Annotated in this window: 109 protein-coding genes, 4 pseudogenes and 2 riboswitches (1 of these 115 running past the window's edge); of the genes and pseudogenes, 62 read left to right on the top strand and 51 right to left on the bottom strand. The window is 43.7% G+C overall.

The features are described from left to right. Positions 1-328, bottom strand: the start of a protein-coding gene (locus ACQQ6X_RS15465; protein WP_305166063.1) for a YetF domain-containing protein. It extends 365 nt beyond the left edge of the window; only the first 328 of its 693 coding nucleotides appear in the window; the start codon lies at positions 326-328; its stop codon lies beyond the left edge, outside the window. A 241-nt stretch (positions 329-569) separates the two neighbouring features. On the opposite strand from ACQQ6X_RS15465, the gene ACQQ6X_RS15460 reads away from it, so the two are divergent. Continuing rightward, on the top strand, positions 570-1,130 hold the full coding sequence (locus ACQQ6X_RS15460) for a DUF4303 domain-containing protein (protein ID WP_305166062.1): 561 nt from the start codon (positions 570-572) through the stop codon (positions 1,128-1,130). Between the two features lie 364 nt (positions 1,131-1,494). Here ACQQ6X_RS15460 and ACQQ6X_RS15455 read toward each other — a convergent pair whose 3' ends face one another. Continuing rightward, positions 1,495-2,394, bottom strand: coding sequence for an alpha/beta hydrolase (locus ACQQ6X_RS15455; protein ID WP_305166061.1), 900 nt, complete (start codon positions 2,392-2,394; stop codon positions 1,495-1,497). 595 nt (positions 2,395-2,989) lie between these two features. On the opposite strand from ACQQ6X_RS15455, the gene ACQQ6X_RS15450 reads away from it, so the two are divergent. Further along, positions 2,990-3,526, top strand: a complete 537-nt coding sequence (locus ACQQ6X_RS15450) for a hypothetical protein (protein WP_305166060.1) — start codon at positions 2,990-2,992, stop codon at positions 3,524-3,526. 67 nt (positions 3,527-3,593) lie between these two features. Here ACQQ6X_RS15450 and ACQQ6X_RS15445 read toward each other — a convergent pair whose 3' ends face one another. The 3 genes from ACQQ6X_RS15445 to ACQQ6X_RS15435 all read right to left on the bottom strand — a co-directional run bounded on the left by ACQQ6X_RS15445 (position 3,594) and on the right by ACQQ6X_RS15435 (position 5,908). Further along, positions 3,594-3,974, bottom strand: a complete 381-nt coding sequence (locus tag ACQQ6X_RS15445; protein ID WP_305166059.1) for a hypothetical protein — start codon at positions 3,972-3,974, stop codon at positions 3,594-3,596. A gap of 415 nt (positions 3,975-4,389) precedes the next feature. Next, a complete protein-coding gene (locus ACQQ6X_RS15440; RefSeq protein ID WP_305166058.1) occupies positions 4,390-5,472 on the bottom strand; it encodes a hypothetical protein in 1,083 nt (360 codons plus the stop codon). A 217-nt stretch (positions 5,473-5,689) separates the two neighbouring features. After that, positions 5,690-5,908: an acyl carrier protein gene (locus ACQQ6X_RS15435; RefSeq protein WP_305166057.1), complete on the bottom strand. Its 219-nt coding sequence runs from the start codon at positions 5,906-5,908 to the stop codon at positions 5,690-5,692. Between the two features lie 394 nt (positions 5,909-6,302). Here ACQQ6X_RS15435 and ACQQ6X_RS15430 point away from each other — a divergent pair, with 394 nt between their 5' ends. From ACQQ6X_RS15430 to ACQQ6X_RS15385, 10 genes are read left to right on the top strand one after another with little or no spacing between them, the layout of a single operon-like run. After that, the gene (locus ACQQ6X_RS15430; RefSeq protein ID WP_326401374.1) at positions 6,303-7,052 is read left to right on the top strand and encodes an SDR family NAD(P)-dependent oxidoreductase; all 750 of its coding nucleotides are present in this window, start codon (positions 6,303-6,305) and stop codon (positions 7,050-7,052) included. A 36-nt stretch (positions 7,053-7,088) separates the two neighbouring features. Next, positions 7,089-8,147, top strand: a complete 1,059-nt coding sequence (locus ACQQ6X_RS15425; protein WP_305166055.1) for a 3-oxoacyl-ACP synthase III family protein — start codon at positions 7,089-7,091, stop codon at positions 8,145-8,147. Next, positions 8,134-8,898: an SDR family NAD(P)-dependent oxidoreductase gene (locus ACQQ6X_RS15420; protein WP_305166054.1), complete on the top strand. Its 765-nt coding sequence runs from the start codon at positions 8,134-8,136 to the stop codon at positions 8,896-8,898. Before ACQQ6X_RS15425 ends, ACQQ6X_RS15420 begins: the two co-directional genes overlap by 14 nt. Further along, complete coding sequence (locus ACQQ6X_RS15415; protein ID WP_305166053.1) at positions 8,895-9,755, top strand: AAC(3) family N-acetyltransferase; 861 nt, start codon at positions 8,895-8,897, stop codon at positions 9,753-9,755. The genes ACQQ6X_RS15420 and ACQQ6X_RS15415 overlap by 4 nt, the downstream gene beginning before the upstream one ends. Positions 9,756-9,812: 57 nt before the next feature. Then, complete coding sequence (locus tag ACQQ6X_RS15410; RefSeq protein ID WP_305166052.1) at positions 9,813-11,351, top strand: amino acid adenylation domain-containing protein; 1,539 nt, start codon at positions 9,813-9,815, stop codon at positions 11,349-11,351. 27 nt (positions 11,352-11,378) lie between these two features. Then, on the top strand, positions 11,379-12,185 hold the full coding sequence (locus ACQQ6X_RS15405; RefSeq protein WP_305166051.1) for a GNAT family N-acetyltransferase: 807 nt from the start codon (positions 11,379-11,381) through the stop codon (positions 12,183-12,185). After that, complete coding sequence (locus tag ACQQ6X_RS15400; RefSeq protein WP_305166050.1) at positions 12,178-12,408, top strand: acyl carrier protein; 231 nt, start codon at positions 12,178-12,180, stop codon at positions 12,406-12,408. Before ACQQ6X_RS15405 ends, ACQQ6X_RS15400 begins: the two co-directional genes overlap by 8 nt. After that, on the top strand, positions 12,405-13,478 hold the full coding sequence (locus tag ACQQ6X_RS15395; RefSeq protein WP_305166049.1) for a 3-oxoacyl-ACP synthase III family protein: 1,074 nt from the start codon (positions 12,405-12,407) through the stop codon (positions 13,476-13,478). Before ACQQ6X_RS15400 ends, ACQQ6X_RS15395 begins: the two co-directional genes overlap by 4 nt. 43 nt (positions 13,479-13,521) lie before the next feature. Further along, positions 13,522-14,124 carry an MBL fold metallo-hydrolase gene (locus ACQQ6X_RS15390; protein WP_305166142.1) on the top strand — a complete coding sequence of 201 codons (603 nt, stop codon included), beginning with the start codon at positions 13,522-13,524 and terminating at the stop codon, positions 14,122-14,124. Between the two features lie 45 nt (positions 14,125-14,169). Further along, on the top strand, positions 14,170-15,069 hold the full coding sequence (locus tag ACQQ6X_RS15385; RefSeq protein WP_305166048.1) for a polysaccharide deacetylase family protein: 900 nt from the start codon (positions 14,170-14,172) through the stop codon (positions 15,067-15,069). Positions 15,070-15,758: 689 nt separating this feature from the next. Here the strand turns inward: ACQQ6X_RS15385 and ACQQ6X_RS15380 are convergent. Next, positions 15,759-17,753: a serine hydrolase gene (locus ACQQ6X_RS15380; protein WP_305166047.1), complete on the bottom strand. Its 1,995-nt coding sequence runs from the start codon at positions 17,751-17,753 to the stop codon at positions 15,759-15,761. Positions 17,754-17,920: 167 nt separating this feature from the next. Continuing rightward, positions 17,921-19,009, bottom strand: coding sequence for a GntR family transcriptional regulator (locus tag ACQQ6X_RS15375; RefSeq protein ID WP_305166046.1), 1,089 nt, complete (start codon positions 19,007-19,009; stop codon positions 17,921-17,923). 289 nt (positions 19,010-19,298) lie between these two features. On the opposite strand from ACQQ6X_RS15375, the gene ACQQ6X_RS15370 reads away from it, so the two are divergent. The 10 genes from ACQQ6X_RS15370 (at position 19,299) to ACQQ6X_RS15325 (ending at position 29,582) form a co-directional block, all read left to right on the top strand. Continuing rightward, entirely contained in the window at positions 19,299-20,912 is a 1,614-nt protein-coding gene (locus ACQQ6X_RS15370; protein ID WP_305166045.1) for a xylulokinase, read from the top strand. 1 nt (position 20,913) lies between these two features. Continuing rightward, positions 20,914-21,609 carry an L-ribulose-5-phosphate 4-epimerase gene (locus ACQQ6X_RS15365; protein ID WP_016822497.1) on the top strand — a complete coding sequence of 232 codons (696 nt, stop codon included), beginning with the start codon at positions 20,914-20,916 and terminating at the stop codon, positions 21,607-21,609. Positions 21,610-21,650: 41 nt separating this feature from the next. Then, the gene (araA, locus tag ACQQ6X_RS15360) at positions 21,651-23,075 is read left to right on the top strand and encodes an L-arabinose isomerase (protein ID WP_305166044.1); all 1,425 of its coding nucleotides are present in this window, start codon (positions 21,651-21,653) and stop codon (positions 23,073-23,075) included. A 94-nt stretch (positions 23,076-23,169) separates the two neighbouring features. Continuing rightward, the gene (locus tag ACQQ6X_RS15355; RefSeq protein ID WP_305166043.1) at positions 23,170-24,033 is read left to right on the top strand and encodes a hypothetical protein; all 864 of its coding nucleotides are present in this window, start codon (positions 23,170-23,172) and stop codon (positions 24,031-24,033) included. A 61-nt stretch (positions 24,034-24,094) separates the two neighbouring features. Continuing rightward, positions 24,095-24,538 (top strand): RNA polymerase sigma factor, encoded by a 444-nt coding sequence (locus tag ACQQ6X_RS15350; protein ID WP_305166042.1) that lies wholly within the window; start codon positions 24,095-24,097, stop codon positions 24,536-24,538. 428 nt (positions 24,539-24,966) lie between these two features. Then, positions 24,967-26,466 carry a malate:quinone oxidoreductase gene (locus ACQQ6X_RS15345; protein WP_305166041.1) on the top strand — a complete coding sequence of 500 codons (1,500 nt, stop codon included), beginning with the start codon at positions 24,967-24,969 and terminating at the stop codon, positions 26,464-26,466. Between the two features lie 369 nt (positions 26,467-26,835). After that, on the top strand, positions 26,836-27,414 hold the full coding sequence (locus ACQQ6X_RS15340) for a TetR/AcrR family transcriptional regulator (protein ID WP_305166040.1): 579 nt from the start codon (positions 26,836-26,838) through the stop codon (positions 27,412-27,414). 81 nt (positions 27,415-27,495) lie between these two features. Next, positions 27,496-28,056 (top strand): NAD(P)H-dependent oxidoreductase, encoded by a 561-nt coding sequence (locus ACQQ6X_RS15335; protein ID WP_264217070.1) that lies wholly within the window; start codon positions 27,496-27,498, stop codon positions 28,054-28,056. A gap of 21 nt (positions 28,057-28,077) precedes the next feature. Beyond that, entirely contained in the window at positions 28,078-28,788 is a 711-nt protein-coding gene (locus ACQQ6X_RS15330; RefSeq protein WP_305166039.1) for an SDR family oxidoreductase, read from the top strand. A 218-nt stretch (positions 28,789-29,006) separates the two neighbouring features. Further along, positions 29,007-29,582: a histidine phosphatase family protein gene (locus ACQQ6X_RS15325; protein ID WP_305166038.1), complete on the top strand. Its 576-nt coding sequence runs from the start codon at positions 29,007-29,009 to the stop codon at positions 29,580-29,582. Between the two features lie 94 nt (positions 29,583-29,676). Here ACQQ6X_RS15325 and ACQQ6X_RS15320 read toward each other — a convergent pair whose 3' ends face one another. Together ACQQ6X_RS15320 and ACQQ6X_RS15315 are read right to left on the bottom strand one after the other, a co-directional pair. Further along, the gene (locus tag ACQQ6X_RS15320) at positions 29,677-30,741 is read right to left on the bottom strand and encodes a DUF4367 domain-containing protein (protein ID WP_305166037.1); all 1,065 of its coding nucleotides are present in this window, start codon (positions 30,739-30,741) and stop codon (positions 29,677-29,679) included. Beyond that, the gene (locus ACQQ6X_RS15315) at positions 30,702-31,292 is read right to left on the bottom strand and encodes an RNA polymerase sigma factor (protein WP_305166036.1); all 591 of its coding nucleotides are present in this window, start codon (positions 31,290-31,292) and stop codon (positions 30,702-30,704) included. The genes ACQQ6X_RS15320 and ACQQ6X_RS15315 overlap by 40 nt, the downstream gene beginning before the upstream one ends. A gap of 510 nt (positions 31,293-31,802) precedes the next feature. Here ACQQ6X_RS15315 and ACQQ6X_RS15310 point away from each other — a divergent pair. Further along, on the top strand, positions 31,803-32,750 hold the full coding sequence (locus tag ACQQ6X_RS15310; RefSeq protein ID WP_430493465.1) for an elongation factor G: 948 nt from the start codon (positions 31,803-31,805) through the stop codon (positions 32,748-32,750). Between the two features lie 63 nt (positions 32,751-32,813). On the opposite strand, the gene ACQQ6X_RS15305 is transcribed toward ACQQ6X_RS15310, so the two are convergent. Then, positions 32,814-34,259, bottom strand: coding sequence for a DEAD/DEAH box helicase (locus tag ACQQ6X_RS15305; protein WP_305166034.1), 1,446 nt, complete (start codon positions 34,257-34,259; stop codon positions 32,814-32,816). A 286-nt stretch (positions 34,260-34,545) separates the two neighbouring features. Here ACQQ6X_RS15305 and ACQQ6X_RS15300 point away from each other — a divergent pair, with 286 nt between their 5' ends. Both ACQQ6X_RS15300 and ACQQ6X_RS15295 read left to right on the top strand, forming a co-directional pair. Beyond that, positions 34,546-34,956 (top strand): YjdF family protein, encoded by a 411-nt coding sequence (locus ACQQ6X_RS15300; RefSeq protein WP_305166033.1) that lies wholly within the window; start codon positions 34,546-34,548, stop codon positions 34,954-34,956. A gap of 273 nt (positions 34,957-35,229) precedes the next feature. Next, positions 35,230-36,186, top strand: a complete 957-nt coding sequence (locus ACQQ6X_RS15295; protein ID WP_305166032.1) for an endo-1,4-beta-xylanase — start codon at positions 35,230-35,232, stop codon at positions 36,184-36,186. 448 nt (positions 36,187-36,634) lie between these two features. Here ACQQ6X_RS15295 and ACQQ6X_RS15290 read toward each other — a convergent pair whose 3' ends face one another. From ACQQ6X_RS15290 to ACQQ6X_RS15280, 3 genes are read right to left on the bottom strand one after another with little or no spacing between them, the layout of a single operon-like run. Then, complete coding sequence (locus tag ACQQ6X_RS15290) at positions 36,635-37,981, bottom strand: GntP family permease (RefSeq protein ID WP_305166031.1); 1,347 nt, start codon at positions 37,979-37,981, stop codon at positions 36,635-36,637. Positions 37,982-38,007: 26 nt separating this feature from the next. After that, positions 38,008-39,546, bottom strand: coding sequence for a gluconokinase (gntK, locus tag ACQQ6X_RS15285; RefSeq protein ID WP_305166030.1), 1,539 nt, complete (start codon positions 39,544-39,546; stop codon positions 38,008-38,010). Further along, the gene (locus tag ACQQ6X_RS15280; protein ID WP_305166029.1) at positions 39,539-40,270 is read right to left on the bottom strand and encodes a GntR family transcriptional regulator; all 732 of its coding nucleotides are present in this window, start codon (positions 40,268-40,270) and stop codon (positions 39,539-39,541) included. Before ACQQ6X_RS15280 ends, gntK begins: the two co-directional genes overlap by 8 nt. A gap of 215 nt (positions 40,271-40,485) precedes the next feature. On the opposite strand from ACQQ6X_RS15280, the gene ACQQ6X_RS15275 reads away from it, so the two are divergent. Next, entirely contained in the window at positions 40,486-41,781 is a 1,296-nt protein-coding gene (locus ACQQ6X_RS15275) for a GntP family permease (RefSeq protein WP_305166028.1), read from the top strand. A gap of 21 nt (positions 41,782-41,802) precedes the next feature. After that, positions 41,803-42,948, top strand: coding sequence for a glycerate kinase (locus tag ACQQ6X_RS15270; RefSeq protein WP_305166027.1), 1,146 nt, complete (start codon positions 41,803-41,805; stop codon positions 42,946-42,948). 166 nt (positions 42,949-43,114) lie between these two features. On the opposite strand, the gene ACQQ6X_RS15265 is transcribed toward ACQQ6X_RS15270, so the two are convergent. The 3 genes from ACQQ6X_RS15265 to ACQQ6X_RS15255 all read right to left on the bottom strand — a co-directional run bounded on the left by ACQQ6X_RS15265 (position 43,115) and on the right by ACQQ6X_RS15255 (position 46,108). Continuing rightward, complete coding sequence (locus ACQQ6X_RS15265; protein ID WP_305166026.1) at positions 43,115-44,155, bottom strand: CdaR family transcriptional regulator; 1,041 nt, start codon at positions 44,153-44,155, stop codon at positions 43,115-43,117. A gap of 220 nt (positions 44,156-44,375) precedes the next feature. Then, positions 44,376-45,494, bottom strand: a complete 1,119-nt coding sequence (locus ACQQ6X_RS15260) for an RDD family protein (RefSeq protein ID WP_369425859.1) — start codon at positions 45,492-45,494, stop codon at positions 44,376-44,378. A gap of 356 nt (positions 45,495-45,850) precedes the next feature. Beyond that, complete coding sequence (locus tag ACQQ6X_RS15255; protein WP_305166024.1) at positions 45,851-46,108, bottom strand: hypothetical protein; 258 nt, start codon at positions 46,106-46,108, stop codon at positions 45,851-45,853. Positions 46,109-46,268: 160 nt separating this feature from the next. Here ACQQ6X_RS15255 and ACQQ6X_RS15250 point away from each other — a divergent pair, with 160 nt between their 5' ends. Beyond that, positions 46,269-48,221, top strand: coding sequence for a BglG family transcription antiterminator (locus tag ACQQ6X_RS15250; protein WP_305166023.1), 1,953 nt, complete (start codon positions 46,269-46,271; stop codon positions 48,219-48,221). A gap of 169 nt (positions 48,222-48,390) precedes the next feature. Beyond that, positions 48,391-50,388, top strand: a complete 1,998-nt coding sequence (locus ACQQ6X_RS15245; protein WP_305166022.1) for a PTS fructose transporter subunit IIABC — start codon at positions 48,391-48,393, stop codon at positions 50,386-50,388. A 187-nt stretch (positions 50,389-50,575) separates the two neighbouring features. On the opposite strand, the gene ACQQ6X_RS15240 is transcribed toward ACQQ6X_RS15245, so the two are convergent. Both ACQQ6X_RS15240 and ACQQ6X_RS15235 read right to left on the bottom strand, forming a co-directional pair. Continuing rightward, the gene (locus ACQQ6X_RS15240; protein ID WP_305166021.1) at positions 50,576-50,917 is read right to left on the bottom strand and encodes a DUF3243 domain-containing protein; all 342 of its coding nucleotides are present in this window, start codon (positions 50,915-50,917) and stop codon (positions 50,576-50,578) included. Positions 50,918-51,109: 192 nt separating this feature from the next. Beyond that, positions 51,110-52,000 (bottom strand): diacylglycerol/lipid kinase family protein, encoded by an 891-nt coding sequence (locus tag ACQQ6X_RS15235; RefSeq protein ID WP_305166020.1) that lies wholly within the window; start codon positions 51,998-52,000, stop codon positions 51,110-51,112. Between the two features lie 148 nt (positions 52,001-52,148). On the opposite strand from ACQQ6X_RS15235, the gene ACQQ6X_RS15230 reads away from it, so the two are divergent. Continuing rightward, on the top strand, positions 52,149-53,015 hold the full coding sequence (locus tag ACQQ6X_RS15230) for an SDR family oxidoreductase (RefSeq protein WP_305166019.1): 867 nt from the start codon (positions 52,149-52,151) through the stop codon (positions 53,013-53,015). Between the two features lie 200 nt (positions 53,016-53,215). Then, positions 53,216-53,557, top strand: a complete 342-nt coding sequence (locus tag ACQQ6X_RS15225) for a zinc ribbon domain-containing protein YjdM (protein ID WP_305166018.1) — start codon at positions 53,216-53,218, stop codon at positions 53,555-53,557. 133 nt (positions 53,558-53,690) lie between these two features. On the opposite strand, the gene ACQQ6X_RS15220 is transcribed toward ACQQ6X_RS15225, so the two are convergent. Next, complete coding sequence (locus tag ACQQ6X_RS15220; RefSeq protein WP_305166017.1) at positions 53,691-54,446, bottom strand: AIM24 family protein; 756 nt, start codon at positions 54,444-54,446, stop codon at positions 53,691-53,693. Positions 54,447-54,697: 251 nt separating this feature from the next. Here ACQQ6X_RS15220 and ACQQ6X_RS15215 point away from each other — a divergent pair, with 251 nt between their 5' ends. Beyond that, entirely contained in the window at positions 54,698-55,750 is a 1,053-nt protein-coding gene (locus ACQQ6X_RS15215) for an LLM class flavin-dependent oxidoreductase (protein ID WP_305166016.1), read from the top strand. Positions 55,751-55,876: 126 nt separating this feature from the next. On the opposite strand, the gene ACQQ6X_RS15210 is transcribed toward ACQQ6X_RS15215, so the two are convergent. The 4 genes from ACQQ6X_RS15210 to ACQQ6X_RS15195 form a co-directional block, all read right to left on the bottom strand. Continuing rightward, positions 55,877-56,392 carry a DUF1036 domain-containing protein gene (locus ACQQ6X_RS15210; RefSeq protein WP_305166140.1) on the bottom strand — a complete coding sequence of 172 codons (516 nt, stop codon included), beginning with the start codon at positions 56,390-56,392 and terminating at the stop codon, positions 55,877-55,879. A gap of 81 nt (positions 56,393-56,473) precedes the next feature. Continuing rightward, the gene (locus ACQQ6X_RS15205) at positions 56,474-57,982 is read right to left on the bottom strand and encodes an aminotransferase class V-fold PLP-dependent enzyme (protein WP_305166015.1); all 1,509 of its coding nucleotides are present in this window, start codon (positions 57,980-57,982) and stop codon (positions 56,474-56,476) included. Between the two features lie 135 nt (positions 57,983-58,117). After that, on the bottom strand, positions 58,118-58,594 hold the full coding sequence (locus tag ACQQ6X_RS15200) for a DsrE/DsrF/DrsH-like family protein (RefSeq protein ID WP_063207532.1): 477 nt from the start codon (positions 58,592-58,594) through the stop codon (positions 58,118-58,120). Positions 58,595-58,709: 115 nt separating this feature from the next. Continuing rightward, a complete protein-coding gene (locus tag ACQQ6X_RS15195; RefSeq protein ID WP_305166014.1) occupies positions 58,710-59,162 on the bottom strand; it encodes a hypothetical protein in 453 nt (150 codons plus the stop codon). Between the two features lie 73 nt (positions 59,163-59,235). On the opposite strand from ACQQ6X_RS15195, the gene ACQQ6X_RS15190 reads away from it, so the two are divergent. From ACQQ6X_RS15190 to ACQQ6X_RS15180, 3 genes are all read left to right on the top strand, one after another. Further along, entirely contained in the window at positions 59,236-59,748 is a 513-nt protein-coding gene (locus ACQQ6X_RS15190; protein ID WP_326401313.1) for a hypothetical protein, read from the top strand. Between the two features lie 292 nt (positions 59,749-60,040). Next, on the top strand, positions 60,041-61,006 hold the full coding sequence (locus tag ACQQ6X_RS15185; RefSeq protein WP_305166012.1) for a radical SAM protein: 966 nt from the start codon (positions 60,041-60,043) through the stop codon (positions 61,004-61,006). A gap of 161 nt (positions 61,007-61,167) precedes the next feature. Next, positions 61,168-62,142, top strand: coding sequence for an aldo/keto reductase family protein (locus ACQQ6X_RS15180; protein ID WP_305166011.1), 975 nt, complete (start codon positions 61,168-61,170; stop codon positions 62,140-62,142). On the opposite strand, the gene ACQQ6X_RS15175 is transcribed toward ACQQ6X_RS15180, so the two are convergent. The 5 genes from ACQQ6X_RS15175 to ACQQ6X_RS15155 all read right to left on the bottom strand — a co-directional run bounded on the left by ACQQ6X_RS15175 (position 62,139) and on the right by ACQQ6X_RS15155 (position 67,208). Continuing rightward, complete coding sequence (locus ACQQ6X_RS15175; RefSeq protein WP_430493461.1) at positions 62,139-62,534, bottom strand: hypothetical protein; 396 nt, start codon at positions 62,532-62,534, stop codon at positions 62,139-62,141. The two genes, ACQQ6X_RS15180 and ACQQ6X_RS15175, sit on opposite strands and share 4 nt — an antisense overlap. Positions 62,535-62,722: 188 nt before the next feature. Next, positions 62,723-64,663 (bottom strand): ABC transporter permease, encoded by a 1,941-nt coding sequence (locus tag ACQQ6X_RS15170; RefSeq protein ID WP_305166008.1) that lies wholly within the window; start codon positions 64,661-64,663, stop codon positions 62,723-62,725. Next, the gene (locus ACQQ6X_RS15165) at positions 64,653-65,414 is read right to left on the bottom strand and encodes an ABC transporter ATP-binding protein (protein WP_305166007.1); all 762 of its coding nucleotides are present in this window, start codon (positions 65,412-65,414) and stop codon (positions 64,653-64,655) included. Before ACQQ6X_RS15165 ends, ACQQ6X_RS15170 begins: the two co-directional genes overlap by 11 nt. Before the next feature lie 101 nt (positions 65,415-65,515). Then, the gene (locus ACQQ6X_RS15160; RefSeq protein ID WP_305166006.1) at positions 65,516-66,520 is read right to left on the bottom strand and encodes a sensor histidine kinase; all 1,005 of its coding nucleotides are present in this window, start codon (positions 66,518-66,520) and stop codon (positions 65,516-65,518) included. Then, positions 66,513-67,208 (bottom strand): response regulator transcription factor, encoded by a 696-nt coding sequence (locus ACQQ6X_RS15155; protein WP_305166005.1) that lies wholly within the window; start codon positions 67,206-67,208, stop codon positions 66,513-66,515. Before ACQQ6X_RS15155 ends, ACQQ6X_RS15160 begins: the two co-directional genes overlap by 8 nt. 166 nt (positions 67,209-67,374) lie before the next feature. On the opposite strand from ACQQ6X_RS15155, the gene ACQQ6X_RS15150 reads away from it, so the two are divergent. Next, positions 67,375-68,004, top strand: a complete 630-nt coding sequence (locus ACQQ6X_RS15150; protein ID WP_149034803.1) for a YfbR-like 5'-deoxynucleotidase — start codon at positions 67,375-67,377, stop codon at positions 68,002-68,004. Between the two features lie 217 nt (positions 68,005-68,221). Here the strand turns inward: ACQQ6X_RS15150 and ACQQ6X_RS15145 are convergent, their stop codons facing one another. Further along, on the bottom strand, positions 68,222-69,406 hold the full coding sequence (locus ACQQ6X_RS15145) for an RCC1 domain-containing protein (RefSeq protein ID WP_305166004.1): 1,185 nt from the start codon (positions 69,404-69,406) through the stop codon (positions 68,222-68,224). A gap of 116 nt (positions 69,407-69,522) precedes the next feature. Between ACQQ6X_RS15145 and ACQQ6X_RS15140 the strand changes: the two genes are divergently transcribed. Further along, on the top strand, positions 69,523-70,014 hold the full coding sequence (locus tag ACQQ6X_RS15140; RefSeq protein WP_305166003.1) for a hypothetical protein: 492 nt from the start codon (positions 69,523-69,525) through the stop codon (positions 70,012-70,014). 48 nt (positions 70,015-70,062) lie between these two features. Here ACQQ6X_RS15140 and ACQQ6X_RS15135 read toward each other — a convergent pair whose 3' ends face one another. After that, a complete protein-coding gene (locus ACQQ6X_RS15135; RefSeq protein WP_305166002.1) occupies positions 70,063-70,770 on the bottom strand; it encodes a phosphodiester glycosidase family protein in 708 nt (235 codons plus the stop codon). A 237-nt stretch (positions 70,771-71,007) separates the two neighbouring features. On the opposite strand from ACQQ6X_RS15135, the gene ACQQ6X_RS15130 reads away from it, so the two are divergent. Continuing rightward, positions 71,008-71,994, top strand: coding sequence for an aldo/keto reductase (locus ACQQ6X_RS15130; RefSeq protein WP_305166001.1), 987 nt, complete (start codon positions 71,008-71,010; stop codon positions 71,992-71,994). A gap of 114 nt (positions 71,995-72,108) precedes the next feature. Here ACQQ6X_RS15130 and ACQQ6X_RS15125 read toward each other — a convergent pair. Continuing rightward, positions 72,109-72,246 (bottom strand): annotated as a pseudogene (locus tag ACQQ6X_RS15125) (spore coat protein); the annotation flags it as partial. A gap of 91 nt (positions 72,247-72,337) precedes the next feature. Beyond that, positions 72,338-73,876, bottom strand: a complete 1,539-nt coding sequence (locus ACQQ6X_RS15120; protein WP_305166000.1) for an FAD-dependent oxidoreductase — start codon at positions 73,874-73,876, stop codon at positions 72,338-72,340. Positions 73,877-74,031: 155 nt separating this feature from the next. Between ACQQ6X_RS15120 and ACQQ6X_RS15115 the strand changes: the two genes are divergently transcribed. The 4 genes from ACQQ6X_RS15115 (at position 74,032) to ACQQ6X_RS15100 (ending at position 76,773) form a co-directional block, all read left to right on the top strand. Beyond that, on the top strand, positions 74,032-74,700 hold the full coding sequence (locus ACQQ6X_RS15115) for a hypothetical protein (protein ID WP_305165999.1): 669 nt from the start codon (positions 74,032-74,034) through the stop codon (positions 74,698-74,700). A 70-nt stretch (positions 74,701-74,770) separates the two neighbouring features. Then, positions 74,771-75,127, top strand: a complete 357-nt coding sequence (locus tag ACQQ6X_RS15110) for a nucleotide excision repair endonuclease (RefSeq protein ID WP_305165998.1) — start codon at positions 74,771-74,773, stop codon at positions 75,125-75,127. 115 nt (positions 75,128-75,242) lie between these two features. Then, positions 75,243-76,187 (top strand): helix-turn-helix transcriptional regulator, encoded by a 945-nt coding sequence (locus ACQQ6X_RS15105; protein ID WP_305165997.1) that lies wholly within the window; start codon positions 75,243-75,245, stop codon positions 76,185-76,187. A 64-nt stretch (positions 76,188-76,251) separates the two neighbouring features. Beyond that, positions 76,252-76,773 carry a DinB family protein gene (locus tag ACQQ6X_RS15100; protein ID WP_305165996.1) on the top strand — a complete coding sequence of 174 codons (522 nt, stop codon included), beginning with the start codon at positions 76,252-76,254 and terminating at the stop codon, positions 76,771-76,773. Here the strand turns inward: ACQQ6X_RS15100 and ACQQ6X_RS15095 are convergent. From ACQQ6X_RS15095 to ACQQ6X_RS15085, 3 genes are read right to left on the bottom strand one after another with little or no spacing between them, the layout of a single operon-like run. After that, complete coding sequence (locus ACQQ6X_RS15095; RefSeq protein ID WP_277508171.1) at positions 76,706-77,242, bottom strand: Crp/Fnr family transcriptional regulator; 537 nt, start codon at positions 77,240-77,242, stop codon at positions 76,706-76,708. The genes ACQQ6X_RS15100 and ACQQ6X_RS15095 overlap by 68 nt on opposite strands. 36 nt (positions 77,243-77,278) lie before the next feature. After that, positions 77,279-78,019 (bottom strand): SDR family oxidoreductase, encoded by a 741-nt coding sequence (locus tag ACQQ6X_RS15090; RefSeq protein ID WP_305165995.1) that lies wholly within the window; start codon positions 78,017-78,019, stop codon positions 77,279-77,281. 27 nt (positions 78,020-78,046) lie between these two features. After that, the gene (locus tag ACQQ6X_RS15085) at positions 78,047-78,625 is read right to left on the bottom strand and encodes a TetR/AcrR family transcriptional regulator (RefSeq protein ID WP_305165994.1); all 579 of its coding nucleotides are present in this window, start codon (positions 78,623-78,625) and stop codon (positions 78,047-78,049) included. Between the two features lie 190 nt (positions 78,626-78,815). Here ACQQ6X_RS15085 and ACQQ6X_RS15080 point away from each other — a divergent pair, with 190 nt between their 5' ends. Then, positions 78,816-79,601, top strand: coding sequence for a YheC/YheD family protein (locus ACQQ6X_RS15080; RefSeq protein ID WP_430493460.1), 786 nt, complete (start codon positions 78,816-78,818; stop codon positions 79,599-79,601). 113 nt (positions 79,602-79,714) lie between these two features. Here the strand turns inward: ACQQ6X_RS15080 and ACQQ6X_RS15075 are convergent, their stop codons facing one another. Together ACQQ6X_RS15075 and ACQQ6X_RS15070 are read right to left on the bottom strand one after the other, a co-directional pair. Next, a complete protein-coding gene (locus tag ACQQ6X_RS15075) occupies positions 79,715-80,425 on the bottom strand; it encodes an SDR family oxidoreductase (RefSeq protein ID WP_305165992.1) in 711 nt (236 codons plus the stop codon). 31 nt (positions 80,426-80,456) lie between these two features. Beyond that, positions 80,457-81,008 carry an NAD(P)H-dependent oxidoreductase gene (locus tag ACQQ6X_RS15070; RefSeq protein WP_305165991.1) on the bottom strand — a complete coding sequence of 184 codons (552 nt, stop codon included), beginning with the start codon at positions 81,006-81,008 and terminating at the stop codon, positions 80,457-80,459. 163 nt (positions 81,009-81,171) lie between these two features. On the opposite strand from ACQQ6X_RS15070, the gene ACQQ6X_RS15065 reads away from it, so the two are divergent. After that, complete coding sequence (locus tag ACQQ6X_RS15065; protein WP_063207476.1) at positions 81,172-81,522, top strand: winged helix-turn-helix transcriptional regulator; 351 nt, start codon at positions 81,172-81,174, stop codon at positions 81,520-81,522. 73 nt (positions 81,523-81,595) lie between these two features. On the opposite strand, the gene ACQQ6X_RS15060 is transcribed toward ACQQ6X_RS15065, so the two are convergent. Further along, on the bottom strand, positions 81,596-82,336 hold the full coding sequence (locus ACQQ6X_RS15060; RefSeq protein WP_305165990.1) for an SDR family NAD(P)-dependent oxidoreductase: 741 nt from the start codon (positions 82,334-82,336) through the stop codon (positions 81,596-81,598). A 157-nt stretch (positions 82,337-82,493) separates the two neighbouring features. Between ACQQ6X_RS15060 and ACQQ6X_RS15055 the strand changes: the two are divergent. Continuing rightward, positions 82,494-83,382: pseudogene (locus tag ACQQ6X_RS15055) on the top strand (LysR family transcriptional regulator). Positions 83,383-83,427: 45 nt separating this feature from the next. Here the strand turns inward: ACQQ6X_RS15055 and ACQQ6X_RS15050 are convergent. After that, positions 83,428-83,892, bottom strand: a pseudogene (locus ACQQ6X_RS15050) (GyrI-like domain-containing protein); the annotation flags it as partial. Between the two features lie 333 nt (positions 83,893-84,225). Between ACQQ6X_RS15050 and rlmN the strand changes: the two are divergent. The 3 genes from rlmN to ACQQ6X_RS15035 all read left to right on the top strand — a co-directional run bounded on the left by rlmN (position 84,226) and on the right by ACQQ6X_RS15035 (position 87,077). Further along, entirely contained in the window at positions 84,226-85,323 is a 1,098-nt protein-coding gene (rlmN, locus tag ACQQ6X_RS15045; RefSeq protein WP_149034785.1) for a 23S rRNA (adenine(2503)-C(2))-methyltransferase RlmN, read from the top strand. Between the two features lie 139 nt (positions 85,324-85,462). Next, positions 85,463-86,164: a dihydroorotate dehydrogenase electron transfer subunit gene (locus ACQQ6X_RS15040; RefSeq protein WP_305165989.1), complete on the top strand. Its 702-nt coding sequence runs from the start codon at positions 85,463-85,465 to the stop codon at positions 86,162-86,164. After that, a complete protein-coding gene (locus ACQQ6X_RS15035; protein WP_305165988.1) occupies positions 86,145-87,077 on the top strand; it encodes a dihydroorotate dehydrogenase in 933 nt (310 codons plus the stop codon). The genes ACQQ6X_RS15040 and ACQQ6X_RS15035 overlap by 20 nt, the downstream gene beginning before the upstream one ends. Positions 87,078-87,177: 100 nt before the next feature. Here ACQQ6X_RS15035 and ACQQ6X_RS15030 read toward each other — a convergent pair whose 3' ends face one another. Next, entirely contained in the window at positions 87,178-87,360 is a 183-nt protein-coding gene (locus ACQQ6X_RS15030) for a hypothetical protein (RefSeq protein WP_063207447.1), read from the bottom strand. 358 nt (positions 87,361-87,718) lie between these two features. Between ACQQ6X_RS15030 and mmuM the strand changes: the two genes are divergently transcribed. Continuing rightward, positions 87,719-88,666, top strand: coding sequence for a homocysteine S-methyltransferase (gene mmuM, locus ACQQ6X_RS15025; RefSeq protein ID WP_305165987.1), 948 nt, complete (start codon positions 87,719-87,721; stop codon positions 88,664-88,666). Between the two features lie 192 nt (positions 88,667-88,858). Here mmuM and ACQQ6X_RS15020 read toward each other — a convergent pair whose 3' ends face one another. From ACQQ6X_RS15020 to rhaB, 5 genes are all read right to left on the bottom strand, one after another. Beyond that, positions 88,859-91,144: a GDYXXLXY domain-containing protein gene (locus ACQQ6X_RS15020; RefSeq protein ID WP_305166137.1), complete on the bottom strand. Its 2,286-nt coding sequence runs from the start codon at positions 91,142-91,144 to the stop codon at positions 88,859-88,861. Between the two features lie 140 nt (positions 91,145-91,284). Beyond that, positions 91,285-92,181, bottom strand: coding sequence for an AraC family transcriptional regulator (locus ACQQ6X_RS15015; protein WP_305165986.1), 897 nt, complete (start codon positions 92,179-92,181; stop codon positions 91,285-91,287). Positions 92,182-92,447: 266 nt separating this feature from the next. After that, entirely contained in the window at positions 92,448-93,293 is an 846-nt protein-coding gene (rhaD, locus tag ACQQ6X_RS15010; protein WP_305165985.1) for a rhamnulose-1-phosphate aldolase, read from the bottom strand. 51 nt (positions 93,294-93,344) lie between these two features. Then, positions 93,345-94,601 carry an L-rhamnose isomerase gene (gene rhaA / locus ACQQ6X_RS15005; protein WP_305165984.1) on the bottom strand — a complete coding sequence of 419 codons (1,257 nt, stop codon included), beginning with the start codon at positions 94,599-94,601 and terminating at the stop codon, positions 93,345-93,347. Positions 94,602-94,605: 4 nt separating this feature from the next. Beyond that, a complete protein-coding gene (gene rhaB / locus ACQQ6X_RS15000) occupies positions 94,606-96,090 on the bottom strand; it encodes a rhamnulokinase (protein ID WP_305165983.1) in 1,485 nt (494 codons plus the stop codon). Between the two features lie 327 nt (positions 96,091-96,417). After that, a riboswitch (purine riboswitch) is annotated at positions 96,418-96,521 on the top strand. Positions 96,522-96,686: 165 nt separating this feature from the next. Between rhaB and ACQQ6X_RS14995 the strand changes: the two genes are divergently transcribed. Next, positions 96,687-97,304, top strand: a complete 618-nt coding sequence (locus ACQQ6X_RS14995) for a xanthine phosphoribosyltransferase (RefSeq protein ID WP_305165982.1) — start codon at positions 96,687-96,689, stop codon at positions 97,302-97,304. Continuing rightward, complete coding sequence (locus tag ACQQ6X_RS14990; RefSeq protein ID WP_305165981.1) at positions 97,298-98,605, top strand: nucleobase:cation symporter-2 family protein; 1,308 nt, start codon at positions 97,298-97,300, stop codon at positions 98,603-98,605. Before ACQQ6X_RS14995 ends, ACQQ6X_RS14990 begins: the two co-directional genes overlap by 7 nt. Positions 98,606-98,687: 82 nt before the next feature. Here the strand turns inward: ACQQ6X_RS14990 and ACQQ6X_RS14985 are convergent, their stop codons facing one another. Next, positions 98,688-99,758: a hypothetical protein gene (locus ACQQ6X_RS14985; RefSeq protein ID WP_305165980.1), complete on the bottom strand. Its 1,071-nt coding sequence runs from the start codon at positions 99,756-99,758 to the stop codon at positions 98,688-98,690. 669 nt (positions 99,759-100,427) lie between these two features. Then, positions 100,428-100,631, top strand: a riboswitch (cobalamin riboswitch). Between ACQQ6X_RS14985 and ACQQ6X_RS14980 the strand changes: the two genes are divergently transcribed. The 10 genes from ACQQ6X_RS14980 (at position 100,589) to ACQQ6X_RS14935 (ending at position 109,632) form a co-directional block, all read left to right on the top strand. Then, entirely contained in the window at positions 100,589-100,726 is a 138-nt protein-coding gene (locus tag ACQQ6X_RS14980; RefSeq protein ID WP_326401285.1) for a hypothetical protein, read from the top strand. It overlaps the preceding riboswitch by 43 nt. Positions 100,727-100,848: 122 nt before the next feature. Further along, the gene (locus ACQQ6X_RS14975; protein ID WP_305165979.1) at positions 100,849-102,432 is read left to right on the top strand and encodes an ABC transporter substrate-binding protein; all 1,584 of its coding nucleotides are present in this window, start codon (positions 100,849-100,851) and stop codon (positions 102,430-102,432) included. A 15-nt stretch (positions 102,433-102,447) separates the two neighbouring features. Beyond that, positions 102,448-103,377 (top strand): nickel ABC transporter permease, encoded by a 930-nt coding sequence (nikB, locus tag ACQQ6X_RS14970; RefSeq protein ID WP_305165978.1) that lies wholly within the window; start codon positions 102,448-102,450, stop codon positions 103,375-103,377. A 14-nt stretch (positions 103,378-103,391) separates the two neighbouring features. After that, positions 103,392-104,207, top strand: a complete 816-nt coding sequence (gene nikC / locus ACQQ6X_RS14965; RefSeq protein WP_305165977.1) for a nickel transporter permease — start codon at positions 103,392-103,394, stop codon at positions 104,205-104,207. Further along, a complete protein-coding gene (locus ACQQ6X_RS14960; protein ID WP_305165976.1) occupies positions 104,207-105,115 on the top strand; it encodes an ATP-binding cassette domain-containing protein in 909 nt (302 codons plus the stop codon). The genes nikC and ACQQ6X_RS14960 overlap by 1 nt, the downstream gene beginning before the upstream one ends. Beyond that, a complete protein-coding gene (locus ACQQ6X_RS14955; RefSeq protein WP_305165975.1) occupies positions 105,115-105,918 on the top strand; it encodes an ABC transporter ATP-binding protein in 804 nt (267 codons plus the stop codon). The genes ACQQ6X_RS14960 and ACQQ6X_RS14955 overlap by 1 nt, the downstream gene beginning before the upstream one ends. A gap of 139 nt (positions 105,919-106,057) precedes the next feature. Further along, a complete protein-coding gene (locus ACQQ6X_RS14950; protein WP_149034769.1) occupies positions 106,058-106,867 on the top strand; it encodes a transporter substrate-binding domain-containing protein in 810 nt (269 codons plus the stop codon). A gap of 30 nt (positions 106,868-106,897) precedes the next feature. After that, on the top strand, positions 106,898-107,614 hold the full coding sequence (locus tag ACQQ6X_RS14945; RefSeq protein ID WP_305165974.1) for an amino acid ABC transporter permease: 717 nt from the start codon (positions 106,898-106,900) through the stop codon (positions 107,612-107,614). Positions 107,615-107,618: 4 nt separating this feature from the next. Beyond that, positions 107,619-108,386 (top strand): amino acid ABC transporter ATP-binding protein, encoded by a 768-nt coding sequence (locus ACQQ6X_RS14940; protein WP_149034767.1) that lies wholly within the window; start codon positions 107,619-107,621, stop codon positions 108,384-108,386. 229 nt (positions 108,387-108,615) lie between these two features. After that, entirely contained in the window at positions 108,616-109,632 is a 1,017-nt protein-coding gene (locus ACQQ6X_RS14935) for an asparaginase (RefSeq protein WP_305165973.1), read from the top strand. Positions 109,633-109,757: 125 nt separating this feature from the next. Here ACQQ6X_RS14935 and ACQQ6X_RS14930 read toward each other — a convergent pair. Continuing rightward, positions 109,758-109,898: pseudogene (locus ACQQ6X_RS14930) on the bottom strand (gfo/Idh/MocA family oxidoreductase); the annotation flags it as partial. Between the two features lie 112 nt (positions 109,899-110,010). Between ACQQ6X_RS14930 and ACQQ6X_RS14925 the strand changes: the two are divergent. Then, on the top strand, positions 110,011-110,970 hold the full coding sequence (locus ACQQ6X_RS14925) for a helix-turn-helix transcriptional regulator (RefSeq protein WP_305165972.1): 960 nt from the start codon (positions 110,011-110,013) through the stop codon (positions 110,968-110,970). 34 nt (positions 110,971-111,004) lie between these two features. On the opposite strand, the gene ACQQ6X_RS14920 is transcribed toward ACQQ6X_RS14925, so the two are convergent. From ACQQ6X_RS14920 to ACQQ6X_RS14905, 4 genes are all read right to left on the bottom strand, one after another. Further along, positions 111,005-111,760: an ABC transporter ATP-binding protein gene (locus ACQQ6X_RS14920; RefSeq protein WP_305165971.1), complete on the bottom strand. Its 756-nt coding sequence runs from the start codon at positions 111,758-111,760 to the stop codon at positions 111,005-111,007. A 40-nt stretch (positions 111,761-111,800) separates the two neighbouring features. Continuing rightward, positions 111,801-113,381 carry a hypothetical protein gene (locus tag ACQQ6X_RS14915; protein ID WP_305165970.1) on the bottom strand — a complete coding sequence of 527 codons (1,581 nt, stop codon included), beginning with the start codon at positions 113,379-113,381 and terminating at the stop codon, positions 111,801-111,803. Positions 113,382-113,446: 65 nt separating this feature from the next. Then, entirely contained in the window at positions 113,447-113,731 is a 285-nt protein-coding gene (locus tag ACQQ6X_RS14910; RefSeq protein ID WP_305165969.1) for a DUF1648 domain-containing protein, read from the bottom strand. Between the two features lies 1 nt (position 113,732). Next, positions 113,733-115,343, bottom strand: a 1,611-nt coding sequence (locus ACQQ6X_RS14905; RefSeq protein ID WP_430493459.1) for a peptidase domain-containing ABC transporter, incomplete at its 5' end; no start/stop codon positions are given.

Here is a 115,343-nt window from a genome sequence, read left to right as displayed (position 1 = left end):
GTTTAGCCAACGCCTTTTCCATTATTCTTCCTTTCTTGATGAGAATCGTAGGCTGGCCGTCGAGAATCTCACGAGCTTTGACGGAGCGCAATCCGATCAATGCGATGATGAACGCCAAAAATGACCATAAGACCAAGCTAGATATTCCTTGCAGCAGCGTGATGTGTCTGTTGACGATAATCTCGGCAGTGGTGGAGCCGAAGGTAATCCCTGTTACATAATTGAAAAACGTTAGATGTCCAACTTGTTTTTTACCGAGCAGACGCGTTAAAACGAGTAGAGCAACAAAGGACGTTGCTGTACGAAGTAGAATTTCTCCATACGTCATGTGCTAAGCTCCTTGCATAACAGATAGTTTTAGATTGGCCTTCGTCCCTATCTCCTATACTTGTAAAGGAAAAAGAATCTAATGAATATGAACGGCTGGAAGGTCGTCTTTTGCAGTATAACGAGGCAGTGAATCACGCAAATTTCCAGGGTTCAGGAGGTAAGGAGTAGGTGGATTTAGGATGGACATTCTTTATAATGGGAGTAAGATGTATATTTTATAGGGCTAGGGGGCGATAGTCATGAAATGGACGCAAGAGATAGAGGCGTTGGCGGCAGAGATTGCCGATGTGGCTAGGACGTCCTTTCGCGCTCTTTTTGAGAATGGCGAACGTTACTATTACTGCACGCTATTTACTACTGGAGAGGGACATGCGCCAAGCATCTCCGCCTGGTCATGGGAGGCCTTGGAGAGGGAAGCCGCCAGGCAAGGAGACGAAAGCGACACGTCGGGATCAACGATTGCGGAACTCATCAAATGGTCCTATGCCGATTCACCCTATTGTTGTTTTAGAGATGAGGACTTCGATAATGTTAAACAACTGTTTATGGAACGCCCTTCCATTGCGGAGCTTGAGGTAGACGAATGGAATCGTGAATATGATTTGAGGCTGAAGGCCATGGAACTGGCGATGAAATTACTCGATGATGAAGGCGTGTTTGCCTTGAATCAACCACGAGAGTCTATATGCGTCCTAGTCGAGGTCATGCCGCCAGATGAGACCAACACCCAAATCGCCCTGCGTTTGAATCGGGCAGAGTCTCCGGCTATGCAAGCATGGCTGGCGGAAGCAGCGGAGTAGGGGTATTCGCATTTAAGAAATCCGAAGAAAAAGGCCTGATAGGCGGTTATGACGTGGAGCACCAGGTCTATGCGGATTCATGCAACTTTACAGAGTTCCTAGCGTAGCCTTGAAATGCACCTCATTAAGTTTCTCGAGGGGAGTTGTAAGATGCTGTTTGGATTCCTGTTAAGAGAAAGGCATAAGTTATCTCTTTCAAGAAAAATGCTGAGCTATATTAGTTCGCTGTATTCCTGCAAAATAGATACGCAAAAAAGCTGGACAGAAAACTCACGTTTTTTGTCCAGCTTTCATTTTAGGGACTTATTGTACAATCCCATGGGCTTAATGCTACGTAAGAAACGCGCAATCGCTATAGTTTTATTTACTTAAAGATACGTTGCGAAAATTGATACAGCCCGCTGCTCCAAACTTTCCCTTCATGTCCGCCCACATCCAGATACCACATGTGAGGGATATTCATGGTGTTCAAGCTATTATGGAAATTTTGACTGACCCCCAGTAAATTGTCCGAAGAGCCGCATGACAGCCACAGCAGTTTCAGTTGGCTGGCAACCTGAGACGGATTGGTGATGAGCTGCGATGCCGACTTCGTATTAGGAGCGGATGAGAACGCACCAATCCAAGAGAATTTATCCAGATGGGTTAATCCGAAGTTCAGCGTTTGTCCGCCTCCCATCGATAAGCCTGCCAGCGCGCGATGCTGCCGATCTTTATACACCGGATAATGGGAATCGATGTAAGGAATAAGGTCATTGATCAGATCGAACTCAAACCTTTCGAAGGCGGCTACCTTGTCCGGAGCATAAATATCGCCTATCGGACGATCATCTTTCATTGCGCGGCCGTTCGGGAATACCACAATCATTGGCTCCAGTTTGTTCTCGGAGTAGAGGTTGTCGAGGATATTTCTCGCATTCATACCATTGAGCCATTCATTCTGATCCCCACCAATACCATGCAGCAAGTAGAGGACGTTATAGGTATTCGAAGGTGTATAGCCCGGAGGCGTATACACCATCGCGTTCCTAGACTTGCCTACTGTTGTGGAATAGTAGGAAATCTGCTGCACGTTTCCGTGCGGGATATTTTGGCGGTAAGCATCATATCCCCGCGGAGCCGGAATTACGGATCCGCTGGCGGCTGCGACAGCAGAATTGCTCTGATCTTGATCTTGTGTTTCGGATGCAGCATAGGACATTGTCGGCACCAGCAACGTAGTCACCAAAGCCAGACTTAAAATGCGAGTTAAGGCTTTCTTCATTGTACTTTTCCTCCTTGATTTGTGAATTCTATTGGCCTTGCTAGTTTGGAGTGAACGCTGATTCACTCTGTTCTGTTACTCTCTCAGAAGCTATTCTCCTTGCTACTATCAATTTGTAACCGCTTTCTAAACTGAGTGACCTTCCCCTCCCCCTACCCGCAGCACCCATGCTCAAGAATCAAAGCAATGCTCAGCTATTAATATAATCGTATACAAATATAGGTTACCGAAATTTTCATATTATGTAAATCGTAATTTGTGGATTGAATAGTCAGCTATCTACATCTGAGAGTAGAAAGCAGTTAGCTTGGCAACTAGTGATTATGTCAACGGTTCGAACATCAGCGTATCCATAGTACACTGGGATACCTCGTGCCGGTGTAGGCCACAAAGATTCCCTCATAATAGTTGTCCAGTTTTCTGTTGACAATTCAATATTGCATTGTATGTCTGGATAAGGTGCTGTTATCAGGTAAAGCCCCGATGACGACGAGCCCATCAAGCGATTTTCGACGTACGTATGCCCCATTCGCACAAGCAGGCAGCCCGCCCCTGGCGTAAACTGAATTATAATCAGTGAGCGAGGTGAACTTCAATGCCACAATCGAAAAAGATGCGTGCACGGGCTAAGAAGTTTCAAGGCCGCCCGGTCTGTGTCACCCTGCACAGCGGAGAGACTTACGTTGGCTACATCACCGACGTTAATCGCGGCGGGCTGGTACTTGCCAATGCTGGAGTTCCCCCACGTGCTCCTTCCAGGAAGCAAGACTCCCGATCTCTCAAACGCAGAGCCAGTTCGCATGCCCCGAGCGCCCGTCTGGACAATCGGAAAAGCGGTGCACGTAAACCGTCTAGTCGTTCGCGCTCTCGCAAGCCGGACGCCAAAATATCTGCATTCCTGCCGATGATGGGCTCGTTGTTCGGCGGCCTGGGCGGGCTTGGCGGTGCCACTGCGGGAGCAGGAGGGCTTGGCGGTATGCTCAGCGGCGGCCTGCGGCTGTTCGGCATGATCCAGAAAGTTGTCCCCGTTGTGAGGATGGGCTACGGTATGATCAAGTCCATTCGCCCGTTTATCGGCGCCGTTAAAGGCTTGATGCCCCAGGCCAGTCCGGCCACGCCGAATAACGAATAATCGTATACCTGCGGATTTTAAGCCCCTTTTGAGTAGTCGAAGGGGGCTAGCCCACAAACCATTATGACTACCACTGTCTAATCCAAATTGGATTGAACTTGGAATAGCCCATTTCTTTTAGTAATTCCCAAGCATAATCCAGAACTTGAGGTTTTCCCTGGACCCAAAGCTTTGGTCGATTTGCCATCAAGTAAGAGATGATTTCAGCGATATGCTTGGGTTTACCCAGATGGATGACAGTGTCCATTCCATTATTTTGTGCTGAAATGTCATAAAAGGACCAAAGAGTGTGAGGCTCTTCTTCAGGAGGGTCTGCCTTGAAAATTAACGTGATTTTGATGTTTTTATTCTCTTTCGGAGATAAGTTTAAGATGAAGCGGGACCCGCCTGTATACCAATAAACGAATGCATAACCGTCGACCGTGATATTTCTTAAGTGACTTTTCAATATTTTCCCCCTCACTATATGTTGGTTAAAAGATGATCTATCGTTTTAGGAGTTTAGTTAATGGAATTAGCACGAGTGTACCATATACAATAATAAGAGAGCATAGTTTCTAGCAGAATTGGAGTTCTATTGCCTCGATGGAAACGATAGAAGTCTTAATTCAAACCTTTGGTAATATAATTACGTCGTTGATTTGGAATGAAATAAGTGGTGAATTAAATGAATAACAAGGTAATGGGCGAAACTACCGCCGACAAATCAATCCTACTAATATGATATTTAATCGACATGCTCATTTAAAACAGTGTTATAAAAGCAGAAAGTGTAAAGGAATTGCCTGACAGAGGCTTTCAGGCGCAGAAAAAAACCACCCCTTCGAACCGGTGGTTTTGATTTCTAATATATGCAATACATATTAGTTAGGTCTGTCCTGGTCTGAATCACCTTTAGTAAAATATATATTGTTATTTAAAAGGTTTAAGTTTTTTATTCTCTTTCCGTGGAAAGATATGAGTGCGTTTAAATTGACAACGGATAAGTCCACAGGTTGAAATCTGGATGGTAAGACGATCTTATCATCATCTGAAGTGAATTCCTTCTTAAAACCAACCGATTCCAGCCCAAAATTAAACATATCAGTCGTGCAATAAAAATCAGCAAAAAGAACAGCTGCTTCAGTTCCGATTTCTACAAGTTTATTAGCAAGTGCAATGGAAGCATCTTGATTTTTGGAAATAAATTCAACAATGCGTAGGATTTTGGCAGTGTTATTGACTATGTTCTCAACCCGTGCGACTAATAATCCTTCATAATTCCCCATTTTATCCTGGACGGTATACACTAAATAGTTAAAGATTGGATGAGTTAAATATCTCCAATTAAGGAACTCGTAGTTGCGCGAGACACTAATCGTCTTAGTAGCGATATCTGTGTAGTAGAATCTGTTCCATTTATTTTCATCCAACTCCCGATTAACGGTCTTCTCTCCATATTGTGGGGCCTTGCAAACCATATTGTAATTTCTCAAATAGTTCTCATTGTCTTCTAGCAGAACCTCAGCTGTTCTTTTCTTGTTAAAAATACCAACTATCCGGTTTAGTTTATGTATAGGTTGGGTTACAATACCTTTTGAGATAGTAGGTGGCGAAAGACGCATTGAGAAGTTACTTAGACCTATTCCAAAACTACAGAAAAAAGGATATAGATCAAATGGTTTTTCAAATAATAGTAAACCCGCCAAGGAATTCCTATATTCCTCTAATACAATAGAATTGGTTACGTTACATGCTAACTCTGTTGTCCCGTTAAAGTTAAATTCATATAGCATTAGACCCCCTAACCCAATAATTTTATCATTTTCCCAAACCCCTATTGCCCCATAATTTTCCTTCCCAATATACTTTTCATGCATAGGATTGTTATAGAACATGAAATCAACTAGAGCCTTATCTCGACTAAGAATGTGACCCTTCTTCCATATTTCATCAATTGACTTCATGTATAGATCAGTCTCATCTTTTCTAAATAGCCGTATCTCCATAATCCAATTACATCCCTTGCGTAAATTTTAAGTAGTTCTACTTTTAGGCGGAAAATCATTCGTATGCTGCTTCTGGCTTAGTTATAAAATAATAAAGAGTGGATCTTCCATTAAAAGAAAATCCACCTATAATCAACATCTATTAACTGCTTAAGTTCTCAAGGGTTAATTGCTCTTATTCCATGATATTTATAATATCCTGTACCGTTTTAAATTCCTTAATCATAGCTCCAGTTATTCTTTTATCAAAGTGTTCATCAACAAGAGCAATTAGAGAAATAGCTGCAACTGAATCCCAGTCCGGTAATGTATCTAGCGATGTTGTTATCTCCAATGAACCTTGGTCAGCTTCTAACATGTCCTCTAAAAGTTCTAATTTTGTTTTCAAATCCATAATAATTTCCTCCTAAGTACTTTAGGCTTTTTCTACATACTTCTTTATCGGCAACTATAATAAATAATATAATACTTATCTGTGCCTTCATATTAACAATTTTAAGGGCTCATATCGATATATATTATATATATTATTTACTTGATATGATTTTTTTTGACTGTACATTATTTTTCTGTAGTCTATTGGATTTCCTGAATAATGATAAAAAAGACAGTACACATAGAATTATCAGACTAATGGAAGTGCTGGTTGGGAAGAACGGGTCCGTGTATACTGAGGCATGAGCCAGTATTGGAAATTAGAAGTGATTTAAATAGTATTTGGAGGTTAGTGAAATGAATGAGAAGATAAGAAAAAGGAATTTAAAAGTGTTCCACACAACCCATCATGTTTGGAAAAAGCAATTATGTTAAATCCGATTGATTTCTCTAACCAAAAAATTCTTGTTACCGGAGCATCTTCTGGAATTGGAAAGACAACAGCAATGTATCTTTCCAATTTGGGTGCATCTCTTGTTTTGCATGGTAGAAATAGGGAAGGGCTATACCAAACAAAAGAACTTCTGAATGGAACGAATCACACTCTGATTTCTTCTGATTTGACTGAACTTGACGATGTTAGCAATATTTTTGAGCAGGCTGTATCTGATGGTGTCAAACTGAATGGATTAGTTTATAGTGCAGGTGTAATGCCTATAATACCTTTACCACAATTAACCCGTGAAAAAATACGGGCAATCATGGATATTAATTTTTATTCTTATATAGAGATGATACGACAGTTTGCAAAAAAGAAATATTCGAATGATGGAAATATCGTTGCAGTATCCTCAATCGCCAGTCTTCAACCTGAAGCATGTCAGACTATATATTCTGCATCCAAATCAGCTATGAATGCTGCAACACAATCCTTATCTTTTGAGCTAGTTAAAAAAAACATCAGAATAAATACCATTTTTCCTGGTGTGGTTAGGCCGGAGAACGTCATGGCAGACGATGATTTGAATCAGTTGGCAGGCCCACAAATACTTGGTTTGATTCGTTCGGATGATGTGGCTGGGGCAATAGCATTTTTGCTAAGTGATATGGCTAAATTTATTACAGGAAGAAGCCTTTATTTTGATGCAGGTCGACTTGGGTAGAACCCCACTATATGGTGAAAAGGAGAAAAGTCTACAATGCCAAGCGCAATGTTTAATAATATCTTAGTAAGTGGAATTGCTTGTGCTGTTCCAACTAAAATGATGGATAATAACAATTATGCAGAAGTATTAGGTGAAGAGGAAGTTAAAAAGTTTATTAAAAATACTGGAGTTGTACAAAAGTATGTAGCTCACGAGAGACAAACCACTTCAGATTTATGCTATGAGGCTGCAAAAAATCTTTTAGCACACAAGGGATATTCTGCAGATAGTATAGATGCGATTATTTTTATATCACAAACTCCAGACTATATCCAACCTGCTACTTCCCATATTTTGCATAAACGCCTTGGATTGTCTCAAAATTGTTTGTCCTTTGATGTCAACTTAGGCTGCTCTGGATACGTATATGGAATGTTTTTGTCTTCAAGCCTTATACAAAGCGGCGCTGCAAATCGTGTTCTTTTACTCACAGGTGATATTTTAAGAAAAAACAAGGAAACCAATATCAAGGATGAGATGTTGTTTGGAGATGCAGGGTCTGCCACTCTTCTTGAAAGAGGTAACACAACTGTCCGCTCCCTATTAAAGTCAAATGGTGAAGGATACACATCTTTAATCATACCAGGAGGAAATACTAGAAGGCCGCTTAAGGATAATGAATCATATTGGGAAATAACAAAGCCTGAAATGGATGGGGCAGCAGTTTTTGAATTTACAATTACAGAAGTGCCCAAGGCATTTAAGGAGTTTTTCAAGACATTTGACGGGTCTTTGGATGATTATGATTACTGTGTTTTACATCAAGCCAATTTATTTATGGTGAACCATATTCGAAAAAAATTAAAGGTCGATCAATCGAAGTTGCCAATTTCAATTGACAGATATGGTAATACAAATGGTGCAAGTATTCCGATGACTATTGTTGATTTATGCAGCAGAGAGGCTGTTGCTGATGAGCTGAAATTAATAGCATCCGGATTCGGGATTGGGCTTTCTTGGGGTGTGGTGTCTTTTGAAATTAAAACCAAGGACATACTCCCTATGATTTATACTGATCAATATTTTGAGGAGGCCTATTGTGGAGAACAGTAATTTTAATCCTCTTGATTTTCGGGAGAGGAAGATACTTGTTACCGGTGCATCATCAGGGATTGGAAAAGCAACGGCAATTTACTTATCGAAGCTGGGTGCTCAAATCATTTTGAATGGCCGCAATGAAGAACGATTAAATGAAACAATGTTGCAACTAACTGGGGAAAATCATCAGATTCTTGCTGCAGACTTAGCAAAAGAAGAAGAATTGAGCCACATTTTCGACCAAGTGGTTCAAGATGGAATAAAGCTGAATGGAATGGTGCACTGTGCAGGGATTCCGTATGTAATGCCTTTACAAAGTCTAAGTAAAAAACGCCTATCTGAAGTAATGGAAGCTAACTTTTTCCCTTTTATAGAGCTCGTTAGACAATATGCAAAAAAGAAATATTCAAGTGGAGGCAGCATAGTCTGTATATCTTCAATATTATCTGTACAACCGCGTGCATATGAGACGGGATATATTGCTTCAAAGGCAGCAATGAATGTTGCTGTAACAAGCTTGGCATTTGAGTTGGTTAAAAAGGGAATTCGAATCAATGGAATTCTTGCAGGCAATATTATGACGGAAATGGTACAAGAAACACTTAAAGAATATGCTAATGAGGAACACTTAAATAATGTTATAGAAAAATCCTTGCTTGGTGTGGGCGAGCCTGATGATATTGCAAGCGTATGCGCATTTTTACTGAGCGATATGGCTAGATTCATTACAGGAAGAAATATGTATGCGGATGGAGGATTTCTGTGAAGAATATAAAACTTTTTAAAGACCATAACGAAGTGTGGTATACCGGGGAGGATATACTAAACAAGTTGAAAGAAGTAGGAGCTCATGAATGTGATGTTTTATTTGTACATACAGACGTTGCATTTGGCATTATAAATCCGGGGTTGAAGAGAAAGCAATATTTGGGATGTTTATACGAAATATTGCAAGAATTAAACGTTGGAACATTGGTATTTCCTGCGTTTACTTTTAGTTTCTGCAACAAAGAGATATATGATGTGAAAAATAGCCGAACATTTATGGGAGCATTAAATGAATATATCAGGAATCAGCCGGGTGTTGTCCGATCTATAGATCCTATTCTATCTATGATTTCTGCTGGGGATAAGGCAAATCTGTTTGACCATATCGGTAAAAATTCACTCGGAATAAACAGTGCTTATGATATTTTACATCAACAGGAGAATGTGAAGTTTCTCTTTTTTGGTGCGGAAATAGGTGAATGCTTTACTTACATTCATTATGTAGAAGATATAATGAGAGTTCCTTATCGTTTTGATATGTCTTTTAGTGGAGCAATAATAGATGAAGAAGGAAACAGATTTGAGGATGAATACAAGTTATATGCGGGGTGTGCCGGTGTTAAGCCAGCATGTTCGTATTATTTTGAGGATTATTTATTAGAAAATGGCTTGTTGCAAAAGACTCACATGGGTAACAAGCCTATTACTTGTATTTCTGAAAAGGACGCTTATCGAGAGATTAGAAAAAAAATAGAAAATGATATCCATTACTTTTTAGAGCAACCTTTTACAGCAGAAGATCTAGTGCATGAATACACAAAAGGTAAAAATGGGGAAAGAATTATTTCTTGCTAGTAATACGCCTCTCCCTAATGAAGAGTATTTACCTTTTTAAAGAAAGGAGCCCATATTTTGCGTACGAACTTATTAGATTACCTAAAGATCACATCCGAAAGGGTTCCGGATAGAACTGCTGTTATTGATGGGGGCCGAAGTATTTCCTTTCTTGATTTAACAGAGGATGCGAAAAAATTAAGTAGTATCATAAACCGGAAGATCAACGGAATTATTCGCAAACCGGTTGCCGTATTATTGGACAAGCAGATTGAATCAGTTGTAGCGGATATAGCTATTATATTTTGCGGAAATGCATATATGAACCTAGATTCAAAAACACCAGTTCAAAGAATCAGCAATATTATTGAATTAATTGAACCGGAATTGATTATAACCAATCACAAGTTTATGCCTAAGCTCGAGGGGATTTGTCCCAGCGAAAAGATACTGAATTTGGACGAGCTTGACCTTAGAAACGAAGCTTATTCTCAGGAAATGCTTGATCATATATCGGGGAAAATCATTGATACCGATCCGCTGTGCATTATTAATACTTCCGGATCAACGGGCGTGCCGAAGGGCGTGATATTGAATCACAGAAGCTTTATCGACTTTACGGAGTGGGCGACCCATACAACCGGAATTAGCGATGGCGAGGTCATCGGCAGTTTGTCTCCAAGTGTTTTTGATATTTACAGTTTTGAATTATGCATGCTAATGGCACTTGGAAGTACAATCCTGATTTTGCCTGACGGATTATCGGCATTCCCGGCTCGCCTGCTACAATTACTACAGGAAAATAAGGCAACGTATATTTTTTGGGTACCCACAATCATGGTTAATATTGCAAACATGGATCTTTTGTCCAGAATTTCATTGCCATCTTTAAAATCTATATGGTTTGCAGGTGAAGTATTTCCTACAAAACAATTCAATTATTGGCGGAGGCATTTAAAACAAGCAAGATTCATCAACTTGTACGGGCCTATAGAGATCACACTGGATTGCACTTATTATATTGTGGATAGAGAATTATCCGATGATGAACCGATTCCCATTGGGGTTGCTTGTAAGAATACCGATGTTTTTATTCTAAATGAAGAAGATAAGCTGTGCGGTGTGAATGAAGAAGGAGAATTGTGTGTTAGAGGGTCATCCTTAGCTATGGGTTACTACAATAATCCGGAAAAAACGGCAGCGGCTTTCGTTCAAAATCCGTTAAATCATTCTTATCCTGAAATCATCTATCGAACTGGGGATATCGCTTTAGTAAATGATAGAGGCGAATTCATTTTTAAGGGACGAAAGGACTCTATTATTAAGCATTCCGGATATCGAATTGAACTTGGTGAAATTGAACATGTGATTATTAACATATTGAAATTAGTGGAAAACGGATGTGTGGTATATAGCCCTGACAAAAAAGAGCTTACGTTCTACTATGAATCCGATCAAGAGATAACGGTTGCCGATTTCAGAAGCCATATAGGAACTGTACTACCGAAATACATGATACCGCATGTTTATAAAAGGTTTGAGCAACTTCCGAGAAACACTAATGGGAAGATTGATCGTCAGAAATTGAAAGAATTAATGTCATCAGTTGAGTTTTAAAAAGATAAAAGGGAATTGGTATCGGTTATGCATCTTGAAACATTGCTTAAAAAAATGAGTGAAATCCGTAAGTGCAGAGGTTTTTTAACTAATTGTTTTTTTACGGTGCCGCAACTCAGTGCTATGCTGGAAATGGATCATGTCGCTGTAAGGTTGATAGAGAATGCAATCGTTATTTTAGTGGAAGAGGATCAACTAGTTCGATTATATTTTTATGCTACTGACCTCGCATCCCTTCAACAAATCAAAAATACATTGCTTAATTTCAAAGGAAAGCCAATTATTGCAGATATTATCGGAAGAGATAAGCAGTCAGAGATTATAATAAATCAATTGGAACTCTATAATTTTCACAAGTATTCCACACTGATTAGAATGAAACGCTCCGGACTAGAGAACCGAAATAAAGAAGTGTCTCATGTTACGTTAGCTACAGAAGATAGAGTGAATGAAATCATGCGCCTTCTTTATTTGGAATTTGATATATATATTTCTCATCTTCCGAATAGAAAAAAGCTGTTAAAAGCAATACAAAATAATGAGGTTACACTGGTAATTCAAAAAAATGAGATAGCAGGACTCGCCTATTTTGAAAAATTAGGAGAGAAGCTAATTTACCTGTATCAGCTCGTAGTGGACAAGCGTTTTAGAGGACAAGGGATAGCGGATCGCCTACTAACGCATCAGCTCAATCAGCTGTCTGAAGATATGACATGCCAGTTATGGGTGGAGTCGAATAATCTTTTTGCTATCAATAAATATGAGAAATATCATTTTGCGTCAGACGGACTGTTTGATTCTATCATGATGTTCAAAGGAGAAGACCATGGATAAAATTTATGGGATTTTAAATGAATTGCATCCGGAATTTGAATATAAACAGAGCAATGATTTTATAGCCGATGGCTTATTGGATTCATTTGATATTGTTTCTTTGGTAGTTGAACTGGAAGAGAAATTTAATGTAACAATTGATGCGCTCGATATTGTTCCAGAAAATTTTGACAGTATTGAAGCCATCGCTAGAGTGATACAAAAAAATGGGGGGACTGTATGAAAACCGTTTTTCGGAAAAAGAAAATAACGGGGATTCTAGGTGTACTGCCAGAAACTGAAATCAAATTTGAGGACGAAGTTTCCAATTATAACTTCCCCGAAAAACAGACAATGCGTCTAAAGAAGATCATGGGGTTTGAAAAACATCGTGTGGTGAAGGGCACTACGGCAAGCTCAGATTTATGCGTCTTTGGTTTGAATTACTTGTTAGAAAAAAAGTTGATCAATAAGAATGAAATAGGTGCAATTATAGTAGTTACGACTACTCCTGACCATTATATTCCCCATGTCAGTAATATAATCCACGGAGAGTGCAATTTAAATCATGATGTTATTTGCATAGATATCAGTCAAGGATGTGCAGGTTTTCTACATGGATTGATGCAATCCTTTATGTTATTGGAGCATCTTGATGATAAAAAAGTCGTATTGTTTAATGCAGATACGTTAAGCAAAAAGGTGTCAAGAAAGGACAGAAATAGTTACCCCTTGATAGGTGATGCTGCAGCAGTTACGGTTGTGGAGAATGACGCGAATGCGAAAGATATCTATTTTAATATGTATAATGATGGGAGTCGAGGAGAAGCTCTAATCATCCCGGCAGGAGGCTCACGATTGCCTAGTTCATCTGAAACTTCTATTGTAAGGGATTCAGATCAGGATGGGAATTTGCGTAGTCTGGATAACTTGAAGATGGATGGATCGGAAGTTTTTACATTTGTCCAAACGGAAGTACCACCCTTAATCGAGGAGACCCTAAAGTTCGCTGATCAAGATAAAGATCAGATCGACTGGTTTTTATTTCACCAGCCCAATAAATTTATGCTAAAAAAGCTTGCAGAGAAACTAGAGGTACCCTACGAGAAAGTCCCGATGAATATTGTTGAAAGCTTTGGAAATCCAAGTGGTGCTTCTATTCCCATAGGTATTGTACATAACCTCGGGCCACTAGTGGTGGACAACAAGTATAAATGTTGTTTTTCTGCATTTGGGTCTGGTTTAACCTGGGGAGCAATGACTATTGAGCTAGGGGAGATGAGTTTTTGTGAAATGCTTATATCAGATTACTAATAGTGATCTGTATAGTTTCTCATTTGAACCTTTAGACTCAAGAATGTATCTAATAATTTGTAATAATAAGGCCCTTATGATAGACCCTTGCGTGAATACTGTTGCATTACGATTATTGAAGGATAGAAACATTAAAGACGTAATCATATTACTCACACACGAACACTATGATCATATATCCGGGGTTAACTGGATGAGGGAGAATTTCAACTGCAGGCTAATTGCTATAGATCAATGTGCACAAAATTTGCCGGACCCAAAACGTAATGCTTCAGCCTATTTCGATACACTCTTATTTTTCCACTCACCCGAGACTAGGGCATCAGGGGGAGATATTGAGCCATATAGTTGTAAAGCGGATGAGACTTTCACTGATTATAAGTGTTTTAACTGGGAAAACCACAAAATTGAGATCATGCATTCGCCGGGTCACTCTGAAGGAAGTGTATGTATTTTAATAAATGATAGGTTTGTATTTACTGGCGATAGCCTAATCAAAGGAAAACCAACGATTACAAGGTTACCTGGAGGAAGCAAAAGTAAATATTTGGGGATTACATTGCCGTTTTTAAAATCTTTACCTAACGATTCTATAATATATCCAGGGCATGGGCCAGCGGGCTATATTCATGAATTCTCAATCTAGTAATTATAAATATAGAAATACAACTTTCCAAAGGGATGAATGGAAATGAATAACATTGCAGTAATGTATCACTATGTTCGAGAACAGGAATGCTGGAAGGGTATTGTTCCTATGCGGCCTGTTGAATTTGCCCAACAAATTGATGAGTTGAGTAGAACCCATGAGATTATATCGTTAGACCAAATTCATGAAGTAAGAACAAAACCGTGGTGCATCCTTACTTTTGATGATGGAACAAAGGACCAATACACTCATGCATTTGATATATTAAAACAAAAAGGGCTGCCCGCTTATTTTACAATCATGTCAGGTCCGCTTCTTTCGGGCAATATTCCTATAATGCATCTTGTCCACACAGTATTATCGTTCAAATCGGATGAGGAAATTTGGGAGTTGCTGAAACGCAATTATGATACTGACGGGATAGAAGAACAAAGTTCAGTTTATGCATACGAGCAAAAAAAGCTTCGCAGGTATAATAAATACATGCTTAATTTTCGGCTATCTACTACTGAGGCCAGACATTTTCTTGAGAGTCTTTTCCTCTCGTTATTCCCGGATAAATCCAAGTTTATAACAGACTTTTATTTAACCAGAGACGAAATACGTAAGATGAGCCACGAAGGCATGACCATTGGAGTCCATTGTCATAAGCATTCTCCTTATACTGGTGATCCTCAGCTTTTTTATGATACAGAAATTGAACCCTGTAAAATACTATTGAATGAACTCATCGGAAATAATCCTAAATGGTATACACCTGCCTTTGGCGGAGGTAATCATTTTGAATTAATGAAAGAAGAATTAACCCCAACACTTCTTAACAATGGCTTTAAAGGAGCTTTTTCTACAATCCCAGGGAATATCAAGAGTGAACCAGGATTTTGGATGGATAGAATAGATTGTAACAAACTCCCACCCTTAGGGAATATGAATATCCTATAAACTAAAGTTCAGAGAAAGGGCCATCCGTTCAAGCTGGTCCTTAAACTTACCATTATAGCGCGTGGAACTCTATCAGAAGTTAAGGGAGTGCGCCTTCACCATGAAGTATCTTCAGCACGAATATATGATCTCCAATGCAAACCACTGTATGCTGCACGCAGTTGCGAAACAAGCTGGGGAGCTGGCAGATTATTGAACAGATATTGATGGGGGGCGAACCGCAGGTTCCGAAAAACTCAATTCTATACTGGGGTATTATCCAAATGGGAAGTTGCTCCCTTACTATAAGGCGGTATGGCCGAAATATAAAATTGGTCTGAAATTTAGAGGAAAACTTATTGGTTGTTTAGGAAACTACATTTTCTAGATGATTACTTTAACAAAAATAAATCGTAATGAAAGTGTACATGAGCCATCAGTGTGATCATGTTGCCATCCTGATTTAACTCAATTTACCCATAACCATCATAAAATGTAACATATAAGGTAAGGTTTAGAGTATTATTCTTCGGATGATCGGCACCTGCGAGCTCACCTTTGATTTAATTATGGCGTGGCAGAGCCTGAACATTCCGAAATCGGATTTACAAGGAGCCCGAAAAAATGTAAAACGCTACTGACGTTCCGTTGTCGGTAGCGTTTTTGTATATGAGGAGTATTATTTTACTTTTTCTATTTAATCTTGTGAATTAGTGATTGATTGGCAACGTATAGTAATTAAATGCTTGATCCAACAAGGCACTGGCTTCTTGACGCTTCAAAAGCTGTTTGGAGCGGAAGTCTATGGAGCCATCTAAATTGATCTTGGTATTCGGGTCCATGATACCTTGGGAAACAAGAGCTGTGACTGCTTTAACTGCCCAAGCATCCGTTTCGCCACTCAATTTAACCTTAATTCCAGGCTCAACCTGTTTCAGGTTCTGGATCATTACCGCCGCCATTTGTCTAGTGATAGGAGAATTAGGCTGATAATTACGTAGTCCGGCCATCATCTGCTTTTTATTCGGTTCAATCATGAAAGGTTGTTTATACCACCCATGGGCGCGCAGCAGCACTTCTGAGAATTCTCCCTGAGTCATCGTTCCTTTTGGATCGAAGAGGTTGGCTGACTTTCCACTCATGACTTTCAAAGCATTAAGGTCGTTTATATATGAAATATATTTACTATCCGCAGGTACATCAGAAAATGGTGAATCAATGTTTATTTTTTGCGCATAAGCAACGAGGTCTGGGAGTTGCATGTAATACAAATATGCAATATGGCCTGCTTGATTTTTATTAAACGTTAATTTATTACCTGATTCATCTTCAAATAATAAAGGGTGGATCATTTTTAGTATATGTTTGCCTGATGTTCCTGTCTCCATTATTAATTTCCCGTCCGAATACGAAACCTTCGTCCTTAAGGCAGCAAAACGCGTATTTTGGTATAATCCCACGTAGCCTTGGGCCTGCTGCTCACTTATTGTCACGTAGGTTGACTTTGGAACTTCTGATTTTCTCGGATAATAATGATTCATAAATGCTTCATACACTTCAAGACTCATCATGGAGTCGTTGTTGTAGGACATGTACAGTGCTGTATTCTTCTCAGGCAGAATAACAATCAAGGAAGAATGGCCTGTAACATTTCCACCTTTTAGAATCACATGCTGATTATTCATCTTCTCTTTGAAGTAGCCTTCGAATCCAATTGTTGTAACCGGGAACTCCTTGTCAGGGAATAATTGGTATGTGTGCATTTGCTCTATACTCTTTGGACTCACCAATTCTTTACCTTTGTACTTGCCTTTGTTCAGATGCATAATGAGATACTTCGCCATGTCATCTGCTGTTGAAACGATACCGCCTTCAGGTTTTTCCGTTGGTTTAAACCCGTCCAAGGCTATCAGTTCGCCTGTTGGTCCATAGTGAGCCGCCATTCTGCTTAACAATTGGGGGGTAAACCGCACACTCGTCGAATTCATGCCTAACGGTTTGAAAATATTATTTTCCATATATTTGGAATACGACATGCCCGTTACGTTTGCTACAGCATATCCCGCTAGCATGAAACCAAAATTGTCATAAGTGTACGCTTCTCCTGGAGGTCTGACAACAGTTGGCATATTTGATGCAATGAACTTTTTCATTGGAAAATATTTGTCCGCGTATTCTGGACGCATTTCCATGGAAATATCGGGCTCGTCAAATCCACTTGAATATGTAAGCAGATCAAACATCGTCAGTTTTTTTCCTGTTTTATTCGGAACCTTTATTCCTCCTAAATACTCTTGGATATCGTGTTTTAAATCCATTTTCCCCTTATCGACCAACTGCATAGCTGCCAATGCAGTGAATGACTTTGTAACAGAGCCGATTTGAAAAACGGTATTTTTATCAACCGGAATTTTTTTCTCCTTGTCGGCGTAACCGTAACCTTTGCTTAGCATCACTTTCCCACCTGCGACGACCACAAAATTAGAACCAACGGTATTAAACTTCTTCATCTTGTCCGCAAAAACACCATCTGCAAAAGCTTCTAGTTCCTTGGCATCTCGCGGCCTCTCCAAGCTAGCCCTTTCAGATGCAACTGGTACGTTAACGGGTGCGGCAACTGACGCGCCGTTTGGTACCATACATGCGGTAGTTATCGTAGTAGACAATAGTAGAACCGCGAGAATGGTGTAAATCATTTTTTCCATGAATGATTTCTCCTTGAAATGTATTTTGCCTTATAGCGTCCGGCAAAACCGAGTATGGCAAAGGACTTGTCATACCAACAAGTTACATTTCGTCACCCACCACACCAAATCACTCCAAAGTGTCATATGACAATTAGGCACTAGGTTTAAAGGGGCTATGAACCCCTTCAATTCAGTTTCTTCTTTACCGTCTCTCCCTCAATTAACACGGGCTGATAATAGGTTTGGTTGTTCAGATCCTTCTTCCCTTGCAGTTTCTTAATAACCCAATCGGCGGCATCGCGGCCCATTTGCTCCTGTGGATGTGTCAATGTCGTGAGTTTGATGTTCGCATTTTTGGATATATAGGAATTGTCTTGGCCAATAATAGACAAATCTTCGGGAACCGATATATCAAGCTGCCTGCATACATGTACAACTTCTAATCCGACCTCGTCGTTATAGCAGACAATTGCCGTTAACTCGTCTCTTTGTTCGGTCAGGAATTTCTTCAAGTTGGTGGACAGGTCCTGCTTTGTCTCTGTATAGAATGACAGCACTTGTTCTGGGTGAAAACGTAATTTGGCTTCTCCGAGTGCTTTGATATAGCCTTTCATCCGATACTTTCCTTGTAAATCGTCCATTTTGGCAATAATGCCAATCTGTGTGTGTCCATTAGCGATCAATTCTTTGGTTGCCAGATAGCTGGATTGTACGTCATCGAGGCAGAAGTAAGGAACTTCCAACTCTTCGTAATAAGCATTAATCATAATGAATGGAACATCCTGTTCCTTAAATGTCAGGTAGTAAGCGATATTGGGATTATATAGATTGCTTTTTGTAGGCTCGATGATCAAACCATCGACACCAAAGGACAGCATCATCTCCAAGGCTTTCTTTTCCTGTGCGACATCATTATTGGTACTCGCTAATAGTAATGAATAATTATCTTCATTTAATCTGGCTTCAATCCCGCGAATAATCGAGGGGAAGATGTAATCAGAGATGTAGGTCGTGATGACTCCAATGGTTTTATTACTGGAATTCCCACCGGTTTTTGATCGAAATTGGTTGCTGACATAGGTGCCAGATCCTTTTTCACTCCTTAAAAAACCCTCGTTCGATAGTTCCAAAATAGCCTTTCGAACCGTCTGGCGACTAACTTTATACTTATCCTGCAAAGCGAATTCCGTTGGAATTTGTTCTCCTACGCTGTATGCCCCTGAGAGAATGTTGCTTTTTATATCCTCAAGGATGACCTGATACTTTGGTTTCACTTTAATCCTTCTTTCCAAGTTGTTCTAATACTAATTAACGAATCCACAATATTTGTATGTACATATTTTAGCATAAATATGAGCTTATTATAATCTATTGTCCTGTATGTATAAATACTAAAAAGAAAATAGAAGAATACCTGGTTTTCTGAAGTATTTGTAAGTATAACTATGGTTTTTTGTTGACAAATGTACGCACAAAAAATATACTAAGGCTGTAAATAAAAGAAAGCGCCTTCTTTCATTATTGCGGTTATAACAGTTGTTCAGAGAGAGGAGTAACGTGAGCATGGATCAAGACATTAAACAAGCGATTACTAAGGGAGAAACCTCACTTGGTATCGAATTTGGATCCACACGTATCAAGGCAGTGCTGATTGATCATCGTTTTGAAACAATCGCATCTGGAAGCTATGAGTGGGAAAACCTCTTGGTAGATGGCTATTGGACGTACAACTTAGAGAGTATTATTACGGGTCTGCAAGAGGCTTATCGTGAAATGAAGCAAGAGGTTGAGCGAAAATATGGAGTCACCCTTCATACGGTTGGTTCTATAGGGTTCTCTGCAATGATGCACGGCTATATGGCTTTTGACAGCAAAGGTGAGTTGCTTGTTCCGTTCCGGACTTGGCGGAATGCGACAACCGGTGCTGCGGCAAAGGCTTTAACTGATAAATTCCAATTCAACATTCCTGAGCGATGGAGTATTGCTCACCTGTATCAAGCAATATTGAACGAAGAACAACATGTTCCTCATATTGATTTTATGACGACGTTGGCTGGATATATTCACTGGCTGCTGACTGGCGATAAGGCGATTGGTATTGGAGATGCTTCGGGTATCTTCCCAATTGACGAGACTACGCATGATTATAACGAGTCGATGGTTAAGCAGTTTGACGAACTCATTGCAGCCAAAGGCTACGATTGGAAGCTACAAGACATTATTCCTAAAGTCTATCTCTCAGGTGAGCAGGCAGGTGTATTAACCGCAGCGGGAGCCAAAATCTTAGATAAATCAGGGGATTTACAACCTGGCATTCCACTTTGCCCTCCAGAAGGTGATGCGGGAACAGGGATGGTCGCTACGAATAGTGTGAGAAAACGTACTGGCAACGTCTCTGTGGGTACCTCGGTTTTTGCCATGATTGTATTAGAGAAGGATCTTTCGGCGGTATATCCGGAAATTGATCTGGTGACTACACCGAACGGCAATCCGGTCGGAATGGTTCATGCCAATAACTGCTCAAGTGATCTCAATGCTTGGCTGGGCTTGTTCCGTGAATTCTATGAGGCCATGGGGCAAAAGGCAGACCCGAACCAATTATTCAGTGTGTTGCTGAACAAGGCTTTGGAGGCAGATCCAGATGGCGGCGGCTTACTTAGCTACGGCTATTTGTCAGGAGAGAATATCACCGGCATAGAGAAAGGTCGGCCATTGTTTGTTCGCTCCCCTGAAAGCCGTTTCAATTTGGCCAATTTTATGCGCACTCATCTGTTCACAGCATTTGCTGCTTTGAAAATAGGGATGGATATTTTGACGAAGAAGGAAAATGTCGCAATTGACAGCATTCTGGCTCACGGTGGTTTATTTAAAACTCCTATCGTCGGACAAAAAATTGTTGCGGCAGCCATGGATGTTCCGGTATCTGTGATGGCAACAGCCGGAGAAGGCGGAGCGTGGGGGATGGCTATTTTGGCTTCTTACATGATGAACAAGGATCAACAAGAAAGTCTGGAAGACTTCCTCGATCAAAAAGTATTCAGAGATGTTGAGGGACAAGAAATTCATCCTGACGGTTCCGATGTTAAGGGATTCGAAACATTCTTAGAACGCTACACACAAGGCCTGGCGATTGAGCAGACTGCTGTAGATAATCTAGTGGAAAACTGGAGGAATTGACGTGTTAGAGCAGCTGAAAGAAGAAGTATTTCAAGCCAATCTGGATTTGCCTAAACATGGACTCGTGAAATACACCTGGGGTAACGTCAGCGCGGTTGATCGTGAACGCAGCTTATTCGTTATTAAACCGAGTGGTGTTAGCTATGACACGATGAAACCTAGCGATATGGTAGTTGTTGATTTTGACGGCAATGTTGTTGAAGGAGAGATGAGACCTTCCTCGGATACACCGACTCATGCCGTACTATACAAGCACTACGCAGAGATCGGCGGTATCGTGCACACGCATTCGACCTGGGCGACCGTCTGGGCTCAAGCAGGCCTGGATGTTCCTGTAATGGGGACGACTCATGCAGACACCTTCTATGGCTCTGTTCCCTGCGCTCGTTTCCTGACACAAGAGGAGATTGATCGTGGTTACGAAGCCGAAACGGGCCGTGTCATCATCGAAACTTTTGAGCAGCGCGGACTGGATATTTTAGCAGTGCCGGGTGTCCTGCTTAAGGGTCATGCTCCCTTCACCTGGGGCAAGGATGCGAAATCCGCAGTTATGAATAGCGTTGTGTTGGAAGAAGTTTCAAAAATGAATTTATTCGCACGGGAATTAAATCATTTTGCCGAAGAATTGCCGCAGCGTATTCTAGATAAACACTATTTACGCAAACATGGGAAAGACGCTTACTACGGCCAAAAATAAGACCAACGAAACTAACAAACGAAGAAAAGAGGATGAATGTTATGTCAACAGTAGGTACAAAACAGTTCTGGTTTGTCGTAGGTTCACAACATCTGTATGGAGAAGAAGCATTAGCAGAAGTCAAAGCACACGCACAAGAAATGACCGATGCCCTAAATAAGAGCGGCGTTCTGCCTTATCCGCTCGTATTGCAGGATCTGGCAGTTAGTGCAGACAAAATTACCAGCCTTATGAAAGAAGTCAACTATCGCGACGAGGTTGCCGGTGTCATCACGTGGATGCATACCTTCTCACCTGCAAAAATGTGGATTCGTGGTACTAAATTGCTGCAAAAGCCGCTGCTTCATCTGGCTACACAGTATAATGAAAGCATTCCTTGGGCTACGATTGATATGGACTTCATGAACCTCAATCAGGCAGCTCATGGTGACCGTGAATATGGATTTATCAATGCTCGCCTGAAGAAACAGAATAAAGTGGTTGTAGGTTACTGGGAACGTGCAGAAGTGCAAAAGCAAATCGCAGAGTGGATGGATGTAGCGGTTGCTTATAACGAAAGCTTCAATATCAAAGTTGCCCGTTTTGGCGACAACATGCGTAACGTTGGTGTTACGGAAGGCGATAAGGTTGAAGCCCAAATCCAATTTGGATGGACTGTTGACTACTTCGGAATTGGCGACCTTGTTCAGTATGTCAATGCTGTGAAGGAAGAAGAAATTGATGCTTTGTTCGCGGAATACGCCGAACTCTATGAATTTGATTATGGTACTTACAGCAAGGAAGCTTGGGAATCGAGCGTAAAAGTGCAAGCAAGCTATGAAATTGCCCTTAAGCGGTTCTTGGATAACGGCGGATACACTGCCTTCACTACGAACTTTGAAGATCTTTATGGTATGAAACAGCTTCCTGGTCTTGCCGTTCAACGTTTGATGGCACAAGGATACGGCTTCGCGGGTGAAGGAGACTGGAAGACTGCAGCGCTGGATCGTCTGCTTAAAGTCATGAGCCATAACCAATCCACTGGCTTTATGGAAGACTACACCTATGAATTAGCAGCGGGCCAGGAGTCGATCCTTCAATCCCATATGCTTGAAGTTGACCCGACGTTGGCAAGCAACAAGCCTAAAATCATTGTTTCTCCGTTAGGTATCGGCGATCGTGAAGATCCAGCCCGTCTGGTGTTTGACGGTAAGGCAGGGGACGGCGTAGTTGTTTCTATGGCTGACTTTGGCACTCATTATAAACTGCTGATCAATGAGGTTACTGCATTTGAACCGACAGTTCCTGCTCCTAAACTTCCAGTGGCCCGTGTACTATGGAACGTGAAGCCCAACTTTCAAGACGGAGTTAAAGCATGGGTTGAGAACGGTGGCGGTCACCATACCGTAGTTTCCTTGAATCTAACCACAGACCAAATTGTTAGTTATGCAAAACTGGTTAACCTGGAATACGTAATTATTAAATAATTATAGTTTATCTATAAAAGCATTGGGTCAGTCCTCAAGACCCAATGCTTTTTATTGTTTATCAGAGGATTTTAATTTATAAGGATGTGATACTATGGCGAATTTACCGTCTACGAAAACGAAATTGGTTATCGTTGAAGGAATACCTGGCTCTGGCAAATCCACATTATCTAGATACATACATGACATGTTAAACACACATCAAATAGAATCGGAATTATTTTTAGAAGGGAACTTACAACACCCTGCTAATTATGAATCGGTTGCATGTGTGCCGAACGAAGAACTTGATAGACTCCGGACTAGCTATTCCGATGTGTTTCATTACATTGACCCGTTTGTATCTTTGAACGGGAACGACTCATTAATCGCATATGCACTTGCGCAGCAATCAGCTCAAAATGCCATTCCCTTTAGTCTGTATGAGAAAATCCGGCGTTATGAAATTTACGATGGAATACCTGTACAAAAATACTGCGAGTTGATGGTTCAGCGTTGGAGTTCTTTTGCTAAAGATCAGCGAGAAAAGGAAAAGCTAATCATACTCGAATGCTGTTTTTTACAGAATCCGGGGTGCGCATTACTCGCTCGACACGATGCAGGAAATGACCGATTTGTTCAGCATGTATTACAGATAGCGGAGCAAATTCGGGACCTAAATCCAATTTTGTTTTATTTGAAGCAACCTAACATCCGTGAGACGATTGAGCGAGTCAAAACGATGAGGTCTCAAGAATGGCTGGATTTTGTGATTTGGTACCATACGGAGCAGGATTACGGAAAGAATAAGGGGCTGCACGGGTACGAAGGATATATTCAGTTCCTTGAGCATCGGCGAGAGCTGGAATTGCATATTATTGAGCAACTTCCTTTTCAATCTTTTATAATGGATAACTCCGATTATGATTGGGAGAATCAACAACGGACTGTTTCGAGCATCATGATGAAGTATCTATAATCCTGGGAAATGATCGTTTAATTTTAGAGGGCCATCCTGTAAGGGATGGCTCTAAACTGAAGTGCAAGAGGTGCAGCATTGGATTGAAGAAGCTCAGCTAGGCGATCAAAATGCATGGGAGCAGATCGTGCAGCATTTCAGTGGGATGGCTTTTTCGGTAGCATATACGAGGCTAGGGGACTGGAGTCTGGTAGAGGATACGGTTCAGGAGGCGTTCGCTGAGACTTTTTCCAACCTCCATAAATTACAGGAAGCAGAGGCGTTCCCTGGATGGTTCAAGACCATTGTTGAACGTCAATGTCATCGTCTTCTGCGCCGCAAGAAGCCCATGATGATGCCGTTGGACGAAACTATAGTCATGGATGTAGAGAAGTTTGATGTGGAGCTTATCGCTGAAAGAAGGGAATGGCACCAAAAGCCCAGTCACATCCTGATACCCATATTAAGTCGCTCCTTAATATTTAAAGGCATCTCCATATATATTCATCGCTTTATGTCTTGCTAGTCCTTGGGAGGAAGTCCTCCTTTCATATCCCTTCTTTTACTTGATTTCTACGCTTGTACGGTTGACATACAGGACCTAGATGAATCATATGTTTATTCTTGAAATCCTACATAACCATTTCAATTTATTCATATATATAAACTGTTGATTTAATTATTGGAAAGCGGTATTTCCACGAGAGTAACAAAATCAGCTATGTTTCTTATAAAAAACGGAGTTCAATTCTTATTTCCGCAAAGAAAAATCTCACTTTTTAGCAGAAATGATTTATAATTATCAGATAAAAGTAGATATAATTTTTAAATGATTATATTTAAGTTATAATGAAGATAGAAAAGGTATGTTCCTGAGTGGAGCCTTGCTTCTTGAATCAGTTAAGCAGGAGGGCCTGCTCTTTTTTGCAAATATAAGAGATAAGGAAGGTTTTTATGAATAGTATTCAGAAAAATACAGACGTTATCTTAATTGGTGCCGGGGTCATGAGCGCGACTCTGGGATCATTGCTGAAAGAGTTAGCACCGGAATGGGAAATTAAAGTGTTTGAGAAACTGGCAAGTGCAGGAGAAGAAAGCTCTAACGAATGGAATAATGCAGGCACGGGTCATGCTGCACTATGCGAGCTGAACTATACATCCGAAAAAGCGGACGGATCTGTAGATATTCGTAAAGCGGTTAATATCAACGAACAGTTTCAGCTCTCAAGACAGTTTTGGTCTTTTCTTGTCAACAGTAATTTGATTCGTAATCCACAGGACTTTATCAGGCCAATACCTCATATGAGTTTGGTAATGGGTGAAAAAAACGTATCTTTTTTAAAAAAGCGCTTTAAAGCGCTTTCAAGTGTTTCTCTTTTTCAAGGCATGGAATTTTCCGATGACCCTGAAAAGCTGAAGGAATGGATTCCGCTAATTATGGAAGGCCGTACATTGAACGAACCGATCGCGGCCACTAAAATCGACTCTGGAACAGATGTTAACTTTGGTGCTTTAACACGCATGTTGTTTGACCATTTAAAAAGCAAAAATGTAGAGATTAGATACAAGCATAGTGTAAAGGATATTAGACGTGCGAGCGATGGCTCGTGGAAAGTCAAAGTGCATAATCTGGATAACGGTAAAATTGAATATCATCATGCCAAGTTTGTCTTTATTGGTGGTGGGGGTGGAAGTCTGCCTTTACTGCAAAAAACAGGCATTCCTGAGTCCAAATATATCGGGGGCTTCCCGGTAAGTGGGCTATTTATGGTATGTAACAATCCTAAATTGGTTGCCCAGCATCATGCGAAAGTATATGGTAAAGCTAAGGTTGGTGCTCCTCCCATGTCTGTCCCGCATCTGGATACAAGATATATCGGTAACCAAAAAGCACTGCTGTTTGGGCCTTTTGCCGGCTTTTCGCCAAAGTTCTTGAAAACGGGTTCAAACCTGGATCTGATTGGTTCTGTAAAACCTAATAACCTGATCACGATGTTGGCGGCAGGGGCCAAAGAAATGGCATTGACCAAATACCTGATCCAGCAAGTGATGTTATCGAATGAAAAACGTCTGGAAGAATTACGCGAGTTTATTCCAAACGCCAAAATCGAGGACTGGGAGATCGTGGTGGCGGGCCAACGTGTGCAAGTGATCAAAGATACGGAGGGCGGTAAAGGAACCCTTCAATTTGGTACGGAAGTGGTGAGTTCGGCTGACGGCTCGGTAGCTGCATTGCTCGGTGCTTCTCCGGGTGCTTCCACTGCTGTGCACGTTATGCTGGAAGTATTAGAAAAATGCTTCCCACAGCATATGGACGAGTGGGAACCGAAAATAAAAGAGATGATCCCTTCTTATGGGATGTCACTTGCTGAAAATCCAGAGCTTTACCAAGAAATTTATAATACCACTACAGAGGTGCTGGGTCTGGGCGAAAAAGAACCGCTGCACCATTAATTTTACATGGCTAGTAACTCGATCATCCAAATTATTATAATAAATTGCACAGTAATCTTACGATACGTATTCAAGTCGCATAAGTAACAATCTGAAGCGGTGGGGATCTCCCCACCGCTAATATGCTTGCCTTCGAATGCAAATCCTATGATAATGCTTCGGTGTTTATTAGTGTGTGCGATGGTGATTACAGTAACTATGGACAGGCAATAAAGAGAAAAAATAATTCTTTACCGATCGTTCCCAATATGTTAGGATAAAGCCAGACAGAGAAGAAAAACATATGTGGTGACCAATATAGAACGATCGTTTCCAAAAGGGCGATCCATTTAATCCAGACAAATTCTAAATGGTCAGGGGGTAGATAGAATGGCCAGGAGCAAAGAATTTGAAGAAAACGTAGTTCTGGAAAAGGCCATGAAGCTGTTCTGGGAGCAGGGGTATGAAAAAACCTCGATGAATGATCTTGTCGAACATATGGGGATCCATCGAAGAAGTATCTATGATACCTTTACCGACAAGCACACCTTGTTCCTCAAAGTGATGGACCGATTTGGAGAGCGCATTAACGGTAGGTGGGCGGCAGGCATTAAGCAATCCCGGACGGCTAAGCAGGCACTTCAGTTTATTTTTGACTCCATCATTAACGGTGAAGAGGACGTACCGCCCGGCTGCATGTTCGTGAATTCGGCTGTTGAATTAGCGATTCGGGATGAGGACATTGACGAGGTAGCGACGAAGGCCTTTGCAAAATCGGAGAAAATGCTTGCAGAAATCGTAACGTGGGGACAGCAAAACGGCGAATTTACACAGCAGTACGAAGTGAAGGAGTTGGCTGAGTATTTGCAAAATGCCTTAGCGGGGCTCAGGGTTATGGTGCGGACTTCCGTTCCGAAAGAAAAGCTGCAACGGATAGCTGAGTTAAATCTACGCATTTTAGAGACATAGACGATAACCGAAAACAAATTTTTTTCATATTTTTAGAACGATCGTTCTCATAAACTATTGAAATAACAAAGGAGAGTTAGTATGAAAACATTAATCATCGTTGCCCACCCGGATTTGCAAAGTTCCCGAGTTAATCGAGCCTGGACGGAAACCATGAGGCAGCAGCCTGAAACGACCGTACATGTGTTGTATGAAGCCTATCCTGATCATCAGATTAATATTACCCATGAACAGGCTCTGCTGGACAGCCATGATCGAATCATTTTCCAGTACCCGCTCTATTGGTATAGTACGCCGCCTTTGTTGAAGCAGTGGTTCGATGAAGTGTTGGCATTCGGCTGGGCGTTTGGTCCCGACGGAGAGCATTTGAAAGGGAAGGAAATCGGCATCGCCATCTCGACGGCAGGAACTGCTGCCTCGTATCAGCCCGGCGGCTACAACCTGTTCACGATTCGGGATATCGCGAAGCCGATGGAGGCACTGGCCAACTATGTGAGTGCCCACTATCTGCCGCCTTTTGCTATCCATAATGCAAACCATGTGACGGATGAGCAGATTACCGCGAGCCAGGCTGCATATGTTCAGCATCTGGCGACCGTGCGTCATGTCCAAACATCTGATTTGATCACTATCAATAAATAAAAATCGAGGAGGAAATGAATCATGACAAATAAAATCGCATTAATTACCGGGGCAAGCAAAGGAATCGGACTGGAGGTTGCTAGACAACTGGGGCAGCAAGGTATAACGGTATTGGTCGCTGCACGCACGAAAACAGCAGCAGATGAAGCAGCTGCCGGGTTGTTGCAAGAAGGCATTCAGGCTGTCGGCGTGAAGCTCGAGGTAACGAATTCTGCACATATCGCAGAATTGGCCCAATTCATCGAAGATACTTACGGACGGCTGGACATATTGGTCAACAATGCAGGCATTTTGGCAGAAAAAGCGGGTTATGACGGGGATGCTTTCAGAGATACTTTTGAGGTGAACACGTTCGCCCCCTATTTGATTACAGAAGCACTGTTGCCGTTACTGTTAAAGAGCAAAGCAGGCAGAATCGTCAACCAAAGCAGCGCTATAGGCTCGATTCAGTTTCAGTTGACCAATGAACGGGTGCAGCGGCTTGCTACCCCGGCTTATGCGGCATCTAAAGCAGCTTTAAATATGCTGACAGCCTACTGGGCGCAAAAAAACAGCGGGACGCATCTGAAGGTCAATTCCGTACACCCCGGCTTAGTCAAAACGCAGATGGGCGGGGAAAAGGCGGAGCTGTCGATTGAGGATGGAGCAAAAACGGCGGTCCGGCTGGCGACCCTGCCAGAAGATGGCCCAACAGGCGGATTCTACTATATGGATGATCAGCTTCCGTGGTAATGACCATTCATTCGACTTGAAGTGATGGTACAGAACCCCACTAAAAATTGCTGTTACGGTCAGTGCAGTGAAAATTATAAAGTAATGAGTTATAGGGGCCGGTTTGCTCAATTGCGAATCAGGCTGGGTTGGTCATGCAGAATGATTTGCTCTAAAATTGTATCCAGTGAGCGGTTTAAGGAGCTGCAAACAATACTCTATTCTTTAAGGAGGCAATTTTGGAAACTTTCATTTACATGATGAGACATGGCGAATCGCCGAAGACGGAAGGAAATGAAAGAACAAGAGGTTTAACGGATAGAGGTAAATTGGATGCTTATCGAATAACTGAATTATTGAAAGGAGAGGGGATCGAGGTTTTCGTTTCGAGTCCATATCAGCGAGCAATCCTGACCATTCAAGAGTTAGCTCGACGTTCAGGACAAGAAGTTTTGGTATTCGAGGATCTTAAAGAAAGGATCTTTTTGAATGAAGACCACCGAATGCCCGATGCGGAATTATTTCCTTTGTTAGATAAGTCTTTTTCTGATCCAAACTTTGCCTTAGATGGGGGAGAGTCTAATACGGCTTGTCAGAACCGAAGTATAGCAGTTCTAAAAGAATTGTTAAAAACCTATCAAGGACGAAAAGTTGCATTAGGCACTCATGGAGCTGTTATGACTTTGATGATGGGATATTATGACAAGCAATATGACTTGAATTTTCTACTACACACATCCAAACCAGATGTATACAGAATGAAGTTCAACGGTCAAGAATTAGTTGAGGTAAAAAGATTGTGGTATACCCAGTGATGCTACGGGACAAATAGGTACGAAAACGATTGTTCAAAGAGAGACCGTCCTTAGTACAGGATAGTCTCTCTTCAAAACCTTTCTATGACATCTATTACGATGAAGCATTAAGCAGATCTTCAGCTATTCTAACTAAATCTTCCCTAGTCAGTGGGCTGTTCTGGTTATCGGATATGTTGTAGTGTACATGTCTTTTTTCATCGAGCCAGCCTATCCGATTTTTTCCTACTTCCAAGGGCTTGCTTGCTTCACTTGCCCTGATGTAATAGGCCTTGGTTCCTTTGATCGTCAGTTCCTCAGCCGAATCCTGTTCATTTTGCATGATGGTTGTCTTCGTGACTTCTGGGGTGTATTTGCTGACGGTAATGTTTACATAGTCGTTGCCTCTCGCATAGCGGGCAAAAGAGAAGTCTGACTTGTCCCAGCTCAGCTTTTGAATAAACAGATTTTCACCCTCCGGTGCAGCTTTGGCCTGTTGCATCAGTTTATCCGTTAAAGCCTGATATTCCTTTTTATCCATCATCCCAGGGTATGCAGCGACTGGATAGACGTATCCAAAATCAAACTTGTAGCCATCTGGTAGATGGGTGGGGTTGCTGAGTAATGGAGCCTCAGTCCGCTTGATTTCAGCTTGTAAGCTGTTGAAGCTTGAAAGCTCAGCTGGTTTGTACGCAAACAGGACCGGATTAGACAGGTTGTTTTGATTCATAGAATCGTCCTTGATGTAATAGGCGGCATACTCCCCTGGTTGCAAACGGTCCCTCACCTTTTCGTTCCACCGTGCGTAGGTGGAGGTATACGTTTTGGAGGCGTCTGTTTCGGTAGGTGTTTTGGCGGTGTTTAATACAACGTCGCCCTTACTGTTGCGAAATTCGAGATATTGGGAAGCCGCGTATCCAGTCACAGAGGCCCCTACTACAAAAAGAAAAATCATGATGGGGACGGTGATGCGAGGCTGAAAATGATTTCTCCTAACATTTCCTGTTTTGGACGCCGCCTTTTGGTAGACCTGTTCCATTACTTTGTCAGAGACGTCAAAAGCCTGGATTTTTAAGGCGTTTTCTGGCTCGGTTAGCTTTTCCATCTTTTTGAATTCCCTGTCCTGCAGATCGGTGTATTTCAGGCCTTGTTTTTGAATTCTGTCGTGTAATTCACGCATTTGTGGTCCTCCTTTAGGGGTTCCATAATTGTTTTGAGCTTTGTTTTAGTCCTGCCATATTTTTTCTTGATAGCTTCCTCGCTTTTGTTCATGATGTCTGCGATTTCCCCAAACGTTTTTTCTTCAAAAACACGCAGCACTAGCAGGTTACGCTCCTCCGCGTTCAGTTGGTCTAACGCTCGACTCAGCGGTTCACTAAAAAGCCGACGTTCCATAACCTGCGCAGCACTGTCTGAAGTCATGTTAGTTGAGGTGAACAGGGTAAGTTTAAATTTGCGCTGTAGATTCTTCCTGTGAATCAGGTTCAGGCAGTGATGATAGGCCATTTTGTATAGCCAGGAGGAAAAGCCCACTGTCAGCTTGTACCTGCTGATTTTCTCAAAGGCATTGACGAAAATATCCTGTACAGCCTCTTCCGCCTCTTGCTCATTTCCTAATAGCCTCCAGCAGTACACAAAAATCTGTCGCTGATACTCCTTTACAATGTAGGCGTAATCCTGGATCTCGCCGGCTTGAACTCGTTTGATTCTGTATTCGATTTCCTCATTCAAAGATGTAGGCACCCCCTCTGATCAAAAAGAAAACTATATCTGTATAACAAATGAAGATGACCGAAAGGGACACCTTGTCTAAAATTTTTTTAAAAATATTCTATCAAGTCTCTAAGAGAATACGCTAAAGCAGAACAATTATCACCCACCTTGTTAGTCTAAAGGTATATTGTGGGAATAAATAGAATGATAAAATACAATGAAGTTGATGATGATACAACACAGATAATGCCAACAGAGGATTAATAAAAAAACCGGTGGTTTCACAGTAGAGAAAATTCTTGTCTGAGGAAGAACAGATGCAGTAATAGTGCTTAGTGAAACCAGGGTTACTCATCGAGAGATAGAAGTTATCGGGGGTTATTTCAGTCAGAGTAAGGCCATCTCGTAATTAAAAGTGAGAGGATACAATTTCTTATGAGTGAGAGTACTAGGAAATATAATTTTGATAATCTGATGCTTCATCTTAAGGATCGAATGAAGCTGCTGCCTAACTTGGAATCGAAATACATGGGATTAACGTTGCCGTTTCCTCAAGAAAAAGTGCTACTAAATATGATTATTGAAAGTATTAAAAGATTAATAGAACATGATGAGGACGTTTGTATTGCTGTTCATTTTAATCAGTCTGATGATGGAGCTATTCAATATAAGAGAATCATTAATTTTATGAATAGGCAACACATTAAACTGGATATCAAAGACACCTGTATACTCTATAGAGAATGTACTGCTGATTTGAATATAAATTTAAAAGGCAATCATTCCAGAATAACAAGTTTAAATGACTTATTTGCAGGAGTTGAAATTCATATTGATCATTTAGAGGCTGGAATGGGATATCAATATGAAAATAAACAAGTGAAAGAAGATATTATTCATTATTGCTGTCATAAAGACGATGAGGAAGGTAAGGAACTTGGATACCAATTATTTGTAAAATCGTTGGATTACTTCTCCAAGAAATTATTAGCTGAAGGATTTGTATTAGGGTATCCTGCTGTAGATTCAAAAATTAAAATAATGAGGGCCTCTTGTTCAATGTGTTTTTATCGAGATTATTATTACATCAGTGGAACACATATATCGCTCAAAATCGCTATGCAGGAAGTAGATTGGCAAATATGCGAACCATTGATGCAGGTCCATATGACCTGTAACAAGCTATATTTTGAAGGGAACTCCTTTTTTAGAGGGGTAGAAAATCTATGTATCCTCCAGGAGGAAGGTTTTTATAAATTATCATTTAGATCTAGACTTTCCACAATCATTGATATTCTAGAAGAAATGTATAACCATGAAGAAGATGTTTCGGACTTCCATATGAAATTGGACAGCTATGTGCCAGTTGAAGATGTTACTCAGTTAAAAGAGAAATTCAAAATGATTAATAATATCGATAAATGGAAAGATGAATTAGAGGAGCAAGAAATGAACTCGGCCATCCCGCCTGTATAGCCTACGAAAACCATCGGCCGTACTGAACGGGATTGCCTCACTCTTTTTTATACAGCGTACCTTCTACTTATGCCCTTTTCGTACCTTTAACAGCTTGCCCTTTACGGTTGTATTCTTCATAATCTCAAGCACCAGTGGGCCCTTGCCATTCAGAATCTCAACATCTGTCACATTATCCAGAATCGTAATGATCCCGATATCATCTGCTGTTACCCCGTCAAGCTTAGCGATGGTACCCACAAAGTCGACAGCTCTAAGTTTCTTTTTCTTACCGCCGTTAAAATTGAGCTTCATAATCTGTTGGTTTAATTGCTCGCGTTTGTCGTTTTTGAGTACAGTTTTCACATGTAGTTTCCGCTCAAAGTCTTTTCTGCGTAGATCAACAGCCTCTTCTGAGGGAGCCTTTACTTGCGGAATTGCAAATCCGATATATGCTTCGATATCAGCTAATCGTTTACTATCTTTAGGAGTGATTAGAGTAATGGCTTTCCCTGTTTTGCCAGCACGTCCTGTGCGTCCTGTACGATGAACATAGCTCTCCTTTTCAAGGGGAATATCGTAGTTGATGACATGGGTGATATTCGTGATATCAATACCTCTAGCAGCTACATCAGTTGCGATCAAGTAACGGAATTGTCCCCTTCTGAATGCGTTCATTACCTCAAATCGCTCATCCTGCTCCATGCCGCCATGAATGCGATCACATGGATATTCGAGGTCAGCCAATGCTCTGAATAGTGTATCTACATGCTCCTGCGTACGGCAGAAAATGATGCAGCTGTCAGGGTTCTCAACAACGAGCAGATCCTGTAGCAGAGCCAGCTTGTCCGCCTCCCGCACCTGAATAAGAGAGTGATCAATCGTGGCTGTGGTTACACCTGTCGCCTTAATCTCAATTTCCACAGGATCGTTTATATATTTACGTGACAGTTTGGCTACATCTTCGGGAAAAGTAGCGGAAAACAACATCGTAACCCGGTCACTAGGCAGCGCCTGAATAATCGACTGAACCTGCTCGATAAAGCCCATATTCAGCATCTCGTCAGCTTCATCAATCACGAGATAGGCAATTCGATTTAAGGAGAGTGTGCCTCGTTCAATATGATCTAGTACACGTCCGGGCGTACCTACAGCCACATGTGTCCTTTGTTTTAGCTCGGCCTTTTGTATATGAAAGGGATGTTTCCCATAAAGAGGCGTTGCTTTTATCCGCTTAAAGCGTCCAATATTCGTGATGTCCTCAGTAACCTGTAATGCGAGTTCACGGGTTGGTGTGAGGATTAAAGCTTGGGGTTTATTCTCATTCCAATCTACTAGCTCACAAAGTGGAATACCATATGCTGCTGTTTTGCCGCTGCCTGTTTGCGATTTAGCCACAAGATCCTTCTTCTCAAGGGCAACGGGAATAACCTCCGTTTGAATTTCTGTTGGCTTCTCATAGCCCAAGCTATTCAGAGCCCTCACAATTTCTTCACTTAATGGGTAATCTGCAAAATGCTTCTGACTCATTCTCAACCTCTTCTGCGCTGTATTTAAGTGCCATTACATATATCATGTCATCGTGTATCGAACTTATACTCACCCAGTATACTCTATATCCAGCTACACTCTAATACATATCAGCGATTAACTTGCTGTTTTCCAGTAAGGCAACTATACTTTTCCTGGGACGAAAAAGCACAGTCTGGTTGGTAGTCCAGGCGCATGGACGACTCTATAATTGCAAGAGTGCCGTGTCAGTGACCTTCCCCCCTCGGGATGTCCATCGTTTCGATTTAAAATGAGGGGGATTCAAATGAAGCTTACGGTTTATCATGATGGACAGTATTGGATTGGAGTCGTGGAGGAGCAGGACCAAGGGAAATTGAAGGCAGCCAGGTACATTTTTGGTACAGAGCCTAAGGACGAGGAAATTCTCCAGTTTATCCGTGAGGAGATGGGGGAACTTGTTAGTCGGCTTTCACAAGAGGTGGCTATAAAATGGTCTGAAACAAAGAAGGCCAACCCGAAACGGCTAGCAAGGCAGGCAGCTTGTGAATTAAGAAGGAAGGGCGTTTCCTCCTACGCACAAGAGGCTCTAAAGTTAGAGTATGAAAAGCGAAAGCTGGAGAAGCAGGCCTACACTAAACAGCAAAAGGAATCCACGAAGGCACGAATCAGGGAATTGAAGGAGAAAAAAGCGAAAGAAAAACATCGCGGACATTAATAAAACCTCCCTCCCTATCCGCAACTGTAACGCATGTTTTATACCACCATATGTGAAAACATGTATTACGCACAAAGGGCACCCGCTTGGGTGCCCTTTAAACTGTCGAGAAGGAAAGGATTGGTTATCCTGCAATGATGTAAGATTTTTCGGGTAAAATCTATACTTTCACATGTAGCAGAAAACAACTATTCATTCTTATAATTGGAAATGTAAGCGCTTAAATTATTGAGGAAGAGTATTATCAAATTATACGTGTGAGGAGGAGATTTTATGTTAAGAACTAAAGTGGGCAAGCTGGTGAGCAGTTTGGCGTTGGCGGGTGTGTTGTTATCATCTGTTCTGGTCAACCAGGCTGATGCTGGCCTGGCAAATGGAAGCAAATTTCTGGGGAATATCATTGCGGGCAGTGTCCCTCCTAGTTACGGGACATACTGGAATCAAGTGACGCCGGAGAACTCGACTAAGTGGGAATCGGTTGAAGGCAGTCGTAACAACATGAACTGGTCGCAGGCGGATACCGCCTACAATTATGCACGTAGCAATGGTTTCCCGTTCAAGTTCCATACGTTGGTATGGGGTGCCCAGGAGCCAGGATGGGTTAAAGGACTGTCGGCTGCTGATCAGAAAGCGGAAGTGACTCAGTGGATTAAAGCAGCAGGTCAGCGCTATCCGAATGCGGCGTTTGTAGATGTGGTGAATGAGCCGTTGCATCAGAAGCCGTCCTACCGCAATGCCATTGGTGGTGACGGGTCGACCGGATGGGATTGGGTCATATGGTCGTTTCAACAGGCTAGACAAGCTTTCCCGAATGCCAAACTGCATATAAATGATTATGGTATTATCAACGACCCTTCTTTAGCCGACCAATATGTCAATATTATTAATCAGCTCAAGAGTAGAGGCCTGATTGACGGTATTGGCATTCAATGCCACCATTTCAGTATGGACAACGTCTCAGTCAACACGATGAATATTGTACTAAATAAGCTGTCGGCGACCGGGTTACCGATCTATGTGTCGGAACTGGATATAACTGGGGATGATAATACTCAACTTGCCAGATACAAAGAGAAGTTTCCAGTCCTTTGGCAAAACCCCTCAGTGAAGGGAGTTACGCTTTGGGGGTATATCCAAGGACAAACTTGGAAAGACGGTACACATCTGCTGAACTCTAACGGCACGGAACGTCCTGCGCTCCAATGGCTGAGACAGTATCTGAAGAGATAAGCTATAGGTGGCACTTAAAACCCAACAGATGCGGACTTTTGCTAAATATCCGGGCTGGGTAGTTGTTTATTTGAAGAAGTCTTGGCTGAAATGTTACACGCCCAAGGCTTCTTTTTATTTAGCTTAAACGTATCAAAATCTAATCCAAGCAATTAGGCTTATATACCTAACCCATAACTTTAAAGTTACTTGAAATAAAACCGTCTGGACGGTTAATACAGGAAGTATCGTAGGGATTGTTTTAATTGTTATTGGTGTGGTGGTATTAAACCTATTTGGTGCAGGACATGGTGAGGCCAAAGGAGCAGCAGAAGCAACCAGTACGATCGTCCAAAAATGAAATAATTTAATATCACTCTAGTTCGTAAATAAACGGTAGCTCCTCACTTACAGACTTAGAGGTTCCTAAGAAAGATAAGTAGGGGAGTTACCGCCCAGAAATCATGGTTTATACGAATAAACTTAGTACTAAGATGAATCCTAATCCGGCTACAGAAATGATGGTCTCAAGCAAAGTCCAGGTGGCAAAGGTTTCTTTCATGCTTAGACCAAAGTACTCTTTAAACATCCAGAACCCGGCATCGTTAACATGTGAAGCTATTAAGCTACCCGCTCCCGTAGCAAGCACAACCAAAGCAAGATTAACGTCAGATTGTCCTAGCATCGGAATCACTAAACCAGAGGTTGTTAAAGCTGCCACAGTTGCAGAACCTAAAGAAATACGTAAGATTGCAGCGATGATCCAGGCCAGCAGAATTGGTGATAATGTGGTTCCGTTGAATAAATGGGCTACATAGTCACCTACACCGCCATTAATCAGTACTTGTTTGAAGGCCCCGCCTCCCCCAATGATCAAGAGCATCATCCCAATATGAGTAATAGCAGTTGTGCAGGATGCCATTACATCTTTGATTGGAATTTTTCTTGCTAGTCCCATGGTGTAAACGGCAACCAGTAAGGAAATCAGCATGGAAGTGGATGCATCCCCGATAAAGCGGATTGCTGTGAGTAGACTATTATCCGCAAATCCTAATGTTTTTTGAAGCAAAGTAATAATCGTAGCAATCGACATTAAAATGACGGGAAGCATTGCTGTAAATACACTGATTCCAAATCCAGGGGTTTCCTCGGCCTTAAACACTTTTTGCTCACCTAAAGAGGCAATATTACCGGTTTTCGTAAATGAAGCAGGCACGAGCTTTTTGGCAAGCTTCGTAAATACAGGTCCTGCTAAAATAACGGTTGGAACGGAAATAATAAAGCCATAAAGCAAAACCTCACCAAGGTTTGCGCCATACTCACCAGCAATCACGGTCGGTCCAGGATGTGGAGGTAAGAAGCCGTGTGTGACGGACAAAGCTGCAACCATCGGAATACCGAGATATAAGATAGAAACCTTTAGTTCTTTTGAAATGGCAAACACAATTGGAATCAACAATACTAATCCTACTTCAAAAAATAACGCTATCCCAATTATGAATGAAGCCGCTACGACCGCCCATTGAATATTTTTTTCACCAAATTTGTCAACGAGGGTCATGGCAATTTTTTGGGCACCTCCAGAATCCGCGATCAACTTCCCTAACATCGCTCCAAGTCCAAAAATTAACGCTAAGTGACCCAGTGTTCCGCCTAATCCGGCTTCAATGGTTTTGACAATTTCCTCTAATGGCATTCCAAGTGCTAAGGCCACACCGAACGATACAATGATTAAGGAGATAAAGGTGTTTAATTTGAAGCCCATGATTAAAATGAGTAATGCTAAAATTCCAATCGCTACAACGACTAACGGCATTGTAATTACCTCCTGTATTTATCCTTTTAGTGTTTAATTAAGCTTCTTTGATAATTGGAAATTCGTGTATAATCCTCTTCTAATACTCTGGACAGGTTAATGAAAATCGGCAGCAGCTTCTTGTACTCCTTGGTTGCTTCTTCTTTCGGTGCATGTTTGTTGGTACTGCCAATCATTTCAGAGACGACTTCAAATGACTGGATTTGCCCGGTGGCATACAAGCCCAGAATACATGCTCCTAGACAAGAACTTTCATAGCTTTCTGGAACGACGACCTCAGATGAGAAGATATCCGACATCATTTGCCGCCAAACAGCTGACCTTGCGAAGCCTCCTGTAGCCTGAATTCGGGTCACGGGACCGTCCATGCATTCGGTTAAGGCCAAAAATACGGTGTACAAATTGTAAATGACTCCTTCTAGAGCTGCGCGGATCATATGTTCCTTTTTATGTGACATCGTTAAACCGAAGAATGAGCCACGTACGTCTGGATTCCACAATGGCGCACGTTCACCAGCAAGGTAGGGATGAAATAACAGCCCATCAGATCCTGGTCTTACACGTTCGGCAATCTTGGTCAGCACATCATAGGGATCAATGCCTAGTCGTTTCGCTGTTTCTACTTCAGATGAGGCAAGCTCATCACGAATCCAGCGAAGAACCATCCCGCCATTGTTTACCGGTCCGCCTATGACCCAGTTCTTTTCCGTTAAGGCATAACAAAATATTCTTCCTTTTTCGTCCGTTCGCGGCTTGTCTATAATGGTTCGTATGGCGCCGCTTGTCCCAATGGTGACGGCAACTTCGCCTTTTTGTATCGCGTTTACACCAAGATTAGAAAGGACTCCATCGCTGGCCCCAATGACAAAGGGTGTTTGTGGATCGATCCCCATCTCTTTTGCTAAATCTGAGTTACAGTCGGTAAATATTTTGGTTGTGGGCACGAGCTCAGACAATTGAGAAGGGGTTATACCCGCAATTTTTAAGGCTTCTTCATCCCAATCCAGCTTTTCGAGATTCATCATGCCCATCGCTGAAGCCAGGGAATGGTCAACAACATATAGATCAAAGAGCTTTTTGAAAATATATTCTTTAATCCCGATATACTTTTTAGCCTTGATAGCGATTTCAGGAAGATCATTCACAATCCAGGCTATTTTCGTTAAAGGTGACATGGGGTGAATGGGTGTTCCTGTTCGTCTATAGACTTCTTGACCATTCAACTCATCCTTTATGTGATGTGCCCACGCTTCACTGCGATTATCTGCCCAAGTGATACAAGGCGTAAGTGGCTGATCATGTTCATCCATGGCAATGACACTATGCATGGCACTGCTAAATGAAACAAACGATAGCTTTTTTTGTGAGTGATGTTTCATGATATTCGAAGTCGCTTGTAGGACTGCCTGAAAGATCTCCTCGGGATTTTGTTCAGCTGTAGCTATATCTGGTGTATAAAGCGGGTACCCGATATTCTCCTGTTGGATAACTTCGCCTTTTTCACTAAATAAAACAGCTTTTGTACTGGTGGTTCCGATATCTATACCTAACATGTAGTTAGTCATTTTGTGGCACGACTCCTTTGGACAGCAGTTGTTGGGACATCCATAAGTCTTCTACTTTACCTTGAACATCATCAAAGTTTTCATGTAAAGACTTAATCATAAGGTCTCTATCTTTTGCCTGGATTGCTTCAATATAAAGCGCATGATTTTTTACAATCCGCGAAAAGTCTTCATACTTTTCTTTGAAACGCATACGCATCGACAACAGAATAAGGCTTTCCATCACGGGCTTTAAATTATTCCAGATCATCAGGATGTATGAATGATTAACTGCACGAATAATCGTTTCATGAAACAAGACATCTTGATATGAAAATTCATCGGCATCGCTATATTTGACTGCGACCTTCATCATTTCAAGTATTTTACTAAGTTCCTTTGCTAAATCATTCGTGTCCATCTTTATAAGACGTTCAAATACGAAGGATTCTATGAGTAGACGTACATCATAAATTTCTTCTATTTCTTTTTCGGATAGGCCCATAACAACGGCGCCCATTCTTTCTAAGCGGATGATATTCTCGGATGCCAGTATTTTTAACGCTTCACGAATGGGTGAGCGACTTACTGCAAAATCAGCAGCTAATTTATTTTCAGATAGTATGGTACCGCTTTCAATAGTGCTAGAAATAATGCGCATTCTAAGCTCAGATGCTACACGATCACCAGTAGAGGCTTTTAAAAGCCATTTGGAGGGATATAGGAAATCACTGGATTGATCCATCAATTCACCTTCTCATTAGTCAAGTATACTTGTATACAAGTATTATAATCTAAAATTTTAGATTTGCAAGCGTATTCATTAAATTGTTTTTGTAAGCTAGTTTCGGGCTTTTTTGTGCAAATGCACAATCAATTTCGTCTGTTCTTCAATATAATTCACACGCTGCAGTCGATATAATGAAAGCGTAATCAAAAATTGCCCGGGGGGTTAGACAGATGGAAGGGTTAACGATCAGTTGGATAGGAGCTCTGGCAGGGCTGGCTATTGCAATTATTTTGATATTGAGAAAGCTGAATCCGGTTTACGCTCTGTTTTTGGGAGCAATTGTAGGCGCTTTATTGGGTGGAGCTAATCTGGAGCAGACGATCAGCGTATTGATTAGTGGTACGCAAAGCGTGATGGGGACGGTCATTCGTGTGCTCGCGGCAGGTGTGTTGGCAGGCGTGATGATGGAGTCTGGGGCAGCGGAGACGATTGCGCAGGCTATCGTAAAGAAGTTTGGTGGCAGTAAAGCGATCCTTGCACTGGCGTTAGCAACGATGATTATTACAGCGGTAGGCGTCTTTATTCCCGTGGCAGTGCTAATTGTGGCACCTATTGCCTTGTCGGTTGGGAACAAAATGGGGATTTCCAAGCTGGCTCTCCTGCTGGCTTTGTCTGGTGGCGGAAAGGCGGGGAACATTATCTCCCCAAATCCCAATGCGATTGCGGCGGCACGCGGGTTTAATCTGGATTTAAGCCACGTGATGTTGGCGGGTGTGGTGCCTGCGATATGCGGATTAATCATGACCGTTCTGGTGGCGTCTATGTTGAAAAACAAAGGTGTGAAGGTGTCCGACCAGGATACGATGGACAGTGATGTCGATACGTCGAAGTATCCGGCATTGGGACGAGCAATTGTAGCTCCAGTGGTAGCTGTTATTTTGCTGATGATTAACCCGATTGGCTCTATCTCTGGCATTGATGCTTTGTCGAATTTCAAGGTCGACGCGATGTACATTTTGCCAATCGCCGGGATTGTCGGTATGCTGGCCATGGGACAAGGACGCAACATTCTGAAGTATTCAGCTTCCGGTTTGAATAAAATGACGGCAACCGTGCTCATCTTGATCGGTGCAGGCGGGATTGCGGGTCTGATCTCTACCTCCAATTTATCTGCTCAGGTAGTTGGCTTGATTGAAGCTTCGGGGGTTTCTGGCACATTTTTGGCACCGCTTGCAGGCATTCTGATGGCGGCTGCCACAGCATCGACCTCGACGGGCGTTATATTGGCGACTGGCTCGTTTGGAGAAGCCATTTTGAACATGGGGACAGCCCCGTTAGCCGCAGCTGTAATGGTGCATACAGGAGCTACCGTCATTGATTCCTTACCACAGGGCAACTATTTTCACGTTACGGCAGACAGTATGAAAATGAGCATTAAACAGCGGATGGGACTGATCCCTTATGAAGCTATTGTGGGCGGAACCATGGCGATTGTAGCCACAATATTGTATGGATTCTTACTTTAATATTTACGATGGGGTGACACAATGAGAGAGAAAACATTTGTACTGGCACCGGATTCTTTTAAAGAGAGCATGACGGCTAAAGAAGTGTGTATTGCAATGGAAAAGGGACTGCGCAAGGTCTATCCAACAGCCCATTATGTCCACGTTCCGATGGCAGACGGCGGCGAGGGAACAGTACAGTCACTGGTGGATGCAACAGGCGGACAGCTTCGTTACATGGAGGTGACCGGACCGCTTGGAGAACCTGTAACTGCTGCATATGGCTTGCTGGGAGACGGCACCACTGCGGCAATTGAGATGGCATCTGCCAGCGGAATCCATCTGGTCAATCAGGACAATAAAAACCCGTTAAAGACAACAACCTACGGCACGGGAGAGTTAATCCGTGAGTGTCTGAACCAGGGAATTCGGAAAATTATCATCGGCATTGGCGGAAGTGCGACGAATGATGGCGGTACAGGTATGGCGGAAGCGCTGGGCGCTAGATTTCTGGATGCAGCAGGGAATACTCTTCCACGTGGCGGCGGCGGCCTGGGCGAGCTGGCTAGTATTGATATTTCATCCCTAGACGACCGCTTGCAGCAGGTGCAATTGATTGTAGCCTGTGATGTGACAAATCCGCTGTGCGGAGAGCATGGGGCTTCCCGTGTATTTGGCCCACAAAAAGGCGCAACGCCGGAAATGGTGCAGCAATTGGATGCCAATCTTGCCCATTATGCGGATGTAGTGAAGCAGCAGTTAGGCAAGGATGTGCGTGATCTCCCAGGCGCGGGTGCAGCAGGCGGATTGGGTGCAGGCCTATTGATTTTTACTCAGGCGACGCTGCAAAAGGGCATTGAAATTGTGATTGAATACACGGGCTTAAAGCAGAAGCTAGCCACGGCCGACATTGTTTTGACGGGAGAAGGCGGTATTGATTTTCAGACCAAATTCGGTAAAACTCCATATGGAGTAGCTCAGGCAGCCAAACAATCCGGAAAAAAGGTCATTGCGGTTGCAGGTTATATCGGGGAAGGGATCGACACGCTATACAAGGAAGGAATAGATGCGGTGTTTGGCATCGTACCTGGAGCCTCGGAGCTGGGTAAACTGCTGGCCGAAGGGCCGCAAAACGTAGAGCGTACGTGCGAGAATATCGCAAGAGTACTTCAATTCAATGAAAAATGAAGGGATTGATTCGCGAGAATTATAAGTGGCATCATACAAATCATGTATAATACGAGCGCTCGCCTGTAATCCCGGTTTTCTTTAGCTAATGGATATTGCCTATGAGAAATTCGGAAGTGAAGGCGAGCGAAAAGTATCCCAGCATATTCTGGTGTGATCCGGAAGTTCATTGATACAGCGCCAATAAACCGTGCGTAAGCTCAAAAAGCTGAAGGAGATTGCGAGGATCTTTGCCAGTTAAGGTATGGATGCGCTTCAGGCGATATTGCAGTGTATTTCGATGAATGTTTAATTCATCTGCGGTAAAGGAGACGCTGCCGTTATGGTTAATAAAGCTTCGCAGCGTATCCAGCAAATCCACGGTATCTTCCAGCTTGCTGACCAGATGGATCGTGTTGGTCAGGTTGGTTTGGCTTAATTTGACCAGAAATTCAACTTCTGCAAAAGAAACGATCTGCACAGGTAGGCGCAGTGCCAGTACAATATTCATAGCGGACTTGGCTTGCATATAAACATCCGCAATGCTGTGCTCTTGTCTGCTGATGGCAATCAGCACATCGGGATGGCGGCGTACAAGGGGTTCCAGCAGCTTGGCGGTCGGTTCCTGATTTTGCATCAGGATGAGATAGCTGTCTTCCTCCATACGAAAGGATGGATGCTGCATGAATATGTTGGACAACTCGGCTAAATGAGCAGAATCAGAAGGAAGATGCTTTATATATACGGCCGAAGTTTTGAGAAGCAAATCAATGTGATATTGAGCAGCTTCTTTTTTTATTTTTTGGGTGTAGGCTCCCTGATGATTTAACAGCATTTCCAGTACAGATTTTTTGCGGTTGGCCTCGTGGGCGAGATGCTCCAGGGAAATGCGCTGTTCAATCAGGAGAGACACCGTAGTTTTAACAATGTTGCAAAAAGGACGCACTTCGTCGGGATTGCCTGAAATACCAATGACACCGACTAGCTCATGATGGATAACAATCGGTTCATTGGTTCCCTTTTTCTCATAGTGTCCATCCTGCCACACTTCAATCATTTTCCCAGTTTCGAGCGCCTGAACAGCTCCTTGGTGAATGGTTCCGACTCGTTCACGCTCGCCGCTGCCAATAATGATGCCTTGTTCATTCATAATATTAATATTGTACGGAATATCCTTCATCATTTTGTCTACGATGTCTTGGGCTTGTCTTTCGGAGAGCGGAAACAAATCAGGATCCCTCCTTTATCTCATGATGTAAGATGTTTTACTGCATTTCATACTTGAAAGGGCTTCCAATTTATTGTGCATCTGAACAACATAATAAAGCAGTACGCTGAACATGTCAGCCTATTTTATCATAGTTGTGAAAAATAGTTGTACGCAAAAAACAGGGCTCCCAGGAGCACCTGTCTTTTGTGTCTCATTGTTTCATCATCCGTCACGCTGTCTAAGGGCGAACCTTACGGAAGCTATAGGTAATATCATGAAGTTCTTTCTTCAAACGGCTATATTTTGATGCAGGTGTATACGCGATGATCTTGTAGAAATTATTTTCAGTCTCAATAATGGCTACATGGGTGACATAATGGTTTACATCTTTCTGTCCTTTAATTGTGAACTCAATGGCCGGATATCCTTGAATCGTGGTGTTGGATGAAGGCCCTACTGTAGAGAGATTAAACATTTTAGTCATGTTGTTTTGAACTTTCTCTGTGTAGTACTGGAGCGTCACATTACCTAATTTCTCTTTTGAACTGGAGAGTACGATAACAGATTTCTGAATGTATGGATTGAATATCGCAATATCTGCTTGTTCTTCCTGGTCCGGGTTTGTTGACCAATCTAACGGGGCTGAGATCTGAAATCGCCCATCTTTACTTACATAGCTTTGCTCCTGCTTGGTTGCTGGAGCTTCAGGGAGACCGTAATGGTTCGCCAGGATAAAAGTGGCATTTACAAACGAAGCTCCCAAGATCACCATGGCGGTAAAAAATATGAAGAGCGACCATCTCATTGCCTTTTTGCTAATCGGCTCTAAATCCCGTACCTTTACGACATATGTACCTGCAGCTAAATCACCAATTCGCTGTCTTGATGCAGTCACTAACACGCTGATACCAGCAGGTAGTGAACCCATTAGCAACGGATTGGTGTCTATGAGCCTGATCAGCGTGCGAATGAGTGATTTAAGAAAACCAGGAGGTTTTCCTTCTCCGTTAACCACCTTAATACGAAAAACGAATTTGCCAAGCGTATAGCCTGTGAAACCTTCCAAAAGCAAATAATAGCAGAAGAAAGCTATAATCAGGATGCAACGGGTGGCAATTGCTAAGGGCAACAGCCATCTGTCTGTTATTTGAATGACGGAGGTAAAGAAACCAATATACCCGATTACAAAAAATATGAAATCAAAAAGGGTTGCTCCCCAACGTCTAAACAAAATAGACGAACCGTAGGTCTTTGATATTTCGGCCATTCTGTTTGTTTCTCCATAATTTTGCCTATGCCGAATGTACCTCTCTCTTGCTGTTGCCTGTGAAATCTGTGGTAAGTGCTGGTCTTCCAAATCGTACACCTCATTTTAATAATCCATAATTTAAAAACATCCTCCTTATATAACGGTCATTTCACCATCCATGTTTAGGAAAAGATTCTATAAACAAATAATATATTATAAATATCCCTTTCATCCTAAGCCAAACCAGAGTGTATGCATTGTGTGGTGAACTAGTATGGAAGAAGCTGCATACACATTTCATATTGCTCAACGGGGTCTTTCAAGAGACCTATTTTCTGGCTAAAGCCTTGCCGAGAAAAACTTCCCGTGTGCTGCTGGCGTAATAAGGTGTATCACTTTGCCAATGGATGTGACAGTCGGTGAGGGTTTTACGAAAATCTGCGACATCGTCGAACATAAGCTCTTTAACAATGTACGAGGATGAGGGAGCGGGAGAGACCGATGGGACAGTATCGTTGTAGTATTTTAGCGTATAGCGTGCCACAACGCATGGTCTTGTACCCGTCAAACTGCCGAGTACCGCCGAGAATTAAGCCGGTCGGCTGATCTTCATCCATGGCAAGGAAAGAATGTTTTCGTGAATTGCCCTCTGGACCGAAAAAACACGCCGCAAAATCGTCCTGTTCCATGCTGGCTTCATTGCATCTCAAATAGGTGATCACTATTCTTCCTCCTGAAAATCCAGTATATTGGGATTGTCTTATTATACACTCCGTATGTTGCTGTAGGGTTATAATTAGTATATCGATAAGCTAATATAAAGCTAACAAAATATAACCTGATATGCCGAACATTCTTTATTTTGGAAGATAGGAGATTGGAATGAACCAAAGGCAAGTAGAAATTTTCCGCAAGTTGTTAACTGAATCGAGCCGGCTCTGGTTAGTGCAGGATTTGGCTGATCAAACGGATTGCTCTGAAAAGACGATCCGAAACGATCTAAAAGTAATTGAAGAATATCTAGTCAAGCACTCTAATGCCAATCTGGTGAGAAGACCGGGGCGCGGCATTTATTTGGAGATTAGTGAAGCGGAGCAGGCTGATTTATTCCACCGACTGTATGCAGGCGATCGTACAGCCCAGCATGAATCGGATGAGGAGAGGATGCTGCATCTCGCCTATAGACTCTTAATGGATGCCAAGCCTGTAACTATACAAGATTTGGCCTCCCAGTATTATGTGAACAAAACGGTGATCCGGAGAGATATGGAAAGGATTGATGACTGGCTGCACAGCTTTGATCTTGCCCTGGTTACCAAGCAGCGCGTAGGCTTGACCATTCAAGGCACAGAGAAAAACAAGCGGATCGCTTTGGCACGGATGAACCAGCTGATTGATAGTCCTGAGTTAACGGGACAGATGATGCGCAAGCAGTTTGAACCGCACGAGATTGCGACCATTAGTCATGAATTAAAAGCATTTCAAAAACATCACGAACTCAGCTTTACGGACGAAACTTTTGAGGGTCTAATGCTCCATATTCTCTTAATGGTCAAACGAACCAAGCTGGGGCAGCCTATCTCTCTCCCCGAGCAAGACATTGCCTTTTTGCAGGAGAAAGTTGAATTTACATGGGCTACTTCGTTTTTACAGCAGCTGCAAAAGCTGTTTTCTGTACCTTTTTCCAAGGAAGAAACAGCCTATCTAACCCTGCATTTGCTGGGCGGAAAGTTCCGTTATCAGCAAGAGGATAGAAAGGGGAAATATAGTGATCTGGCCGATAGTCACCCGCTTTTGTCTGAAATGATTGAGCAGCTAATCCGGCGGATGTCGGAGCTGAATATGATTGACTTTTCCAAGGATAAGATGTTGCTCAAAGGGTTGCAAGTCCATTTATATACGACCCTGAATCGGCTTCAGTATGGGTTGACGGTATCCAATCCTATGCTGGCTGAGATCAAGAAGATGTACCCTTACATGTTCGACCGGGTTATTATTACGCTGGAAGAGGTAGGGAAGTTGATCCGGTTATCGTTCCCCGAGGAGGAAGCTGCTTATTTAACGCTACATTTTCAGGCTTCTGTGGAGCGGCTTCACCAGAAGGAGAGCCATCCTCAGCGGGCCATCATCGTGTGTCACATGGGCATCGGTATGTCCCAGCTGCTGCGCACAAAGGTGGAACGTAAGTTTCCGGCTGTACATGTGGAGACAACCCTTTCGAAGGCAGAAGTCAAGGACTATCTGGCAACCCAGGAGGTGGATCTCATCATTACAACCGTAGCTCTCCCAGAGCTGAGCGTTCCCCACATTCTGGTCTCTCCATTACTGGAGGCCAAGGATGAGCGCCAACTGGAGCAAGTGATCAGACGACTGGATGAGCCGGAATCTAGAGCGGCAGAAGAATCTGTATTTTTTAAGTACACAACACCTTTTTTAGTCTATCCCCAGCAAGAAGTGCAGCATCCGGAACAATTGATTTCCAAGCTGGCGCAAATACTGGAGGACAAGGGATATGTGGAGACAGGTTATGTGGACAGTGTATTGGCGCGAGAGAAAATGTCAGCTACGACGATTGGAGGAGGCATAGCCATCCCGCATGGCGGCTCTGAGTGGATAAGACAATCTTCCATTGTAATTGCTACTTTAAAGAAACCACTTATTTGGGGAACCGAGAAGGTGGAGCTTGTGTTCTTGCTTGCGGTAAAACAGGATGGGCGGGAAGAAATGCGCCAGTTATTTAAGGAATTGTCCCTAATCAGTGAGCAGCCAGCTCTAGTTCATGCCTTATCTAAGGAGACCGATGCAATGAGACTATTAGGAAAGCTAAAGGGATAAACTAAATTTAAAGCATTATTTTGGAACAGGGCTTATAGATAAGTCCTGTTTTTTTGCCGTTATTATTCTGTTTTTCCGAAAGTTCCGGTAAAAAGTTCGCCCGATAACAGCCAAAAAGGCGATTATACTATTAATGTAAGCGGAAACATCAGAGAGAAGGGGAATGACTATGAAGATATTAGCGATTACCTCATGTCCTAACGGAATTGCACATACGTATATGGCAGCTGAGAATCTGCAAAAGGCAGCAGCAAAGCTGGGGATCGAGATGAAGGTCGAGACACAAGGCTCCATTGGAGTGGAGAATCAACTAACTGAGCAGGAGATCCGTGAAGCGGATGGCATTATTATTGCAGCGGATAAGACGGTGGTCAAAGATCGCTTCGTCGGCAAGAAACTGCTGGTCGTCGGAGTACAGGATGGGATTCGTCGTCCGGAAGAATTGATCCAGCGGGTGATGAAGGGGAATGTGCCTGTGTACCAGGCAGAGTCACGTGCCTCCGATGCTAGCTCACAAGAGAACAAACCAAAGCAAAATCCTATCTACCGCCACTTAATGAATGGTGTATCCTATATGGTACCTTTCATCGTCATCGGGGGCTTGCTTATTGCCATTGCGTTGACGATTGGTGGTGAGAAGACACCAGGCGGTCTAGTGATACCGGACGGTTCATTTTGGAAGATCGTTCAGAATATCGGTTCGGCTTCGTTTACCTTTATGATACCCATCCTCGCTGGATTCATTGCGATGAGTATTGCGGATAGACCGGGGCTTGCACCTGGTATGGTTGGCGGATTCATTGCTGCGAACGGCAGTTTTTATGGAAGTGAAGCGGGGGCCGGATTTATTGGCGGAATTATCGCTGGTTTCCTGGCGGGTTATGTTGCACTGGGTATTCGGAAATTGAAGGTTGGGCGAGCGTTACAGCCGATCATGCCTATTATCATTATCCCTGTGTTGTCATCTTTAATTGTAGGATTAATCTTTGTCTTTATAATCGGTTCTCCAGTCGCACATTTGTTTGAAGCTTTAACAGGTTGGCTTGCAGGTATGCAAGGTACAAGTTCAATTCTATTGGCACTGATTTTAGGAGCGATGATCTCCTTCGATATGGGGGGGCCGGTCAATAAAGTAGCATTTTTATTCGGCTCGGCTATGATTGGTGAAGGAAATTACGAAATTATGGGACCGATCGCCGTTGCCATTTGTATTCCACCGATTAGCATGGGGCTTGCAGCAATGATCAACAAACGTAAATTTGCACCAGCGGAACGTGAAGCTGGGAAGGCGACATTTACGATGGGGCTATTCGGTATTACTGAAGGGGCGATTCCTTTCGCAGCACAAGATCCATTGCGGGTTATTCCCAGCATCATGGCAGGGTCCATGGTCGGTTCGGTCATTGCGATGCTTGGGAATGTAGGAGATAAGGTAGCACATGGTGGACCGATTGTAGCCGTCCTTGGTGCAGTAGACCATGTGTTGATGTTCTTCATCGCCGTTATTGTCGGCGCAGCTGTCTCGGTTCTTCTGGTGAGCCTGCTGAAAAGAGATATTACAACGGCCAATCCGGTTGTTGCTGGAGAGGCGATATCTGAAAATTCTGCGGCAGTAACGGAACAATCTACGATGACTACAACTGCCGCCGCCCCATCAGTTTCACCAACTGTAAATAACGAGCAGGAAGTATCTTCGCAAGCGATTCACATTGAGAAGTTGACAGATATTGTAACGATGGATCTAATTAATCTGGACCTGGAAGGAACGACCCAGGATGCCGTGATTGATGAAATGATCGGAGCCCTTGAGAGAACTGGAGCCGTAAGCTCTGTCGGTGATTTTAAACAGGCCATATTGGATCGAGAGAAGGAAAGCTCCACAGGCATTGGAATGAATATTGCCATCCCTCACGGCAAATCAGAAGCTGTTCTGAAGCCAAGCGTGGTCTTTGGAGTGAAGCGGAGCGGAGTAGACTGGAAAAGCCTGGACGGAAGTGAAGCGAAACTGATCTTCATGATTGCTGTTCCGCGTAATAGCAAGGATAATGCACATCTCAAGGTGCTGCAAATGCTGTCCCGTAAGCTGATGGACGATCATTTTAGAGAGGCGCTTCTGGCAGTTACTACAAAGGAAGATGCATATGAATTGTTGGGTCAGGTACATTAATTCCCTGTGTGAAGAACTCTTATCCAAGAAAAGAGGTTCCCGAAAGTGATAGCAAGAACAGAACTTAGTTAGTGCTAACACTAGCGGAACGCGCTCTAACGGTCATTAACGAAAGAGCAGTCTACCCTCATCTGAGGATAGACTGCTCTTTTATGGTAAGATATTATTTTTCATACATTATCTATTCCTATGAGGATCGAGCCACGCGTACTAGCATATGAGCAAGCGCGTGCTGCTGCTCTTTGTCCCCTACCTTCCATAATTCCTGAAGAAGCTTCTCTTCGCTGTTTCGCGGTTCTTCCTTGGCTGCCAGATATCCCGCGATCTTCTCCGCTGCTTTTGCCATTACTTCTTCATTCAATCCGATTTTTTGAGCCATTTCAATTTTGTCGCTCAAATAATTTTTGAATGAATCAAAGCTGCCCAAAATGTCATCCTTTTTGCTGTCATCTATCCGATTTAGTGCGTCATCTACCTTGTTCAAGGCCACTTCGCCTTCCTTATTTACAACATGATTGTGCTCTGCCATTTCTAACGCCTCCTCAAGATTGTTTTCTAGGAATAAGGGCTGCTTACGGTACAGTAGTACTTACCCCAGCTAACCAAGACGAAAAGGGTGAGAAGCAGAATGCAGGTCAACTATGTACAACTTACCTATTTAATCTATGAGGAAAATGGAGCGAATGTAAGCCTCAAGGTCTGAGGACGGGCACTGTACTACTTAGGTCTTCTCAGGCACAATCACCTCGATATGACGCGGTAAAATACCCAGCTCGATAGGCAAAGATGGTCCTTCCTCACCATCTACATTCGTACTGACCGATGCTGTGGAACGGACACTTACATGCTTTGCGGTAAAGTAAACGACATCTTTATGATCCTTCAGGTTGCCTAAAAATAAGGATATGCCGGCTGTCATCGTGTTCAATATATTGAGGTTTTTGAAAATAAAGCAGTGAAGCAGGCCATCGTCAACAGCAGCCCCGGGCGCCAGTTTCTCGAATCCGCCAACTGAGTTGGTTAGAGCGGCAAGAAAGAGTGGAGATGGGCCTTCCCAGATCTTATCATCGTAGCGGACGATAAGCGGATGGGCAGGATGGTTGATCAGTTCTTTCATGCCTTCTTTAAAATAGGCCAATGTGCCAAGTGTGGATTTATCGTCTGACGATACAGCGGATAGCGATTCGGCAAGCGAACCAGTGGCAACAACATTGGCAAACATTCGTCCGTTTAAGAGCCCCATATCCACGGCTTTCACGCGAGTAGAAGTGAGTGCACGGATCGCCAGTTCGGGACTTAGTGGAATTTGTAGGGCACGGGCAAAATCATTGACGGTCCCAAGAGGGATGACCCCCAGTTTTGGACGGTGATCTTGACCCATGAAACCGTTAATGGTTTCGTGAAGCGTGCCATCTCCACCGAGGGAAACGACAAGATCATAAGCCTCCTGACATGCAGTGATGCAAAAACGGGTGGCATCGAGTTCTTGTGCCGTCTCTTTGACTGTAACGATGTATCCTTGCTCATATAGAATGTCTTCTACGTTTCTGACATGTTGGAGCGATTCTTCTTTGCCGGAAGAGGGATTTACAATGACCATAGCATTCTTCATATACATATTCCTCTCTTTAGGAAGGGGTTGGGTTACCAAGGTTACCAACCCTTACCCGAAAAGCATACCTTTAGACTCTAAATTAGACATGTATCATATTTTTAGTTACTATATAAAAGTAAATAAAATACTGAATGGAGGATTTCGTATGAAAATCGCATTAACAGGAGCAACAGGGCAACTGGGTTCCATTGTGGTAGATACGTTGCTTGCATCTATCCCGGTAAAAGATCTTATTGTTAGCGTAAGAAATCCGGAAAAGGCAGAAGGGTTACGTAATCGTGGTGTTGACGTTCGTCATGGCGATTTTGATAAGCCAGAAACACTCGATCAAGCATTTGCCGGTGTAGATCGGCTGTTGATTATATCTGCAGACGGGGATAATGATACTAGAATTCGTCAGCATAAAGCAGCTGTAGATGCTGCTGTGCGTGCGGGAGTAGGCTTCATCGTGTATACCAGTGCGGCCAATGCCGCTGACAGCACTCTATTCCTTGCACCCGTACATCGTATTACGGAGGAGTTCATTCGCGAGTCGGGTATTCCTTACTCCTTCTTGCGTAATAATTGGTATCTTGAGAATGAAGCAGGCACGATCCAATCTGTACTTGCGGGAGCTCCATGGCTAACTTCAGCAGGGTCCGGCAAAGTGGGTTGGGCTGCCCGCGCCGATTATGCGAAAGCCGCTGCAGCTGTGTTGTCTGGCGAAGGGCATGAGAATACAATCTACGAGCTTTCTGGTAAGCCGATAACTCAAGAAGAGTTTGCAGCGATACTTGCTGAGGTCCTGGGTAAAGATGTCCCTGTACAGCAGGTGGACGATGCTGCGTATGCCGAGATTATGCTCGGTGCGGGAGTCCCGGAAGGTGCCATCCCTATTGTGGTCGGCATTCAACAAGCGATTCGCGAAGGAGCCTTGGATGTCGTAAGCAATGACTTCGAGAAGCTGTTGAAGCGTCCGCTGACGCCGCTTAAGCAAGGAATTAGTGAACTGGTTAAGCAAATCCAAGCATAATAAACGTATCTTAAAAACGGATGCTGCCTAGAAAGGTTGGCATCCTTTTAGTTATATTCATGAGTGGAATCATTGTTGATTATCCAATATACTTGTAGGGAACTGAAACTCCAAGGTAGGCTTGGAGACAAGCTTGATCTATTTAAAAGAAGATGAGAGCACAGCAGTAGAATTTGAAAATGAATGGGGTACATAATACGATGTCTAATTTACCAAATTGTCCTGAGTGTAATTCAGAGTACACTTATGAGGACCGCAGTCTGTTCATTTGCCCGGAATGCGCTCATGAGTGGTCTGCCGAGTCAGACGCTAATAGCAGCGAAGATGTCAAAGTCGTCAAAGATGCGAATGGTAACATTCTGAAGGATGGCGACTCTGTTACCGTCATTAAAGACCTTAAAGTGAAGGGAAGCTCTTCCGTTTTGAAAATTGGCACCAAAGTGAAAAACATCCGTCTGGTGGAAGGTGACCACGATATTGATTGCAAAATTGATGGTTTTGGAGCAATGAAGCTAAAATCGGAGTTTGTCAAAAAGAATTAAAGTGTATAGCAGAGAAACTGTTCAGTTCCAACTGTTCAGCTCCATGAGGATAAAAAAGGAGAAGCCCTCGGCTTCTCCTTTTTTATTAGCATTTGGCGTTATTGGATTTCCAACGCTCAGACCCACAGAGGTGTCACAATGGTGCTAGCCATACGGTTCCTGTTCCCCTGTATACATTAACCAGTCCCTCGCCGGAAGCAGCCGAGCCCAGTTTGGTTTTTCCCGATTTTTCGACGGTGAACTGTAGGGTGTTGGACCACATAAGGGCAAAGTTTCCATCCACCTTTAGCACATCATTTTGCAATTCGATAACGACCGCCTCCTCGGAAGGAATCGGCGCTTGAAGTGCCAGCACTCCTTTTCCGCGGGCGCTTAAATTAAATAACCCTTCTCCGCCCAGTGCAGCAGAGGAAAGATTACTGCGTGCAACAACGGATATGTCGAGCGTGGTGTCACAAGCTAAAAACAATCCATCTTCGATGGCAATGTCATCATGATCGACATCAATAAGCCAAATATATTGATAGGTAGGCTCCAACATAATGGTCCCTGTACCTTTATAGTGCGGTTTAACGGCACCTGTCCCTGTTACAGCACCGGACACCAAGTTTCGCATTAGGCCCCCAACGCCTTTTATACCCGTAGTCATTTCCATGTCGCCCACAGTATATTGCATCGCTCCCGCTCTCATCATAATCTCACTATTATTGATTTCGATCATGAGCTGCTTGCGGCGCATGTTACTTTTGCTCATATAGTAATTGTCTTTCGCAGCCGCAACCGAGGTGCAGCTTAAATCTGCTATGTATTCCAGTACCGTGAATCCGCCTAATTGGTCAGTGATGGCAACATTGTTGTTATCCTTTAAATTATTAATAACAAAAGCCATAGTGTAAGTGCCTCCTTGTTGTTTTCGTGGTGTGGGGATAGCCATCTTCTTTATTCCATACCATATTCGACAGAGAGAATTCTTTTCCTGCGGCGGATCTTGGCACTTCTCTCGCCTGATTTTCAGACTTGGAAAAGGAAAGCTTGAAAAAGATGCAAAAAAGGTTCAATATAAAGATATCGGTTTTTAAAATGATTTGCTTCAACGACGACCGAATGAGAACGAAACATATACAATAGGGGGTAGGATAAGTGGAAATAGGTATAAGCACATTTGTAGAAACAACGCCGGATCCCCAAACCGGTGAGGTCATCAGTCACGCACAACGGATACGTGAAGTGGTCGAGGAAATTGTGCTCGCTGATCAGGTAGGGCTGGATGTTTACGGCGTGGGGGAGCATCATCGTAAAGATTATGCCGCATCTGCTCCGGCGGTTATACTGGCTGCGGCGGCGGCACAGACCCAACGAATTCGCCTAACCAGTGCGGTGACGGTGCTTTCATCGGATGACCCGGTGCGTGTGTTTCAGGACTTTGCTACACTGGATGGTATTTCGAATGGACGAGCTGAGATTATGGCAGGCCGAGGTTCTTTTATCGAATCGTTCCCGTTGTTTGGATATGACCTCGATAACTACGATGAGTTGTTTGATGAAAAGCTGGAACTTTTATTGAAAATACGGGAATCTGAGAAAGTCACCTGGAAAGGCGGGCATCGGCCCGCAATCAACAATTTAGGCGTGTATCCGCGCCCGGTGCAAAATTCTTTGCCTGTATGGATCGGAAGTGGAGGTAATCAGGAATCTGTGGTTCGTGCGGGCTTGCTTGGATTGCCGCTGGTGCTTGCTATTATTGGAGGCAGCCCGATGCAGTTTGCACCCTTGGTGGAGCTGTACAAAAAGGCAGCTAAGCACGCAGGTCATGATGCATCGCTGCTTCCGGTTGCGTCCCACTCCCATGGTTTTATCGCGGAAACGACCGAGCTTGCAGCGGAAAAGTTTTTCCCCTCCACGCAGCAGAGCATGAATGTGCTTGGGCGTGAACGCGGGTGGGGTCCTTACACTCGTTCCAGCTTCGATGCTGCGCGCAGCTTTGAGGGGGCATTGTATGTAGGCGATCCCGATACGGTTGCTAATAAAATCATTCACCTCCGCAAGCAGGTAGGCGTTACACGTTTTCTGTTGCACGTTCCTGTCGGCACGATGCCGCATGATGATGTCATGAGAGCTATTGAGCTATTGGGAACCGAGGTAGCGCCACGGGTTCGTGAGGAGATATCCAAGTGGGAATCTGATAGCAAATAAACGTGGATTGCCTCAGCATAGACGAAAGAGAAAGGAGCAGACCATAAGCGATAAGGTCGCTCCTTTTAATATAAAAAATAGTTCTGCTTTAGATCTCCTGCAATATTGCCTTTTAGGAAATCTACATCATTTCTTTCTCAGCTTTGTGGGTACGGCAATACGTTTGGATGATAAAGGTTTTCCTTGTTTTAGTTTTTTAGCCTTTCTAGGTATTCTAACGATTAAGGAGTCCTTTGTGCTTTGTTTGGAAGGCAAGGCTAAACGGGTATTCCCAGCTTGAGGTGCGCTTTGGCTAGTGCTGGTAATCAGGTTAATGGTGTAATTTGCGTAGATTGAACTTATAGGAATCCGCCGCATACCCAAATTTCTACAGGTTGTACATCCTACGTTCCAACACCAATGGAAGGCCTGGCTAGGGAGCTGGGTAAAATAGGAACCCGACCATGTGCGTCCAAAGCTACTTTCGGCATAGTAATAGAACGTGTTGCCTCCGGCATATCCACTCCAAACCTCTATTGTCTGCCCAGGATCTACACGATACCAGCCAATCTTGGCATAGTTAACAGGACTACAGCTGGAGTTTGGATAAGCGTAAGCAATATAGATAGCGGCATTGGTACTGTTACGAAAATTAAGACCCATTGTCGTCACTTCTTTCCTCATATAGTAATCTTACAGTGTATCCTATGAGGATTTTGAGAGAAGGGAACGGTCAGAAGTCTTTTAACCGCTAAAACTAAACCATTTGCCGATGTCTATTTTGTTATGTTCATTCATAGATTGCCATTCGTTTGATTGCGGTTGATAGGTATAATCTTTTTGCCAGACCCTAATGTTTTCCACGATAGCCCGTATGGCGGAGACCATATAGGAGACTTCCTGATTCGTCATCATGGGATGGAGCGATAGACGCACCCAGCCTGGTTTCCGTGATAAGTCTCCCACGTGGATTAGGTCTGTCATTTGCTTAGATGATTGCTGGTCGATGCCGAGTAAATAATGTCCATAGGGGCCGGCACATGAACAGCCGCCTCGGACCTGAATGCCAAACCGGTCATTTAGCAGTTTTACAATCAGGTTATAGTGAATATGGCCGACAACGAAAGAAACGATTCCCAGCCGATCTTGGCTGCTTCCCCCCAAAATGTGCAGACCGGGTATGGTGCTCATGCCTTTTAGCAATAATGAGGTCAGCTCCTTTTTACGCTCCGATATGCGGTTGTATCCCATTTGTTCCTTCAACTGAATACAGAGTGCGGTTCGAACAGCCTGTAAAAAAGGGGGTGTCCCTCCATCCTCACGGGCTTCAATACTATTTTTATACTCGTATCCACCCCAGGGGTTGGTCCAACTAACGGTGCCACCTCCAGGCTGATCGGGAGCATAATTGAGACACAGCCGCGAATCCATGATGAGAACGCCGCTTGTGCCGGGGCCACCAAGAAACTTGTGAGGAGAAAATACAATCCCGTCCAGTTTCTCAAGGGGATCTGTAGGATGCATGTCGATTTCCGTATAAGGTGCGCTTGCTGAAAAATCAACAAAGCATACGCCGCCATGTTCATGCATTTTGCGGGATAGCTGGTGAATCGGCACTTCGAAGCCTGTAACATTGGAGCAGGCGGTAAAAGCACCAATCTTGATCGGGCGATGCCTAAATTGAAGCAGCAGTCGTTCAAGATGAGCTGGATCGACCATTCCATCAGCACCCGGAGGGATACACACCACCTCTCCCATGGTTTCTGCCCAGGAAATATGATTGGAATGATGTTCCATGTGAGTAACGAAAATAACGGGGCGTTCTTTTTCGGCGATGGGGTAGAGGGGGGTTAATTTTTCATGTATTTTCAATCCTAATAGTCGTTGAAGCTTGTTCACCGCACCTGTCATCCCCGACCCGGCGAATAGGATGATATCATGTTCGTTGGCATGAACGTGGTTCTTAATGATTTGTTTCGCCTTTTCATAGGCTTGGGTCATCAAAGTGCCTGTCAAATTAGACTCCGTATGCGTGTTCGCCACGAATGGACCTAATTCATAAGCTATTTTCGACTCGATGGGTCCATACAGACGACCGCTGGCTGCCCAATCCGCATAAATCAGCTGTTTAAGCCCATATGGAGTTTCAAAGGTCTGGTGATAACCGATTGTATTTTCACGATACTTTTGGAAATGAGCCTCGTTAGAAGGCTGATACCTACAGTTATTACTTCCGATTCGAGCCATGAGCATACGGCGCCTCCCAAGTCGTTCTGTCTTCTTAGGGTACGTAGGTAGGCCAGAATAGGTTAAAAAAAATGGGCGAATGTCATCATTTAGTCAAAATGAAAAGCCTTATCCAACAGCAGGATAAGGCATGAGTATATATTAGATAAAAAGCTGCATATCTGATTCGAGCGCATCCTTCAGATACGTTTTGGCCTCGATAATTTCCAGTTCAGGTATGAATTCCTCCGGTTTAAAGCCCATAATATCCACCGATAGCTTGCAGGCATAAAATTTGACGTTTTTCTTCCGGGCTCCTTTCAGGAAATGAATCAGCTTCGGTGCCTCATTGTCTTCCAGCATTTCCGTCAGCATCAGCTTGCCCAGACCGCTAAAATTCATATGGGACAACGGCATGGATTCAGGCCCTTTGGGAGTCATCAAATCCATCAGTTTCTCGTAAAGGGTCTTGTCCTCAAGCGTCATTTTATCGGGATCACGAACCAATGATAATCCCCAGAACGCAAAAAACATCGTAACCTCGACATCCAGCTCCCGAGCTGTATTGGCCAAAATCAGTCCAGCCATTGCTTTATCATAATCGCCGCTGAACATCAGCAGATTCATTCTTTTGTTCATAATCTTCCGCCTCCATTACCAACAGATATACTCAGTATGGATTTGGAAATGAGAACTATGCCCAGTTCACATATTGATCACAATTGTGGAGGGGATTGTGTGCTAGAAGTAATGCCTAATCAAAAGTTAAATTATCCTTTGACTTATCTGTATTTAATTCTACTAGCCACAGGCCATCTGTATTTTTGGATAGAAAGACCATATCGTATTCTTCACCTTTTTGTATTACATGAGTAAGGACTTTATAGGTATCATTAGACATTTTTTTACTGTCAACAATGGTGAAAGAAGATACTGAGCTTGCTTTAACCGATTGACGGAATTCTTCTAGAGGAATTGACGATTTGTTAGAGAGTAGACTAAGGGCTTTGTCGCTATCTTTCTTTTTTATGGCTTCCAAATAATCTTTAACAGGTTGGAAAACCTCCACATTTTTGGGGTCCTCTTTTTTTATTTGCTTGTCAGTAGCAGGTACTTGATTATCAACAGACTGGGGGTGACCACATCCAGAGAGTAATCCTACAGGTAGTATAGCAGCAACAAGATAGAATATAACTTTTTTTACCATATTGCACCTTCCTTTTTGGTATATTCTATGATATTATAACATATTTGATCAAAAAAATTTAAAGGAGGATATTATGTTAGTGAATAGAGCTTTGAAAAAGGTACTGGTAGCAACTCTTTTAGGGAGTGTGCTCATTCCGTCAGTAGCCTTTGCTGAGTCGGACTATGAAAAGCAACTAGATCAGCAATACGGGCCTGAAAATGGCTATTCCACTTTTTATAATGCTCCACTCCATGATGAAAAAACTTTACAGTCTGTGCAACCTTCAAGTACAGGGTTCAAATGGTCCGCAAATTATGAAGTAACTACTCATTATCAAATTCCACGTAATATTCCAGTGAGCAATGGCGAGAGTATTCAGGTTATTTCAACAAGCTCTAGGAATACTGGTAGTAATTCAACTTATGATTTAGGAATGGAGTATTATGACTCTTGGGCTGGAGGATGGTATGGAAGCAATAGTATGACTAAAACAGCTGATGTGGGTAGTACCTCTTATCTACATTGGGAGCATATGGACGGTAAAGATTATCGAGTGCGGGTAAAAGGGAATGTAAAAGGATCAATGACTGTGAATGTTTATTAATTAGTTTAAGAAGCCTAGGATCAAAGACACAATATTAACCTACATAAATTATATGATCTTGAACTTCGAAAATTCATATCAAATTATCTGGAATTATAAAATAATCCGTTTATCTAATAAAGGTCGTCCTTTGCACATAAATGTGAAGGATGACCTTTATTATGATGGTTTAGGTCATTTTCTGCTCTTATACTCCTACCGTTACCAATGTCATATCTACAAGTCGCTCCCATTTTGTATAATCTCAAGGGAAATCAAGACACAAGCCTGAGATCGGGAGGACAATAAGAAAGTGAGTATAGAGAATAAATATAAAGCACTTGAACTGGAGAAGCCGGGTATCTATGAACTGGAGGGGCTGGAAGTCGGGGTCACCTCTAATTGCAACTTCAAGTGTGATTACTGCTGTGCATATCAGCGGAACGATGGACAATGTATCAGCAGCAAAGAGGTCATAGGTATTATTGATGACATTCCAACGTTAAAACGTGTGCGACTGTCCGGGGGTGAAGTAACCCTGAAGTATGAGGATTGTCTGGACATCGTGGCTCACTGTACGAGCAAGGGAATCGCTACCCAGCTCAATACCAATGCGAGTTTGCTCAGCCCTGAACGAATTGAGAAGTTACGTGACGCGGGACTTTCCAATATTCATATCTCCTTCAACTTCACGGATGCCGATAAATACGCAGCCTATTATCATGTTAATCCTCGTATGTATGAGAAAATCGTGCAAAATATTCGGTTGTGTACCGAAGCCAAGCTGGAAACAGTGCTGGAGACTTTGCTATTTGAAGAGACGCAGAATAACATGCCAGCGATCAGTGAAAAGGTATACGAACTCGGTGTGCGCATCCATGAAATCCAAAACAGCATCGTGATGGATCATACGAATTGGAACGCTATCTCCACCAAGGAGGCACTCATCCGTTCTGTGCATGACCTGATCGCACATAAAAAGGACGATACCGTGCTGTATTTCACCTGTATGGACCGTTTTGCTGAGGCGCTGGGGTTCAAGGAGCAGCCAGGTGTTTATTTTTCCAACTGTGTTGACGGTAAGAAGCAGCTTCATCTTCACGGGAACGGTGATATTCTAATCTGTGAACTATGTCATCCAGTGGTCATCGGTAATGTTTATAATGGAACGTCCTTAAAGGATATTTACAAAAATAAGCCGAAGCAGCTTCAGGAGTTTCTCGATAAACTGCCTTGTCCTGCATATGATGCACTTTTCCCTGAAGGAAGCATGGAGTAGGTATGATTTGAAATGATGAGGTGACAAGCATCTACTACCCTATAAGTAGGGTGGTAGATGTCTTTCATGTAACTCCATCAGTCTTTTATCATTTGTTTTAATGAAAGGGTTTACATGTTAAAATATATCAATGAAAACTTCTTATGAAAGAAGGAGTAGATATGAGATATAGAAATGTCGGCAACAGCGGTCTTAAAATTAGTGAGATTGGGCTGGGAAGTTGGCTAACGTACGGTACAGCCGCCGAACAGGAAGCCGCTCATACCTGTATTGCCAAAGCTTTTGAACTTGGAATCAATTTCTTTGATACCGCAAACGCGTATAACCGTGGAGAAGGCGAGAAGGCTATGGGAGCGGCATTGAAGCCTTATCGCAGAGAGAGCTATGTGCTTTCTACCAAGGTGTACTTTCCTATGGATTCCGGTCCTAATGACAGGGGACTGTCACGCAAGCACATTATGGAGCAATGTGAGGCGAGTCTAAAGCGCCTCGGCACGGATTATATCGACGTTTACTTCTGCCATCGTTATGATCCAGAAACTCCGTTGGAAGAGACACTGCGAGCGCTAGACGATCTTCAGGCTCAAGGTAAGATCTTGTATGCTGCGGTCAGTGAATGGAGTGCCGCTCAGCTCACGGATGCCTATGGCATTGGGAAAAGGCTGAATCTGCGCCCGCTGATTGCCAATCAGCCGATCTATAATATGTTCGAGCGTTATATCGAACATGAGGTACTTTCCGTATCCGAGCAGGTAGGCATCGGCCAGATTGTATTTTCGCCTCTGGCCCAAGGCATCCTCACGGGTAAATACAAGCCGGGACAGCCTATGCCGACGGGCAGCCGCGGAGCTGATGCGTCTGTCAATAACGTCATCAGCAGTTACATGAACGACACCGTCCTGAACTGTGTTCAGGAACTGGATCAGTTGGCAAAGGACTTGGGTGTCACCCTGTCACAACTTGCGCTTGCCTGGATTTTGAGAGAACCGGGGATCAGCGCTGCACTAATTGGGGCCACTAAACCAGCACAGATCGAGGAAAATGTGAAAGCAGTCGAGGTGACGCTGCAATCGGAGACTTGCACAAAAATTGAGCAGATTCTGAAGCAAGTAGAGGGATTTGCGCCTTTGCGTTAGCTTGCTTCAAGCATGGCATAGATCCCTGAAAACACACTAAATGCAATCCCGCTCACTAAAACGAGGATTTGCTTCTTACTGAGACCCAGCGGATCAAAAAAGAAGGGCAACAGCCATTTTAGACTAATGACAGCCCATAGACCTTCTACCAATCCCAGCATCAATACCTTTTGCCCCCAGTGAAGTTTCATCTGCGGTGTTAGCGGACCTTCAAGAATTAGGTCACCTGAAGTATGAATATTCCAAGAAACGATAACTACGAATATCACAAGCGTTAATAGTGTTGACATAATATAAGTGATGTCTTTTTTAGCCTTGTTCGTGAGCTTTGGCGATTTTTTAAACTCAGGAAAGCCGATTAGGAAAAAGACGATTCCTACGATTATAGCCACCCCTACAGAGGAACCGAGTATAATATTCGCTACCATGCCGATGCCATTGATGATGAATAATAATATAAGCTCTCCCCCTTTGGGGTTACGATGATAGTTATTTTATTGTACACGCAGGAACGAAAATGCTCAAATATTTGGAAAAACCCCTGGCACTTTTGCCAGGGGACTTTTTGGATTTTGGCCGATTATAATGCGGATTTAATGACCTTTTTATAATACAGAATGGATAGCACCCCGAAAATGGAGTATAAGGCAGTGTAAAGTACCATTACGATGATCATAGGCATCCAAACTTCGGTTCCAAACATGAACCAGCCAGATTGGACGGCAAAATAGCTGTGGGATAGACCGATCACTAACGGAATGCCGAAGTTAAAGAGTTGTTTGATTTTAATGCCTCGCAGCAGGTCGCTCTGGGTGAACCCCAACTTTCTCAACACAGTATAATTGGACTTTTCGTCTTCGCTCTCATCCATTTGCTTAAAATAAAGGATGCAGCCTGATGTAATGAGAAAAGTGAGTCCCAAAAAGCCAACGACAAACATGATCACTCCCATATTGCTTTTCTGATTGCTGCTCATTTCAAGCTGTGATGTTTGTTGATCGTTAAAATTCGCAGCTGCAAACAGGCGATCAGCCTCTTTAATCTGTGCTGCATTTAGTATATCAATTCCAATATATAAGGATGACTTCTTCTGAATCTTAGGATTTACGTCTTTCTTTAACCGCTCAAAGATGGTTTCATCTACAATGGCAGTGGGTAGCCCCCCGGCTGTAAAATAGTAAGGAATGACATAATCCCTTTTTAGACCCACATATTGTTGATGTATGACTTCTGTTTTTCCCTTCAAATCCAGGGGGCCAAAGTTTTTTAAGGACATGAATTTCTGTAAAAAATCATTATAGCCTGTTAAAATCGTCTGTCCTGGAGATACATCCGTATCCTCCACAGATTGATCGCTTACGACAGATAGTGTCATGGAATCCGGACCGACATTTAGATCTTCCACAGGGGTCTCCATAATTTGCGCTGTGTTCACACTGACTTGAATCACTTCAATTTTCTTTTCTCGATACTTTATATCATGCTCATAAAGTAAAGTCTTGAATTTCTCCGCATTCGGTACATTCGTCATCGCAAAATGGGAAGGTACATTTTCCTCAGCTGCTTGATCGGCAGAATAATAGGCGATATAGCTTAAGGATAGCAACCCAATGGCCAGTGCCGATACGGTTGTAATAATGGTCAACAACAAAGCATTGGATTTCATGCGGAACATGATAGATGAGAGGGACAGTACCTCATGAATGTTTAAGTAGCCGCCTTTGCTTTTTCTGATCATATTGGAAATAAAGCGGATGGACCCTTTATAAAAAAGAAGTGTTCCGATGATGACAGAACCTAAAATAAATACCATCGCCATAAATAGTTCATTTAAGGATGTAAAATCGCCACCAAATAATCTGGAGGAAACATAATATCCTAAAGCGATAAGTGAGATGCCCATGATCCCGATGATCATCTCAAAAATCGTTATTTTCTTGATTTTCCCTTCAGTGGTTGAGGTCACTCGGAACAAAGATAAAATACTTTGTCTTTTGATAAAAGAGTAATTCATGACCATGATCAGCAAGTAGATGGCAACAAAAACGATGAGTGTTTGAGTCAGTGCTTGGATAGAGAAATATAGAGTGGCAATGGCTTCAACACCCGTCGTCTTAAATAAGATCATGATCACTAATTTGGAAAAGGAAAATCCAACCCCAATTCCAACGAAAAGAGAACCAAAGTATAAAATTAAGTTTTCAGCACTTAAAATGCGAAAGATTTTGCTTTTTGTCATCCCGATCAATTGAAACAAGCCAATTTCTTTGCTTCGTCTCTTTATAAAAATATTATTGGCATACATCAGGAAAATGCAGACAATAGCAACCAGTAAAACGTTGGCTGCCCGTATGGAAGCTGCACCTTTAATAGAGCCCTTCACTTCGTCCATGGAGGGATCGTACTGTATTGTGACGAAAGCGAAATAGAGCGCAACACTGAAAATGAGAGCAAAGACGTAGAGATAATAATTGCTCAGGTTTTTTTTCAGATTTTTTAGAATGAGTACATTAATGTTCATGTTGAACCCCACCTAAGACCGCTTGAGTTTTCATGATATCCTGGAAGAAGCTTTGTCTTTCCTGCATGCCTTTGTGAAGCTGCGTATATACTTGCCCATCCTTAATAAATATGACGCGGCTGCAATGGCTGGCTGCGACAGGATCATGCGTGACCATAATAATCGTGGCCTTGCGCTTTTGGTTCAGCTGACCTAGCTTGTTTAATAGATCGGAAGCCGATTTCGAATCCAGCGCACCCGTGGGTTCATCGGCAAAAATAATCGTAGGCTCATGGATAAACGCTCTAGCCGCAGATGTACGCTGTTTCTGTCCGCCCGAGATTTCATTGGGATATTTGTCCTTGAGCTCATAAATCCCCAGTTCTGTAGCTACTTCCTGAAATCTTCGATTAGCCTCTTTTTTAGGCGTTTTAGTGATAGATAGGGGCAAAAGGATATTCTCCTTCACGGTAAGCGTATCCAGCAGATTATACTCTTGAAAAATAAAGCCTAGATGCTTTTTGCGGAATTCAGCCAGTTGCTTTTCTTTCATTTTCGTCATTTCGATGTCATTGATTTTAATGGAACCGTGGCTTACTTTATCAATGGAGGAAAGGACATTTAGCAGTGTGGTTTTACCTGAACCGGAGGCTCCCATAATACTGACAAATTCCCCTTCTTCAATAACGATATCTATTCCCTTCAAAACCTCCTGCATATTTAGCTTATTACCATAGGTTTTATGAATTTTGTGGGCTTCTAAAATATTCACTTCATGCACTCCTTATTGTTCTTGTAGCCTAATTATAAAAATCGTGCTGATGTTTTTCCTTTGAATCGGCGAACAATACATAAAAGCATGTGACATCTCTGTCACATGCTCATCATACTTACAAAATCATTTCGTTTGGGGAAAATTAAAGTGAAGGTAGTACCCGTGTTCGGTTTGGAGTGCACATCTATATGTATGAGCAAGGATTGTGCTGCCTTTTTCGCTAAATATAACCCCATGCCTGTTGAGGTATGATCAGAGTGTTGGGTTGTGGATGTAAAGCCTTTCTCGAAAATACGAGGTATATCCTTCGGATCAATTCCGCGTCCAAAGTCTTGAACCTCAAGCTGTATTCGGTCTCCCTGTTGATAGCTGTGAATGATAATATCACTGGCATCGCTATATTTGATGGCATTGGTTAAGAGCTGCCTGATGATAAAAGCCAACCATTTGGCATCACTCAGCACTTCCATTTGCTCAAGCTGGATGTCAAAACCGATCCCCTTTTGGATGCACCATGACTGTAATGCTTTGATTTCTTTAAAAACGAGAGATTTAAGATCTATTTGCTCAATATACAAATCGTTTTCAATAAAAGATATGCGCTTCTGATGCAACTGTTGGTCCAGCAATAAATGAATTCGCAGCCATTCATAGGTTAGCTGAGCCTTAAGAGATTTGTCGTCTAGTCGCTCAATCATCAAATGCATGGCGGTTAAAGGTGTTTTTACCTCATGAATCCAGGATAACAGCTCATCTTTTTCATGTTCGAGGGTCAATTGATTTTGCGAGATGATCTGTTGTAATCGTTCGGTCTGATGGATTATTTTGTGTTCAATAATTCGCTCAAACGGACTCTCAGGCTCGCCCATGCCGGTTAATTCGAGGGGACCCTCCCATTCCTCCAGGGCCCGATAGAACTTGGTTTCCTTGGGATAGCGGACGATTAGAAAAACCAAAAAAACCAACATAGATAAGAAAACGACATACAGGATCGGCATCAACGGGATTGCCAAATCTACATAAGCGATGAGAAGGATCAGTATTTGTTGGCATACAAATAGTACAATCCAGCTCCGCCTTTCTTTCAAGTATGCTCTAATCATAGGCAGGTGCCTCTTCGATGGCCATGTAGCCTTGTCCCACCTTCGTTTCAATGAAACGGCCCAAATCCAGCTCATCCAGCTTTTTTCGCAGGCGATTCAAGTTGACGGTCAGGGTGTTGTCGCTGACAAAACGTTCATCATCCCATAGGCTTTTAATTAACTCCTCCCGGGAGACAATTTTGTTCTTTTGCTCAATCAGCAGCTTTAGTATATAAATTTCATTCTTGGTTAATTCGATGGAACCCGCCTCATGGGTCACGATATTCTTTTCGTAATCGACTGTGGCACCACACCAGGTTTTGAGGGAAGTGGGCTCTGTATTGTAATTGTATACGCGGCGAAGTGTCGCCTGTAATTTGGCAATCAGTACATCAAAATGGAAGGGCTTTTGGATAAAATCATCCGCCCCAAGCTGCATTGACATCACTATGTCCGTAGGATGATCGCGCGATGATAAGAAGATAATCGGGACGTTAGAGTGAGATCGAATCATTCGACACCAATGGAAACCATCAAATTTCGGCAACTGAATATCAATCACAACCAGATCAGGTTTTATCATTGTGAATTCTTGAATGACTTTACTAAAATCCTGGATGCCATACACATCATAGGCCCATTGAGTTAACCTGTCCTTGATTTCATGGAACAAAGTTTGATCATCTTCAATCAGCAAGATTTTGAACAATGATTTCACCACTTTTTACATTTTTATATAAAGTGTATAGCAAAATTTGTGTATGTGCTATATGTGATCGAATCAACTTGATGTTGCGATAATCTGCTGTTAATAGTTGAGGTTTATAGTTGGTGTGTATCTGCAATCTCATAACGTTTAAAGGATGGATGTATGGATGGGGATTCACACCTATTTTCGATCGCTTAATGAGTTGGAAAGAATTATTCGTTGTCCGGGCAAGTTTAAATTCGAGGAACATAGTGTATCGGCTCATTCCTGGAAAGTAGTACAATATGCCAAAACGCTGGCTGATATTGAAGAGAGAAACGGTGTACGCATTGACTGGAAAAAGCTATACGAGATTACCAGCAGTCACGATTACGGGGAGATTTTTATTGGAGACATCAAAACGCCTGTGAAGCATTCCTCCAAGGAACTGCGGCTATTAATCCAGCAGGTGGAAGAAGGCATGATTGAGTATTTTATTGAAGAAAATATTCCAGAGGATTTTAAAGCAATTTTCCGCAAACAGCTAAGAGAAGGTAAAGATGATTCGGTTGAAGGCTTAATTCTAGAGGTTGCGGATAAAATGGATCAGGTGTATGAAGCGTTTGCCGAGCTTCAGCGAGGGAATACCGAAAAGGAATTTATCGTAATGTATCGTAATGCACTTGTAAAAATCAAAAATATTAAATTGAAATGCGTTGAATATTTTTTGGAACATATCCTGCCAGATATGGTCAAGGAAGAAACGCCTTCATCCATTGATATCAAAAAGATTACAGAAGAGGCTTTAGCACTGTAAATGAATTTCCTTACCATCTTTCAGAAGCTATGAAGCGCTTCTGTTCATACATAATAATTGTTTGAATTGTAATAAACAGATCAATCTCATAAATGTGAACATAAAAAGCAACAAGTAGCAGCTCCATTAACTGCTACTTGTTGCTCGTTTGGATTCGATCATCACGAGAGAGACTATACGTAACCCCTGAATAAGGTATTATAGATAAAGATATTATTTACTTTGAAAAAGGATTTGGGAAGTTGGTTTTAGTGGCTGCATTTTGTTGTTTGGTATTGCCAATTCCCAGTTCACCATTTCTATTAAATCCCCAGGACCAGACCGTCCCATCGGCTGTCAAAGCGTGGGAGTGGGTTCCTGCTGCACTGAATGCGACTACATCGGTTAGTGGCGTGTTCATCTCATCTACAACCTGAGTCGGGACCTTAATCGAAAACACATCAGTCCCGTCACCTACTTGTCCTTCATTATTGGTTCCCCAACCCCAAAGCGTTCCGTCATTTTTCAGAGCGAAAGTTTGAGTTTTGCCTGCTTTCAGTCTATTTACATCGGAGATATTGATCAATACGGGTGATCTTCTAAAGGTAGAGGTTCCATCCCCCAGCTTACCAGAAGTATTGCTACCAGAAGCGTATACTTCTCCGCTATTCGTTAATACATAAATGCGATCTGCACCAGCGGTAAAGGTTTTGATATCATCAATTCGGTATTGAACAGGGGTGAGCTGATTTTCTTTATCATCCTGTCCCAGAGCGCCATCATAACCACGTCCCCATACCCATAACTGATTATTTTTGTCTAGAGCTGCGCCAAAGCTATCACCAGCGTCAATGGCTATAATATCCTCCAACCCTTGTACCTGGACAGGCTTAACGGAAAAGGCGGAAACTCCTTTGGTGCCAATGCCCAGTTGTCCAAAGTTGTTTTCTCCATAAGCCCACACCGTACCGTCATTTTTGAGGGCAAGTGTAAATTGACCTCCTGCTCTCACTTCCTTAACATTATCAATATATTTGTTTTTAACAGGGACTCGTGCCGTATCCCGCTTATTCCCTGTCCCAAGCTCGCCGTAGCTTGCAAAGCCCCAAGACCAAATCGTTCCGTCCTTTTTGAGCAAGGTTGAGTGCGAATCACCAGCATCGATCATAGCGATATCGGATACATCTGCTTGCATTGGGCTTGTTTTATTATTTCCACCACCATCGCCTACACCAAGCTTGCCATTGGCGTTACTTCCCGTTGCGTAAAATGAAGATCCATCTTCCATAGCCAGGTAAGCGTTATTGGTCCCTGCTGAAAGCAAATGGTCGTAATTCACGTCAGAATCGGCACTTGCCGTAATGGAGCTCCCCACTAGAAGTGTTGATGCGGCAAGAGCTGTTAGAGTGAGTTTTTTTAACATATAATTGCACACCTTTCAAAATGTAATAGTTAAACACAAACTAAAGCAACCAAAATGTTCCTGTCCACGTCTTAATAGTAAACATATTCTATAAACCAGATTAGGGAGGATCACTGATGAAAAAAGGAGTTTCTGTCCTTGTCTTGCTTGTGGCAGCATTATTGTCGGCATGTTCTAAAACAGAACCGGCCCCGCCAATTAAACAACTTCGTGAAAATGAAGCGGTGGTTCAATCCATCTTTGATCTAGAACGCCTAGAAAGCATAACGGTATATACGGGGCGCGCTAAAATTAAAAGCATCGAAAAAATGGAAAAGGAGATTGAGCAACCATTGGCAGCCCCCAGCATGAACTATTTGCTCCAATTTGAACAGCCAGTTCAATTTGCCCAACAACTACCCCAAAGTGACGATCCAACGGAGAAGCCGATCCAATCGGTCTATATATCCGTTCCGGATACACATATTTATAAGCAGATGGATGGTCAGCGGAAGCAATTAATCCGTCCGGTAGAATTACAGGCGGGGCAATCCATTGAAATTTCATATGTGTACCCTGCGACACCTGTTTTCCTAGCATTGGAAATTACCGTACTGGATGATTTATAGAGGAGGCCGGTAAGGCCTCCTTACTCTTATGAGAGCACGTCATAAGGCTTAGGTGATGTTAATAAGTTTTACCATGTTGTAGATATAACGTGTCTGCTCATATTTGACCATAGTGCCTGCAGAATTTTTGACCTGAATGCCGGATGAGCCTCCACCATCCAGAAGAATGGCTTCGAAGCAATCCTGCTTGATAAAATAGTTGCGAAGTTGTTTCAGCGTCGCATTTTCATGAACAACCAGGTAGACTTGCCAAATATTATTGACGACTTTGAAGCCCAAGCCTGTCCGTCCGATGGATTCGGTGTATCGCAAGGTCCCGTTCAAATCGAAGTTTTCGAGGTTTTTCAAATCTTCAATCCATTCTTCTTCCTTCTTCTTCAGCGACAGACTGCCGCCGCTAATAATAGATTTATACGTAATCGAGGTTCCCATTTGTTTCTTGAGATCCGTCACACTTGAAGCACGGGTGATTCCTATTTTTGTTTTGTTACTCTCCGTAAAAATAAATGCAGTACCCCGACTGTTCTCATTCGCATTTGCCTTGACATCATGAGTGTTATTAGGTGTTACCGCAATAGATAAACCTTGAGTCGGTGGTTTTGTAGTGCTGATAGGGTAAAAGAAGCCCCCATTAATCCCGTAATCGGTTTGCTGTGTGATCCGGCTTCGAATGTTTTTATTTTGAATATTCGAAGCTGGCGTGATGATCACATGGAAACCATCAGACGTTTTGGTGTAAGAGTAGTTTGCTGGCATGGGAAACCTCCAATTAGATAATTTTGAAACTGAATCTCGCGCGATAATTCGTTTCTCATATATATAGGAAATTTACAGCGGTCTCTTACAACCCTGAAATCAAATTTTCTAAAAAAAATTGAAATAGCGTAGACGATATACCACTTGACTTGAAGTTAACTTTAAGTAGTAACATACGGGATGTAACGTGGCGATTAGGAAATACGTAACTATTCTTACAATTTAGGAGTGATAGAATTGAAAAAGAAACAATTGGGTAACAGCAACCTTCAAGTATCTGCTCTAGGGCTGGGCTGCATGGGAATGTCCGAGTTTTATGGTGAGTTGGATGATCGGGAATCGATCAAAACGCTTCATCGTGCGTTGGAGCTGGGGATCAACTTTTGGGATACTGCTGACACCTACGGTGTGGGAAAAAATGAAGAACTGATTAGCCAAGTTCTGCGCAGTCGGCGTGATGAGGTGGTGTTAGCTACCAAGTTTTCGATTATGCGCGGGGAAGATGGCGCATTTATGGGGGTAAGCGGGCGTCCGGAATATGTAAAACAGGCATGTGATCGCAGCCTACAAAGATTGGGCGTAGATGTGATTGATTTATACTATCAACACCGTGTCGACCCCAATGTACCTATCGAAGAAACGGTAGGGGCGATGAGTGATCTGGTCCAAGCGGGAAAAGTCCGCTATCTGGGGTTATCTGAAGCGTCTCCTGCACTGATCAGACGCGCTCACAAGGTACATCCGATTACAGCACTGCAAACGGAATACTCCTTATGGAGCCGGGAAGCAGAAGATGAGGTTATACCGACATGTAAGGAACTGGGCATTGAATTTGTGGCGTACAGTCCACTTGGCCGCGGCTTTTTGAGCGGTCAAATTCAGAAGTTGGATGATTTCGCAGAAGATGATTACCGTCGCACGGCGCCACGTTTTCAGCCTGAAAATTTCCGAAAGAATCTGGATCTCGTGCAGCATGTTAAGGACCTTGCTGCTCAAAAAGGAGTCCAACCTTCTCAGCTGGCTTTGGCCTGGCTGCTTGCGCAAGAGGGAATTGTACCGATTCCCGGCACCAAACGGGTCAAGTATTTAGAGGAAAATGCAGGAGCAGTGGATGTGGACTTGTCCGCAGAAGAAATGGAGACAATTAACGCCATCATTCCCAAAGGAATGGCCGCGGGCCTTCGTTACCCGGCAGAGCGGATGCCAAACTGGCAAGCGGAATAATAGGATCACGATATAACTCACAAAGCCGTCTTTACACCAATTGGCGTGAAGGACGGCTTTGTCGTTTTCATAGATAAGCAAAGACGTGCTTCGTATAATGCCCACGGCATCCTGTTACAAAACTGGAGCTTGTAATGCAGTGTTGATATTTTGCAGATCCATCGACAGCTGCTTGTTTACGTTCCAGGGGTGATACCAGCCGCGTTCGATCATGTACGTTGAAATTTGCTCATGCATATCAATGGCTTTAATTTGGACTTGGCTTTTCATAGGATCACCTTTCTTTTACGACTCTGAAAGGTATGTTGTCCAGCGAAACTAGGTTTATTCAGAAAGGATCGTGCTATTCGTCTTCAACTTTGCCCAGTGCCTTTTTAGCCGGCCCTTCAATGACTTCACCTTGATATGAATAGCGTGAGCCATGACAAGGGCAATCCCATGTTCTTTCCGCCTCGTTCCATTCGACTTCGCAGCCCATGTGGGTGCACGTAGTGTCCACCAGGTGTAATGTTCCTTGTGGGTCTCGATATGCACCCGCCCTTTTGCCGTTTACCCGGATGACTGCCCCTTCGTCTTGCTGGAGTTCTTCGGCTTTTTTATAGCTGATTTCCAGCTTCCCGGCAATCAAGTGTTTCGCCACATTCGCATTCTGGGTTACAAATGTTTTAATGTCAGGGTCTGCATGAAATCTTGAAGGGGTGAAAAGATCCTGGTATGGGCTTTCCTTTCTGGTTATCAGATTCGTATTTAATAAAGCAGCCGCGACACTTGTCGTCATCCCCCATTTTTTATAACCCGTAGCAACAAGGATGTTGGAAACATCGGATAGTTCCTGCCCAATATAAGGGAGCTTGTCTAGCGTATACAAGTCTTGGGCCGACCAGCGATAGGCGATTTCCTTTAACCCAAATGTTTGCTCTGCGAACTTTTCCAAAGCTTCATAGTACTGAAATGTGCAGATTCCCTGGCCCGTTTTGTGGCCTTCGCCACCGATGATGACCATCGGTTCACCCTTTATTAGGACGGAGCGAAGCGAACGTTTTGGAGTTTCTGCACTTAGGTACATACCGCCCGGATAAGTTCTGTCGGTCTTGACCGCTAATACATAAGAGCGCTCGGCATGCAATCGCGCAAAATAAAGAGCGTTTGGATCATTGAATGGAAAATGAGAGGAGGAAACGACATGGTTGCAGGTTATTTTATATCCGTCGCTGGTATTAAGGGTGGCCGGTTTTCCTTGCTCCACACCAGCAACGGTGGTCTGCTCATAAATTTTTCCGCCTTGCTGAATGACTTGATTAGCCAGATACCTTAAGAAAGGAACAGGATTAAACTGAGCTTGGTTTTCCATCATAACAGCTGCTTTAGTTGAAAAGGGCAGAGGCGTTTGCTCCACATACCTTCCTGGTATGCCAAGTTCCTTGTATGCTTTATATTCGTCGGCGATTTTTTCTACATGCGAATCTGCACATGTATAAACGTAGGCGTCTTCTTCTGTAAATTGACAATCGATATGATACTCTTCTACCGTCTGTCTGATAAATTGAAGAGCATCGCGGTTAGCTTCGTAATAGAGCCTGGTTTTCTCCTTACCAAAATGGGAGAGAAACTCGCTATAGATCAAATCATGTTGTGCGGTAATTTTGGCGGTTGTATGGCCCGTTGTTCCATGAAGTATCCGTCCTGCATCGACGACCGCGACGTTTAGCCCTTTTTTTGAAAGTAAATAAGCAGTGGTGATACCAGTGATCCCCGCACCTACAATGGCAACATCCACCTGAATATCTTCACTGAGCTTGGGAAAACTGGGGATGTCCGTTGAAGCTAACCAATATGATTCTGGAAATTGCGGAAAGGCGACATGATTTTCATCCTGTTTCATTTCACAGCACCCCTTTGATTACAATTTATGTATACATTGTTATCATTGTATGATTTTATATACCCCAAAAAGGGATACTTTCAGCGAGCTTTAATCTTGTTTTCAGATTGACCGGGTACAATCAAGGCAATTTTCCCGGGGAGGATGCATAATTAATGAAAACGAAAATGAAAAAGAAAGTTTGGATTCCGGCAATCATCGCAGTTACGGTAGCAGCTCTACTCGTAATCTACTATTACTACATGTCCTCGGTTTCCGGTGGCAAGCCTGGCATGCGACCTCCGGGAGGTGGCAATCTACCAGAGCATATGGGCGGACGTCCCGGCGGAAAAGGGGGTGGGGGCAATGGAGAAATATTTAATACCTTGGGTACGATTTCTGTATACCTTGGGGCGGCCTCTTTCTGTTGGTTCTGGTTTAAGAAGAAACTGAGATCACCGTCAATGTTGGTTCGAAAGGCCGGGAAGTTGTTTCATTCCCTGCATAAACTGCTGGGTTGGGCGACCTTGATTCTTATTGCCGTTCACGGTGTCTATTTTCTGATTACCAAATTTCAAGATCACAAAACCTTTTCTGGCCTGGCGGCTTTTGCCATTATACTGGCTATCTCCGGGTACGGCTTCTATATTAATAAGGTACGTAACAAGTGGATGCGAACCATCCATCGTATACTTGGACTGCTGTGGGTTCCCGTACTGCTGCTGCATGTCGGTGGAACAGTAATTATAGCGGTCGTCTCCACCCTTGCTGTGGGGGGACTTGTCTGGGCGCTCGAAGGAATGGCGGGAAGAACGACGAAACCTGTCCCGGGGGACACTCTATAATATTATGGAATGGTGTTACCTTCATCTTTGTGGTAATATTTACACCTATATAGAATGAGGAAGTGACACAGTGATTAATATAACGATCCCAACTCCGGATATCACAATTACCAAACAGGTTAACCCTGAGCTTAGCCACATTTATGGCTTTACAGATTTCCATCTGATCCCTAGAGATAAGGCGGGTATCTTTATGTTCTACAACGCACAGGAGGAATTGCTGTTCGTTGGTAAAGCAAGAAAGCTAAGACCCAGAATCAAAAAGCATTTTGAAGATAACGTATCTCCGATCAAGGCTTATCGGAACGAAGTAGCAATTATTGAGGTCTGTATTGTGGAAGATGCGGTAGATCGTGAAATTTATGAAACCTACATCATCAATTCGCAAAAGGCTAAATATAACGTTGAAAAAGTGTATTATAAGTAAAGAAGAAGCAACTACGTTTTACGAAAAAAGAGCAATAAGCCGCAGTGGTGCACTGCCCTTATTGCTTTTTTATATTCGTACATTTTAGATCCTATTAAAGACGGAGCGATGTAGTATGAATAAAACCGACCGGTTGCTTGCCATCTTGCTAGAGTTGCAGCGTAAGGATATTTTAAGGGCCGAGGATTTAGCGGCGATCTTCGAAACGAGTGTAAGAACGATCTATCGGGATATTCAGGCGCTAAGTGAATCGGGCGTACCGATTGTAGGAGCACCGGGCATTGGATATTCCTTGATGGAGGGGTACTTCCTTCCACCTGTAAGCTTTACTGCAGAAGAAGCTGTGGCACTGCTAATCGGGACAGATTTCGTCGAACAAAAATTTGATACAGACTATGGCATGAAGGCGCAAGCCTCACGCAGGAAAATTGAAGCTATTTTACCAGAGAGCGTTCGCAGGGAAGTTACTCAGGTGCGGACGACCATCAGATTGCTGGCGGTGGGTAAAGGGACAAACCATACAGAGAAAGCCTATTTGGAGATGCTGCGTATCGCTGTATTGGATAAACGGAAGGTTCGGTTTGGCTACTCCAAAAAAATGCCAGAGGCTGACGGGAATCGCCAAAGTGTGCGTGTGGTTGCCCCTTATGGTCTGGTCCTGCTTCATGGTTCGTGGGTTTTGATTGGACAATGCGAATTGCGGCAGCAGCTGCGCCATTTCCGTTTGTCGCGTATGAACGATCTGATCATGCTAGAGGACAGTTATCAGTTGCCTGTTGATTTTAATTTGCAGGATTATAAGCAAGACGATGACCGCCACATCAATGTTCACATAAAGGCCTGTTCGGATATTATAGATAAATTGAAGGAAGCGAACCATTTTTACATGGAGTCCATAGAGGAGCGTGAGGATGGAATTCATGTATTTTTCCGTGTTAGGCACCCAGAGGAACTACTATCATGGATACTTGGTTGGGGCGCAGATGTGGTGGTGCTGGAGCCTGAATCGCTTCGCGAGCGTGTACGGACAGAAGTGGAAAAAATGTTGAAATGCTACTGACATAATGCTGTCAGTAGCGTTCTTGTATAGTAAAGCTACTTTGATAGAGAGGGGCATTTACTATATGAATACAAGCGAAACATTACAGCGTTTTGAAGAAACGGCACAGCACTATCTTCTTGAATTGGACAGCTTTACTCTGGAGCAGTTGCAGTACACACCACAGGAGGGACAATGGTCGCTTGGACAAATGTATCTTCATTTGGTGAACTCTGCTCTTTATATGCATCTTAGGAACATAGAGCTTTGTCTACAGTCTAATGGGGAAAAAGGGACTAAAACGGAGGCGGGCACAACCGCATTTAACTTGGGAAGCTATCCACCCATACGTATTCAAGTTCCACCATCTCCGCAGTATACTCCCCCCCAACCGACGAGCAAAGAAGAGATTGCAGAAGGATTGAACGTAGTGATCCGTAAAATGAGAGAGATTGAGCCAACCGTTGAGAAGTCAACAGGGTCGTCTACTTCTCCTCATCCCGGATTTGGCGCGTTGAATGCGGGAGAGTGGTTTAGACTCATCGAGATGCATTATCGTCACCATCTTTCGCAGATGGAGCGCCTGAAGCACGCAATAGTCGGTTAATCGTCTCCCGGCGTAGCCCGATGAACTGCCCGATTTCCTCCTGCGTCAGCACGTCTGTTAACGTCGCGGGTGCGATGTAGGAGTGGAACCAGCGTTGAAGCTTCCGAAGCTTCTCGGCAGGCGATACCTCCGTGAGCTGGTCAATTCGTTGCTGCATCATGCGCAGCTTATCTTGTAGCTGCAAAGCGATGGCTCGGCATTGAGCCGGGTCTTGCTCCAGCTTCAGGTACCATTCCTTTTGCGACAGAACCTCAATCTCTGAGGTGACCAGCGCCATCGCGGTACCATAATAGGGATTGGGACTGATGAGGGAGTGGTGCGGGATGATTTCATCGGGCACAATTACATTAACTAAAATTTGTGAGCCGTCTTCATGGACGCGGATAATTTTTAACAAGCCGCTCTTTAAATGATATAAAGGGCCAGTTTCCCCTTGTCGAAATAAGGTCTCGCCTTTGTGTAATATCATGAACGTGTATAGCCTCCATTTCATGTATTCCAGCTTTTAGATGAATCCGCCATTGACGCGGATGGTCTGTCCGGTGACCCACTGCGATTTAGCGCTAACCAGAAACTCAATCACATCAGCGATATCCTCCGGTTCACCAAGACGACCCATAGCATTCATTTTCTTCATGCCTTCGATTTGCTGCTCTGTTTTTCCTGCTTGAAAAAGCTCTGTGTTGACAGGACCGGGAGCCACGGCGTTGATCGTAATTTGTCTGCTTCCGAACTCCTTGGCTAGCTGACGGGTAAATTGCTCCACCGCGCCTTTCGTACCCGCATACACGCTATAGGCCGGAAACATTTGTCCGATCACGGACGTGGACAGGTTCACGATTCTTCCGTAGTTCTCCATGTATTTCATCGCTTGCTGACAGGCAAAGAAGGTACCCTTTACATTCAGTGCAAACTGCTGGTCAAAATCAGCCTCGGTCACCTCAGCCAGAGGTTTGGTAATCATCAGCCCAGCGTTGTTAACCAGAATATCCACTTTGCCAAATTCGGCAATCGTATTTGTAAATAAGGCTTCAATATCGTCCATCTTGCTCAGATCAGCGTGGAGAGCTATAGCCTTTCCGCCTTTTTGAATAATGCCCGCCACTACTTCTTTAGCGCTGTCCGCACTGCTGGCATAATTGACGACTACACTAGCACCCAAATCAGCCAGCTGCTCGGCAATGGCACGTCCAATTCCTCTGGAGGAGCCGGTGATCATGGCTACTTTCCCATCCAAATGCTTCATATGTGTTTGGCCTTCTTTCTATAAAGTTTAAGATATCCCTTTTTCTAAAAGCATCCACACTTCCAAAAACTCCCGCTCAATCGCCGCACTTTTCCATTCGTAAGCATGTGCGGGATGGTGAAAACGGGCTGTGGCATAGAAAAGCGTACGTGCCAGTTGGGCCGGCTGATCCGTTGTAATGCCCCCACGCACAATAATGTCAGCGAGCTGGCCCACAATGTGGGAGATATGCTGGTCGATTAAATCCGCTGCTTGCTCGGTGACCCGGGTATACATCTCGAACATTTCCTCGTCATCGCGGGCATAATACTGCTTGAGTTCGATCAGGGTCTGTATATATTGTTTTAAATGCGGTATTCCCAGCACAGATGAATCCTGACATATCTTCATTAATGGATCGATAATCTTTTCATTTAGCCATTTTTCGGTCACACCTTCAAGAAGCTCAGCTTTGCTTTTAAAGTGTCGGTAAATGGTGCCATGACTTACTCCCAATATTTTAGCAACATCGGTCACGGAGCTTTTGGCTACACCAAATCGCCTAAGTGTGTCTTCTGTAGCATTGAGAATCTGTTCCTTGGTCAGAATATCTGAGGATTTTTCCATAGAGACACGGTTGGCTTACCGTGTAAGTCACCTCCTTGAAGTCAGGATAACACAAAGAGTATCAAATGACAAATATCCGTTTTTGTCATTTGATACTCTTTTTTAAAATGAAATTAAGAGACTGCTAGAGTAGTAGATTTGCCTCTTCATAGCAAACTGTGGCATTCGCCGTTACCAAGATAGAATATAGATGCATATTCATGTAGTGTGTGCAAAAACCCAACAGAATCGAGGGATATTCGTGCCCATTGGAAAGATGATTCAATACAAGGAAATGCGACAACATCCCATTTTATGCTCGCACTTGCCCGAAACCCGCTGGATTACGAATGCAAGGACTTTACGGATGCTGGATACCTACCGTACGGTCTTCATCAAGCCTAATTATGGGAGTGGAGGAACCGGCATCATACGCGCAAAAAAGATAGGGAGGAGATATGAGGTTCGTTGTGGCTCCAGTCGCAGAATCGTTAGGTCCCACGCTGTAAGAAGAGCCATTAGAAGCTACCGGAAACCTCATCGTCGTTATTTGGTACAGCAAGGACTCAAGTTAGCCAAGTACAAAGGTTCCATTTTTGATGCCAGAGTGTATATGCAGAAGCCGGAATCGGAATGGGTCATCTCAGGGATAACCGGCCGTGTCGCTGCACCTCAGAAAGTCGTTACTAATTATAGGAAGGGGGGGCATGCGGCGCCGTTGTCCAAAGTGCTTTTAAGGGTTTTCAAAAACGACAGAGCGAAAATGAAAGAGATTTTGGACCAGGTCATCGAGCTTTCCAGAATCATTGCTGACACGATTGACAAAAATCATCCGGTTCGCGAGCTGGGCATCGATCTTGCTATTGAGAAGAGCGGTCAAATCTGGATTATCGAGGCCAATCCGCATCCCGGGCATATGTTATTCAGGCAGCTCCCGAATCATAAGATGATTCGCACCATTTTGAGAAATAAACGCCGTATTCATCATCATCATTAAGATAAAGTGTTTTAAACCATTAATGGATAAGAAAATAAGGAGAACGCCCAAGCAAAGATGCGAGGAGCGTTCTTCGTTTTTGCTGTATGACTAACCGATCCTAGACGAAGCTTTTAGGTTAAGATATGTCCGCCATCCACATGGAGGACTGTCCCGGTCACAAACTGATTTTCAATCAAATAAAGCACGCCTCGTGCCACATCCCCCGCAAGTCCGACTCGTTTTACAGGGAGCTTATTCGCCACTGTATCATAGAATTGATTGCGCGTATTTTCAGGCATTTTGCTGCGGGAAGGTGTATCAATAATGCCAGGGGAGACGACATTCACGCGAATAGGGGCAAGCTCTAACGCCAAAGTCTGACCAAGATTCGAAACCGCTGCATTCACAGCCCCGAGCGCTGAGGAGCCGATCATCAGTTTGTATGCCACCACTCCTGAAAATAAGGTAATGGAACCTTGGTTTGAGAGTTGGGCAGCCCCATATTTAGCTGCATAGTACTGGCCCCAGAATTTATTTTCGAAGAGCTTGCGGGCTGCAGTCGTTTCTGATTGAAGGAATGACCCGCCGGATGTTTCTGCCGCGCTAACAATAAGATGGTCATAGGGGCCCACTTTTTCGAAGAAAGACTTTACCTGTTGCTCATCTGTTGTGTCCAGTACATATATTGTTGCACGAGGGCCCAGCATTTCCTTCGCCGTGTGCAATTTATCTTCGGAGCGGCTGGCGATAACCACTTCTGCTCCTAGAGAAATGACTTGCTTAGCTGTCTCTAAACCAATACCTGAACTTCCACCTATAATCACAATTTTTTGGTTTTGCAATTGGAATCCCTCCTAGGTTTAGCTGGATTTGTTACTCATGAAATACGGTTTTCAGATGAGCAGCCAGATCAGTCATAAATTGGGGTATATTTGGGTTTTTAATGACGTCGTAACATGCGAAGCTTTTTAAAGGCTCCATACCGAGAAATGCATGTGCAGAATGCAAATGATAGAGTGCAGCCTCTAGGCTATTGCCCTTAAAAAATTGAGTTGGATCATTAAAAGCTTTTTCTGGAGCATTCCAGGTCGTGGAGAACATATATTTCTTGTTGGTTAATAAACCTCCGCCCCCATATTTTCGAGAACCTGTAAAGAATACACCGTAAGCATAGACCTCATCCATATAAGTCTTTAATAATCCAGGAACACTGAACCAATAAATAGGTGTTTGGTAAATGACCACATCTGCCCAGACAAATTTTTCCTGTTCCTCGCTGATGGTATAACCATTTTGAACAGATGTTGTCTTGACTTTGTTCTCTTCACTTAAGAGACGCACCATATGGTCCATCAATGTTTGGTTCAGCTTCCCTTCAGAAGAGTCATACTTTTGGTGACCATTAATGATTAATATATTTTTCAACTCTTCACCTCCTTGTAGTAGAGAAAATATTATTGACTACGTCGATATTGTATATGTAGTAAGTTCATTTAGGGAAGTAGTGATATTTAATTCATATAGTTTCCTAAAAGGAACTATTGTGATATCATTGAGTTTAGAAGATTTTTTTGTGGGGGGAGTTCCTTTGCATGTCCCAGAACCTATTGAATTGACAAAAGGAATACCAGGCCAGCCATGCCCTATTGCCCAAACGCTCGATTTGATCGGAACCAAATGGACTTTTTTAATTATTCGTGACCTTCTGATCGAAGGAACACTGAGATTTAGCCAGCTTCAGAAATCGATGCAAGGAATTAGTCCCAAGACGCTTTCTCTACGCCTAAAGGAGCTTGAAGACAACGGTCTGTTAGAAAGAAAGGTTTATCCCGAAGTTCCCCCGCGTGTTGAATATTCGTTAACAGAGAAAGGGAAGCGACTGGAAGGTGTTTTTATTGAGTTGAAGAGGTTTGGCTTAGATTTAAAAGCAGATCATTGAGGAATATGATTGCAAACCTTCAAGGTATCGTTGAGATAAACGATACCTGTCTTTGTCCAGAAGCTTAATATTCTTATAGCGTCTGTCCACTGTCTACCGTAATGATCTGGCCTGTCATGGCTTCCTGTTCCAAGGCAGAGCAGACCATGCTGGCAATATCCTCAGGCGTGGAAATGCGCTGCAACAGCAGATGGGGAGCCAATTGTTTCATTTGTTCTTCTCTACCTGCCCACCATCTGGTCGCCACCGCGCCTGGCACGATGCAATTGACTCGAATATCAGGTGCCAGTGATCGTGCTAACGATTTGGTCAGCCCGTGGACGGCTGCTTTGGATACTGCATAGGGGAGCGAGGAACCTAGTCCTGTTTGTCCAGCTATACTTCCCAGATTGACGATAGCTCCTTGTTGACCATGCTTCATATAAGGAGCTACGGCTCTGGCACAGTAAAACATACCTTTCACATTGACAGCCAAGAGATCATTCCACACCTCTTCCGTAACAGCCTCTAGATCGTCCATTGGAATATGATGTGTAATGCTGGCGTTATTCACCAGTACATCAACCGTGCCGTATTGCTGAACCATCTGCTTGACCATAGCCCGAACTTCCTTATCTTGTGAAACATCTGCCTGTAATGCAATTGCACGTCCTCCCTGTTCAAGTATCATACGGACAGTTTCCTCTGCATCGTCTTTAGAACGCGAATAGTTGACGACGACTATAGCCTTTCGACTCGCCAACCGCATGCATATCGCTCTTCCAATTCCTGTACCGCCACCTGTAACCAAGGCTACTTTTTGATATAAATCCATGTATACCGCTCCTTATCCAACTCGTTAGTTTTATATGAGAAAAATAATGTGGTCTAATATGGATCATTGTAGAGGGTGTATTATATTTTGTATAATTGAATTAAATGAACTTATAGTTCAATAAACTTGAACTAAGCAAGTGACATGGGAGTAGAGAATGGATATTAAAGCACTCAAAACATTTCAGATGATTGTGAATTACGGAAGTTTTATGCGTGCAGCGGAAGCGTTGAATTATGCACAATCCACTGTGACGATGCAAATACAGAAGCTGGAATCCGATCTGGGAGTTCAACTGATTGAACGGGGCAAGAAAGTAAAGTTAACTGAAGCGGGCAGGATGTTGTACGAACAAAGTCTGCATATTGTAAAGGACATGGAGCAATTGCAGGAAAATATGGAGAACTTGCAAAGGGGAACCGCAGGGGACATTCGAATAGGAGTGACCGAACCGACCGCCAGTTACCGACTCCCCGAAATTTTAAAACGATTCTTAACCCATTATCCTCACATTCGGGTTTCTGTGGAGTTCGGGAATACCCCTGCATTAAGCGAGCGTATTCTCCAAGGGGAACGTGGATATCGCGTTATGCTCCGCTCCCGATTTAGGCTCAGAGCTATATTTTGAACCTTTATTTAAGGAGAATTTTGTAGTCTTAATGCCTGTTCATCACCCTCTTGCAGACAAGGAGTGCATTGGACCCGCAGATTTGCAAGGGCATCGCCTGCTTATTACGTCGTCCATCTGTCCTTATCGACGCAAACTTGAAATGGTCATGAAGGAATATGGAATAACCACGTTAGATACGATGGAAATTGGCAGCATGACGGCTCTAAAATCCTATGTGGAATGTGAATTGGGGATTGCTCTTGTGCCACAAATTCTAGTCGATCCTGTCCCGGCAGGAACAGCAGTGAGGCAATTAAGCGGCAGCTTGATTGATATGACCTTTGGTCTTCTGTATAAAGCAACCGAGGCACCACTGAAGCTGGCAAGCTCAAGGCTATATTCCGTATTAAAGCAGGAACTTGGGCAATTGTCCTGAGCATACAATATCAAACCGATTGCAATAGGCAGCCGGTTCGTTTGTTTATTTTTTCGTAACTGGAATCCATACTTCACTTCGGTAGTCCTCAGTATGAGCATCCCCCATGGTATATACCTCCAGCTCGGGACCACCTGAATGCTCATAGTTGCTTGCAGGGAACCATTCCTGGAAAATTCTTTGCCAAACCTTCTGGATCGTTTGAGGCATAGGACCGATGGATGTGAACACAGCCCAGGTTGCAGCCGGAATGGTTCTGGCTTCTAATCCGTTCGAGGCTGCCACATCTTCACTGCCCTCTGCGGCGATGAAGTAGCTAAACGTTTCCTCACCATGCTTCATGTCCAGACAGATACCGAGTATATCGTCGCCTGTACCCAAGGCATGAATGCGATCTGAGGTGCCATCTCCGTTAAGCTGATCCCAGAATTTTGGGATATTCCGAAGATTTTCACCGTTCTTCGTGGTGACTTGAATGGATTTGCCAATGACCGTAAAAGCCGCCTTTGCAATTTCATCAATATCGAGGGGTTGCGCATTCTCTCTTCCATGAGGTCGAGTGCGTTCTTGATCCGAAGCAACCATTCCAACCACATCACCTTCCTTGGTTGTAATCATACCATTCACGGAGTCCGTCATCCTGTCTTTGCGTGCTATTGTTGAACAGGATCGTCAGCCTGCCCCCTTGTGTTCATAATTAAAATTTGGGACAATACAAGAAGTGTTTGAATAGCGCAGAGCGCTCAAACATGCTATGATGCAATGATAGTTGAGACGAGTCGTGATAGCTAGGTTTTATATATAGAAATACGAATTTTAACGTTTGTGAAAAGAGGATCGAACATGAAAAAGGAATCCATTTATGGATTAACGTTAGACCAATTAACAGCATGGCTCATGGAGCATGGACATAAAAAATCTCGGGCATTACAGGTATGGGACGCATTGTACCGGAAACGGATTACTGATTTTGCGTCAATGACAGAGGTCCATGAGAATTGTACTGGCCTGTTGGCAGAGCACTTCTCTATTGAAACCCTGGAAGAACACGTGAAGCAACAGTCAGCAGACGGGACGGTCAAGTTTTTGTTCCGCTTGCAGGATGGTAATTTGATTGAAACGGTATTAATGCGACATAAATTTGGATTATCTGTATGTGTGACGACGCAGGTGGGCTGCAACATTGGATGCAGCTTCTGTGCGAGCGGATTGTTAAAGAAGAGCCGTGACCTTTCCAGCGGTGAAATCGTAGAGCAAATTATGAAGGTGCAGCTGTATCTGGACAAGGAACGTCCGGGCGACCAAGTCAGTCACGTTGTAGTCATGGGCATCGGCGAACCGTTTGATAACTTTGTGAACCTGTCCGATTTCATTCGGGTCATTAAGGATCACAAAGGGCTGGCGATTGGGCCGCGGCATATTACCGTTTCCACTAGTGGTCTTGCCGATAAAATCATTGAATTTGCAGATTCCGATCTGCACGTTAATTTGGCAATATCGCTCCATGCTCCAAATAATGAGATTCGTACCCGCATTATGAAGATCAACCGGGCGATTCCGATTGAGAAGCTCATGCAGGCGATTGATTATTATTTGGACAAAACGAATCGCCGGATTACGCTGGAATACATCTTGCTGAAGGATGTTAATGACAGTAAGGAGCATGCGCTTGAACTGGCTGAGCTGGTGGGCCATCGTCGTAATCTGGCCAATGTAAACCTGATTCCGTACAATCCGGTGGATGAGCATAGCCAATATCAGCGGAGCGAGTCGGAATCCATCACTGGCTTCTATGATGTGCTGAAAAAACAAGGCATTAGCTGTAGTGTTCGACTGGAGCATGGAGTTGACATTGATGCCGCCTGCGGACAGCTGCGCAGCAAGCAAATTCGCAAGGATGCGGGCGGTAGCCGCAATGCGGAGCGCGAAGCGATTAGTTGAACACACAAGCGTACTCTCTAACAGGAGTACGCTTTTTTTATGTACAAGCCACAGAATGAAACGCCGTCTGGAAATGTGAAAATAGTCACGTAATAGTTGCTGCTTTTGCGTTATAGTGAGTGGTTAGTGGAGGGGTTATATGGCGAACATAATTTCAAATGAGGCACTCGTTCCGGGCATCTATGTAATGAAAATAGAAGGCAAATTTAAAGGGGAGATGGGGCAGTTTTACATGCTGCGCAGCGGGACAGGTTATCCACTGCTGCCCAGACCCATCAGCATTTATGATATCGGGGAAGAGAGTATTTCCTTTTTATACCGGGTCGTTGGAGAGGGAACCAAGCTATTCTCCCAGTTACAGCCTGGTCAGGAGATTCAGTTGGAAGGACCATTCGGAAATGGATTTCCGCAGGTTGAGGGCAGTTTGGCTTTGATCGGCGGTGGCATGGGTACAGCTCCTTTGTTATTGGCTGCAAAATATTACCCGCAAGCACACGTGTATCTGGGATTTGCGCAGCATGCCTTCGGGGTTGAAGCGTTCGAGGCTGCGGCGGCATCTGTGCAGGTCAAGATAGGGGGAAGCATCGTCGAAGGGGTCGATCCGGCTCTCTATGCGAATATGTTCTCCTGCGGGCCAACTCCGATGTTGCAAGCACTCGCACTCAAAACGGCGGGTACATCGTCCCGTTTATATATTTCAACAGAAAGACACATGGCCTGTGGTATTGGCGCATGTTTGGGCTGCACCATGCGTACCCGCAGAGGCAATCGGAGGGTATGTAAGGAAGGGCCTGTATTCCCGGTGGAGGAGGTGGAGTTCGATGATCTCCATGGCGTGTAATATTGCGGGTGTACCGTTCAAAAATCCTATTATCATGGCATCGGGTACGTTTGGATTTGGGCGTGAGTTTGCGGAGTTCTATTCTCCCGAACTACTCGGCGGCATTGTCGGCAAGGGACTAACCCTTCATCCGAAGGCAGGTAATTCGGGATCACGAATACATGAGACAGCGTCCGGTATGCTGAATAGTGTAGGGTTGGAAAATCCGGGTGTGGCGGCCTTTTTGAAGGATGAGCTGGATGACATGACTCGCTGGAACACGGCTATTATTGCCAATGTGGGCGGCTCCAATCTGGAGGAATACGTCCAAGCCGTAGCTATGATTACGGAAAACGCACAAAAACGGCGTACAATAAACCGCAGAGGCGTTGATATGCTGGAATTAAACATTTCCTGTCCCAATGTGAAGCAGGGTGGAATGCAATTTGGTATCCAGACAGAGGTAGCGCGGGAGGTTGTGCGTCAGGTCCGCAATGTGACGGCGCTTCCGCTGATCGTCAAGCTGTCGCCGAATGCGGAGAACATCACGCAAATGGCGGTGATGTGCGAGGAAGAAGGTGCTGACGGCGTTTCACTGATCAATACCTTTTCTGCAATGAAAATAGATATACGTCGGCGGCGCAGTGTTTTCGCCAACACGTATGCAGGTCTTTCTGGCCCGGCAATCAAGCCGATTGCCTTGCGTATGGTTCACCAGGTAGCGCAGGCGGTATCGATTCCCGTGATCGGCATGGGCGGGATCAGCTCAGTGGAGGACATTATTGAATTCACGATGGCAGGGGCCGCCGCCATTCAGGTGGGTACGTATAATTTTGTCCATTTACATGCAGGGGCAGAGTTGGTATATGGGCTTGAACAATGGATGCAGCAGGAAAAGGTACAGTCGTTGGATGAGATACGAGGAATTTTGTGAAGTTTGTACTTATTTGTGCATAAACTTGAGCATACAAAACCGGCTTGTCTTTAAAGGCAAGCCGGTTTTGTTTTTTTATTTGACCAAACAGCAAACGCAACTAGTGGTTAATATCGCATTTGTTTAGTATGAACGAAATTTGATTTTCCAGCCGATGAATGGCTTCCTTGGATGCCTGGTCGTTGGCCCCTTGTGCCTGGAGTGCGGCAAGCTCCTGTTTGAGCTGATGAAGGTCTTGTCCTGCGTGAGCGCAGTCGTAATTGCTTTCGAGATTGTCGATCATCCGTGATCCTCCCTTTCGTTAGGTATACGTCCTTATTATGGAGATTTGCTCTTTCCTTATTCAGCATAAAGTTTTATTTCAGGTAAAGGCTGTATGGAGAGCTTGATATAGAAATTGGGTGATAGGGTGCGGTTAAAAGGTAAGTTGAAACCGAGACGACAATTCAAAGTTTCGCTACAATTTATGATTATTATTTTGGTTTTTTTAGTTATTGTTATTTCCTTGATTATATCCTTGCTTCTCATTCGTAATTTTATGATTAACAAGCACTTTGATAATACGACATGTTATAATATAAAAAAAATAATTCCAACCTAGACAGTGGGTAAAATGAGAAGAGATAAGCAGGAGGGTCTGCATGAATCCGATACAACGTATACTGGACGAATTTCCGCTGATCGTGCTGGACGGCGCAATGGCGACTGAACTGGAACGTCATGGGCATGATCTGAACGATAGCTTATGGTCCGCCAAAATACTTCACGAACATCCGGAGTCGATCAAGCGTGTCCATCGAGACTACTTTGAGGCTGGGGCAGACTGTGCGATTACGGCGAGCTATCAGGCCACCGTGGAAGGCTATGTTGAGCGCGGATTGAGCGAAAATGAGGCGTTGAAGCTGATTCAGTCATCGGTGCAGATTGCTGTACAGGCACGAGATGAGTTTTGGTCCGATGTGACGGCTACTGCAAGTCAGCAGCATCGTCCCAAGCCGCTGGTTGCGGCCTCTGTCGGACCCTATGGGGCGTTTCTCGCTGATGGGTCAGAGTATCGAGGCGATTATAAACTGAGCGAGGAGCAGCTTATGGAGTTTCACAGGCCGCGTATGAAAGCTCTGATTGAGGCTGGGGCAGACATTTTAGCTTGTGAAACGATACCTTGTCTGGTGGAAGCCAAGGCAATTGCCCGCTTGCTGAAGGAATTCCCCGGCACGTATGCCTGGATCAGCTTTAGTGCAAAGGATGAGCAGCACATCAGTAATGGCGAGTCTGCCGCCGCATGTGCAAAGTGGCTGAATCAGCATGAGCAGGTGGCTGCGATAGGGATCAATTGCACGTTGCCCAAATTTATTCCATCCCTTATTCACGAATTACACAGCCATACGGATAAGCCGGTGGTGGTATATCCCAATCTCGGGGAGGAATATGACCCGGTCACCAAGACATGGCATGGCCATACTTGTACAGAAACGTTCGGACAGAGTGCCCGTCAATGGTATGAAGCAGGGGCACGTATGATTGGTGGCTGTTGCCGGACTCAGCCACAGGATATTAAAGAAATCGTGGCATGGTCGAGAGGGGTATAAACGAGGATAAACTTTTAGAGAAGATTATCCATAAGAAGTTTCCCTCTATTGTTACAAAAGAAAAAGCAGGCTGAACCGAGTTGTGCTCCAGCGATGGAGCGGCCTAGTTCAGCCTGCTTTTTGTACGAGTAGATTTTTAAAGCCCCGCTTCGTTCACTACCTCTACCTCTCTACCCCTTTTGCTAATCCAGATCAGCTTTCTGCCAAACGTTCCAGCAATGCATCTCCATTGCGGCTAACCCGAATATAGGCGTAACGAGCGTTCTGTTCAACAGTACGTCCGGTTCCTTCAGGAATGAAATAATTCTCAATACCGTACAGAATACGAGAACCATTCCATTGCCCATTGAGAACAAGCTCATGAGGGGCAAGTTTCTCACCATCTTGATACAGACGATCAGCAATATATACCCCTTGACGATCTGGGGTGAGAACGACTTTAACCTTGCCTCGGTTCCAATCCTCCTGAAGAGTATTCTTGGAAGGAGGGGTAGAGATATCGTAATTCAGTGCTACATAATCGCCTTGCAACAGGGATCGCGGGTCTATAGGAGCCAGTTTGAGCTTAACGGAGGCACCTGTGGCGAGCAGGGTTTCACTCCTCGCCGTCTGATAGCCGATAATCCCCAGCTGTAGCACGATGACGATGGCAATGAGTAACGGGCTTAAGCGAATGAAGCTAAAGCTGCGGTGGTCGGCATCGAATGCTGCTTTTCCGCTATGGGCCGTTCGTCGATCGAACCACCAGGTAATTCCGAGCACAATGATGCCCAGCAGCGCCAGTGTAAAAGATTTATACAGCAACGTCCACAATAAATCATAGTATTTGAAGCCGATAAAAATAAACCAGAATATGATGCTCGTAATGGCCTCCGATTTTTGTTTGTGACGGATAAAGGCAAAGACCATCCAGGTAACGATAACAAAATAAAAAATATTAATGAACATATAAGAGTGTGGAATGACATCCTCGAAGAACGTCGCCCACAACAGGAACAATAAGCTAAAAAATAATGAGCTATCCCGAAGATGCCCTTTTAACTCTGTCTTGGGTTTAAAGTAGCTTATTCCATATAACACGGCATTGAGAACGAACAGGGTGAAGATGATGAACTTATAGGTCCAGTTCCAACCATCCCATTCTTGATACTGTTTAAATAAAACAGTTGCTATATTCAGGTTCACAAAAGTATAAGCAAAAAATCGCTGTCTTTTCCCCTTGGAGCGAAGCCATCCGGCGATGGAAACGACCAGAAATAATACCGAAAGCAGCGTCTGATCCGACCATATAATGGCCGCAAGGCCTGTAATATAGCTGATGGTTAGCAGTGTATAACGGACTACAGAATCCAATTTGGATTCCGGTATGGCAATCATCGTAATCATCAGCAACAAGGACACGCTCAGCAGTACATATTCGGTATGGTTTACGTTCGTACTAATCATAATCAGTCCGATGAGAGATATACTTCCAATCAATACTCCAACCACTTTGATGACACGGGATACCGTTTTGCTGATCCATTCACTACTGCGGTCTTCGGAGACAGTTGTCTGCGCATCGGATTTCGCGATATCTTCTTTGTTCTCATTGGGTATTTCTCCAGCCTCCGGAGACGGTTTTCCCAAGCGATTTAAATAACGGAAAAACCATACGTTACCCGTCAGTAGCAATGCCACAAAAATTAAACCGAAAACAAAGAACAGAGATGAAGAGTACGCTTCTGCCAGCTCTATAAATTTAAAGACAGCAAAAGCGGAGAGCGCCAATGCATTTAAGGTCAGGAGCGTTTTATTCAGCCGCACCTTGATAAATATATAGAATCCTAAAGCAATCACAGCGATATGCGGTATATTCATGATCAGGCCATATCCATCGAATGCAAAGGAGTTGGTCATCGCCAACATAGCTATATGGAGAACCGTAAAACTCATATATTGTAATGGAGCAGAACGTATACGATGAAGGAATGTCAATAGAAATAGCACCAGATTGACCATTGCGAACAGTCCAGCGATGGACAACGATTCCAGTTGGGTATAAGTTGTACTTTGCATCGTTGGATAAAAATAAAGCCATACACCCAGATGAATCAGCACATAAGATAGCATATAAAAAGGATTGTAGCGGGTGATGGCGCTAAGCAGTAAAGCCGGCACCGACCAAATGACAAACAACCCGTAGCTGTCCGCATGGGAATTGTAGGTTTGACCGAGTAGTGCGACGGAAACACCGAAGGCCACACAGCCTGCTAAAAGGAATATATTGGACAGAAAAGCTTGTTGCCCGGGAACAGCACGTATACGTGCAAATACAAAAGACAAGCCATAAAACAAAACAATAAGCGCAACAGCTAGCACAATTTTGACTGTCCGATCTAGTCCACCCCAATTAGAGGCGAAGAAATAGATAATTGCAGCCAGTATCAGTGAGATGCCCAGCAGATAACCTGTACGTATGGCGTTGAATCGCAGCATGGATTTCACGTACCTTTCCTGTTGGTTTGATGCTTATTATATCGTTGAAAGGGCTCAGAACCAAGTGAAAATTAGGATCAGGTCATAAAAAAGAGAGCCGCCGTATAGGGGGTTCTCTTATATCATTGCTGGGATTTCAACTAAGCGTTGGCAGTGCGGATTTCTTGCCGGGACTGATGAAGGAAGCGATACTCTCGGGGTGGGATTCCTGCTGTTTTCTTAAATGCCTTGGAAAAGGTGGATATATCGGTATAACCGATGGACTGGGCAATGATCGACAAATTATATGTGGTCTGTTCCAGCAATCTTTTGGCTTCGTTAATCTTGAGGGTTTGCAAATACTTGGCGGGGGAGATGAGGAAAGTAGAATGAAATTTACGTGAAAAATGCGCACGATCCACACCTACATGCTCGGCAATTTGCTCAATCGTAACACGTTCACAATAATGCATTTCGATGTAATCCTTCCCCTGCTGGAGCCAATAATCAGAGCACACAAAGTTGCGCAGCACGCTAGATTTGTTACGGGACAACTCCTCGAAAATCTGGTGCAGTGTAATTAAGCGGGCAAGATCGCTGCCCTCTTTGCTGTGGTCGTTGACGATGGAAAATAGGTTGGAGATCAGTTCGAGGATTTCCTCGCTTATTGCGTTAGCTATAAATGGCTTAGAGAGGTCAATCCCGATCCGCTCCAGCAGCGCCAGAGATTTGGGTCCCTCAAAGGCGATCCATACCTTCTGCAACGGGTGCTCTTGGTCAGTGTAGTATTCATGAACAAGATGCGGAAAAAAACAGAATAAATCGGACTTTTGGACACGATAACTCTTTTCCTTATAAATGAACTCAGCCTGACCTTCGAGTACAAAAATAAAATAAAAATAAGGGACAGCCTTAGGGCCGACATGACAGCTTGTTTTCGAAATATCCATACCCAGTCTGACCGGCCAAATGGCGCTGGATTTTTCCAGTTCGGTTGTTGTGAAATAATGGTCTTCCACGATGTCGAAGTGATCCTCGTTCTTGGTTCTTCTCATCATTGTCACCTCTCCTTTGGTGGAGATAAGGGGATTTTGATTTTATTGTATATAAAGGAAGGTATAATTACAAGTTAATTCATTGGAATTTGGGGTTATAAATTTAAAATAGTCTCTAGAGGAGGTTGCTTAAACCTGCTGTCAGATCAAGCCATCGATGAAATAATCGAATCCAGCAACATTCTGATATGTATAATAAAGGCTCCATGGCTGGTTTGGGACGAGCCGTGAAGCCTTATAGAATCCTGAGCTACACGATTAGCCGATGTCTATACGTTCAGGATTCCTTCTTTTGGAGTAACATTAAAGGCTTTAGCCAGATCGGCCAATTCCTGATCTGTAATCCGTTGCTTGATATCGTGCTGAGCAATCAGCATATAAATTTGTGCTGCTTTTTCAATCGTTTCAATCAGACCAAAGGCTTCATCAATGGAGCTGCCTGTTCCAAAAATGCCGTGATGAGGCCATAATACCGCATGATGATCCTTCATTTTTTTTGCTGTTTGGCGGCCGATTTCGCTGGAGCCTGGCACCATCCAAGGGATTACACCGATACCGTCTGGAAAGACTACGATACATTCAGTACACATTTTCCACAGCGTTTTGGTGAATTGGTTTTCGTCTAGACTATGAATAAAGGTCATGGCAATGACATGGGTGGCATGATTATGGATCACAACCCGATGATTAGGATCGATCTTCAAGCGCTCAATGTGGCTCATAAAATGAGATGGCAATTCGCTGGTAGGAACCGCGTCATGCTTGAGGCCCCACAGGAGCTCCAATTGTTCACCATCCTGAGAGACACGCAGAACACCCAGATTAGCTTCCGGATCGGCAATGACGTTCTTAAAGTATTTTCCTGATCCAGTAACGATAAAATATTTGCCTGCCAGTTCATTCACTGGGAAAGCAGGTTTAATGGTACGGATAACATGATCGATATCTATATATTTGGCAACCTCGGCTTCGTCCAGAATATAACTTACATTGCCTCCATTGCGTTCATCCCAGCCGAATTTCCACATGTTTTGCGTAATTTCCGCCATCTCGCGAACAAATGGGATATCCAGCCCTGATCTTCGTTCTTTTTGGTTTTCCAGCACAGTAGTCATGGATGATCTCTCCCTTAGGATAATATGAATATAAGCTGATCAGTGCAGTAGTTACCGTTTCAGCAGGACCTGTTGTTCGTAGTTCTTAGCTTCGGTTAGCCATTCCTCACGAACGGGAACGCCATTTTGAGCGCAATAGTAATCCCATACAGCCCCAAACGGATAGGATTTAAACTCTTCGACCAAGGCAAGGCGTGTCGTGAAGTCTCTTTCCTCTTCGGCCTTCTTTAGTTCTTCAATCGGTTCTAACATGGCGCGAAGCAACGCTTTAATGGTGTTGCGTGTGCCGATGACCCAAGCAGCTACGTGGTTAATACTGCCATCAAAGAAATCAAGACCAATATGAGTGCGAGAAAGCAGCTCGCCGCGAACCAGCTCACGGGCAATGTCCAGCAATTCGTCGTCCATCGTCACGACATGATCGCTATCCCAACGAACAGGTCTGCTGACATGGAGCAATAATTGATTGGTGAACATCAGCACAGAAGACAGTTTGTTCGAAATGACCTCCGTCGGGTGGAAGTGGCCGGAATCGAGACAGATAGATTTACCCCGTGTCAGGGCGTAACCCATATAAAACTCATGAGAGCCGACGACATAGCTTTCCGAACCGATGCCGAACAGTTTACTCTCAACCGCATCGATGTTGTAATCTTCACTAATTTCCTCGCTGAAAATCTCGTCAAGGGCGTCCCGCAGGCGTTCTCTTGGAGCCAGGCGGTCCACGGGAGTATCCTTATAACCATCTGGCATCCAGTGGTTTGTGACACACGGCTGACCGAGTTCTTTACCGAAGTGTTCTGCAATCCTGCGCGATTTTTTACAGTGTGTGATCCAGAAATTGCGAATATCCGAGTCCTTGTGGCTCAGTGTGAAGCCATCTTCCGCTTTGGGGTGGGAGAACAGGGTTGGATTAAAATCAAGTCCAAGCCCATGCTGTTTGGCCCAGTCTACCCAGTTCTGAAAATGACGTGGCTCCAGTTGATCCAGATCTACTTGTTCTGTGGTATCGGCATAGATCGCGTGCAGATTGACCTTGTGTTTGCCAGGGATGAGCGATAGGGCTTTTTCTAAATCCTGACGCAGCTCAGCAGGCGTGCTTGCTCTACCCGGGTAGCTGCCTGTCACGGCAATGCCCCCGCTAAGCTGTTTATCTTTGAACAGGAAGCCTTGCACATCGTCTCCCTGCCAGCAGTGTAGTGATATTTTGATTTGTGAAAGCTTCTGTAAAACGTCATCCACCTGAATACTGTGGCGGGCATACAGCTTTTTCGCTTCGTTATAACTCGCTTCAATGGCTTCGTTCATGGCTTTACTCCTTTTTTGAAATATGAAATGGTGATGTTGCTTGTATCTTGAGGTGTTCCCATCGATCCAGAAGCTCTCCCATTTGCATTGGACGCGGCTCAAATAGCCGGGTTGGGAAGGAGTTGGCTATGGTTCGGCCAGCAGCTTTCAGATTTTCAAGAGCACCAGAGCTGATTAATTGCACGGCAATATTGCCGATAGCCGTCGATTCGGAAGGTCCTGCCAGAACCTCAATTTCTAAAAGGTCGGCTGTTAGCTGGCATAATAGTTCGTTGTTGGCTCCTCCGCCGACAATGTGCAGTCTGGTAATCGTATCGTCTGTTAAACGTTGTAGCTCATGTAAGGCATCCCGGTAGCTTAAGGCCAGACTGTCAAAAATACAGCGGGCGAGCGCGCCAGGTGTGTACGGGACCGGCTGCCCGGTTTCTTCACAGAATCTTTGAATCTCAAGGGTCATACTGTCTGGATTTAAGAATGAGGACTGGTTGCAGAGGACAAGACTGACAAACGGTGTCTCTGCTGAAGCCAGTTGGGCCAATTCGGCAAAGCTATGTGCAGAGCCGCCCTCTCTTCGAACCTCCTGAATCATCCATAAGCCCATAATGTTTTTCAAAAAACGGTACGTGCCGTAAGCGCCCCACTCATTGGTGTAGTTCGTCTGCATGGCTGTCTTGGTATTCAAGGGGTGGGATCGTTCCATACCCAGTAGCGACCATGTTCCGCTACTAATATAAGCCCAGGATTCCTCCCGCGGTGATGGAACACCAGCAACTGCCGAGGCAGTATCGTGCGTAGGCACAAGGATGAGTTGGCAGTCTGGAAGATCGTATTTCTGAATAAGCTCCGGCAGGATGGGGCCCAGAAGGCGTCCAGGTTCAGCCAGTTCCGAAAATTGATCGCGCCGAAGCTGAAGCAGGGAGAGCAGATCCTCATCAAATTCTCGGGTATTTACGTTGAGAAGCTGCATTGTGGAAGCATTGGTCATTTCATTGACCATGATGCCTGTCAGGCGATAATACAAATAATCAGGAACCATCAATATTTTATCTGCCTGGGCGAGTTGTTCCCGATCATGAACGAACAATTGGTACAGAGTATTAAAATTTAGTTCCTGGATGCCTGTTTTCTCATATACGTCTTGTCGGCTCATGAGCTGATGCAGCTTGTTGGGGGCATGCAGTGTGCGGGCATCGCGGTAAGCGTACACCTCATGGATGCGGCGGCCTTCCTTATTAAGTAGGACGTAATCTACAGCCCATGTATCAATCCCGAGCGTACAGGAGTCAATCCCGTTTTGCTTAGCCTTTCGCAGTCCTTGGATGATCTCATCAAAAAGATTATCGATATTCCAGTAAGCGTGTCCGTTCCTTTCAGTAAAGGAGTTGTTGAACCGATGAAGCTCTTGCAAGTGAATTTGTTCACCTTCTAGAGTGGCACTTACGAGTCTTCCGCTTGAAGCTCCAATATCAACAGCAAGATAGTTGCTCATATCCAACCTCCTTGCATGGATGAAGTCCTGGCAGCCTGAAAGTCTGCCTTTTATGTTTTAACTAACTTCATACTACTTCCGTTTGTCTGTGTAGTCAACATAAACGGAAATACTATTTTGGTTTTATTTTTGAATTTAAAAATAAAAGTAAAATTAGATGTTGTTTTATATTGTTTTTTGTATTTTGGTATTTGCTTTCTATTATATATATACCTCGAACAGGAATTGGTGTGCTGCTGCGATATTCAAATTGTGGAAGGTTCTCCAAATGCCGCTGTTTGTATGAAAAATAGTCTTGAAACCGCCCGCCAGAGGGTGTAGTATACAAGATATCAATTTCATATGACTCGTATAATATTGGGGATATGGCCCAAAAGTTTCTACCGGATGACCACTGTAATCATCCGACTATGAGTGATAGCGCATCAGCTTCGGATGAATGCGGGCATTTTATTTGTGCGCCAATCCGTCAGGGATTACGACCCCAAGGACAGGCTTCACTTGAGAAACAACTCAAGGGAGCTTGTCCTTTTTTGGTTTTGGCAGGTTTTATTCTTTTATTCTATTTTAAAGTACAGAGGAGCGATATTCGCATAATGAAAGCTTTGGAAGAACGTATTCGTCAAGAAGGACAGATATTATCCGACACGGTGCTAAAGGTAGATTCTTTTCTGAATCATCAGGTGGATACAGCGTTAGCACTGGAAATTGGCAAGGAGTTTGCACGCCTGTTCGGCAGTGCCCCGATTACCAAGGTGCTTACCATTGAAGCTAGCGGTATTCAATTTGCGATGGCTACGGCTATTGCCTTGGGGGTACCGTTCATTTATGCGAAGAAAAAGAAGGCAATCACGCTGAATGAACAGGTATACTTCGCAGAGGTTCACTCATTTACTCGTCAGGAAACCTATCAGGTGAGCATTTCCCAAAAGTATCTTGATGCTAGCGATCATGTGCTGATCGTGGATGACTTCTTGGCTACTGGTGCAGCATTGGTCGGACTTACGGATATTGTGAAGGAAGCTGGAGCAGAACTGGCCGGAGTTGGCTGTGTAATTGAAAAGAGCTTTCAGGAAGGTCGTGGATTGTTGGAGCAAAGAGGCATTGCTGTACGTTCTCTAGCGCGTATCGGTTCCATGGCACCGGGCGAGGTTCATTTTATAGAGGAAGCTGGCACGGTGATTCCCCCTGTTAAGGAGAATGCCGGATGCTAAGTAAACAAAAATTATTTGCGCTGGGCTTCCAGCATGTCATGGCAATGTACGCTGGAGCCATTGCTGTTCCTCTGATTGTAGGGGGAGCGCTGCACCTGACGCCAGCACAGATGGCCTATCTAGTGGCGGCTGATCTATTCACTTGCGGGATTGCTACGTTACTACAGATTATGGGTACACGCTTTTTCGGTAGCAGACTTCCTGTCATTTTAGGCTGTACGTTTACGGCCGTAGGACCCATTATCGCGATTGCCTCAACCTCAAATCTAGCGACAGCGTACGGTGCCATCATTTTGTCCGGTATATTTGTGGTGCTTGCGGCACCGCTGTATGGCAAGCTGTTACGCTTTTTTCCAACGGTAGTTACTGGCTCGGTCGTTACGATTATCGGTCTATCCCTTATTCCCGTGGCGATGAACAATGTAGCGGGTGGCCAGGGCAGTGCAGATTTTGGACAGCCGCGTAATTTGCTGCTGGCGCTGGTCACACTACTGGTGATTCTGCTTGTCAATCGAGTAGCCAAGGGCTTTTTACGCTCAATATCCGTACTTATTGGTCTGTTCGCGGGTACTGTAGTTGCCTATGCGATGGGAATGGTGCATTTTGCTGCCGTAGCAGACGCTTCATGGGTTAGTGTTGCGCAGCCGTTTTATTTTGGCAAACCGGAGTTTAGCATTATGGCAGTATGTACGATGATTATCGTGAATATTGTCAGCATGGTCGAATCAACGGGGGTTTATCTGGCAGTGGGTAAGGCGATTGACCAAAAGGTAGAGCAAAAGCAAATCGTCAATGGACTTCGTTCGGAAGGGCTTGCGATTATGCTGGGCGGTATTTTTAATGCGTTCCCTTACACAGCCTTCTCGCAAAATGTGGGTCTGATCTCGTTGACTCGCGTTAAATCGCGTAACGTTATTTTTGCTGCGGGTGGTATCATGGTCGTCCTTGGTTTGCTGCCTAAGCTGGCTGCCTTGACGACAGTGATTCCTAACGCTGTGCTGGGCGGGGCGATGATCGTCATGTTTGGCTCAGTTGCTGCATCAGGCATGTCCATTTTGTCAGAAGTAGATCTGCGGAAGGAAAGCAACCTGTTGATCGCAGCATGCAGTATTGCTGTAGGTCTAGGCTCTGCCGTTCTGCCGCAAATGTTCGACCAACTGCCGAGCTTTGCCAAAATGCTGCTGCAAAACGGCATCGTATCGGGCTCGATTACGGCAATTGTCTTGAACATCGTTTTGACAAGAGAACAAAGAGAGTCAGCCCAAGGTGTAAATGTTTCGGAGGTTCCACAGAAGGTTTGACGAATAGGAAATAGATAAAAACAGCCGGAGAGAGGACGCAGCCTCTGTTCCGGCTGTTTGGCATGGAGTCGCCTAGAACGGGTTATTTATTAAGCAGCATAAAGTTATTGATAAAACCCTCTTTCTGTATGAAAATCGGGGTTTGAGTCTTCGAAGTGAAGTCATAATAGTACACGCCGCGTCCTTCCTCCTGATTTTTCAGGGAGGTGCTGCCTAAATAATAGACTCCCTTGCCGTCCGGGGACATATAGATGAAGCTGCGGGACGAAATGGGTAGTTCTAGTTTGGTACGTTTTCCGGTTGCAATATCGACAAGGCTATACTCAGGGTTGCCGTGATTAATGAAACGTGCAGTCACTAGGAGTAGTTGATCATTACTGCTGGATATTGATGATACTTCTTCATTTTTCAGTGTAATAACAGAACGTTCTTGCTTGGTGACGCTATTGATTTCTGTAACTTTGTTGTCCGGCGGGACCATAATAGTCTGTGTTCGGTTTGAGATTTCTCTTTGTTCATTTTGTTCCTTAGCTGAATAATTTGAACTGTAAATTGCTTTTTTAGCTGGATTATAGGTTATAGACCAAGTTTGTTCATCATGGTTTTCATCATGCATAAATTTCATGATACGCGTTGATTTATTGTAGAAAATAGTTTTAAGTGTCCGCTCTCCTTTTTTTACCGCAACCAGAACGAGGGAGCCATCCGGAGTAGTTGGTACGATATCATTGATGGCAAACAAATTATCGGTAAGCTGTTCGGTTTTTTTTGTATTCAAGTCGTACGAAAATAATTGGTCTCCCTTATCATCCACATCAGCAGAGTAATAAATTTTGTGATCAAGTAAGTACACCACAGAAAGTGGGTACTGGGAGGTATAGGGGACGTCGGCCAGCTTGGTCATTTTCTTACTGCTCAAATCGTACGTCATCACACGCATAACCATGCCTTGATCTGCATTTTTCCCATTCACATATTCTGTATAGGTCATGGATAGATATTGACCTTGTCCGACTGGAGTTGTCTTTTCGCCTGACTGGATTTGTTTGGGTGAAGTTGGTTCTGCTGATGGAGTAGAAGCTGGAGAGCAGGAAGATAACAGAGCTGGAACGAGCAAGGAAAGTATTAAAATGCGGTAGTTACTTGTTTTCAAAAGGAAACATCCTTTCTAACGATGAGAGATTTACTGTTATCTGACTAAGCAGTATTGCTGAAGTTAACTCTTAGGTTAGTTTATCTACTAGAAGAATTTGTTAGAGTGGTAGGAAGAGGCATGGTATAATCTAAACTATGGATTTTGAATAGTGGTGGATGTTTTCGGACCACGGTGCAGCTTCCCGAAAGGGGGTGAAGCCGATGGTCACACTTGTGTCGTGCTACGATGTGCTGCGTTGGGTGGTTACGTTACTAAGCCTGGTGTTTAGTATTCGTAAACTTTATCGATGGCTGCGTCGAAAATTTCGGAACAAGCGAAAACCCACCGCTTGATTAGGTTGGGGCCTAACGGTGGGTTTAGCTAAGCATTTAGCGCGCCGTGGTGATCCACAGCCTTTCAAATCCTAAGAGTCTTTGCCGTTGGCGCGGCGAAGACTCTTTTTTATTATATGGATACGGTGGATATCTCTATACCTAATTTTAGCACGTGAATTGCGTGCACGCAATGAATAGCCATGACTCAGATACTCACTATATCATTCAAATTTAAATTATTACGCTGCATTTGTTGACAAGCCAGAAGCAACAAAATAAGATAATCCTAAATCGTAATAAAAAGGAATAAAGGAAGAAAACAGGTGCGAGCCGGACAACTCTATGTACGGGGTTTCGTTGAGACGATGTAGATGGTTGTTGAACGTGTTCACTTAAAAGGGAAGTTCGGTAGATTCCGACACGGACCCGCCACTGTATACAGGCATCAGCAGGGTACTGCTGGAGCTTTCAGAACAGCCACTGGAACTGTGAAGAACCGGGAAGGCCTGAAAGATGAGCCTGAAGTCAGGAGACCTGCCTGTTTTGACATCACTGTTAGACCCACGGGATGCTGGGGAGGTGGTTAGACGTGCTACATACGGAATGTCTGGAACCGATCCGATCCCTTCTATGTTTTTGGAGTTGGCTTAGAGGTGAGTTTTGACATTTTATAATGAAAGCATTTCTGACTGCTGCTCATGTGGTCGGGAATGCTTTTTTTTTCGTTTTACGTAGGTTCATACGATTTAACCAGATAGAGGGGGAAATGTGGAATGATAAGCAATCGTAATAGGCGTTCGTGGTTTATATGTACAGGATTGGTGCTGCTGCTGACAGTTATGGCTCTATCGGGATGTGGCACAGCCACCAAGACGGAGGATCGGTCGGGCAAGGGTGAGAACTCTTCTGCACAACAGACTAAAGCAGATAAAAAGTTGGTGATGGCGTATACGTGGAAACCATCAGGGGTTGATCCGCATGGGGACAATAGCTGGGACGTGATGCGTTCTGGTGCTGGTGAGACACTGATTCGGTTGAATGAAAAGCTGGAGCCTGTGGCTTGGCTAGCCAAGGAATGGAAGCAGGAAAGTCCTACGGTCTGGACGTTCAGCTTGCAGGATAAGGTCACGTTTCATGACGGAAAAAGGATGGATGCAGCAAGTGTAAAAGCATCTTTGCTGCGCTCTATTGAGAAAAGCCATCTAGCAAAGGATTTACTTGATGTGAAGTCCATTGAGGCCAGCGGGCCGCTGACGCTAAAAATTACAACAAACCAGCCGAATGCAGCGCTGGCATCCAATCTGGCTGATCCCTCAACGATCGTGCTGGACGTGGCATCCATGAAAGATGAGCAGAGCTACCCTGCGATGACAGGTGCCTTTAAAATCAAAGCCTTCAACAAGGATCAGTCCCTGGTCGTCGAGCGTTATGACGGATATTGGGGTGAAAAGGCGCGATTGGCTGAAGCGACGATGAAATTCATTACAGACGGTAATTCGCGCCTGATGGCGCTGCAATCCGGTGAGGTGGATGTAGCGACGGATATTCCGGTAGATAACGCGGAGGTACTGAAAAAGGACGATAAGCTACAAGTGCTGTCGGCTCCGTCCTTGCGTACCCATATGATTGTATATAACATGGAATCGCCTATATTCAAGGATGTGACCAACCGTAAGGTGGTGGACAGTCTGATTCCGCGCGCATCCATTGTGAGCGCTGTTATGAGGGGTTTCGGTACGGAAGCAAGCAGTCCGTTTCCGAGTATTCTTTCTTTCGGAAAAGTTGAGCGTAAAGCGCTAGACGGAACGGCGGAGCAGCTGTTGACCAAGGATGGCTGGCAGAAAGATGCCCAAGGCACATGGTCCAAGCAGGGCAAGCCATTCGAGGTTACACTGCTGACTTTCCCTCAGCGTCCGGAGCTATCTGTTATGGCTGAAGTGATCCAGAGCCAATTGCTGAATGAGGGATTCCAGGTCAAGATTCGCAAGGTGGAAAATATCGATGAGGCATTGACCAAAAACGATTGGGATTTTGCTATGTACAGCATGCTCACGGCCCATACAGGGGAGCCGCAGTATTTTATGGACATGTTCTATTCCTCTACAAGTAAATCTAATGTAAGCCGCTATGTTTCCAAACCGCTGGAGAATATTCTTCACAGCCTGAAGCTGGCAAAGGATACCGCACAGCGAGATGCGGTAACACTGCAAGCGCTGAATATCATCAATACAGATTTGCCGCAGTCGTTTATTGTGCACCCTGACAATGTGTTTGGCGTGAAAAAAGGGGTAGAGGGCTTTACGCCGCATCCGATCGAGTATTACTACATTACAGCGCAATCCGATATTGCGGAATAACGAGCTACGTATCCTATGATCCGTTTTATACTGGAACGTGTGGCGCAGCTGCCCATCATTGTATTCATTGTATCCACGCTGACTTTTGTGTTGATGAGGCTGGCCCCTGGTGACCCTGCTACCATTTTGCTCACCGCGCATAATGTTCCTGCTTCAGAGGAGGCGTTAACGGCGCTGCGGGAAGAACTGGGCTTGAATGAGCCGCTTCATATTCAATATATGAACTGGCTGCGGGATGTGTTTACGGGACAATGGGGAACCTCGTATGTATCCAAGGAGTCGGTGCTCAACGAACTGTGGAGCAGACTGCCTGCTACGGTGGAGCTAGCTTTGGCTGGCTTTACCGTCATGACGGTGCTTACGCTTGGGATGGGGCTGGCCGCCTCGTTAAAGGTGAGCGGTCCACTGGACCGTCTGGGCAGGCTGTTCGCCTTGCTGGGATCGTCGATCCCTTCTTTTTGGCTTGGTTTTCTATTAATCTACCTATTTTCCGTTCACCTGGGCTGGCTCCCATCGATGGGAAGGGAGGACTGGACACATTTAATACTCCCGGCGCTGACGCTGGGTGCAGGATTGGGAACGGTGCAAGCTCGTGTATTGCGTGCTCAAATGCTGGAGCTGGGTGATCGGAACTTTGTGAAAGCAGCGAGGGCTCGGGGTTTTTCACGTATGCATATTCTCTTTTTTGAGCTATTTAAACATGCCGTGCTGCCCATGATTACGCTGTTGGGTACGAATCTATCATTTATGCTGGCAGGTAACGTCATCGTAGAGACTATTTTTTCATGGCCAGGGTTGGGCAAGTATTTTATAGATGCGATTACGCAGCGGGATTACCCAGTCATTCAGGGATATGTTATGTTTGCCGCATTTTTAATTGTAGGTGTTCAGTGCTTGGTGGATGTGGTCCAGACAATGATAGATCCGAGGCTGCGTTTGCGTTAAGGGGGAAGCTGAAAATGAAAAAGATACGGCTTTCCTGTAGAGGAAGCTTGCTGGCAGGGGGCGCGCTGTTTGGCTTGATCGTGCTGCTCGGAGTGCTGGCTCCATGGGCTGCTCCTCATGATCCTCTGCATGTGGACCTTCTGAACCGTTTGGCACCACCGAGCCGGAAATATCCTTTTGGTACGGACCATCTGGGTCGGGATGTGCTGTCACGGCTCATTTACGGGATTCGAACGAGCGTGCTAATCGCATGTGCGATTACGGTAGCTACTCTGTTCATCAGTCTGCCCATAGGCTTGCTCATAGGTTATGTGCGCGGACGCGTGGATCAGGTGATTATGCGGGGGATCGACGGCGTACTGGCTTTTCCCGATATTATTGTAAGTGTGGCGATTGTGGGTATTTTGGGACCAGGTTTCGTCAACATGACCTTAGCGATTATTGCAGTCCGATGGGCGGGATATGTCCGATTTATCCGTAGTTTGGTTCAAAAAGCCTGCCAGGAGGACTATGTACGATATGCACGTTTGTCCGGCAATTCACATGTGCGCATACTGAGACGTTATGTATTGCCACAAGTATGGCCGCAAATGTTGGTTTATGCGGTATGGGATATCGGACGCGTGGTGTTAATGATCGCCGGGCTCTCTTTTCTCGGACTGGGCGTACAGCCGCCCAAGCCAGAGTGGGGTGTGATGCTGCATGATGCAACTTCGTATTTTCAGGTGGCTCCGCATGTTATGATTTTCCCGGGCTTGGCGATTATGCTGTTTGTACTTGCCTGCCAGCTTCTGGGTGACCATTTTTCGGAAAAGGAGGCAGCGAAATAGTGGAGAAGCGACCAGCGACGGGGCGGAAGGACACGATAGAGCAAGCGTACATGCAAAAACCGTTGTTACACGTGGAACATTTGGAAATTTGCCAGACAGGTGTAAGAACAAGTGAAAGCAAGCCGCTACTAAGAGATGTGAACTTTTCCGTGTACCCAAGGGAAATTGTAGCCCTGACTGGACCAAGTGGATGCGGTAAGAGCCTGACCGCACACGCAATCGCGGGTATGTTGGACCCAGGGGTTGGTGTTACGCAAGGATGTATCTACTATAACGGGGAGGACATCATCCCGTTCCATGAACAGCGCTGGCAAAGACTGCGCCGTGAGGATATTGCTCTGCTCATTCAGCAATCGCTGAGCGGGCTGAATCCGATCCGTACCGTCCGCGCGCAGCTGACGGATACGCTTAGACTGCACGGGCGGCGCCAAGTGCACGCCCAGAGGGAGCGTGGGCAAGCTGATGCTGCCTCGTCCCACATTGTCTCACAGCAGCCCCAATCACAGGGCGTAATGTCACGGATGCGGCAGGTGCTAAACCGTGCCACGGAGCTGGCTGGAGGCCGCCCTACTCTAGAGCAGGAAGCTTATTTGCATTCTCTGCTCCGCAAGGTCGGTTTTGCCGATCCCGAGCATATTCTGTCATCCTATCCTTTTGAACTAAGCGGAGGTATGTGCCAAAGGGTCCTGCTGGCTGCCATGTTAAGCTCTGGTCCGCGTCTCTTTATTGCCGACGAGCCTACTACAGCGCTGGATGTAATCAACCGCGACAAAATTCTGACATTGCTGTTACAGTTGAGAGCGGATTTCGATCTCACGATTTTGTTAATTTCGCATGATCGCCAAGGGATAAGCCGTATAGCAGATCGGGTGCTGGAGATGACCCCGGAAGGAAGGGTGCAACCGTAATGCTGGAATTGAAAAACGTCACCAAAGCTTATCCTGTCCGCAGACGAAGAAAAGGCTGGTTCCACGCGGGGCAGGATGAGCAGCAGGCTATAAAGAAATTAAGTCTGGAGTTACGACAGGGAGAATGCCTGGGATTGGTTGGAGAAAGTGGAAGTGGCAAAAGCACGCTAGCGCAGTGTATCCTGGGGCTGGAGTCGTTGACCTCGGGGGAGATCTGGCTTGATCATCAGCCCATACATACCAGAAGGATGAAAGATATTCATCTGTACAAACGAATCCAGTTGGTTGCGCAGGACTCGGCCTCCTCACTGCATCCCCGTATGACCATTCAAGATATTTTAATGGAACCCATCCGTAACTATTTCCCTGAGCGAAAAGCAAGGGCACTGGATATCTGCCTTTCCCTGCTGGAATCGGTAGGGTTGGAGGCTGACAACCTGGGGAAATATCCCACACAGCTAAGTGGTGGGCAAAAACAGCGGGTATGCATTGCCCGGGCGCTGGCGGTTGAACCTGAAATCATCCTGTTCGATGAATCCGTGGCCAATCTGGATGCGACCACCCAGTCCTCTGTGCTGGACATGCTCAAAAGAATGCAGCTCGAACGTCAGCTGTCCTATCTTTTTATCACCCATGATCTTCAATCTACCCGCACGTTCTGTGATCGTGTGGCCGTTATGGTTCAGGGAGAGATCGTGGAAATATTCAAAGAATGGGATGAAGACTGTTTGCAGCATGAATACACGCGAATGCTGTTTCAAACGTTGGCACATCCAGCAGACCGTCTTCCGCTTCATGGATAACAATTGTCCCGGAAGGGGCTCTTTTTGTACAGCGTCTGGTTAGATATTCGAAATGAAATTAGCTGTTGTATTATTTAAATAACTCGTTATAATATAAAATCATAGTAAATTACTTGGATTTTAAAAGGGGATGTCACTTATGAAGAAATCTGCTTGGGTAGCAGCGATTGGCCTATCTCTTGTGTTATTAACAGGTGCCTTGAGTGGATGCTCCTCGAAGGAAGCGGCATCGGGGGATAAGGTACTCTATGTAGGGACACAAAATGACTACCCGCCGTTTGCCTTTACGAATGATAAAAATGAGCTGACCGGATACGATGTGGAAGTTATTAAGGAAATTGACAAGAAGCTGGACGGCTATAAGATTGAATTTGTACCTTCGGGCTGGGATGCAATATTCCTTGCACTGGATGCGAATAAAGTTCAGATCATCGCAGATGAAGTTGCCAAAAACCCTGAACGTGAGAAGAAGTATCTGTTCTCGGATGAGTCCTATTTCTCCGCTCAGTCGGTTATTATTGTGAAAAAGGGTAGAACGGATATCCACTCCCTCAAGGATTTGGAAGGTAAGAAGGTAGCCGCCTCGGTGGGCGATTCCTATACGCAGTTGCTGGAACAGTATAATGCGAAGCACGGGAACAAAATTATTTTGAAATATAATGATACAGGCACTTCATCCGATAACCTTCAAGACGTGCAAAATGGCCGAGTGGATGCTTATGTGAATGACCCAGTGATGACGGCAGCAACGATCAAGAAGGAAGGCTTGCAGGTGGAAGCTGTCGGCGAGCCGGTACAAAGCGATAACATTAACCTGGTGTTCAAAAAGGATAAGCAGGGTGAGGAGCTAAAAGCTAAAATCGACCCGATTATTAAAGAGCTTAAAACCGACGGAACACTGAAAAAATTGTCTGAGCAGTGGACGGGCGGGGAATTTATTCCTCAGTAATCACAATGTAAAGGGTAAAGTGGGGTTCCTATGGAAAAGCTGTTTGATTTAGATTATATGCTGAAAAGCCTTCCCCAGATCGTGGAGTATCTCCCCGTTACATTATGGATTGCATTTGTCTCCATGCTGCTGGGTGCGATCATTGGATTAGCTACGGCCTTAATTCGGATATACAAGGTGCCTGTCTTGGCACCATTGTCTACGTTGTATGTCTCGTATATCCGGGGAACACCGCTCATTGTGCAGTTGTTTCTCGTATATTACGGAATACCGAAGTTTTTGTATTATTTTCAGAACGAGTATGGATTCTTGCAGCAATTCAATGTCTACGTCATTCCGCCCGAGCTGTTTGCATTGCTTTCATTTTCGTTGAACCTGGGAGGATATTTGTCGGAGACGTTCCGGTCAGCGATTCATTCGGTCGATCGGGGGCAATTTGAGGCTGCCAATTCCATTGGCATGAGCCAAACACAGATTATGCTCAAAATTGTATTGCCGCAGGCGCTAACGGTGGCTTTGCCCAATTTGGGGAACACGCTGATCAGCACAGTGAAGGACACGTCCTTTATTTTTATGATTGGTGTCGTCGATATGATGGGACAGGCTAAAATTATGGGCGCGCGAGCGCTGGCTTTTTTCGAGGTCTATGTTGCGGTGTCTTTGATCTACTGGCTGGTGTGCATCATTATTGAGCGCGGGCTTGTTGTGCTGGAAAAGCGTATTCGAATATACGAAAGAAGTGAGTAAGGGTATGATTCAACTTCATCAAATTCATAAGCATTTTGGGCAGCATCATGTATTAAAGGGCATAGACCTGACGGTAGGCAAGGGAGAAGTTGTGGTCATCCTGGGGCCAAGCGGATCGGGGAAGTCTACACTGCTGCGCAGCATTAATTTTTTGGAACAGCCGACCAGCGGTATCATTGAAATTGACGGTCTGAAGGTAGACGCGGCCAAGGCTGGAAAAAAGGACATTCTCGGACTGCGGATGGCAACGGCAATGGTATTTCAGCAATATCAGCTGTTTAAAAATTTGAACGCACTCCACAATGTGATGATTGGTCTGACTAGCGTGAAAAAGATGGATCGCAAGCAGGCGAGGGAGATCAGTGAAGGCATTTTGGAAAAGGTCGGGTTAAAGGATCGTATGACCTATTATCCTGCCCAGCTTTCGGGCGGACAGCAGCAACGTGTGGCGATTGCCCGGGCTTTAGCGCTGAATCCACAGGTGTTATTGTTCGATGAGCCGACATCCTCTCTTGATCCTGAGCTGGTGGATGAAGTGCTGTCCGTGATTCAAAAGGTGGCGAGTGAAGGCAATACGATGATTATTGTCACGCATGAGCTTGGTTTTGCGAGGGATGTAGCCGATCGGGTCGTGCTGATGGAGCATGGTACGATCGTAGAACAGGGGCCAGTGGAGCAGTTTTTTAATCATCCGAAGGAAGAACGGACACGGCAATTCCTGGGCAAAGCTTTGGGGCAAAGAACGTTACAGGAGCAACCAGCATCGTCATAAAGTACGTGAATGGGTTTAAAGGTATGTACAGTGCTGTAGATTCATTGCAGCTATCGTAAAAAGCACGCTAGACAAGTCGCGGGAGGTGGGAAAGCCGGCGCTTGTTTGTCGTGCTTTTTTAGCCTTGCATTCAAAATCCTTTTCTTTAGCAAAGTAGCTAATCACCCTTATTCATGATAAATTCTAAGAACAATAAAGTGAAGTTGTAATCGGGAAGGAACATTGGCATATGAAAAAGGTTCTGTTCATTAATACCGGAGGAACAATCTCCTCTTCCTATCAGGAAAACGGCCTGACTCCGACCCAATCGGCTGAAAATATTTTGGCTGAAATTCCGGAGCTTCAGGAAATTTGCGAGATTGATGCCTGCAATCTGATGAGTATTGATAGCACCAATACACAACCAGAGGATTGGGCTTCCATCGCCCGGATGGTACATCGCTCGCTCGATCAATACGACGGTATTGTTATTGCCCATGGCACGGATACGATGGCTTATACGGCTTCAGCCCTGAGCTTCATGTTGGGCACTGTAGACAAACCCGTCGTTGTGACAGGTTCGCAGGTTTCTATTTTGGCGGAGCACAGTGATTCCAAAAAAAATGTAATCGACTCATTCCTGACTGCATGTGGCGAGGTGGCAGGGGTTTTTGTCGTGTTTAATGGCAAAATTATCAATGGCAGCCGCAGCTCGAAAATCAGAACACGCAGCTATAACGCTTTTGAGAGTATTAACTATCCGTATATCGGCCTCGTGGAGAACGGCAAGGTGGTCTATACGGAGGGCGTATTTGCAAATCGTGGTACTGTTCGTCACCCCTACAATGACGGGTATGCTTCTGAGGTATTTCTGCTCAGGCTGATTCCGGGTACGAATCCGGCGATTTTCGATGCTATTCAGAGCTTGGGCTATAAAGGTATCGTTATTGAGGGCTTTGGCATGGGGGGCGTGCCTTTTAAAGAAAGAAGCCTGATTAGTAAAATCGAAGAGCTGATGAAGGACGGTATGAGTATTGTCGTCACCACTCAATGTCCTTATGAGGGCGGGGATTTGACGATTTATGAGGTGGGGCAGAAGGTACTGGAGAAGGGTGTTATTCCAGGGTATGACATGACAACAGAAGCGCTGGTGACGAAGATGATGTGGGCGTTGGGTCAGACGACTGACCCGGCCGTGGTAGCCAAGATTATGGCAACGAACTACGCGGACGAAGTGTCCCTGCCTGCGGATACAGCTTCCTTATAGGAAGCTGACTTCCGTAGATACCAGCTACATACCGGCTAACGCCGAGTCTGCTCTAACCTATTTTTAATCTCAATGGCCATTTCCAGTGCTTGTACGGCCGACTCCAATGGAATCAGACATTCTGCTACGTTTAGCTCCTCTTTCAATTTTTGCAGCTTAGTTTCGTTCCTTCCAAATATAATGAGTCTGTTTACCTTGGGATGGTTGTTTAACAATGAGGCATGATACGCGCCGAATCCGGTCCCCAAAATTCCAATATTCATCATCCATTACACCCCTTTACTTCTATGATACACACCTAATACTGCCAACAGGGTGTCAACAATCTTTGCATCATCTTTTCATTTCAGGTTAACCATCTATTGTGGAGGTATGATTGTGAGACTGCATCGTTTAATCGCGATTTTATTATGTATCGAATCTAGAGGGAGAATGAAGGCCAAGGAATTGGCGTTGGCACTGGAAACCTCTGTACGCTCCATTTACAGAGATATCGACCTTCTGGCTGAGGCCGGAGTTCCGATTGTTACCGCATCCGGCCCGAAGGGCGGAATTTATTTAATGGAGGGTTATACGGCGAACCTGAAAAATTTGAATGGCGGGGATGTCATTCAGTTGTATTTAACGGGGATGGGCATATATACAGGCGGGTCCACGGAATCGGGTTTGAAGTTAAAAAATACGCTGCTCAAACTGGAACAGACAATGCCGGCCCCCTATCAGTCTGATATTCAAAAAGCCAAAGCGCGGTTTTATTTTGATGATACACCGTGGTGGACGGAACGTGTCGGGATTCCTTGCCTAGAAGCCGTGAGGGCCGCAGTGTGGGGGTCTTATAAGGTAACAATTCAATATGAGAAGCCTGACGGCTCTTGCACTTCTCGCCATGTTCATCCCTATGGGCTTGTGGTGAAAAAAGGAGATTGGTATCTGATTGCCTTTTGTGAAGTCGGACAGGAGATTCGGACCTTTAAGTGTGAGCGAATTACGGAGGTTCAGCCGTCTGCCGAAGTCTTTGAGGTTCCTGAGGACTTTTCACTGGAATATTATTGGACCAGTCAAGAAAGCGCTTTTAAGCAGCTTTGTAGAGAGAAAGAATACTATCCTGTTCTGATCCGGACAACTAGGAAGCAAGCTGGAATTCTAGCGAAAAGAATGGAAATTATCCAGTCTGTACAGGAAGGCGGTCACTTCATTTTGACTGTCAACATGTATAGCTATGAAGCGGCCTGCCGCGATGCTATGGAATGGATCGGCCGGGGTGAAATCGTGGAGCCTGCAACACTCCGACAGTTTGTGAAGGAGGAAATTAGCCGACTCCAGAAGCTGTATGTATGAATTTAGACAGGATAGATTCACACTTTCTTTAGAATCAGACTTCTTCGGTATTACTTGTATCTTTGAATTCTGGAGTTGTTATTTTTAAGAATATTTGTTCAAGTGTTTTGTTGGAATTAAATTTCTGTCTCAATTCCTTTATAGTTCCTGAGAATAATAGCTCCCCCTTGTCTAAAACTGCTATCAGGTCGCACAAATTCTCAGCAACGTCCAGAACATGCGTAGAGAAAAACACGGAATTTCCTTGCTGTACGTGTTTTTTCATGAGTTTTTTTAATTCATACATTGCTTGAGGATCAAGGCCTGTCATGGGCTCGTCTAAAATTAACACTTTTGGGCTATGAATAAGTGCTCCGATAATTAATATTTTTTGTTTCATTCCGTGTGAGTACGACTTAATAGGCTGTTGCAAATACTGATTCATTCCAAATCTAACAGACAGATCTTGAATGATAGCACGCCTTGCTACACTGGAAACTTCATAGATATCGGCCATGAAGTTTAAGTATGATATTCCTTTTACTTGTAAAAAGATATCATGGTTATCGGGGACGTATCCGAATTGTTTCTTAGCTTCAAGAGGGTGAGTACTTATGTTATGACCGTTAATAAGGATTTTTCCTTGGTCAGGTTTTGCAATACCTGTAAGCATTTTTAGGGTAGTTGTCTTACCTGCACCATTAGGACCCAGCAAGCCCAACAGCTCACCCGGATTTATTTTTAAATTTAGATCCCTTATTGCATACTTTTGCTTGCCATAGCTCTTGGACACATCATTAAATTCGATCATGTAATCTCCACCTTTTGGATTTGGTTTATCTACTAGATGATCATGAATCCAGCATCGCTTCAAATTTTTGTTGCCCCACAGTTCTAATATGAGTGTATAGTCCAAAGTTTATAGCAAGCGTCCCTCCCATACATAGAAGGATTGCTGTGATCCATGAAGTATTTTCAATAAAAGAAAAGGACATTACTAGAATGAACATGCACACAGCATATAAATTGGTGATGAGAAGATTCCAATTGTTTTTAACTAGCAGAGCCTCGCTATCCCAATACAGCTTTGGATGATTTAAATCCGTAATTATACCCAACATAGCACCGGATAATGAGCAGAGAATAAGTATAGAAACTGCAAAAAAAGAGATTACTAACGATAGTTTGAATACCAGTATGACAATCACTAATAGGAGTATCGACGGCACGGCCAGCAATATAGCGCTGGCATATACACGATACATGATCTGATCAATAAATCGAATAGGAATAAATTTGCAATTCATCAAACGAAGCCCATCTTTAGAAAAAGAAATCGCGGCCGGATAGTTTTGACCAACTTGCAGGTAAATAACGGCGGCTACCACATATACTGCCCTTGCGGTATAAGTATCTTCCACTCCCTGAAGTACTGGCACTAATTCCACGAAGGGAGGGAATTGGGACCCGAGAATAGCTAAGATGATTGCAGGCCATAATGAATTTTTAATAATACAATTGATTAGGAGAACAGGAGTTTTTATGTAAGACCTAATTTCATTTATGATGTAGGCGTGTGCAGGTTTAAGGGTTTTTGGATTACGAAGAACAGTATGCTTTTTTTTTATGGTACTCTCAGATATCCCGACTATTCCTTTGAAATACAATGTTTCTCCTGCAATAATAAACAATAAAACAAAAATAAAACAAATTCCTATAATAGAAAAGGAATAGATGGGGTTTTGGTATCGGAAGAAGCTATTCCTAATTAAATACAAGGCATCACTTGAAAATGGATGCTTCTCCATAAGAGCATGAGAGTTAAGTAATTTTCTTACTAGAACAGGCGAGATTAACATCATTACGGAAGCTGTAATGTGTACCAACCCTTTGTATTTGCTCATATTGACAAATCTCATTATAAAGAAGCAAAAGAGGGAAATAAGGACAAGAGGAGGTATCGGCAAGATAAGGAACAATAGCAACCCATTCAAATAGAATAAAAAGTCAGGCTGGTGCTTTACTCCATATAAAATCATAGAGGCACTCATTCCGATAAGATAAAAAACATATTGACCTGCAAGTATGATAAGCATTCTGGAACTTAGAATGTGTATAGGTTTTAGTGGTAACGGTAAGAGTATTTCTATATCTTTTGAAAAGTAAAATAGAGTGAAGATGTGAGCAGACCCAAAGATTAGCGAAAAACTAATCATAATCATGAAGACTTGACTCAAAAGCTGCTCTTCAAGTCCAAGTTTAATTGCATGATTATAAATTTCCATAATATGATCTCCAGCAGCAAACAGTACTAGTAATAAGCTAGCGAAAATCAGAAGAAGAATCATAAAAGCAACATTCTTTTTGCTGAAACGTTCAAAAAAAACACTATTTTTAATTTGTATTTTCACTAAGTATATAATTTTATTCATAATTACTCCCTAATCATACGGTATTATGGATCAGAGAACTACTCAGAGAACTACTTTAGTAAGGTTTAAATATTGATAAAGATTAGAACTATATCAGTAATTAAAGCGACAACGTTCAGTAAGATTAGAGTGACGGTGGTTTTCCCTGTCAGCTTAGTTAAAACAGATCCTATAATTTGGATACTAGGTAATACAACTAGAAAACCTAGTTTGGATATGTAATTATCGAAATTTCCCGATCGTTGATGTATGCCAACTTGATCAGGTAAATAAGGGTAAGCAATAATATTAATTAGTAATGTAATTACAATCAGACCTAGGACGATATAAACCTCAGTATTTTTTTTCATTTTAGCCAATCTCCTGCACTTTTATTTGATCCAAATCAATGAAACGATCTGCAAAATTGGTTATTCCGATATCGTGAGTTATGATAATAACTGTGGAGTGCTGCTTTAAATCATTCATAAAATCATTAAATAATGCTCTTCCGGCTGCATCAATAAATGAAGTTGGTTCGTCCAAAATAACTATTTTGGGCTTTTTATAAATTAAACGAGCAAGAGCAATACGCTGAGCTTGTCCTCCAGAAACACTGCTGGTAATTTCGCCTATATATGTGTGTACTCCGTTAGGAAGGGCTTGAATAAATGTGGCTATCTTTGCTTTAGAGATTGCATTATTTATTTGGTCCATATAGACCTTCTCATCGCCACAAGAGATATTATCGAGTATCGACCCGCTTATTAAAAATTGATCTTGAGGTTGATAAATAATTTTTTCTCTTAATTCGTCTCTATTAAATTTACTTATAGGTTGTCCATCAATTAAAATACTGCCTGTGCCCGGCTCTAGGAAGCCAGCCATTAATTTACATAGTGTTGTTTTACCCACCCCGTTTCTCCCCACTATGACTGTGATGCAATTGGGTTGAATGTTAAAGGATAAATCTTTAATTATTAGCTCATTACTATATCCAAAACTAATTTTATCAACTTGGAGACTACCATCTTGAATAACTAATTGTTTATTTTCTAATTCAGTATTTACCTCATTTTCATAATTATAATATTCCAAAACTCTATTGAAACTTGTCTTAATATCCTGTAGTTTGATAAGGCTTGTTACGATAGACTCAATTCGGGGATATAACATCCCTGTGATCATTAAAAAGGCCATTAATGTGCCGATTGTCATTGTCTTATCAATTACCGCCTGGCCCCCAAACCATAATATTAAATATACCCATCCATTATTAATGAACATGGAAGTTGAACTCATGATATTGGAAACTACAGATGTTCTAACATTTAGTTTTTCTAATTCATCTAGCTTGGAATTTGCTCTGCGGGTCATGTTCTCTTGCATGTTTATACCTTTTAGCAGATTGATGCTTCTAAAAAATTCAATTAAGTATCCAGAAAAATCTTGATACTTTTCTTTCTGAAGTTTGTAGTATTTAATTACAATGACTCTAATTCTAGTTACAATAAATAACTGTAATAATAATAATCCATAGACAATTACACTCAATAACATACTCCACTTTAATAGAACACCGCCTAAACCCAATAAAATAAGTATATCTGAGGGCATTGAAATAAATACGATACTATAGAAACTAACTACTGAATCTACATCATTTAAAATCCTGTAATTGATGTCACCGCTTTTATTGAATAAAAAGAAGGTTTCATTGTAGTTTTGTATTTTGTTAATCAGTCTTAACTTGATTTTTTTATTGATATTATTCGTAGCCTTTGACATCAAGTAGTTAGAAAATATACTCGATATACAAAGAGTTACCAAGGCAAGAACTGATATAATTATAAAAGTTACTAACCTGTCTGAGTTATTGCTGCTAAGTGCATTGTCAATGAGATACCTTGTTAGGAAGGGGGATATTGAATTTGTTAAGAAAAATATCATATATATCAAAAAACTAATGACAAGGAAGCTAAT

It is taken from the genome of Paenibacillus ottowii, from assembly GCF_050516475.1.
Classification (GTDB): Bacteria; Bacillota; Bacilli; order Paenibacillales; family Paenibacillaceae; genus Paenibacillus; species Paenibacillus ottowii.
Note: the sequence above shows the minus strand (reverse complement) of the source record. Positions and strands in the feature narration are given on the sequence as shown.

Bases quoted from the DNA above. Each gene is read 5' to 3' on its own strand.
- ACQQ6X_RS14915 (WP_305165970.1), bottom strand. From the start codon at position 113,381: ATGAATAAAATTATATACTTAGTGAAAATACAAATTAAAAATAGTGTT.
- ACQQ6X_RS15135 (WP_305166002.1), bottom strand. From the start codon at position 70,770: ATGCCAGCAAACTACTCTTACACCAAAACGTCTGATGGTTTCCATGTG.
- ACQQ6X_RS15085 (WP_305165994.1), bottom strand. From the start codon at position 78,625: ATGGAAAAATCCTCAGATATTCTGACCAAGGAACAGATTCTCAATGCT.
- ACQQ6X_RS15225 (WP_305166018.1), top strand. From the start codon at position 53,216: ATGTCTAATTTACCAAATTGTCCTGAGTGTAATTCAGAGTACACTTAT.
- ACQQ6X_RS15300 (WP_305166033.1), top strand. From the start codon at position 34,546: ATGAAGCTTACGGTTTATCATGATGGACAGTATTGGATTGGAGTCGTG.
- rlmN (WP_149034785.1), top strand. From the start codon at position 84,226: ATGAAAAAGGAATCCATTTATGGATTAACGTTAGACCAATTAACAGCA.
- ACQQ6X_RS15170 (WP_305166008.1), bottom strand. From the start codon at position 64,663: ATGAACATTAATGTACTCATTCTAAAAAATCTGAAAAAAAACCTGAGC.
- ACQQ6X_RS15200 (WP_063207532.1), bottom strand. From the start codon at position 58,594: ATGAACAAAAGAATGAATCTGCTGATGTTCAGCGGCGATTATGATAAA.
- ACQQ6X_RS15390 (WP_305166142.1), top strand. From the start codon at position 13,522: ATGTATCTAATAATTTGTAATAATAAGGCCCTTATGATAGACCCTTGC.
- ACQQ6X_RS15040 (WP_305165989.1), top strand. From the start codon at position 85,463: ATGGCGAACATAATTTCAAATGAGGCACTCGTTCCGGGCATCTATGTA.
- ACQQ6X_RS15060 (WP_305165990.1), bottom strand. From the start codon at position 82,336: ATGGATTTATATCAAAAAGTAGCCTTGGTTACAGGTGGCGGTACAGGA.
- ACQQ6X_RS15160 (WP_305166006.1), bottom strand. From the start codon at position 66,520: ATGATTAGAGCATACTTGAAAGAAAGGCGGAGCTGGATTGTACTATTT.
- ACQQ6X_RS14990 (WP_305165981.1), top strand. From the start codon at position 97,298: ATGCTAAGTAAACAAAAATTATTTGCGCTGGGCTTCCAGCATGTCATG.
- ACQQ6X_RS15115 (WP_305165999.1), top strand. From the start codon at position 74,032: ATGAAAACGAAAATGAAAAAGAAAGTTTGGATTCCGGCAATCATCGCA.
- ACQQ6X_RS15230 (WP_305166019.1), top strand. From the start codon at position 52,149: ATGAAAATCGCATTAACAGGAGCAACAGGGCAACTGGGTTCCATTGTG.
- ACQQ6X_RS15250 (WP_305166023.1), top strand. From the start codon at position 46,269: ATGAACCAAAGGCAAGTAGAAATTTTCCGCAAGTTGTTAACTGAATCG.
- ACQQ6X_RS15140 (WP_305166003.1), top strand. From the start codon at position 69,523: ATGAAAAAAGGAGTTTCTGTCCTTGTCTTGCTTGTGGCAGCATTATTG.
- ACQQ6X_RS15190 (WP_326401313.1), top strand. From the start codon at position 59,236: ATGTTAGTGAATAGAGCTTTGAAAAAGGTACTGGTAGCAACTCTTTTA.
- ACQQ6X_RS14935 (WP_305165973.1), top strand. From the start codon at position 108,616: ATGAAAAAGGTTCTGTTCATTAATACCGGAGGAACAATCTCCTCTTCC.
- ACQQ6X_RS15290 (WP_305166031.1), bottom strand. From the start codon at position 37,981: ATGCCGTTAGTCGTTGTAGCGATTGGAATTTTAGCATTACTCATTTTA.
- ACQQ6X_RS15205 (WP_305166015.1), bottom strand. From the start codon at position 57,982: ATGCTCATGGCTCGAATCGGAAGTAATAACTGTAGGTATCAGCCTTCT.
- nikC (WP_305165977.1), top strand. From the start codon at position 103,392: ATGAAAAAGATACGGCTTTCCTGTAGAGGAAGCTTGCTGGCAGGGGGC.
- ACQQ6X_RS15180 (WP_305166011.1), top strand. From the start codon at position 61,168: ATGAGATATAGAAATGTCGGCAACAGCGGTCTTAAAATTAGTGAGATT.
- ACQQ6X_RS14910 (WP_305165969.1), bottom strand. From the start codon at position 113,731: ATGAAAAAAAATACTGAGGTTTATATCGTCCTAGGTCTGATTGTAATT.
- ACQQ6X_RS15020 (WP_305166137.1), bottom strand. From the start codon at position 91,144: ATGCTGCGATTCAACGCCATACGTACAGGTTATCTGCTGGGCATCTCA.
- rhaD (WP_305165985.1), bottom strand. From the start codon at position 93,293: ATGACTACTGTGCTGGAAAACCAAAAAGAACGAAGATCAGGGCTGGAT.
- ACQQ6X_RS14940 (WP_149034767.1), top strand. From the start codon at position 107,619: ATGATTCAACTTCATCAAATTCATAAGCATTTTGGGCAGCATCATGTA.
- ACQQ6X_RS15095 (WP_277508171.1), bottom strand. From the start codon at position 77,242: ATGATATTACACAAAGGCGAGACCTTATTTCGACAAGGGGAAACTGGC.
- ACQQ6X_RS15195 (WP_305166014.1), bottom strand. From the start codon at position 59,162: ATGGTAAAAAAAGTTATATTCTATCTTGTTGCTGCTATACTACCTGTA.
- ACQQ6X_RS15270 (WP_305166027.1), top strand. From the start codon at position 41,803: ATGAGAGAGAAAACATTTGTACTGGCACCGGATTCTTTTAAAGAGAGC.
- ACQQ6X_RS15015 (WP_305165986.1), bottom strand. From the start codon at position 92,181: ATGATGAGAAGAACCAAGAACGAGGATCACTTCGACATCGTGGAAGAC.
- ACQQ6X_RS15425 (WP_305166055.1), top strand. From the start codon at position 7,089: ATGCCAAGCGCAATGTTTAATAATATCTTAGTAAGTGGAATTGCTTGT.
- ACQQ6X_RS15455 (WP_305166061.1), bottom strand. From the start codon at position 2,394: ATGAAGAAAGCCTTAACTCGCATTTTAAGTCTGGCTTTGGTGACTACG.
- ACQQ6X_RS15240 (WP_305166021.1), bottom strand. From the start codon at position 50,917: ATGGCAGAGCACAATCATGTTGTAAATAAGGAAGGCGAAGTGGCCTTG.
- ACQQ6X_RS14950 (WP_149034769.1), top strand. From the start codon at position 106,058: ATGAAGAAATCTGCTTGGGTAGCAGCGATTGGCCTATCTCTTGTGTTA.
- ACQQ6X_RS15235 (WP_305166020.1), bottom strand. From the start codon at position 52,000: ATGAAGAATGCTATGGTCATTGTAAATCCCTCTTCCGGCAAAGAAGAA.
- ACQQ6X_RS15220 (WP_305166017.1), bottom strand. From the start codon at position 54,446: ATGGCTTTTGTTATTAATAATTTAAAGGATAACAACAATGTTGCCATC.
- ACQQ6X_RS15100 (WP_305165996.1), top strand. From the start codon at position 76,252: ATGAATACAAGCGAAACATTACAGCGTTTTGAAGAAACGGCACAGCAC.
- ACQQ6X_RS14920 (WP_305165971.1), bottom strand. From the start codon at position 111,760: ATGATCGAATTTAATGATGTGTCCAAGAGCTATGGCAAGCAAAAGTAT.
- ACQQ6X_RS14955 (WP_305165975.1), top strand. From the start codon at position 105,115: ATGCTGGAATTGAAAAACGTCACCAAAGCTTATCCTGTCCGCAGACGA.
- ACQQ6X_RS14975 (WP_305165979.1), top strand. From the start codon at position 100,849: ATGATAAGCAATCGTAATAGGCGTTCGTGGTTTATATGTACAGGATTG.
- araA (WP_305166044.1), top strand. From the start codon at position 21,651: ATGTCAACAGTAGGTACAAAACAGTTCTGGTTTGTCGTAGGTTCACAA.
- ACQQ6X_RS15280 (WP_305166029.1), bottom strand. From the start codon at position 40,270: ATGGATCAATCCAGTGATTTCCTATATCCCTCCAAATGGCTTTTAAAA.
- ACQQ6X_RS14995 (WP_305165982.1), top strand. From the start codon at position 96,687: ATGAAAGCTTTGGAAGAACGTATTCGTCAAGAAGGACAGATATTATCC.
- ACQQ6X_RS15335 (WP_264217070.1), top strand. From the start codon at position 27,496: ATGAAAACATTAATCATCGTTGCCCACCCGGATTTGCAAAGTTCCCGA.
- ACQQ6X_RS15460 (WP_305166062.1), top strand. From the start codon at position 570: ATGAAATGGACGCAAGAGATAGAGGCGTTGGCGGCAGAGATTGCCGAT.
- ACQQ6X_RS15305 (WP_305166034.1), bottom strand. From the start codon at position 34,259: ATGAGTCAGAAGCATTTTGCAGATTACCCATTAAGTGAAGAAATTGTG.
- rhaA (WP_305165984.1), bottom strand. From the start codon at position 94,601: ATGAACGAAGCCATTGAAGCGAGTTATAACGAAGCGAAAAAGCTGTAT.
- ACQQ6X_RS15405 (WP_305166051.1), top strand. From the start codon at position 11,379: ATGCATCTTGAAACATTGCTTAAAAAAATGAGTGAAATCCGTAAGTGC.
- nikB (WP_305165978.1), top strand. From the start codon at position 102,448: ATGATCCGTTTTATACTGGAACGTGTGGCGCAGCTGCCCATCATTGTA.
- mmuM (WP_305165987.1), top strand. From the start codon at position 87,719: ATGAATCCGATACAACGTATACTGGACGAATTTCCGCTGATCGTGCTG.
- ACQQ6X_RS15340 (WP_305166040.1), top strand. From the start codon at position 26,836: ATGGCCAGGAGCAAAGAATTTGAAGAAAACGTAGTTCTGGAAAAGGCC.
- ACQQ6X_RS15435 (WP_305166057.1), bottom strand. From the start codon at position 5,908: ATGGATTTGAAAACAAAATTAGAACTTTTAGAGGACATGTTAGAAGCT.
- ACQQ6X_RS14945 (WP_305165974.1), top strand. From the start codon at position 106,898: ATGGAAAAGCTGTTTGATTTAGATTATATGCTGAAAAGCCTTCCCCAG.
- ACQQ6X_RS15105 (WP_305165997.1), top strand. From the start codon at position 75,243: ATGAATAAAACCGACCGGTTGCTTGCCATCTTGCTAGAGTTGCAGCGT.
- ACQQ6X_RS15395 (WP_305166049.1), top strand. From the start codon at position 12,405: ATGAAAACCGTTTTTCGGAAAAAGAAAATAACGGGGATTCTAGGTGTA.
- ACQQ6X_RS15210 (WP_305166140.1), bottom strand. From the start codon at position 56,392: ATGGGTCTTAATTTTCGTAACAGTACCAATGCCGCTATCTATATTGCT.
- ACQQ6X_RS15090 (WP_305165995.1), bottom strand. From the start codon at position 78,019: ATGAAGCATTTGGATGGGAAAGTAGCCATGATCACCGGCTCCTCCAGA.
- ACQQ6X_RS15440 (WP_305166058.1), bottom strand. From the start codon at position 5,472: ATGAAGTCAATTGATGAAATATGGAAGAAGGGTCACATTCTTAGTCGA.
- ACQQ6X_RS15030 (WP_063207447.1), bottom strand. From the start codon at position 87,360: ATGATCGACAATCTCGAAAGCAATTACGACTGCGCTCACGCAGGACAA.
- gntK (WP_305166030.1), bottom strand. From the start codon at position 39,546: ATGACTAACTACATGTTAGGTATAGATATCGGAACCACCAGTACAAAA.
- ACQQ6X_RS15370 (WP_305166045.1), top strand. From the start codon at position 19,299: ATGGATCAAGACATTAAACAAGCGATTACTAAGGGAGAAACCTCACTT.
- ACQQ6X_RS15035 (WP_305165988.1), top strand. From the start codon at position 86,145: ATGATCTCCATGGCGTGTAATATTGCGGGTGTACCGTTCAAAAATCCT.
- ACQQ6X_RS15080 (WP_430493460.1), top strand. From the start codon at position 78,816: ATGCATATTCATGTAGTGTGTGCAAAAACCCAACAGAATCGAGGGATA.
- ACQQ6X_RS14980 (WP_326401285.1), top strand. From the start codon at position 100,589: ATGAGCCTGAAGTCAGGAGACCTGCCTGTTTTGACATCACTGTTAGAC.
- ACQQ6X_RS15150 (WP_149034803.1), top strand. From the start codon at position 67,375: ATGGGGATTCACACCTATTTTCGATCGCTTAATGAGTTGGAAAGAATT.
- rhaB (WP_305165983.1), bottom strand. From the start codon at position 96,090: ATGAGCAACTATCTTGCTGTTGATATTGGAGCTTCAAGCGGAAGACTC.
- ACQQ6X_RS15245 (WP_305166022.1), top strand. From the start codon at position 48,391: ATGAAGATATTAGCGATTACCTCATGTCCTAACGGAATTGCACATACG.
- ACQQ6X_RS15400 (WP_305166050.1), top strand. From the start codon at position 12,178: ATGGATAAAATTTATGGGATTTTAAATGAATTGCATCCGGAATTTGAA.
- ACQQ6X_RS15310 (WP_430493465.1), top strand. From the start codon at position 31,803: ATGGGATTAACGTTGCCGTTTCCTCAAGAAAAAGTGCTACTAAATATG.
- ACQQ6X_RS15355 (WP_305166043.1), top strand. From the start codon at position 23,170: ATGGCGAATTTACCGTCTACGAAAACGAAATTGGTTATCGTTGAAGGA.
- ACQQ6X_RS15145 (WP_305166004.1), bottom strand. From the start codon at position 69,406: ATGTTAAAAAAACTCACTCTAACAGCTCTTGCCGCATCAACACTTCTA.
- ACQQ6X_RS15295 (WP_305166032.1), top strand. From the start codon at position 35,230: ATGTTAAGAACTAAAGTGGGCAAGCTGGTGAGCAGTTTGGCGTTGGCG.
- ACQQ6X_RS15345 (WP_305166041.1), top strand. From the start codon at position 24,967: ATGAATAGTATTCAGAAAAATACAGACGTTATCTTAATTGGTGCCGGG.
- ACQQ6X_RS15330 (WP_305166039.1), top strand. From the start codon at position 28,078: ATGACAAATAAAATCGCATTAATTACCGGGGCAAGCAAAGGAATCGGA.
- ACQQ6X_RS15385 (WP_305166048.1), top strand. From the start codon at position 14,170: ATGAATAACATTGCAGTAATGTATCACTATGTTCGAGAACAGGAATGC.
- ACQQ6X_RS15275 (WP_305166028.1), top strand. From the start codon at position 40,486: ATGGAAGGGTTAACGATCAGTTGGATAGGAGCTCTGGCAGGGCTGGCT.
- ACQQ6X_RS15120 (WP_305166000.1), bottom strand. From the start codon at position 73,876: ATGAAACAGGATGAAAATCATGTCGCCTTTCCGCAATTTCCAGAATCA.
- ACQQ6X_RS15380 (WP_305166047.1), bottom strand. From the start codon at position 17,753: ATGGAAAAAATGATTTACACCATTCTCGCGGTTCTACTATTGTCTACT.
- ACQQ6X_RS15450 (WP_305166060.1), top strand. From the start codon at position 2,990: ATGCCACAATCGAAAAAGATGCGTGCACGGGCTAAGAAGTTTCAAGGC.
- ACQQ6X_RS15320 (WP_305166037.1), bottom strand. From the start codon at position 30,741: ATGCGTGAATTACACGACAGAATTCAAAAACAAGGCCTGAAATACACC.